The following is a 115,343-nucleotide window of genomic DNA, read 5'->3' on the forward strand; positions in this document are numbered from 1 at the left end:
TGATGACGACGGAGGAGGGCACCAAGAGCGTGGCGACGGCCACCCGGGTGGTGGGCCAGGCGGGCGCTTCCATCCAGGCGCTGGGGGAAATCCTGGCGCAGGCCTCGCTCACCGCGGCGCAGATCGCCGCCTCGGCCAACCAGCAGGCCACGGGCATCGGGCAGATCCGCCAGGCGATGCGGGACGTGAACCAGTCCGCGCAGCAGGCCCTCTCCTCCACCCGGCAGACCGAGCGCGCGGTGCAGGACCTCAACACCATGGGGCTCAAGCTCAAGGGCCTGCTGAGCGAGTTCGGACGCTAGATGGACAGGGACCAGCTGGCACAGGCGCTGATGGCCACGTTCCTCGAGGAGCTCGAGGGGCATATCGCCGCGCTCAACCGCGACCTGCTCGCGTGGGAGAAGGCCTCCAGCCCCGCGCGGGCCGGGGAGCTCATCGCCTCGCTGCTGCGCACGGTGCACAGCGTGAAGGGCGCCTCGCGCGCGGTGAGCCTGACGCTCGTGGAGATGGCCTGCCACGGCCTGGAGGAGGTGGTGAGCACGGTCCGGCGCGACCAGCCCACCCCGCCCGAGGTGTACGAGCTGGGCTTCGCCCTGGCCGACGCGCTGGACGATGCGCGGCAGCGGCTGGCCCTCAAGCAAGACCTGAGCGGCTCGCCCCTGGAGGCGCTGCTGCCCCAGCTCAACGCGGCGGCCCACCCCGCCACGGCCCGCTCCACCCCCAAGACCCCGGCCCCCATCCCGCCCCCCGCCGCCAAGCCCGCCGTGCCCCTGGAGCCGCCGCCCCCGGAGGTTCCCGCCGTGGCGGAGGCCCTGCCCGTGCGGGTGTCCGCGCAGAAGCTCGACGCGCTGCTGGCCCGGAGCGGGGAGCTGCGCGTGGCGAGCCTCCGGCTGGAGGGCCGCGCGGAGATGCTGGAGGCGCTGCGCGAGGAGATGACCCTGCTGCGGCCCCAGCTCCAGGGCCCGGCGGAGGCCACCGCGCGCCGCATGGAGACGCGCCTGGCGCAGCTCGCCCGGGAGCTCGCCGGGGACCGGCTCGCGCTGAACCATGCCGTGGGCGGGCTGGATGAAGAGGTCCGCCGCTCGCGCACCCTGCCCTTCGCGGAGGCGTGTGCGGGCCTGGAGCGCGCCGTGCGGGACGTGGCGCGGGGCGCGGGCAAGCAGGTGCGGCTCGAGGTGGATGGCGGGGCGCTGGAGCTGGACCGCTCCCTGCTCCAGGGGCTGCGCGAGCCGCTGCTCCACCTGGTGCGCAACGCCGTGGCGCACGGGCTGGAGAGCCCCGAGGAGCGGCGCCGCGCGGGCAAGCCCGAGGAGGGCCGCGTCACGCTCGCCGCCCGGCTGTCGGGAGGGCGCGTGCAGGTGTCCGTGGAGGACGATGGGCGGGGGTTGGACCTCGAGGCCGTCCGCGCCCAGGCGCGCGCCCGGGGCTGGGACGTGCCCGATGACGCCTCCGCCGCCCGGCTCATCTTCCAGCCGGGCCTGTCCACCGCCACGCAGGTGACGGCCGTGTCCGGGCGCGGCGTGGGGCTGGACGTGGTGCGCTCCCAGGTGGAGTCGCTCCGGGGCAGCGTGGACGTCATGTTCCGTCCGGCCGAGGGCACGCGCTTCGTGCTGGATGTGCCGCTCACCCTGAGCACCCTGCGCGTGCTGCTGGTGAGCGCCGGCGGCCAGCGCTTCGCCCTCCCCGCCGAGAGCGTGGAGCGGCTGCTGCGGCTGGCCCCCGGCGAGGTGCGCGAGGTGGAGGGCCGGCAGATGTGGCCCGCTGAAGACGCCCTGGTGCCCATCGCCTCGCTGGCCGCGGTGCTGGGGCTCACCGCGGGGGCCCCGCGCGCCCGGCTCTCCGCGGTGGTGCTCACCGCGGGCCACCTGCGCGCCGCGCTGGGCGTGGAGGAAGTTCTCTCCGAGCAGGAGGTGCTCGTGCGCGGCCTGGGGCCCCGCGTGCGCCGCGCCCGCCATGTCTCCGGCACCGCGGTGCTGCCGGATGGGCGCATGGCGCTCCTGCTCCACCCCGCCTCGCTGACGCGCGCCGCCGAGGGGCGCCCCATCGCCCCGCTCTTCCCCACGCTCTCCTTGCGCAAGGCCCGCCAGCGCATCCTGCTCGCGGACGACTCGCCCACCACGCGCGCGCTGGAGCAGAGCCTGCTGGAGGCGGCCGGCTACGAGGTGGTGGCGTGCGCCGATGGCGCCGAGGCGTGGGAGCGGCTGCAGCTCCTGGGCGCCGACGCGCTCGTCTCCGACGTGGAGATGCCGCGCATGGATGGCTTCGCCCTCACCGAGACGGTGCGCACCTCGCCGCGCTTCTCCCGCCTGCCCGTGGTGCTCGTCACCGCGCGCGACCGGCCCGAGGACAAGGCCCGGGGCCTGGAGGCGGGCGCCAGCGCCTACCTGGTGAAGAGTACCTTTGATCAGACCCACTTGCTGGAAACGCTGAGACGCCTGCTATGACCGTCCCCCCCTCATCCAATCCCCTGCGCGTCGTGGTGGCCGAGGACTCGCCCACGGCCCGAAGGCTCCTGGTGGAAATCCTCCGCGCGGACCCTGGCCTCGAAGTGGTGGGCGAGGCCCGGGACGGCCTGGAGGCGGTGGAGCTCGTGCACCGGCTGCGCCCGCAGCTGGTCACCATGGACATCCAGATGCCGCACATGGATGGCCTGGAGGCCACCCGGCGCATCATGACGGAGGTGCCCACCCCCGTGGTGGTCGTCTCCACGCTGGTGGAGCGCGACATCCAGACGTCCATGTCCGCGCTGCGCGCAGGCGCGCTCGCGGTGCTCCAGAAGCTGGTGGGCCCCGAGTCCCCCGACTTCGAGCGCGAGAGCCGCCACCTGCGCGACACCCTGCGCGCCATGTCCGCGGTGAAGGTGGTGCGGCACTGGCCCCAGCGCGCCAGCGTGCCCCCGCCGCGCCCCGCCGTGGCGCCGGGCCCCCGCTCCCGGCCCGCCGTGGTCGCCATCGCCACCTCCACCGGGGGCCCCGCGGCCCTGCACCGCATCTTCTCGGAGCTGCCCGCGGACTTCCCCCTGCCCATCCTGGTGGTGCAGCACATCGCCCTGGGCTTCGCCGAGGGCATGGCCCGGTGGCTGGACTCCGTCACCCCCTTGAAGGTGAAGGTGGCCGAGGATGGCGAGCCCCTCAAGCCGGGCACGGTCTATGTGGCCGCGGATGACCGGCACCTCGGGGTGACGACCGACGGCAGGGCCCAGGTGTCCAACGCGGCGCCGGTGGGCGGCTTCCGCCCCTCGGGCACCTTCCTCTTCCGGGCCACCGCGCGCGCCTACGGCGCCGCCTCCGTGGCGCTCATCCTCACCGGCATGGGGCAGGACGGGCTGGATGGGCTGCGCGAGCTGCGCCAGGGCGGCGGCCGGGTGCTCGCCCAGGACGAGGCCACCTCCGTCGTCTTCGGCATGCCCGGCGTGGTGGTCGCCGCGGGGCTCGCCGAGGCCGTGCTCCCGCTGGACGCCATCGCCGCCCACCTGAAGGAGCTGGCCGCCCCCCCAGCGTGACCGGGCCTCATCTCCAGGGGATGATCCGTCCAGCGGGCGACATCCCCCCACCCCGCAGGGCTGGACAGGCTGGCGGACGGGCCACAAAAAGCTATGTTCTGGAACAAAACAGGCCCGCCTTTCTTCTTGTGTGGGTGACTTCGAGCACGGCAATGAATGAGCAGAGCAATGGGTGGGCGGACGTCTTCAAGGCCCTGCCGACACCTGCCTACCTGCTCGATGATGCAGGGAAAATCCAGGCGTGCAGCGCCTCGGGCGCCCAGGTGCTCGGCCTGGCCCCCAGGGCCCTGACCGGACAGCGCTGGGGCGAGCTCCAGGTGGACCGGGAGACGCTCGCCCGGCTGGAGGCGGAGCGCGCCCGCCTGCTGGTGACGGGCATGCCCTGCACCTTGCAGCTGCCCTGGCCCTCGCCCGAGGGGCTGCGCCTGCATACCTTTCAGTTGGCCCCCGTGACGGGCCCCGGCGGCGCCCTGCGCGTGCTGGTGACCGCGCAGCCCCTGTCCGAGGCGGAGACGGTGTACGCGCGCGCCCTGGAGCTGGAGCAGGCCGCCCGCGCCGAGGTGGAGACCGCCGAGCGCCGCCGCTCCTTCCTGTACCAGGCGATGACGACGCTGTTCGCCCACCCGCCGGATCCGCAGGGCATGTACACGCTGCTGGCGCACCTGGCCGTGCCGGACCTGGCCGACTGGTGCCTGGTGGACGCGCTGGAGCAGGGCAGCTCGGTGTGCCGGAGGGCGGTGGCGTGCCTGGACCCGACGCTGGAGGAGCGCGCCCGCGCCCTGCCCCAGCGCATGGAGCTGCGGCACGACGCGCCCGTGGGGCTGCTGCGCGTGCTGCGCACCGGGGAGTCCGAGCTGGTGCCCGCGGTGACGGACTCGCTCCTGCGCGCCGCGGCCGCCGAGCCGCACCACCCCGCGCTCCTCACCCAGCTCCAGGCCGGCTCCTACATGATCGTCCCGCTGAGGGCGCGGGGCAATTCGCTGGGGGCCGTCACCTTCGTCTCCTCGGGCTCGGGGCGCCGCTATGGCCCGGAGGACCTGGCCCTGGCGGAGGACCTGTGCCAGCGCGCCAGCCTCGCCATCGACAACGCGCGCCTGTTCGGCGAGTCCCGCCGCGCCACGCGCGCCCGCGAGGACCTGCTGGCCGTCGTGTCCCATGACTTGAAGAACCCGCTGGGCGTGGTGCAGCTCGGCTCGGCGCTGCTCCTGCGCGAGCGGCCCAACGTGGCCCGGGACGAGCACGTGCACAAGCACGCCACCCGCATCCGGGACGCCTCGGACCGGGCGCTGCGGCTCATCTCGGACCTGCTCGACTGGGGGCGCCTGGAGGAAGGGCAGCTTCCGCTGGACACGCGCGAGGTGGACACCTCCGCGCTGGTGATGGAGGCGGTGGACAGCATCCGCCCGCTCGCGGAAGCGCATGGGCTCCAGGTGGTGGTGGAGCTGCCCCACGGGCTGCCGCGCGTGCTGTGTGACCGGGGCCGCGTGCTCCAGGTGCTGGGCAACCTCCTGGGCAACGCGGTGAAGTTCACCGAGGCCGGGGGCCGCGTCACCGTGGGCGCCCGGGTGCAGGGCGAAGAGGCCCGGCTCTACGTGCGCGACACCGGCAAGGGCATTCCCCCCGAGCAGCTCGCCTACGTCTTCGACCGCTACTGGCAGGCCAAGGACTCCGTCAGCCGGGGCACCGGGCTGGGGCTGGCCATCGCCAAGGGGCTCGTCCAGGCCCACGGCGGCCGCATCGAGGCGCAGAGCACCCTGGGCGAGGGCAGCACCTTCTCCTTCACCCTGCACACCGTCCCCGCCGCCGACGAGCGCGTTCTCCACTCCTGAGCGGCCCCCGCCTCGGGCGTGACGTCACCGGAGGCGCAACCGGGCCCAAGCAGGCTATCGTGGGGGTTCCCCATGCGTCCCCTGCCCCTGGCCCTCCTCCTCAGCGCGAGCCTGACCGCCCAGGCCAGCCCCAGGGGCCCAGGCCCCACGGCGTACGCGCCTCCTCCCCGCGCCCTGGTGAACGAGCTGCACGCCGAGACAGGCCTGCTCACCGGCGGCTACACCTTCGAGGGCGGGGGGTGGAACGACGTGTACCTGGCCAGCGGCGGCGGCGGCCACTACCTCTTCGGCGGCCTCACCGTGGAGGGCAGCGTGCTGTCACTGCTGCCCCTGGAGCGCAACGGCCCCGGCCCCAGCCTCTCCCTGGCCGTGCGCGTGGGCTACACCGGCGAGCGCTGGAGCGTGGTGGCGGGCCCCGTCCTCCAGGGCGCCCACCGCGCCGAGCCCCTCCTCCAGGTGCTGCCCTCCGTCCGGGGCCTCTATGACGTGGGGCCGGTGCGGCTGGATGCGGGCCTGCTGGACGGCAACGGCATGGTGCCCGCGCACGTGGGCATCTCCTACGGGCCGGTGGGCATCGGCTACGTGCTGCCCCTGGGCGTCCGGGCCCAGGCGCGCATTCCCCTCACCACCCGCGCGGGCCTCCTGGTGAGCGGCCACGCCTTCCGCCTCTTCGGCGCCCACAGCGCCCTGCTCACCGTGGGACTGGTGGGCAACCCTCCCTCCTCCCGCCCGGGAGTCTCCCCATGAGCCACCGCCCCCTGCTGCTCTTGAGCCTCCTTGTGGCCGCGTGCTCGGACAGCTCCCGCTTCGAGCCGGACGCGGCGCGCACCGCCCTCATTGGCACCCAGTTGCCCCGGGGCTTCCTGCTGGGCACCTCCACCTCCTCGCACCAGGTGGAGGGCGGCAACACGAACGACTGGACGCGCTGGGAGCGGGAGCGCTTCCCGGACGGCAGCCCGCATATCAAGGATGAGCGGCCGTCCGGCGAGGCCGCGGACTCGTGGAACCGCTTCGACGCGGATGTGCGCTCCATGCAGGTGCTGGGCGCGAACGCCTACCGCTTCGGGCTGGAGTGGAGCCGGCTGGAGCCCGCCCCGGGCGAGTGGAACGCGGAGGCCGCGGAGCGCTACCGGCAGTGGGCCCGCACGCTGCGCCTGCAGGGCATCACCCCCATGGTGACGCTCTACCACTTCACCCTGCCGCTCTGGGTGTCGGACATGGGCGGGTGGGAGAACCCCGCCACGCTGGAGGCCTTCGAAGCGTACACGGCCCGGGTGGCCGAGGCGCTCGGTGGCGAGGTGGACCTGTGGTGCACGGTGAACGAGCCCAACGTGTACGCCGTGCAGGGCTACCTGGATGGCATCTGGCCCCCAGGCAAGAAGGACACCAAGGCCATGGCCGCGGTGCTCGACCGGCTCATCGAGGCGCACGCCCGCGCCGCGCGCCAGCTCCGCGCCCTGGACACCGTGGACGCGGACGGGGACGGCCATGCCACGCGCATTGGCCTGGCCCACCACGCGCGCCTGTTCCAGGCGGCCTCCGGCTCCCTGGCGGACACGGCCGCCACGGCCCTCACCGACGCCTTCTTCAACAACAGCGTCCCCGAGGCGCTGCGCACCGGCCGCATCCGCCTGTCCGTGCCGGGCTCCACCTCCATTGACCGCGAGGTGGAGGGCCTCAAGGACTCCGTCGACTACTTCGGCCTCAACTACTACACGCGCGACTACATCCGGCAGGACCTGGGCGATGCCGCCCTGGCCCGCCAGTACACCCCGAAGGGCAAGGTGGTGAATGACCTGGGCTGGGAGCTGTACCCCGAGGGGCTCTTCCTCTTCCTCCAGCGCTACGCCGCCCTGGGCGTCCCCATCCTCATTACCGAGAACGGCATGCCGGACCGCTCCGGCGCGCGCCGGCCGCGGTTCCTGCAGACCCACCTGTACGCCGTGGAGGAGGCCCTCGCGGAGGGAGTGAACGTGGGGGGATACTTCCACTGGAGTCTGATCGATAATTTCGAATGGGCGGAAGGGTACGAACCCAAATTCGGTCTTTTTGCGGTGGACCTGGACAGTCCGGACAAGCGCCGTACGGAAACACCCGCGGTGAGAGCATTCCAGGACATCGCGCGCAATCTCGGCCTCACGCCGAACCCCTAGCCTCGCCCTTCGAACCCGCGGTGGTGTATGCCGCACACACGTTGACCTGCCGATAATGTCCGAGCCCCCCACCAAGAAGCGCACCCGGCGCACCGCCGCCCCGGGGAAAACCGCTGACGGCCCAGCGGACTCCCCGTTGTCCTCCTCCCGGGCAGCCGAGGAGCGCGCCCTGGCGCCTCCCCCGGCCCTGCCGGCCGTGGACGGGAGCGGGGCGGACCCGGCGCTGGACGGCGAGCGGCTGCGGCTGTGCATGGAGGCGGCGCGGCTGGGCACGTGGGACTGGCCGCTCGCCGAGGGCCGCATCCGCTGGTCCGACAACATCGCCTCGCTCCTGGGCGGGGTGCCCGGCGGGCCCGGGGACACCTACGAGGCCTTCCTCCAGCGAGTGCTCGCCGAGGACCGCTCGCGCTTTGCCCAGCAGGTGGCCGCCGCGCTGGAGACGCCCTCGGCGTTCGATGCCGAGTTCCGCGTGTACGTGCCCGAGGGGGCCCCCCGGTGGATGCGCGCCCGGGCGCGGGTGTTCGCCGAGCAGGGCCGGGCGGTGCGGATGCTGGGGGTGCTCCAGGACATCAGCCTGGAGAAGAAGGCGGAGGAGGAGTCCCGCCGCGCCACGGACTTCCAGGAGCAGCTGCTGGGCATCGTCAGCCACGACATCCGCAGCCCCCTGGGCGCCATCATCTCCTGGGCGCGCATCATGGCCGCCGGCGGCCCCCCGCCCGAGGAGCAGCAGCGCACCTTCCGGCGCATCACCTCCGCGGCGCTGCGCATCGAGCGGCTCACCCGGCTGCTCCTGGACTTCGCCCGGGCCCAGCTGGGTGGCGGCATCATCCTGGAGCCCCGGCGGGCGGACATGCACGAGCTGCTCCAGCAGGTGTCCCACCAGTTCCGGGTGGCGTACGCGGACCGCTCGCTGGTGTGTGAGAAGGAGGGCGAGGACACCGGCGGCATGTGGGATCCCGACCGGCTGGCGCAGGTGGTCTCCAACCTCCTGGAGAACGCGCTCAAGTACAGCCCGCCGGACACGCCCGTGCGGCTGGCGGCCCGGGCGCGCAAGGAGCACGTGATTCTGGAGGTCCACAACCAGGGCAAGCCCGTGCCCCCCGAGCTGATGCCCCAGCTCTTCGAGCCCTTCCGCAGCGGCCCGCAGGCCTCGCGCACGGCGAAGACGAGCTACGGCCTGGGGCTCTACATCGTCCGGGAAATCGTCCGGGCCCACGGGGGCACCATCGAGGTGCGCTCGGACATCGAGGAGGGCACCACCTTCACCGTGAGCCTGCCCCGCCTGCCCCCCGTGGCCGCGGAGCTGATGCGCAGGCCGGCGCCCGTGGGCCCCGGCTCGAAGAAGGGCTGAGGCGCTTCAGCGCACGGAGCGCGCCAGCAGCGCCGCCATGCCCTCCAGCGGGGCGCTGGCGTAGGACAGGCCCGCCTCCACCACCACGCGGGGCATGCCGTACACCACGCAGGACTCGGGGGACTCGGTGAGCACCCGGCCCCCCGCGGCGTGGATGGCACGCGAGCCGGCCAGCCCATCATCGCCCATGCCGGTGAGCACCACGCCCACCACATCCTTGCTCCAGCCGGCCACCGCGCTCTGGAAGAGCACGTCCACCGAGGGGTGGTGGGGCGTGCCCGCGGGCTCGAGCGACAGCTTCGCCCAGGCGCTGCCGTCCCGGCGGGTGAACGACAGGTGCATGCCCGCCTGGGCGAGCACCGCCCGCCCCGGCTTCAGCTCCACGCCCTCGGCCGCCTCCAGCACCTCCAGCGCGCTCTGCTTGTCGAGCCGCCGCGCCAGCGCCTCCGTGTAGCCCGCGGGAATGTGCAGCGCGAGCGCCAGCGGCACGGGAAAGTCCCCCGGCAGCGCCGCCAGGAGCCGCCCCAGCGCCGCGGGGCCCCCCGTGGAGGTGCCCACCACCACCAGCTTGTGGGAGGTGCTGGGCGAGGGCTGTACCCGGGGCTTCACCACCGGGCGCTCCTCCACGCCCGGGCGCACCTGGGCGCTCGCCGCCGTGAGCACCTTGGCCACCAGCTCCTCGCCCATCTCGTAGAGGCGCTCGGTGGCGAGCGCCGTGGGCTTGTGCACCAGCTCTACCGCGCCCTCCTGGAGCGCGCACACCGCCAGCTCGCTGTCCTCCTCCGCGGTGCTCACCACCACCACGCGCGGCGGCGAGGGCAGGGAGGCCAGGGCCTTGAGCACCCCCAGCCCGTCCAGGTGCGGCATCATCAAGTCCAGGGTGATGACGTCCGGGCGCAGCTCGGAAATCTTCTCCAGCGCATCCAGCCCATCCCGCGCGGTGTCCAGCACCTGTATGCCCCGCGCGGAGGAGAGCACCTGCCGCAACACCTTGCGCGCGAACGCCGAGTCATCCACCACCAGCACCCGAACCGGCGACTGCATCAAGGGCTCTCCTTCGGCCGCACGTAGAAAAAGGCCCCGCGCCGCTCCTCGCACAGCAGCGCGGTGCCAAAGCGCATCAGGGACTCGGAGGTGCCCACCAGCAGGGGCCCTCCGGGGACGAGCACCCCGGTGAGGGAGTCCACCACCCGGCGCGCCACCTCGTCCTGGAAGTAGATGAGCACGTTGCGGCAGAGGACAGCGTCGAAGGGGCCCATGGCCGAGATGGTCTCCGCGTCCACCAGGTTCACCCGGCGCCACTCCACCGCGGCAACCAGCTCCTGGCGCACGCGCGGCCGCCCTTCCACGATGTCCAGGTAGCGGCCCTCGATGCCCGGGGGCAGCGCCCGCATCGAGCGCAGGTTGTACTCGCCGCGCCGGGCCCGGTCGAGCACCCGCGGGCTCAGGTCGCTCGCCACCAGGCGCACGTCCTTCAGCACGCCCCGCTCCGCCAGCATCATCGCCAGCGTCAGCGGCTCCTCGCCGGTGGAGCACGCCGCGCACCACACCCGGGGCTTTTGCCCCTGGCGCACCGCGGGCACCAGCACCTCCTCCACCAGCGCCTCCAGCGGCAGCGCGTCCCGGAAGAAGTACGTCTCGTGCACCAGCAGCGCGTCCACGAGCGAATCCAGCGCCGCGGGGCCCGCCGGGTCGTAGCGGAGGAAGTAGTAGTAGTCGAGCAACGACTCGAAGCCCGCCTCCAGCGCCCGGGAGGACACCTTGTCCGCCAGCAGCTCCCGGTCTTCCGGCCCATAGTGAAGCCCCGCCCGCTGCTCGATGAGCGCGGAGAGAATGGCGAAGACGGGCGGCGTGAGTGCCAACGAGGCCATTAGCGGCTCAGTGCCTGCAAACACGCCTGTCGGACCTCGGGGTCCGGATCATGGGCGGAGGACTCCTGGAGCGCATCGCGCGCCTCCACCGTGCTCATGGCCCCCACGGCCGCGGCCGCCGCCCGGCGCCCCGCCGGACTGCTGGCGGTGAGCGCGCCCAGCAGGGCCGCGCGTGCGTCCGCGCGCTGCATGCGGGCCAGGGCCGCCACCAGCAGCGGGGCCTGGTGCTCATCGGCCGTCTCCAGCGCCGCGAGCAGCCCCGGAATGCGCCCCTCGGTCATCAGGGACAGGGCGTTCACCACCCGCTCGCGAAGGGAGACCTCCCCCAGCAGGGAGACGAGGGCCTGGGTGGCAGGCATGCCCGGACGGGTGGCCAGGAAGCCCACCGCCGCGTTGCGCACGCTCTCGTCCGTGTCCGTCGCCGCCCGCATCAGCACGGACACCGTCTCCGGCGTGTCATACTCGGCCACGGCGGACAGGGCCACCAGGCGCGTGGCGGGGTCCTCCGCCTGGACGGCATCCCTCAGCACCGGCAGCGCATCGGGGCGCTTGGACACGCCCAACCCCAAGAGCGCCGCCCGGCGCACATCCGAGTCCCCCGAGACGGCCGCGCGCTGCAGGGCCTTCAGGGCACTCTCGGTGTGCAGGTGGGCCAGCGCGTCCACCACCGCCACGCGCACCTGGCCCGCCTCGTCGTCCGCCAGCGCGACGATGGCGTCCGCGGCGGCCTCCTCGTTGAGCTTTCCGAGCGACTGGCACGCGTAGTAGCGCACCCACGGATCCTTGTCGCCGAGCCCTCCCAGCAAGCAGGACGTCACCCGGGCTTCCTTCTCCGTCTGCCCCAGGGCCCGCATGGCCGCCGCGCGCGTGCGCTCCGAGTCGTGGCGCGACGCCTCCAGCAGCGCATCCACCGCGCGCGGATCATCGATGAAGGGCAGGCCGTAGATGGCCGCGTCCCGCAGCCGCTCGTCCGTCTCGCGCATGGCGTGCAGGAGCACGTCCAGGCCGCTCGAGTAGCCGAAGTAGGAGATGATGCGCAGCGAGGCGCGGCGCTTGCGCATGTCCGAGGAGCGCGCCGCCTCGAGCGCCAGCGTCTCGGTCTCCTCGCTGCCCAGGGACTGGATGGCGCCCACCGCCGCCTGCATCACCCGCGGGTCCTCGTCCGCCAGGCGCTCGAAGAGGTAGCGCACCGCGCCCGGCTCGCCCAGGCGCGAGAGGGTGTCGGCCGCGAGCACCCGCACCGAGGCGTCCTCGTCCTCCAGGCACAGCACCACGTCGGGCACCGCCGACGAGCGCCGGTGCACCAGGGGCAACAGGAGCAGGCGCCGGGCGCTGTCCCCGGTGCGCAGGGCCTGGAGCAGCGGGGCATCCGCCTCGGGGCCCATCTCCTGGAGGGCGCTCGCCGCGGCGCGGGCCACGGAGGGCTCCGCATCCAGCATGGCCAGCAGGCCCGTGGCGGCTTCCGAGCCGCCCGCCCACCCCATCAGCCGCGACAGCGCCGCCTTCTCCGTCGCGTCCGCGCCCGTGAGGCACCGGGAGAGCTTGCGCCCCAGCTCCCCCAGCTCCGGCCGCGCGCGCAGCGCCGAGCGCACCAGCCGCACGCCGCCAAAGCGCTGCACCTGCGCATCGTGAATCTCCACCAGCGCCACCGCCGCCACGCGCGTCACCGAGTCCGTGCCCCGCTGCAGCAGCCCCACCAGCGAGGGCACCGCGGCCTCCTGGCCCGTACGGCCCAGGGCCCGGGCCGCCTCGGCCATGTAGAAGGGGTCCGCCAGGAGCCCCAGCAGCGCGGGCACCACGGACGGGTCCCCCGAGCGGCCCAGCACGTCGATGGCGGGGAAGATGCGGAAGAAGTTGCCGCTCTCCAGCGCCGCGAGCAGCGCATCCACCGCCTCGCCGCCGCCGATGCGGCCCAGCGCCTCGATGGCGGCCACCGCCACGTTGTCGTCCGCGTGCACCGTCAGCTTCGCCAGCAGGGGCACCGCGCGCCGGCTGCGGCGCCGGCCCAGCACCTGGGCGGCATCGCAGATGACGGCGGGGTTGGGGTCTTCCCCCAGCGCGATGACGGGCTCGTCCACCTCGCCGGTGGAGGCCACCAGCGCGTCCACGGCGGCGGCCAGCTGGGCCTCGCTGCCGCGCGCCTCGCTCAAGAGCCGGCACAGGGGCTCCACCGCGGGGGTGCCCAGGCGCGCCAGCGCGCCCACGATGGCCCGGCGCACCGCCCAGCTCGAGGTGTCCAGGTCTCTGAGGAGCACCTCCAGGCTGGCGGCGCCCCGGCGCGCGAGCGCCTCGACCGCCTCCACCCGGGCACGGTCCTCGCTCGACAGGGACAGGGGATGACCGGCGGACCTCACGGCTGCGGCTCCGTCGCGCGCGCGGGCTTCCCATCGGGCGGCCTCGCGCTGCCGAGCATCCCGCTCAGCTGGAAGAGCTGCTCGGCCTGCTGCCCGTGCAGCTTCGAGAGCGCGGAGAGCCGGCCCGTCACCTCCTTCACCTCGGCCGCGGTGGTGGCCGTGCTCCGGGCCTGCTGCGCCGAGGTGGTGGCGATCTCCCGCGCCCGGACGCGCATCTCCTCCACGGCCCGGGAAATCTGTTCGCTCATGACCGCCTGCTCCGCCGTGGCGCGCGCCACCGCCGCCACCCCGGTGGCCTGCTGGGTGGCCGACTGCGTGAGAGCCGCCAGCGCCTCGGCCTGCTCATCCAGCGCGCGCGAGGTCTGCCGGGCCACCCGGCGGACCTCCTCCCCGTTGCGCGTCAGGGAGCCCAGCGCCTGGGTCTGCTCGTCCGCGGCGCGCGTCAGCTCCGCGGCCAGCTTCGCCACCTGGCGCGCCGCCGTCTCGCTCTGCTTCACCGCGCGGCCCTGCTCGGCCACGGCCTTGGTGGACTGCGACACCTGCTTGCGCGTGTCGTCCATGGCCTTGGCCACCTCGGAGGCCCCCTTGGACTGCTCCGCGAGCGCCGCCAGGGTGCGCTGGATGGCGGAGGACACCTCCTGGGCCAGCGTGCTCACCCCGGACACCTCCTTGCCCTGCCCCACCACCGCGGTGCTCACCTGCTGCACCAGCGAGCGCATCTGGGTGGCCGTCTTCGCCAGCTCCCCGGCCGCGACGGACTGCTCCTGCACCGCGCGGGAGACCTGGGCGGCGGACTCGGCGAGCTGGCTGTTGGTGCGCACCGCGTCGCGCAGCGCGCGCGCCTGCTCGCCCGTGGCCTGGGTGGTCTGCTTGGCCATGCGCCGCATCTCGGAGGCCCCCTTGGCCAGGGCCTGCGCCGCCTCGGCCTGCTCCGCGGCCGAGGCGGCGATGAGCCGGCCCTGCTCGCTCACCCGGGCGGTGGCCTGCGCGAGCGCCTGCACCGCCTGGGCCTGCTCGGAGGTGTCCCGCGCCACCTCGCGCACCGCCCCGCCCAGCTCGTCCACGCCCTTGAGGATGGTGGAGAGCGCCCGCTCGGCGTCCGCCGCCAGCGAGGCGCCCTCGTCGGCCGCGCGCACGCCCTCGCCGGTGGCCACCACCGCCTCGCGGGCGCTGTTTTGCAGGCCCCGGACAATCTTGGCCACGTCCGAGCTGGCCGCCGCCGCCCGGTCCGCCAGGGCGCGGATCTCCTCGGCCACCACCGCGAAGCCGCGCCCGTGCTCCCCGGCACGCGCCGCCTCGATGCTGGCGTTGAGCGACAACAGGTTGGTGCGGTCGGCGATGAGGTTGATGGTCTGGACGATGTCGCCAATCTCCTCGGCGCGCCGGCCCATTTCCTTCATCACCCCGGAGGACTCGGTGATGGACTGCCGGATGCGGCCAAAGCCGGCGATGGAGCGGGCCACGGTGGCGCCGCCCTCCCGCGCGGTGGCGCTCACCCGGTCCCCATGCGCCCGCGCCTCTTCCGAGCGCTGGGCGATGCGCCGCATGGAGGTCTCCAGTTGGCTGGAGGAGGCGGCGCTGGTGGCCGCCAGGGTGTTGATCTGCTCGGCGCCGCGGGCCACCACCTGGGAGGAGCGGGCCATCTGCTCGATGGTGGCGGCGTTGGCCTCCACGGTGGCCGCGTTCTTCTCGGCCGTCGCGGCGACCTCCTCCACGCTGGCGGCCACCTCGGTCACCGTCGAGGCGGTGGTGGCGGAGGCCGTCTCCAGCGTGCGGGCGCTCTCGGCCACCGCGCGCACGGAGCGCGCCAGCTCCTCGGTGGTGGAGGCCGTCTCCTCCACGCTGGCGGCCATGCTGGTGGCATCCCGCGCGAGGTTGCCCAACGTCTGGCCAATGCCCGTCACGGCCCTGGACACGGTGGAGATGCGCTCGCCCACCCCTTGCGCGTCCGCGGACAGCCGGGCGAGCCCCTTGGACATCTCCTCCACGGTGGCGGCCACTTCATCGGTGGCCGCGGCGCTCGACTGGTTGCGCCCCACCAGGTCCGACACCGTGGCGCTCATCTCCGTCATGGAGGCCAGCAGCTCCTCGCTGGAGGCGGCGAGTTCCTCCGCGTTGGCGCCCACCCCCTTCACCGAGCGGGCCGTCTCCTCCAGGGTGGCCGCCGTGGTCTCCGCGGACGAGGCCAGCGCGGAGGCATCCTTGCGCACACCGCCGATGGAGGCCGTCAGCTCCTGCATCGCCCCGGCGGTCTGCTCGGCCTCCTGCTGCACGCCCTTGGCGGAGTCGCTGACGGCGCGCTGCGAGCGCAGCAGCTCCTGGACCGAGGCGCCCGTCTGCTCCACGCTGCTGGCCACCGACTCGATGGCGATGCGCACCTGGTCGCTGGCGGCTGCCTGCTCGTTGCCGCTGGACGCCAGGCGCGAGGCGAAGTGCTCCACCTCTTGGAGGGCCCCCGTGCCCTCGCGCACAGCGCCCGCCACGGTCTCGGCGAGCGCCCGAGCGGCCTCCAGCACAGGCACTCCGTTCACACCCTTGGCCTTCATTGAGACGTCTCCTCCCCGATGACCCGGGGGAAATCGATGAGCATCACCAGCCGCTGCCCGACCTGGGCCACGGCCTTGACGTAACCCTTGGCCTGCTCGGCGACCATCGGGGGCGGCGGCTGGAGCTGGCTGGGCTCCAGCTTCACCACCTCGCGCGCGCTGTCCACCAGCAGCCCCACAACGCGCGTGCCGAGCTGGCCCACCACCACGCGCGAATCCAACGTCCGCTCCGCCGGCGGCATGCCGAAGCGCGACCGCGCGTCCACCACCGGTACCACCCGGCCCCGCACCTGCACCAGCCCCGCTACGTGCGGGGGAGCCCCCGGCACGGGGGTGGCCCCGGTGTAGGACTCCATCTGCAGCACCTCGGAGGCGGAGATGATGTACTCCGCCCCTGCGACCTTGAACACCACGTGCAGCGCGCTCATGCCAGGGCCTCCCGGGCCAGCCGGTCCGAGCGGGGGCCACTGCCAAGCTTCGTTGCGCCCAGGGCGGGCAAGTCCAGCACCAGCGTGGGCTGTCCGTCTCCCAGATCCGTGGCACCTGCCACGCCGGGCACCCGCACCAGCGGGTCCTCCAAGGGCCGCAGGACAATCTCCTGCTGCCCCAGCAGCCGGTCCACGGCGAAGGCCACCGGCAGGCCGCGCTGCTGGACGACGAAGGCCTTGGGCGCGAACCCGTCACGCCCGCCCTCCCGGCGCAGCAGCTGCGCCAGGTGAACCAGCGGCACGGCCACACCCCGGCGGTCCACCAGGGCGGCGCCCCCTTGCGCCTCACCCGGGGGGTGGACGATGCGGGCGGGGTCCACCTCGATGATCTCCTCCACCGTGCTCACGGCCACCGCGTAGCGCAGGGTGGCGCACTCGAAGATGAAGGCATCCACGATGGTGATGGTGAGGGGCACGGACAGGGTGAACGTGGTGCCCTGGCCCGGATGCGTCTCCAGGCGCAGCGCGCCGCCGAGCTGCTCGACGACGATGCGCTTGACGATGTCCATGCCCATGCCCCGGCCGCTCGTGGCGTCCGCGGCCTGCCGGGTGGACAGGCCCGGACGGCACAGCAGCTCCAGCAGCTCCGTCCCGGAGGCGGGCACCGGCACCCCGGCGCGCGCGGCCACGGCGGCGGCATCCACGCCCCGGCCATCGTCGCTCAAGGACAGCTCCAGCCGTCCGCTGACGCGCGTGTGGCAGCCCAGGCGCAGCACGCCCTCCTCGGGCTTGCCGGCGGCGAGGCGCTCCGCGGGGGCTTCGATGGCGTGGTCCACGGCGTTGCGCACCAGGTGGACGAGCGCGGGGAGGATGCGGTCGGCCACCGCCTTGTCCAGCTCCGCCTCGCCCACGTCCAGCTCCAGCCGGACCTGCTTGCCGGTGCTGCGGCGCAGGCCGCGCACCAGCAGCGGCAGGCGCTCCAGCACCTCGCGCAAGCGCACCATGCGCAGGTGGAGAATCGAGGCGCGCAAGTCGCGCAGCAGCCGCGCGTTCTCCTGAAGCACCTGCTGCAGCTCCCGCGTGGGCGCCCCCGCCGCCGAGAGGTCCGCCACCGCCCGCGTCAGCTTCGAGCGGTTGACGACGAGCGCGGCCACCCGCTCCAGCGCATCATCCAGGCGCGGCACCTCCACGCGCAGGCTCCCGCTGCCCCGGCGAGGTTCCTCGAAGGACAGGTCCTCCTCGAGCGGCAGCCCCGGGACGGCGGCCGTCACCGGGGCCAGGAGCGGCACCGGGGTGGGCGCCGGCCGCGGGGCCGCGGGCGCGGGGGCCGTCAGCGGGCGCAGCGTCGCGGGGGGCCCTCCGAGGGCCTCGATCAGCGCCGCGTCCTCCGCGTCCGTGAGCACGAGCAGCACGAAGGTGAGGTTGCCGCCCCCGGGCGTGGGGCCCGACACGGGCATCACCTTGACGAGCTCCGCGAGGCGGCCCGTCCGCTCCCGCACGGAGTTGATGGTGAGCCCCTGGGCGGAGCGCTCCGCGGAGGGAATGTAGTCCAGCCGGAGCGCCCGGCGGCCCGCGGCCACACCGGCGGCGAGCTGGGCCTGCTCGGCGGAGGAGAGCTTCTGGGCCAGTGCGGGCTCCAGCGCCAGGGTGGCCGGCTGCGGCTGGGCGCGGCGCTCGGCGGCGGACTCCAGCCCCTGCAAGCGCTCCAGGAGCTCCGGGGGCGCCCCCTGCACGGGCTTGCGATCCGAGAGCTGGCGCACCCGCTGCTCGATGGCGCTCAGCCCCTCCATCAGCAGCTCCAGGCTGGGCTCGGCCAGCTCACCCCCGGACTGGTCCGCGTGGCGCAGGGCGGCCTCCATCCAGTGGGAGATGGCGACGATGGGCTCCACGTCGATCATCGCCGACAGGCCCTTGATGGTGTGCAGGGCCCGGAACAGGTCTCGCACGAGCCGGGGCCGGGAGGAGCCCTGCCGGGCCGCCGCCTCCAGCGCGAGCAAGTGGGCGCGGGCAGCGCTCAGCAGCTCTTCGACTTCGGACAGATAGGCAGGCAGGAAGTCTGCCAGGTCCACACTCACCCGCGTCCCCCGGTGAGCAGTCCTTGGACCTCGGCCAGGATGGCCGCCGGAGTGAAAGGTTTGGTCATGAAACGGTCGGCCCCCGCGGCGAGCGCCTTGGTGCGCGACTCCTCGTCGCCGCGGGTGGTGACCATGACGATGGGCAGGTGGCGCAGCGTGTCCTGGCCCCGCACGAACTCGACGACTTCGATGCCGCCGATGTCCGGCATGTTCAGGTCCAGGACGATGAGATCGTACGGCTTGAGCGTCAGCCGCTCGATGGCCTCGAGCCCGCTGGAGGCATGGGTGAACCCGAGCCCGGACATCGGACGCAGACAGGCCACCACCATGTCCCTCATCACCTTGCTGTCATCAACGACGAGCACCTCAGGCATGGACGTCCTCTGGAAACGGCCCAGGACCCTAGAGGGATTCCCGTAGACGAATTGGGCCGAATTCATCCAACCCTTGTAACACCGCACAGTGGCCGACAGTTGAGTTCCCCACGCCTGCCTGCCAAGCCGGGCACGGCTTTGCAATTGATAATCAGTATCATGTTCGAGTATGAAGCCCGCCCCCCTTTACGGTCTTCCTCCCCATGGTCCCTTCCCGTCTTTCCTTGCCCACGGCCGGGCGCCGCCGGGCGCTGCGGTGCGTGCTGCTTCCCGTGTGGCTCCTGCTGGCGTGTGGGGAGGACAGCGGCCCCCGGCCCGAGCCGCTCCCGGTGGACACCACCGCGCCCCAGCTCCAGGTGCACTCGCCCACGGCGGGTTGGAACTACACCTCGCGGCGGGTCCGCGTGGCGCTCACCGCCACGGATGACACGCGCCTGGCCACCCTGAGCTGGTCCCTCAACGGCGCCGGCTTCCTGCCGCTGCCAGCGGAGGCGCGCACCGGGGACACCTTCCTGCTCGAGGTGGCCCCCCGGCCCGGGAGCAACACGCTGACGGTGTGGGCCGAGGACGGCGCGGGCAACAGCACCGGGCAGACCGTGGCCTTCCACTTCGGCAGCCTCAGCGGCAGCGGGGCGGCGCACACCGGCGTGGTGCGCCAGGGCCGGGTCTACCTGTGGGGCCGCAACAACCTGGGCCAGCTCGGCCTGGGCGAGGAAGTGGTGACGGATCAGCGGGCGCCCCGGCAGGTGCCGGGCCTGGAGGGCGTGGCCGCGCTGGCGCTCAACCAGAACCACACGCTGGCTCTGCTTGAGGACGGCACCGTGTGGGCCTGGGGCGAGAACGCGCAGGGGCAGCTCGGCCTGGGCCCGGCGCCCGTGCCTGGCGCGCCCCGGCCCCCGGACGTCGCGCCGCGCCGGAGCCCCACGCGGGTGGAGGGCCTGAAGGGCGCGGTGGCCCTGGCGCTGGGGTACCGCCACAGCCTGGCGCTGATGGAGGACGGCACGGTGCGCGCCTTCGGGGACAACTCGGCGGGCCAGCTCGGCGACGGGACGGCGGAGCGCTTCCGGGACTTCCCCGTGGGGGTGGGCGGGCTCACCCAGGTGGTGAAGGTGGTGGCCGGCTCGATGCACTCGGTGGCGCTCAAGCAGGACGGCACCGTGTGGGTCTGGGGCCGCAACACCTATGGCAACCTGGGCCAGGGCACGCAGGACGGCCAGCCCCACCCCACCCCCGTGCAGGTGCCGGGGGTGACGGACGTGGTGGACATCGCCTCGGGGCGCGACCACCTCCTGGCCCTGCATGCCGGGGGAACGGTCTCCGCGTGGGGGCTGGACGCCAGCGGCCAGCTGGGCTTCGGCGAGGCATTCCCGGACAAGCAGAGCAACGCGCCCGTCCCAGTGAAGGCGCTGGAGGATGCCCGCTTCGTCTTCGCCAACGGCAACATGAGCTACGCGCAGCGGGCCGGCGGCACGCTCGTCTCGTGGGGGCAGAACTTCAACGGCCAGCTCGGCAACGGGGGCACGAAGGACACGAACGTGCCGGTGGCCGCTGCCGAGGGGCTCACCGGGCTGTGGAGCCTGTCGCCGGGGGCCACGCACGTCGTCGCCCTCCGCGAGGACGGGACCCTCTTCACCTGGGGCTGGAGCTTCAGCGGCTCGCTCGGGCGGGAGTACCTGCTGGACCGGTGGACCTATCCCGAGCCCATCCAGGTGACGCTGCCGTGAGGGCGGGGGCGCTGCTCGGCCTGTGGCTGATGGGCATGGCCTGCCAGCCGGGCCCTGGCACCCGATCCCCTCCCGGGCTCCCGCTTCCACCGGAGCCGCCCCCGGACGTGACCGAGCCGGGAGAGGAGGCTCCCGGCGGCGCCACGAGCGTGAACGTGACGGGCCCCGAGGCCTTCACCCGCCCGGCGGCGAACCTCTCGCTCGGCAGGCGCTCGGACTTCTTCGTGGGCGAGGCCTTCTTCGAGACGGACTGGTTCGCCGCCCCCCACGCGCGAACGGACCGGGATGGGCTGGGGCCGCTCTTCCATGCCGTCTCCTGTCTGGCGTGCCACCCGCGCGGGGGCCGGGGCGCCCCTCCCGGGCCGGGCGAGCCCGCCGTCTCGCTGCTGGTGCGGCTGAGCCTGCCCGGTACCACGCCGGAGGGCGCGCCCGTGCCCGAGCCCACCTATGGAGATCAACTCCAACCGCTGGCGGTGGCGGGCGTGGCGCCCGAGGGGCGCGTGGAGGTGCGCACCACGGAGCAGCCCGGCACCTTCGCGGACGGCACGCCCTACACGCTGCTCGTCCCGGAGCTCGTCCTCTCGGCGCTGGGCTACGGGCCGCTGCATCCGGACACCCGCCTGTCCCCCCGGGTGGCGCAGCCCATGGTGGGCCTGGGCCTGCTGGCCGCGGTGCCGGAGGAGACGGTGCGCGCGTGGGAGGATCCGGACGACGCGGACGGGGACGGCATCTCCGGGCGGGCCAACACCGTCTGGAGTGCCCGGCGGGGCCAGGCCGTGCTGGGCCGCTTCGGCTGGAAGGCGAACCAGCCGGACCTGGAGCACCAGAACGCGGGCGCGCTTCTGGGAGACCTGGGCATCACCTCGCCGCGGTCGCCCGCGGAGCCGTGCACCGCGGCCCAGGCCGGGTGCCGCGCGGCGCCCAGCGGGGGCGCACCGGAGCTGGACGTGCGCAAGCTGGAGGCCCTCACCTTTTATACGCACCTGGTGGGGGTGCCCCTGCGCCAGGCGGTGGACCGGCCCGAGGTGCTGCGGGGCAAGGCGCTCTTCCACCAGACGGGGTGCGCGCGCTGCCACCGCCCCTCGCTGGAGACGGGCGAGGTGGAGGGCTACCCGGAGCTGTCCGGGCAACGCCTCTGGCCCTACACGGACCTGCTGCTGCACGACCTGGGCGAGGCGCTGGCGGACGGCCGCGAGGACTTCCTCGCCACGGGCCAGGAGTGGCGCACGCCGCCGCTGTGGGGATTGGGCCGGACGCACGAGGTGAGCGGCCACACGCGGCTCTTGCACGATGGGCGTGCGCGCTCGGTGATGGAGGCCATCCTCTGGCACGGCGGCGAGGCCGAGGGCTCGCGCGAGCGGGTGCGGCACCTGTCCGCAGAGGACCGGGCGGCGCTGGAGGCCTTCCTGGGCTCGCTGTGAGCGCGTCAGAGCCGGGTGTTGGAGACGGACGGGCCCTCGAAGGGCAAGCGCACGTGGAAGGTGGCGCCCTCGCCGAGCACGCTGTCCACCGTCACCGCGCCGCCGTGGGCCTCGACGATGCGGCGCACCCGGTACAGCCCCAGCCCCAGGCCGCCGTAGTGGCGCACGGGCACCGCGCGCTCGAAGCGCTGGAAGAGCGCATCCAGGCGCTCCGGCTCGATCCCGATGCCGTGGTCGCGCACCTTGAGCACCGCCGCGTCGGGCCGGGCCTCCAGCGTCACCTCCACCGGCTTGCCGGGGCCGAACTTCATGGCGTTGGCCAGCAGGTGCCGCACCACCTGCGCCAGCCGCACGGGGTCCCACCGGCCCAGGGTGCTGGGCATGGGGCTCATCACCAACCGGCACCCGGCGCGCGAGGCCTCCTGCTCGGAGCGGGCCACCGCCTCGCGCACCACCGCGGCCAGGTCCACCTGCTCCAGCTGGAGCAGGGGCGCGTGGCTCTGGAGCTGGGAGACATCCAGCAGCGTGTCCACCAGGCCGGTGAGCCGCTGCACCTGCCGGTCCGCGGACACCAGCGCCTGGGAGATGCGGTCCGGGGAGGTGGGCGTGTCCGCCTGCATCGCGGCGTTGACGCCCTGCAGCCGCAGCCGCAGCGCCGTCAGCGGGGTGCGCAGCTCGTGGGCCGCCACGCTGAGGAACTCATCGCGCGTGCGCACCGCCTCCTGCGTCTCCCGGAAGAGCCGCAGCTGCTCGGTCACGTCGTTGATGATGCCCGCCATGCGCACGGGGCGGCCCTGCGCGTCGCGCATCGCCTGCGCGCGGCTCACGCACGCATGGTAGCTGCCGTCGGCGTGGCGCAGCCGCAGGGAGACGTCATAGGGCACGCCCGTCTCCAGGTGCGCGGCCAGGGACTGCTCCACCCGGCGCCGGTCCTCGGGGTGCGTCAACTCCAGGAACGCGTCATAGGTGCCCGGAAACTCCTCGGGCCTGCGCCCGAGCAGCTCCAGCAGCCGGGGACTGCACCAGAGCGTCTGCTGGCGCAAATCCCAGTCCCAGACGCCGTCATAGGAGCCGGCGACCACGAGCCGGTAGCGCTCCTCGCTCTCGCGCGCGGAGCGCTCGGCCTGGGCCAGCAGCCCCACCTGGCGCTCCAGGCGCCGCACCATGCCGTACAGGTGATCGTCGCACGACAGGCCGTGATCCAGCGGCGCGGCGGCGGCCCCTCCACTTCGCAGCTCCCGCAGGAGCGCGTGGAGGACTTCCTCCCCCTCCTGCGTGCGGCGCACGAAGCCGTTGGCGCCCACGTTCTGCGCCATGCGCAGATCCAGCTCGTCGGGGGCGCCCACGTGCGTCAGCAGGATGGGCACGTTCGACAGCCGCGGATCCTTGCGCAGCGCCAGGCACAGGCGGAAGCCATCGAGCCCCGGCATCAGCACATCCGCGATGATCAACGTGGGCTGCCGCCGCCGGGCCAGCTCCAGCGCGGTCTTCCCATCCGCGGCGCTCAGCACCTCGAAGTGGAAGGGCGCCAGGTGCAGTTGGAGGAGCTTGCGGGAAATCGGATCATCGTCCGCGATGAGCAGGGTGACGTGGGGGGCGCTGTCACTGGCCTCCCGCGCCCCGGGCGGCAGCGCGGCGCGGACCCCCTCCACCAGCTCGCCCAGGGAGGGCGGCCAGCTCTGGAGGAAGGTGGCCTGAAGCCCCCGCTGCGTGAGCCGCTCCCGGTCCAGGGCGGAGGCGAGCACCACCGTGGGGACCGCCTGGGTCTCCAGCTTCACCCCTTCGAGCGGCAAGCTCCCGTCGAGGACCACCACGGTGGGCCGCTCCACCGGCCCGGCCAGCGCCGCCACGGAGTCCACCTCCTGCACCCGCCACCCCTGGCTCTCGAGGGCGAGCGCCTGGAGGGTCCGGCCCGGAGAAGGAGTGGCTGCGAGGAGAACGAGGGGTGGGGTCACGGCAGGACTGGCTGTGCGGGCAGAGGGTAAGCCGTCGTCAGGATAGCGGCAGGCCGCAGTCTCGGCATCGGTAGACCCGAGTCAAGTAGCCATTCCACCAGATGTTGACAGCTTCAACACAGGTATCCGGCAGGCACCCCTTCGCACCGCAGCCCTGCCTGCCCGAAATCCTTGGCAGGGCAGCAGCCGCTCCCTCTGTCACCTCACCTGGGAGGTTCTGAGCTGGCGTCCGACCCCGGGGTTCCCACCACCTCCCAGAGCGGCAAGGGCTCCTGGAACCGCGCCCAGGCCTCCGGCCCCCCTGCCTGTTCGTTGGAGCTCAGCAGACATGCCTCAAGGCGTGTGGCGAGCCAGAAGAAGCCCTTGCTGCGCAGGACACCTTTCCAGCTTCCGTGGATGAAGTTCCAGAACCGCTGAGGTGGAAAGGCACCCGGCTGCGGATGCAGCCGTTGGACAGTTCCACCAGCTTCTCCTCCACGCGGGAGCGCGCGGGGGGAGCACGGTTCGAGAAGGAAAATCCCGTAACTGTATTGCAAAAACAAATCAAGGGCACCAGCACAAGGTCAGATGAAAGTGGACCGCAGATGGGTTATTCGAGGAGCCATGGGCGCAAAGAAGAGTTCTCCCCAACCCACGCTCGCCGAGCTCCAGCAGAAGATCCGTGCCGTGGGGCTGCGGAGCACCTCGCCTCGCGTGGCCGTGCTGCGCGAGCTGGAGACGGCCTCCGCGCCCCTGAGCCATGCGGATCTCGTGGATGCCCTGTGCGACGAGGGCTTCGACCGGGTCACCCTGTACCGCAACCTGACGGACCTCACCGAGGCGGGGCTCGTGCTGCGCTCCGACCTGGGGGACCACGTGTGGCGCTTCGAGCTGCGCCGCGCAGGCAAGGAGCACCAGGGCTTCCACGCGCACTTCACCTGCTCGGACTGCGGCACGGTGGCGTGCCTGCCCGAGGGCGCCATCGCCTTGACGCCCGTCAAGGGCGCGCCCCGGGCGGTCGCCAACCGCGCGGTGGAAGTCCAGCTGCGCGGCCTCTGCGACCGCTGCGACTGAGGGTGTCCCCGGGAGCCCCTGGGTTGAGCCCCGGCCCCCGCTCTGAAAGACTGGGGCCATGCGGCGCTCGCCCCTGGGGAAGGCCGCGCTCGCCTCCCTGCTCCTCCATGCGGTGTTCCTCGCCCTGCTCTGGCAAGGGGAGCCCGCCGTGCCCCCAGGGCGTCCCGCCTCGGCGGCCCTTCCCCTGGAGGTGGACCTCGTCTTCGCGGCGGCCCCGGACCCGCCTTCTACGCCCCCTCCGCCCCCGGCGGCCCCTCCCTCCCGGCCGCGTCCCAAGTCCCGGCCTGCGGCCCCCCTTCCCCCTCCGCCCGCCCCGCCCGCCCCGCTCCCTGAGCCTCCTCGGCCGCCCACCGGGGGGCCGTCCTTGGACGCGCCGGTCGCGGAGCGTCCGGCGCAGGCCCCCGTGCTCCTTCCGCGCTCGCTCGGCGTGGAGGGCACGGTCCCGGTCTCCCCGGAGCCCTCCCGGGGGCGGACGCTCCGGCCGGGAGACCCCAGCCTGTCCCCCGAGGTGCTCGCCGCCGAGGAGAAGGCCCGGGTGGGCACCCGGGTGCAGGCCTTCGCCGAGAACGAACTGGCCACGCTCCGGGTGCAGAACGGCCTGGTGGACGCCTACTTCGGCCGCATCGACACCGCGCTGGAGAAGCAGTTGGAGGACGCGCCACTCTTCGGCGGGCAGAAGGGCCGCCTGACACGCCTGGCCCAGGCGTACCAGGACAGGGCTGCCCGCTACGGCGCGGGACGGGCAGCAGACGCCCCAGCGCACGAGCGCGCGGCCCCCAGCGCCAGCGAACGGTTCGAGGCCCTCTCCCGGGGCAACCCCAACGACAATGGGATGCGGGCCTTCCTGCAGGCGGGCGAATCCATGCAGCGCCTCGCCGAGCCCCCCGGCGGGCTCACCGTCATCCTGGAGCTTCAGCAAGCCCCGGATGGCCAGCTCCGCTCGGTCCAGGTGGTGGAGTCCAGCGGCAACCCGGCCTTCGACGCCTATGTGGTGGACGCGGTGCCCCCGGCGCTCGCGGGCCTGGAGCCGCCCGCGGGCAAGGCCCTGGGCGTGCGCGAGGACGGCATCCGCTCGCGCTGGGCCGTCGAGGGCCGCGTCGTCTACCTCCGGAAGCTCAAGGACATGAAAGGCCAGGACGCGTGGTACGTGGCCAGCATGGCCGGGCTGGGCGTGCTCTCCGGCCGCTTCGAGGAGACCACGGGAGACATCGAGGCCGTGGACCTGCTCCACCCGCGCTTCACCTGCCGCGCGCGCCTGCTCCAGGTGTGGTGAGCCGCCTGCCCGGCCGCTCCCCGGACGGCGGAGCCCTGGAGGGCGGGGGACTTGCTTGGCACAGCGCGCCGTGAGCCCCACCGTTGGGCGCAGACAGAAGCATCCATTCCTTTCTCAGGAGATTCGCGAATGAAGAAGCTCATCGCGGCATTGGTCGTTTGCGTGGGAACCACGGCATTCGCGGCGCAGGAGGGCCAGTCGGACAAGCCCCATCCCGGCACGGGCCTGAATGCCACCGAGGTGCTCCCCCAGAAGCCGGGCAGCTCCATCGAGAAGGCCGAGCGGGACGCGGACAAGGGCATTGACGCCACCGAGGTGGGCCCGCGCATCAGCAAGGGCGCCAAGGACCTGACCGGCCAGGACTCGGACAAGACCGTCAAGGCGGACAAGACCCTGAAGGCCACCGGCGCCTTCGACATCAAGGGCACGATCGCCAGCCGCTCGGACGATGGCATCACCCTGGAGCGCCCGGGCCTGCCGGCCGCGGAGCTCGACGTGCGCGACGAGACGGCGGTGTGGCTGAACGGCAAGAAGGTGAAGGCCGACGCGCTGCCCGAGGGGGCGCAAGTGCGGGCGAAGTTCCAGATCGACGGCGATGACATCGTCGCCGTGGAGCTGCGCGCCACCAGCACCGTGAAGTAACCCCACCTGCCGCACCCATCCGGGCCCGTTTCCCTCACTGGGGAGCGGGCCCGGCCGTTTCTGGGAAAAAACCTTCCCACTCCCTGTACGCCTGCCCACAGATCCCCCGGCTCCCAGGCCGGTACGACACTTGCTCTGGTTCCTCTCCGTTCGAGGGAGGCAACAACGGTGATGCGTAGATTGGTGGGCGCGTGCGCGGTGGTGGCGGTGGTGATGGCGTGGGCATGTGGCTCGGAGTCGGAGCCCCCTGTTCAGAACAACGTGAATGAGGAGCCCCAGAAGCCGGGAGCGCCGGACTCGGGCACCCCGGGGACGCCGGGCACCCCGGACTCGGGCACCCCGCAGCCTCCGGATTCGGGCACGCCCGAAACGCCGGACTCGGGGACGCCGGACCTCCCGGACTCTGGGACGCCCGACGTTCCTCCTCCTCCGCCCCAGGGGGGGCCGGGCCCCTGGCCCACCGACACGGTGGTCAACTACACGCAGCGCTACAACCTGGGGCGCGTGCAGTCGGTGAGCGTGGATGACGGCCAGAACATCTGGCTGCTCAACGGCGAGAGCATCGGCGTGCTGCGCCCGGGCGACACCCAGCCACGGTGGGTGAGCCACATCGGCCAGGCCAGCCAGGGCTTCGGCCCGGACCGGCTGGCCACGGGCTCCACCGTCATCTGCGGCGGCACGGCGGGCCGGGCCTACGTGGGCTACACCGCCGAGGACGTGCCGGGCGGCGCCTTCATCTTCAGCCCCGACGGGCGCTCGCATCCCAACTACAACGATCCGGACCCCACCCGGTATGACCCGGTGCGCTACGGCGAGTACCTGAAGGGCGACATGGACGTGGTGCGCCTGACCGCCGACGGCTCCATCGCGCTGGAAGAGCACCTGCAGAAGTCCGCCACGCCCAACGGGCCACAGAACATCGGCATCCGCAACACCAACGACCACCACTTCGACGAGGACCGCTCGGTGCTCACCTGCACCAAGGTGATGAAGGGCTCGCAGCGCGGGGACATCTACATCGGCACCAACCACGGCGTCACCCGCATCAAGGGCCTGCAGTACAACAGCCACCGGCACCCGGTGTGGTTCGAGGAGAAGCGGGACGAGAACGGCAACGTCACCGGCGAGACGCAGCGCGCCGGCTACACCTACGCGCTGGGCATCTCCCAGGAAGGCGACGTGCTCATCGGCAACGACTGGAACGTGGGCGTGGTGCCGCCGACCCCGAACCTGGTGGACTGGGACCGGACCGAGCAGTCCATCATGCCCGAGAAGCTCAACAGCTACGTGCGTGCCGTGAACAGCCTGCCGGAGAAGGACTACTGGCGCGGCTTCCAGCAGACCACCGACGGCAGCTACTACCTGGCCAGCCGCGACTACGGGCTGTGGAAGATGACCATCCTGCGCCGCTCGGAGGAGAGCTCCGTGAAGGTGGCGGGGCTGCCCACCGACTCGCTCACCGCGCTGGCGGCCACCGATGACGGCTCGCTCTTCATCGGCACCAAGACGCACGGCCTGTGGCGCATGGACGCCCAGAAGCAGCTCTCGCAGGTGACGGGCGTGGACGGCTCCCAGGTGCGCGAGCTCTTCTATGATCCGTCGGTGAAGCCCGCCTCGCTCTATGTCCTCACGAGCAGCGGCCTCACGGTGATTCGCGGCCACTAACTCCCAGCACTGAACCAGCACCGCCTCACACGAGGGCCGGTGGGGGAGCCGAGAGGCCCTCCCGCCGGCCCTTCGCATTGGGGCCCTACCTTGGACGACATGCCGGGGCCGCTCTGCGAGCAACTGGACGCGGCGCCTGTCCCAGGGATGGGAATATCCCAGGCCCCTGATCGCCTTCTGAGGAGGCCAAAAGTTTCACGGGACACGGGGGGCAAGCAGGCAGCGCCCCCCGGCTTCATTCCCGTGGGCCTTCTTCTCTAGAATCGTCCGCCCGCCGGATGACGTTTTGGAAGGACACGCATGCGCTTGAGACTCTCCCGCCGCCTCGAAGCCCGCGCCACCCTGAACGTGGCCGCCAATGCCATGGCCCCCAACAGGCTGCGCCCGGCGCGGAACGAGCTCGTGCTCCGGGATGAGCCCGAGGCGCTGCGGCTGCGCTGGCGGGACTACTTCGCGCTCAACGAGCACCTGCTGCACGTGCCGGGGCTGAGCCCGGAGCATGACGGGCTGCGCGTGGCGCAGCTGTCAGACGTGCACGTGGGCCAGGCCACCTCCGCGGTGCGCATCCGCCGCGCGGTGGAGGCGGTGAACGCCTCGGCGCCGGACCTGGTGTTCCTCACGGGCGACTACGTCACCCACAGCCCCAAGCCGCTGCCGCGCGTGCGCGAGCTGCTGGCGGGGCTCCGGGGCCCCGTCTTCGTGGTGATGGGCAACCATGACCACTGGGTGAACGCGCCCTACCTGCGCGAGGGCTTCGAGCAGTTGGGCTACACGGTGCTCCAGAACGAGCACCGGGTGGTGCACGTGCGCGGGGCGCCCGCCACGGTGCTCGGCGTGGACGATGGGCGCACGGGCCGCGACGACGTGGAGGCCACCTTCCGGGGCGCGCCCACGAGCGGCACGCGGCTGGTGCTGGCCCACACCCCGCCCACCATCGAGAAGCTGCCGCCGCACCAGGGGCTGGTGCAGTTCTCCGGACACACGCACGGCGGCCAGTTCGTGGTGCGCGGGCTCACCGAGGCCGTCTTCCGCCGCGCGGGCCAGCCCTACATCCGCGGCCACTACACCGTGCGCGGCAACCAGCTCTACGTGAACCAGGGGCTGGGCTTCGGCTTCGGCGGGCCCTACCTGCGGCGCGGCACCCAGCCCGAGGTGGCCTTCTTCACGCTGCGCGCCGCCCCCGCCCTCCAGCCGGCCCTGTAGCCCCTTGCCGCTCGGGGCCCGGCCTTCTTGTCCGGGCCTGCCTGGACGCCTACACTGTGCGCAGCAGGAGCAATGGCGATGGGTAAGAGAGGTCCGCCCCCGAGCTTCGATCGTGGCGAGGCGCTGCGCCAGGCGATGAACGTCTTCTGGGAGCACGGCTACGAGGGGGCGACCATCTCCCAGCTCAAGGAGGCGATGGGCGGGCTGTGTGCCCCCAGCATCTACGCCGCGTTCGGCTCGAAGGAGGCGCTGTTCCGCGAGGCGGTGGAGCTCTACCGCACGGACAGCCGGCCCTTCTGGGGCGACGAGCAGCCCACAGCGCGCGGCGCCATCGAGACGCTGCTGCGCAACGCCGCCATCCGCTACTCCACACCGGGCCAGCCGCGCGGCTGCATGGTGGATCTCGGCACGACGCTCAGCTCGCCCAGCAACCGCGGCATCCAGGACTACCTGCGGGCCTGCCGGCACGAGGCGGCGGAGAAGATCCGCACGCGGCTCCAGCGCGGCATCGCCGAGGGAGACCTTGATGCCCGGACGGATGTGGAGGCGCTCACGGCCTTCTACACCACGGTGCTCCAGGGGCTCTCGACGCAGGCCAGCGACGGTGCCTCCCGGCAGACGATGATGGCGGCCGTCGGCTGCGCGATGGCGGCCTGGGACACGCTCTTGGGCGCGGCCCAGGCGGTTCCTAGCCGTTCCTAATTGTCACACATCACGTCGAGACAGCCGCCGCCCACCGGGGCGCAGACGCCACAGGCCGAGTTGCAGCAGAACGTGCCCTTGTTGCAGTAGTTCGTGCCACAAGGACCGCCGCCCGCGAGTAAGGGCGGCAAAAGCCGACAATGTTGAACCCCCTCGGGGCGCGCCTTGTCCTGGCGGTCCATTGACCCAAGCAAAAGCCCGCTGGTAGACAGCAAGGGCCCTCTCCTTGCTTGATTCTCGTGTGCCCAGTGGTTTCCACTCCAACGGTCTGGCTCCTGGATGACAGCCCCACGGAAACAGACTTCATCCGGACGGCACTGGCGTCCACCTGCCGTATCTCCAGCTTCACGGACGGCGCGGCCTTCCTGGAGGCACTCGGCCACTCAGAACTCCCCGACGTGGCGGTGATGGACTGGGAGATGCCGGGCCTGTCCGGCATCGAAGTGTGCGAGTACCTTCGGAGCAACCCGGCCACGGAGTTACTTCCGGTGCTCCTGCTGACCTCGCACCAGACGGCGGAAGACGTGGTGCGGGGCATGGAGGCGGGCGCCAGCGACTACGTCTTCAAGCCGTTCCGGCCCCTGGAACTGGTGGCGCGCGTGCAGGCGCTGGCACGGAGGGACCTTCAGCGAAGGCGGACGCTCGCGCAGGAGCAGGCCCAGCGGCAGAGGGCGGAGAAAGCGCTCGCGGAGGTGCAGGCCGCCGAGGAGCAGGCCAGGGCCGCGGAGGCAGGCACCCGCCAGCGGGCCGAGTTCGAGCGCCGGCTGATCGGCATCGTCAGTCACGACCTGCGCAACCCCCTGAGCGCCATCTCCCTGACGGCTTCGGCCATGGCGCGCCAGGGGATCAGCGAGTGGCACCAACGGGGCCTCCAGCGCATCCTGCTGTCGGCCGAGCGCGCCACGCGGATGATCCACGACCTGCTGGATTTCACCCGGACCCAGCAGGGCAGTGGCATGGCCATCCAGCGGACGGCCTCGGACCTGCACGCGGTGGTGGGCGCGATCGTGGACGAGGTGAGGGATGCCCACCCGAGCCGGTCCATCGAAGTCATCCAGAGCGGCAATGGCGTGGGCGAGTGGGATCCGGACCGGCTGGAGCAGGTCGCCTCGAACCTGCTGAGCAACGCGCTTCAGTACAGCCCGGCGGACACGCCGGTGCGGGTAGAGACGCGGGGGGAAGACGGCACGCTGGTGCTGGAGGTCCAGAACGCCGGGCCCCCGATTCCCGCGGAGCTGCTGCCCCGCATTTTCGAGCCCATGGAGCGGGGCAGTGCCCTGGCGGGAAGCAACATCGGCCTGGGCCTCTATATCGTGCGGAACCTGGTGCTCGCGCACGGAGGGTCTGTCAGCGTCCATTCCACGGAGGCCGAGGGCACCACCTTCACGGTGCGGCTGCCGCGTCAGGCCCCCTCGGAGCAGGACTAAGTAAGGCCCCCGTTAACGGGTCTCCCAGGTCTGGAAGCTCAACCCGTCCAACGCCAGCCGCTGCACGGCATCCACCCAGTTCCCGGTGACGATGATGAGCGTCGGCCACGCGGCGAGCCGGAACACGTCCAGGGAGGTGGGCAGCGATTGCCTGGCAAGAATGGGCTGCTCCGGGAGCTTCAGGAAATCGTTGCCACAGATGGCACACGGAGGCCTGGGGTCTGCGGGCAAACAAGCGGGATGGAACTGCCCCTGCACTTCCAACTGCAGTTCCAGCAACTCAGGCGGGCGGCTGCCACGAAAACGCACGTCGAGAGGACGCCCCTGAAGTCCCCGGAGCCCTGCCTCCTGAAGCCGCTCGAACGCCTCCCGGCGGGCATAGAGCGACCACGGGTCTTGCATGAAGAGCTGGCCGAAAGACCCCGAGCCAGTTCCCTCCAGGGGGCCGAATCTCGTCCCCGGTTCGAGGAGAGCGCCAGGGGGCGCCAGGGGACGCACCCGCTCACGAAGCCGGGAAAACTCTTCGCGAGGCACGGGCCATGGATCCGACAATCGCTTCCGCTCGGCGGGCGGTAACGCCGAGAGGTCCACGCAGGGGTATTCCAGTCCTCCCACGCCCCCTCCGGTGCGGCACGAGGGACAAGGCTCCACCCCTGGCAGCCCCCACGGGTGCTGGGCATTCAATGTCCCCGTGTAGCGGGGCGAAGGATCTCGCAGAGGCCGGTAGAACTTCATGCGGTGGGTGGAAGAGGCCATGACGAGTTCGTAAGCAGAGAAGAAACGCTCCGGCACCTTAACCAGGCAAAGGGGCTCAGCGCCCGGGAAGGCCCATCCCCAGGCCCCCTCCCGTGCGTGCTAGGGTCCCCTCCCCGCTCCCGGCATGCTCTTCACCAGCGCCACGTTCCTCCTGTTTCACCTCGCGGTGGTGGCCCTGCGGTGGGTCCTGCCCCGGTGGCTGGTGTCCCCGCTGCTGTTGGTGAGCAGCTACGTCTTCTACCTGTCCTGGGGGCCCGTGTACGGCCTACTCATGGGAGGGATGACGCTGGTGGGCTGGGCGGTGGCGCTCGGGCTGGAGCGCGGCTGGCACCGGCGGATGCTGCTGGGCGGCAGCGTGGTGGCCCTGCTGGGTGTGCTCGCCTGGTTCAAGTACGCCGGCTTCCTCACGGCGCAGGGCGCGGCCGTGCTGCGGCTCCTGGGTCACGAAGCGGGCACAGGCAAGGTGGACATCGTCCTGCCGCTGGCCATCTCCTTCTATACGTTCGAGCTCATCAGCTACCTGGTGGACGTGTACCGGGGCACCCCGGCGGAGCGCTCGCTGTGGCGCTTCGCGCTGTACGTGGCCTACTACCCGCACCTCATCGCGGGCCCCATCGTCCGCGCGGGCGAGTTGCTGCCCCAGCTGCGCACGCCTTCCGCCTTCGACGGGCAGCGCTTCAGCGAGGGGGTGTTCCTGTGCCTCATCGGCTTCACCAAGAAGCTCGTCTTCGCCGACCGCCTCTCCTTTTGGGCGGACGAGGTATTCGCCCGCCCGGGCGCGCACGCGAGCTTCGGCGTGTGGATGGGCGTCATCGCCTACACGGGGCAGATCTACTGTGACTTCTCCGGGTACACGGACATCGCCCGGGGCGCGTCGAAGATGCTGGGGCTGGAGCTGCCGGAGAACTTCCGGCTGCCCTACCTCTCCACCTCCCTCACCGAGTTCTGGCGGCGCTGGCACATGACGCTGTCGCGCTGGCTGCGCGACTACCTCTACATCTCCCTGGGCGGCAACCGCCACGGCGCCTGGGCGCAGTACCGCAACCTCTTCCTCACCATGGTGCTGGGCGGGCTGTGGCACGGGGCGAACTGGACATTCCTCTTCTGGGGCGCGCTGCACGGGGCGGGGCTCGCGGTGCACAAGTTGTGGGATGGCTTCGCGCGGGCCCGGCCCTGGGGCGCGCTGCGCGAGCGGCTGCCGTACCGCATGGCCGCCTGGGCGGGGACGCTGGTGTTCGTGATGGTGGGCTGGGTGTACTTCCGCGCGCCCACCTTCACGCTCGCGCATGAGGTGCTCGGACGCATGTTCCTGCCCGCCGTGGGGCCGGACACGCTCCAGACAGCATGGACCGCGTTCCCGGTGGGGCTGCGCACGGCGCTGGTGCTCACCGGCGCGCTGGCGGGGGCGCACGTGCTGGGGCGCTTCGAGGTGGGCAACAGGCTGCACGGATGGCTGCCAGCGCCGGCACGGGGCGTGGTGTGGCTGGCGCTGGTGCTCGGCTGCTACCTGCTGGCCGAGCCCCGGGAGCAGTTCATCTATTTCCAGTTCTGAGCCATGAACACCGCCCGGCCCTCCCCCGCTCCAGAGCCGCTGCCCTCCGGGCCCTCCGTCCCGCCCGAGATGCCTTCGACAGGACCGGCGCGCCACCGCTGGGCCGCGGCGGTGGCGGTGGCGGTGCTGGTGCTGGGCGTGGTGGGACTGGATGCGGGCTTCCGCCGCTCGCGGCTGGCGAAGGCCCTGGCGGCCGAGAGCCTCTACATCCACAAGGGGCGCACCTTCGATGCGTCCCCGGGCGCGGACATCGGCATGACGGGGGACTCGCGCATCCTCCACGGCTTCTTCCCGGCGGTGGCGGCCGAGCTCTTGGAAGAGGAGCGGGGCGAGCGGCTGCGCGTGTACAACGCGGGCCTGTCCGGCGCGCCGCCCATGGCGCAGTTGGCCTGGGTGCGGCGCTTCCTGTCCCATCCGGAGCGGCGGGCGAAGCTCGTGGTGATGGGCATCTCGCCGTACATGTTCTCGTCGCGGATCGCCTGGAATCCCTCGCGCGAGTCGCTCACCACGCTGTGGCGGCTCCAGGACCTGGGCGCGGCAGTGCGGGCAGGGGCGGGCTTCGAGGAGCTGAGCACCATCACCGTATCGAACCTCTTCGAGGCGGTGCGGCTCCGGCCCCAGGTGGTGCAGGGGGTCTTCCACGGGCGCACGCCGGGCAGCGCGGCGGACACGGGCGAGGACGGCTACGTGCGCATCGCGAGCGTGGACCCGTACACGCAGGCGGCACGCGCCCAGCATCGGGGCATGGGGTACCGCACGGAGATGTGGAAGCCCGAGGCCCACTTCGGCAACGAGCAGATGGGCTACTTCGAGGAGGCCCTGCGCGAGCTGCGCGAGGAGGGCATCCCCACGTTGATCATCAACACCCCCTCGGCCAGCCAGGTGGAGGTGGCCTATGGCCCCAACAGCCTCTATGACGAGCACCTCGCCTGGGTGAAGGCGAAGGCGGAGCAGTACGGGGCCAGGTTCGCGGACCTGAAGCGGGTGCCAGGCCTCCAGGACACGGACTTCGTGGACGGCGACCACCTGAGCGTCGCGGGCGCGGTGAAGTTCACCGAGTACCTCACGCGCGAGCACCTCCTGCCCATGCTCGGAGGCCCCGGGGCAGCGAGCGCCGGATGCCGCCCGCTGTTCTCCTTCGACGCTCCGGGGCTGCCCGGCTGGACACTCCAGGGCGAAGCAATGGCGGATGCGGTGCAGACAGGCCCCGTGCCCGGCCAGCAGCCCATCACCGGCCAGCGCGGAAGCGGGTTCCTCAACACGTTCACCGCCCAGGGGGACACGCCGGTGGGCGAAGCCCTCTCGCCGCCGTTCCTGCTGGAGGGCTCCCGCCTGCGCCTGCGCGTGGGAGGGGGCGGCGAGGGACGCGAAGTGGGCGTGGCACTGCTTGTGGAAGGACGCGAGGTGGCGCGGGGAAACGGCCAGGACGCGGAGCACCTGGGACAGGTGGCCTGGGACGTGGCGAGACTGCGAGGACAGACGGCCCATCTGCGCATCTGGGACGCGGCCAGCGGCGGGTGGGGCCACATCCTCGTGGACGACGTGCGGATCTGCCCGTGAGCTGATCAGAAGCGCAGCATTGCCAACCAGGGCTACCAAGTCGTGAATCTACCTCAAGGTGCTCGGTTCCTCAGGAACCCACTCCCTCAGGAGTTGGAGAAGTAGCGGCCTCCATCCCCAACAGCTTCTCCTGCTGGGCGTGGTTGACGGCCAGGGCCTGCCGGGAATCCCGGGGCAGCAGCACGGTGAAGGTGGTGCCCTCCTCGGTGGAGTGAACGCTCACCTGGCCGCCGTGGGCCTGAACCAGTTCCTTCACGATGTAGAGCCCCAGCCCCAGCCCGCGGCGCTTCCGTCCGTCTCCCGCCCGGGGGCTGCCCTGCTGGAAGGGCTCGAACAGCGTGACCAGCCGGTCCCCGGGAATGGGCGCGCCGGGGTTGTGCACCTCCAGCGCCTGCATGTCCCCGTGCGGGTAGCTGCGGACGATGACGGGCACCTCCTCGCCGCCGTGCTCCAGCGCGTTGGACACCAGGTTGCTCAGCACCTGCGCCAGCCGCTCGGAGTCCCACACCCCCTCGCTGGAGCCCTGCTCGTCATAGAGGATGCACCGCTCCGGGGCCGCCGCGGACAGCTCCCCCACCACCTGCTGGCACAGCGTGCTCAGCTGCATGGGCATCACGAACAGGGGAATCCCCCCGGACTGCCGGGCCCGCGTGAGGTCTAGGATGTCGGAGATCATCTTCGACATGCGCCCGGCGCTCGACTCGATGCGCTGCCCCAGCTCCTGCTGGAAGTTCGTCAGCGAGCCCTGGCGGCACAGCGCCTTCGCCGACACCATCACGGCGCTCAGCGGGTTGCGCAGGTCATGCCCCAGCACGCCGATGAAGCGCTCCCGGAACTCGGCCTCCGCCACCATGCGCTCCTCGCGCTCCAGGGCCCGCTCCAGCGCCTCGCGGACCTTGGAGTCCTTGCGCCGCGCCTCCGTCACATCCTTCAGCCACAGCGCGAAGCCCTCGCCCCGGGGCACGGCCGTGGCCTGCCACCAGGACTCCGTTCCGCCCAGCTGGCAGTGCAGCTCCGTGAGGTAGGGCTCGCCGGACTCCACCACGTGGGTGCAGGCGGCCACGTCGAGCAGACGCTCCACCCACTTCACCCACCGGTCCATCCCGCCGTGGGCCTCATGCGCGAGCACCCCGCGCTCCGCGCCCGGATTCCAGTTCACACACCGCCAGGATTTCGTGGCGCCCTCCCGGCCTCGGACAGCCTCGAAGAGCAGACACGGCGTCCCGCCCTCAACGAGCTGGCTCCCTACCCGGAGTTTCCCGGACACAGAAGACTTGTGCATGCGCCCCCCTGTGCGCCCCCGTGCCGCCCGGAGATTTCCCTCCCGGCGGCGCGTGCAGCGCGCGGCGGAGCGAGCCTGGCATGAACCGCGCGAAGGAAGGCAGGGACTCCGGTCCAAGGTGCTGGCCAGTCAACACAGGCCGCCCGCCCCGGGGGCGCCTCCGCTCAGTAGCGGCCTTTCACCCCCAGGATGGGCAACACCACGGGGACGCCAATCGACTCCTTCACCAGCGGCCGGCCGAAGCCCCCCAGGTAGTCGAAGCCCACCACCTCCTTGCGGATGGCCACGTTCAGCATGTCCAGGTACGCCTCAAGCGTGAACGTCTCGTAGGCCCAGGAGCGCGACACCCGGACGTCGAACCGGAAGAAGGCCGGGAGCCGGTCCACCTGGTCCCGGTCCACCTCCACCCAGCCCGGCCGGCCATCGACGATGCCCTCGCGCTGCGTCTGGCTGCCCAGCTGGCCCGCCTCGGGCCGCCCGGTGTTGAAGTGCAGCACCCCGCCCAGCGTCCAGTTGCTGCCGAACTTGCGGCTCACCACCAGGTTGAGGATGTGCGTCTGGTCGAAGACGAAGGGCAGGTTCTTCTCCACCTGCCCCAGCTCGGTGCCCTGGGCATCGTGGCGCGTGAAGCGCGTGTAGCGCGTGCTGCGCTGCAAGGTGTACGAGAGCCAGCCGAACCACGCGCCCCCCAGGGGTCGGCGGATGAGCAGCTCCAGCCCGTAGGCCAGGCCATGGCGCGTGAGGTCCGGCAGCGTGGGCCGGCCGACATCATCGTCGTCATCCACGGGGTCTCCAATGTCGTCATCGTCGAACGAGTCCCCCGAGAAGGGCGTCAGCTCCACGGTGCGCAGCATCGGGTTGAGGTAGACGTCCAGCCCCACCTCGAACGCCTTCCACCCGCGCCACTCCGCACCCAGCGAGAACTGAAGCCCCTGCTGCAGGCCGTACTCCAGCCCCGCCACGTCCACCACGGGCAGGCTGATGAGCGTGGTGGGCGCCTGGTGGAAAAGCCCCGCCCCGGCCTTGAGCGTCAAATCCTCCCGTAGGGCGTGCCGGACGCTGAGCCGCGGCTCCACGGCGAAGCGGTTGATGCCGGGCGACAGGTGGTAGTTGTCCACCCGCAGGCCGGGCACCACCGTCCACCGCGCTTCCGGCTGCCACACCAGCTCGGCATAGGCCCCGGTGAAGAGCCCCAGGGACACCGGCGCGTTGATGACCCGGTCGCGCGTGGAACCATCCTCCTCCTCGTCGGGGAAGAAGGCCTGCACGTTCGCGCGGGTGTGGTCCAGGTCCGCGCCGGCGCGCAGCGACAGCCGCTCGGACACCTTCATGTCGTAGCGGGTCCGGGCCGAGAACGTCAGGTTGTCGATGTGGAACTCCGTGCGCTCGTCCGGATCCCGGCTGACCAGGCCCAGCCGGTCCAGCCCCCACGTCACCCCGGCCTCCAGCTGGCCGGGCCCCACCGGGTGCTGGTGCCGCAGGTCCACGCGGTGAAAGAGAATGGTCTGGAGCGAGGTGGAGCCCAGCGCATCCTGCGCCTCCTCGCCGAACGTGTCCGAGGAGCCGAACGCGAACAGGCGCGTCTGCCCGCGGCCCACCTTCTGCTCCACGCGCGCCTGGTAGTCCCAGAAGTCCAGCACCAGCTTGTCGTTCTTCCGCCCGGGCGGGGGCGGCTCCTGGATGGCATTGGCCGCGATGGCGACAATCCAGGGCGTGTACGAGTAGCGCCCGGCCACCGAGACGTTGGTGCCCGTGGACTGGAACGGGTACTCGATGAAGAAGCCCGCGTTGATGAAGTCCGCGTAGACGCTGCCGTGGACGCGGTCATCCCGGGGGCGGCTCAGCCGGCCGTTGATGGCCCCGCCCATCAGCCGCCCGTACTGGGGCGGGGGCGTGCCCGGGTAGAAGTCGATGGTGTCGATGAAGTCCGGATGGAGGACGGCGGGGCCCAGGAAGAGGTGGAAGAGGATGGGCACGCGCACCCCATCCAGGAAGTAGCCCGTGGAGGACGGCTGGCTGCCCCGCACCACCGGGTACGCCACCCCGGAGAGCATGCTGCCCACGCCCGGCAGCAGCATCACCACGCGGAAGGGGTCCCCCAGCGTGCCCGGCACCTCGCGCAGCTCCGCGTCGTGCAGCGTGACGCGGGACACCTCGGTGCGCTCCCGGTCCCCGCGAACCACCGTCTCGTACGGGTTGAGCACCAGCGGCTCCAGCCCGTACACCACCTCCAGCGTCTCGCCGGGGCGCACGTTCTCCCGGAAGCTGAGCGGCTTGTGCCCCGGGCTCGTCACCCGCACCCACTGCGTGCCCGGCGGCCACCGCGCCTCGAAGCGCCCCGCCGCATCCGTCTCCACGGGCGCGTCCGGCGCGGCCTCGGACACCAGCACCGCGCCGGGCAGGGGCCGCCGGTTGCCCTTGGCGCGCACCAGCCCCTTGAGGGTGATGGGGCCCAGCGCCACGCCCCCATCCCCCGGGGGCCCCTCCTCCAGCCGGGGCGCCTCGAAGCGGTACTCGAAGCCGATGCGCACGGGCACCGGGCCTCCGTCCAGCGTGGCCGGGACGAAGCGCAGGCCCGGCGCGGCGTGCAGCGCGGCCTCGTTCAGCAGCGGGTGGCTGCCCTCCACCAGCGTGGCGGACTCCACCTCGCCCGCCTCGTCCACCAGCAGCTCCAGCCGGACCGAGCCCGTCACCTGCTCCGCGGCAAGCGCCGGCGGGTACCGGGCGGGCGAGTCCGCGAGCAGCGAGGGGGGCAGGAAGACGGGCTCCGTGCCCGCGTCCCCGGCCTCCAGCGCGAAGCCCGCATCGGTGCGGTGCACCTCCACCTCGGTGGGGGCGCCCGCGTCCGGGAAACCGCCGTCCAGGCCCTGGGCGAAGGCGGCCCCGCCCTGGAGCACCAGCAACACCGCACACAGGCGGGCCCAGGCGCCCGGGACGGCCCGGCCCCCCCGCCTTCCGCGTCCTGGCAGGGCCCCGCGAGGTCTGGGCGGCACACACATGGGGCGGATAACGCCAGGGTTGGCGGCTCAATTCAATGTGCCCGGCGGGGAGGGCCCAAGTCTCAGGGGCGCGTGAGGATGGCGGTGGCCACCAGGTACATCAGCTTGAGCTGGGGCCGCTTCATCCGCCGCAGGGTGCGCAGCACCCGGCGCATCTCCGGCGTGTCGTCGAGCCCTGCGGGCACCTCGCTGGCCCAGGGCGAGCGCTCCGGGGCGCCGTGGATGGGCGCCATCCCCATCAGCTCGTCCGGCCCGCTGCGCAGCACCACACACAGCCGCAGCAGCGTCGAGATGCTGGGCAACATCTTCCCGCGCTCCATCCGCCCATACACCTCGGTGGCCACGCCAATGCGCTCGGCCACGTCCGCCTGCGTCAACCCCGCGCGCATGCGCGCCAGGCGCGAGGCCTCGCCCACCGTCGTGGCCAGGCGCTTCTCCATCCGCCGCACGGATTGGGGCAGCAAGGGGCCCTTGCGGCGGGGCCCCCGGTGCTTCCGGGAGGCCGGGGCCGGAGAACCTTTCAGGTTGGGTCGCACCCCTCGAAGTTTGCGCACGTGGTCGGGCTGAAAAGAGTCTCGGTGACTGGCCCACGGCCAGGTGGGTCAGTGCGAGGCGTTATAACCTGTCACGTCGGGAGCACCTACCCCTATTTGCCAGGTTGGCCCTATTTGGTGGGTTGGGTTTTCGCGCCCTTCTGGAGCGTAAGCCCTGGATTTTCGGCTTATACGGGGCCCCTGCCCGCTTCAGGACATTTCCCTCCCTGACAGGTTGGATGCGGGAGGTTCGACCTGGGGTCCCCGGGCCACCCGGGTGGACCTGACAGGTGACGGCGGGGCCCGGACCGGACCATACTCCCCAGGTCCTCCCCCACCGCAGGAGCCGCCCATGTCCTCCCCGTCCCCCGAGCTCCACCCGCCCCAGGTGCTGCTGCGGGCCGGGCACACCTCGTATGAGTTCGTCCAGTGGCTGGGGCCCGCCCGCCATGGCGAGCTCATCCTGGTGCGCCGCCGGTATGGCGCGGCCTTCGGGGGCTACGCGGTCATCAAGCGCCCCTGCCCCGCGGGCAGCGAGGAGGCCCGGCGCCGGCTGGTGGAGGAGGCGCGCGTCACCTCCCAGCTCAGCCACCCCAACATCCTGGCCGTCCACCCCCTCAAGGGCCCCGGGGATGCGCCCCACCTCGTGCTGGAGCACGTCCCGAAGCACCGGCTGGAGGCGGTGCTGGCCGCCGCCGAGCGCAGCCAGCAGCCCCTGTCGGAGGCCTTCGCCTGCTACCTGGTGGCGGAGGTGGCCGACGCGCTTCACCACGCCCACACGCTCACCGACGAGCACGGGCGCGCGCTGGGCATCGTCCACCGCGACGTGACGCCCCACAACATCCTCCTCAGCGAGCACGGGGCGGTGAAGCTGCTGGAGTTCGGCGTGGCCTGGTCCCGGCTGTCCGGGCGCCTGGGCAGCGAGGGCTCCGAGTGGCAGGGCAGCCTGGCCTATGCCGCGCCCGAGCTGGCGCAGGGCGTCTCGCTGGAGGCCCGCGCGGATCAATTCTCCCTGGGCATCGTCCTGCTCCAGCTGCTCACCGGCCGGCACCTCTTCGAGGGGGCGGAGGCCTTCGACGCGCGGCAGCGGCAGGCCCTCCCGCCGGACGCCACCCTGCGCCAGTGCGCCCAGGAGCTGCGGGAGCGCATCCGCCGCTACTCGGTGGCGGACCGGGACGCGGCCACGCGCGCGGTGCCCGAGGCCCTGCGCGCCACCGTCCACCGGGCGCTCGCGCCCGAGCCCGGGGACCGCTTCCTGTCCTGCGCCCACCTGGCGGGGGCGTTGCGCGAGCACCTGCGCCTCACCGGGCAGCACTTCGGCCGGCAGGAGGCCCTGGCGGAGCTGGTGGCGCTCCACTACGTCGCCCTGCGCGTGGAGGCCGGGGAGGACCCGGGCGACGCGGTCGAGGAGCGCCTGCTCCCCGAACCCTCCCAGCAGGCGGCGCGTCCCCTGGCCAGCCAGCGGGCCGCCCGGCCCCGCAGCCTCCCGCGCCGGCGCTGATCATCCGATAGCCAACACCCCCTGGGAGGGCCCCTTTTACGGGGGCGGACTTCGGTGGACGCTTCGGCCTCTGACGGGTGTTCAGCCCGTTGAGGATGAGCCCATGCCGGAGCCCCGCCGCGTACTTCTCGTCGAGGACCATGTCGACAGCCGTGAGATGCTCGAAGAGTTCCTGAGTGAGCAGGGCTACACGGTGGAGACCGCCGTCAACGGCCTCGAGGCGCTGGAGCGGCTGCGGCGCGAGCCGCCCCCCGGGGTGATGCTGTTGGATCTGATGATGCCGGTGATGACGGGCTGGGAGCTGATGGAGCGCCTGGAAGAGGAGCCCAGCATCCACCGCATCCCGGTCATCGTCGTCTCGGGCGCGGGGGCCACGCGGCCGGTGCCCACCGGCATCCTCGCCTCCATCCCCAAGCCCCTGGACTTGCAGCTCTTGATGGAGACGCTCACCCAGGTGTGGCCCCGCTCCCGGCGGACCGCCTCCACCGGGCGCTGAGCCCGCGGCTCACCGGGGCCCCGCGGCCTCCGGGCCCGGCGTCCCAGCCCCCTCCCGGGGCACGGAGACCCGGAAGGTGGTGCCCTCCGGGGCCGCGGAGGTGACGGACAGTCCCCCCTGGTGCCCCTTCACCACCTGCTCGACGATGTAGAGCCCCAGCCCCAGGCCTCCCCCCTCGGAGGCCGCGCGGCGGAACGGATCGAACAGGTGCGGCAGGGCCTCGGGGGGAATGGGCGGCCCCGGGTTGTGGACCTCCAGCACCACCGCGGCGCCCTCGTCCTTCAGCCGGAAGGTGACGGGAGAGCCGGGCGGGCTGTACTGGAGCGCGTTGCCGCCCAGGTTGCTCACCACCTGCACGAACCGCCCCGCGTCCCACTCGCCCTCGTAGCGCCCGGGCTCCACGTGCAGGAGCACCTGGCGGTCCGGCCAGGCTGCCTCCAGCTCCTCCACGCCCTGGCGCACCACGGCGCGCAGGTCTCCCGGCTTGCGATGGATGGGGATGCCTCCACCCAGGCGCCCCCGGGTGAAGTCCAGCAACTCTTCGATCATCCGCTTCATCCGGTCCCCGGCCTTGGAGATGCGGGCCGCGGCGCGCTGCTCCCGGGGCGGCAGCTGCTCGCTGTGCAAGAGCTGCGTGGCGGACAGGTGGATGGCGTTGAGGGGGTTGCGCAGGTCGTGGCTGACGATGCCGATGAGCTTCTCGCCGAACTCGGCGGCCTGGCGCGCGGCGGCCTCCGCGCGGCGCAGCGGCGTCACGTCCACGAGCGTCAGCACGCCCGCGAGAATGGTGCCCTCCCGGCCCCGGATGGGCGCGCTGGAGGCCAGGACGCTGGCGCGGGTGCCCTCCTCGCGCTGGATGTCCAGCTCCTCCCCCTCCACCACCTCGCCCTTCAGCAGCGAGCGGGCCAGGGGCCACTCCCCGGGAAGGTAGGGCCGCCCGTCCAGGTGGTAGCCCACGGAGGCGCCGTACGCGCGGAGATCCTCTTCCGGCGCGACCACGGTGCCCAGGAGCCGCTCCATGTGCCGGTTGCTCAGCATCAACCGGCCCGTGGAGGCCTCGGCGAGCAGGACGCCCACGGGCAGCTGCTCCAGCACCGCGGCCAGCCGGGCCCGCTCGGCCTCGATGCCGGACAGCAGCCGCTGGCGCTCGGCCTCCGCGGCGCGGCGCTGAGTAATATCCATGAAGGCGCCGGCGCGCTGCACCACCTGGCCGCTCTCGTCCCGGAAGGACGTCACGTGGGTGAGTACGGGAAAGCGGCTGCCGTCCTTGCGCAGGTGCATGGACTCGTACTCGTGATGGGTCTTCGAGTCCGCCACCCCCATGTGCCGGATCAGCGTGCCGCGCGACTCGGGGGCGAAGGTGTCCTGCAGGGGCCGCCCCACCAGCTCCTCGCGGGTGAAGCCGTGCATGCGCGCGAAGGCGAGGTTCACATCCTCCAGCACGCCGTCCTGGACGCGGGTGAGCACCACGCCCACCCCCAGGTGCGTGAAGATTTCCTCCCAGCGCTTGCGCCGCTCTTCACTCGCCCGCAGCCGGGCCAGCGACTGCTCGGCCTCGGCGCGGGCCTGCTGCTCGCGCGCATGGGCCTGGGCCCGGGCCAGCATGGAGGTGGTGCGCGCCGCCATGGTGCGGAAGAGCAGCAGGTCCTCGCTGGAGAACTCCTGGCTGGTGCGGCTGCCCATGAGGGCCACCCCCAGCAGCGCCCCGTCGAGCAGCAGGGGCACCCCGTAAGCGGCCCGCAGGCCCTGGGCCTGGAGCAACGGGGAAATCCGCCGGGAGTCCGTGGCCTGCGCGTGCACGAGCACGGGTTGCCGGGTGGCGGCGACCTCTCCGGCCAGCCCTTCGCCCACCCGCCCCCGCCAATCCTTCTCCACCTCCACCCCGACCGCGCTCTCCACCCGGAGCAGGTCCCCCTCGCACACCAGCACGGCCACCACGTCCACCACCGGCACCGTCTCCTGCAACACCTGGAGGAGCTGGGGCAGGAAGCTGGAGACGTCCGGGCTGCCAATGGCCGCGGCGGAGATGCTGTCCAGGGCCTGGAAGGTGCGGTCCCGGGCGCGCATGTAGCGCGTGACGGAGGCCGTCACCGCCTCGTCGACGGCGTCGTGAAACACGGCCGCGGCCTCCGGGGAGGCCTCCAGCCCCTGGGCGGCCCACAGCCTCAGCACACACCGGCGCAGCAGCCGGTACTCCGTCACCACCTGCCGCAAGTCGAAGCCCTCGCCCAGCCGCTCCAGGGCGTGGATGTCCGGCACGCTGCCGAGGGCATCCTCCGCCGGGGGGGGCGCGGACTGGACCATCATGTCCGCGATGGCCTCCAGCAGCAGGGGAAGGTGATCCCTCAGCGCCACCTGGGACAGCACGCGTGCCGCGGGAAGCTCCCGCACTTCCGCCTCCCACGCTCCGAGGATCGCGTCGCGGTGGGTGCGGAGAAAGTCTGCCAGTCGATGTGACACGCGGGATTCTAGAACAAACGGAACAACCCGTTAGGGCGGGGGCTCAGAGCGCCTGAGGGCTCGCAGTGTCGTCTCCGGGGGCACGGAGTTCCAGCAGGTGCAGCAGGCCGTGGCCCCGGTCCAGCGCGTACCGCACATGGAAACCAGAAGGCAGGGTGAAGTCCCCGCCCGTGGTGCTCTCCGACACCGGCTTCCCGGCGCGCAGCAGGGGGCCCGAGAACACTTCTCCCAGCTCGCTGAGGACGCGCTCGCGCACCGTCGCCTGGCAGTTGGACAGAAGACCCACGGTCTGGGGGGCAAGCTGAAGTCGGAAAGCCATGATAGGTCCAAACTGGACACTCCCTGCCGCCGCAGCAAGCCACCAAGCAGGGCCCTGGAAACGAGCCCTTGCGTTCAGGCCAGGTCAAACCCGGTGCCTGCCCGCCCGGGGCAGGTTGCTTGGACTGCCGGGAACTGGTTGGATTCGCGCCACCCCCATGCCCGTGCACCGCTTACTCGTCGTCGAGGACGATCCGTCCTGGCAGAAAAGCCTGGAAAACGTGGCGCGCGCCGAGGGGTGTGACGTCACCGTCGTGTCCGATGGAGAAGCGGCGCTGAGCACCCTGAGCGGCGATCCGCGGACCCGGCCGAACCTCGTGGTGCTGGATCTGCTGTTGCCCCGGATGGATGGGTGGGAGGTATACGGGCGGATGCGGGTGGACCACGACCTGCGCACCATCCCCGTGCTGATGCTCTCGGCGGCGGCGGCCCAGGAGCCCAAGCTGGGGGGCATCGTGGGCATGTTGCAGAAGACGTCCTCGCCCGAGCCCGTCATCCACCAGTTCCGGGAGCGGCTGCGCGGCTTCTCGGTCCCCTCTCCGGCGGCACCGGAGGAGAGCCCCTACACGGTGCGGCTCACGGAGGACACGTCACTGCTGCTGCACGCACTGCCCCCCGCGCTGCGCCACGCCGTGCGCCTGCACCTGTTCCGCGCGGCGGACCTGCTGCGGACGGGCCTGCCGATGATGTCCACCTGGCTCATGGCGCTGCCCGGAGATCCCCCGTCGCTGCTGGTGACGGTGGAGGGCGTGCGGGCCGTGATGGAGATCAACGAGGCGGAGCGGACGCTCACCGTCACCTCGCTGATCATCCCCACCTACCTGCCGCGCATGTAATTCGGGAGCCTCCTGGGCGGGGACCGCTGTCCGGTGAGCAATCCCCGCGCAGTGGGGGACTCTTGTAATGGACTTCGTGCCGCTGAAGGCGGCTGAGCGTTGCCGCGCCATCCACGTCAGTCAGCACACACACGGATGCCATTTTTGATTTTACATTCAAGATTACCCAAACAATCAAGATCAGCGCTGCAACCCATTCCCTTCGAGCAATCCTTCCCCACCCCACCAGACATCCCCACCACCTCGAAGGCATTCGAAAAAGGCTCGCCAGGCGTCACACCAATAAACTGATTACCCGCCACCCCTGCCTTTTGGCTCTTTAGCTCGATAAAGCTAACTTCACCTTCTACAGCCACTAACTTCGCCTCGACTCCAGTCCCAAATCTCCACTCGTGGAGTTTGTTCCGGATCTTACTCACCACAGCCTCCGCAGCGTCATTATTACTCAATTCAATTTCTACATTCCCCTCATCAACATCTCCAGTCTTGTTGAATTCAAACACCACCGGAACGCCGCGCCCAACTCCAATCACAAATCTCCACCCATCCACGATCTGATTGGCCGTCCCAAGGAGTTTGATGTGCCCTTCGGACTCTCCTTCACTATTCTTTAACGGCCAAGCTTCGGTGCAGGTTTTGTTACAGGTCCCACAGGAATCCTCATTCCCGTCATCACACTTCTCTCCATCCTCAACCTTACCGTTCCCGCAGACGCTTTTCTTGCACTTGGCGGAGCACCCACCGCCTCCTCCGGGCCCTCCGTCGCACTCTTCCCCGGGACCCACAATCCCATCACCGCAAAAAGACACCTTGCACTCTTGGCAGGCAACTGACGGCTGACCACCTACGTCACACTGCTCGCCTGCGTGGTGATTGACGATCCCATCACCACACACGGGCTCTGTACAGTCCAGGTCACACTGAAGAGTCTCGGCACCGTCGTCGCATTGCTCCATGCGGTTGATGATCCCATCACCACACCGCGGAGCATGGCAACCATTCGAGCAAAAATCCAAATCCTCCAGATTTCCATCATCACACTCTTCGCTGGCTTCCTGTACTCCGTTGCCGCAAACGCTGCCCTCCTTACAGTCGGCAGTACAGTCATCTCCATTCAGATTATTGCCATCGTCACACAACTCCCCCTTGACAACGTCTGTGACACTATTTCCGCACGTCTCATCCGACGTGCAATTAGCACTGCACCCGTCTCCGACCACCGCGTTCCCATCGTCACAAATCTCGCCCGTAGACGCGTCTACAATTTCGTTTCCGCAGACCTCCGTTGACTGACAATTTTTACTGCAGCCGTCACCGTCGAGGTTGTTCCCGTCGTCACAAACCTCACCCATGGCCTTGTCCGTCACGCCATCGCCACACTTCTCCAAAGACCTGCAATCGGCGCTGCAGCCATCTCCGCCTTTGGCGTTTCCATCGTCACAGAGCTCTCCCCTCTGGATGACGCCGTCACCGCACGTATCGGCATCGGTCAGGCACGCACTCCCATCCGCAGAGCACTTCGTGGACGCAGGGCACACCAGCCCCGAAGAACAGGTATGGCTTTTTGACTCGTAGCAAGAGGCCCCCACGAGAGCTACCACAGCAAGAACAGCCCAGTGCATGAAGTACCGGCGCATCTGACCGAGGGGTTCTCTTCTCATAAGCAAACCTCAAAACCGGTAGGACATGAGGAGACCATTTTCACCTGCCGCCGCCACGGGCACTACCGTCAGCGCTTTCTCTTCCAAGGCAGTGAGTTGGAGCTGTGGCTGAAGCCGGTTGACATACAGCAAGGCCATTCCCGTGACGACTGCAGCTCCTCCCACGGCGTAGGTTCCCACCGCGACGGCCTGCAGGGTGCGCGCGCGTGTGCGGATGCCGGTCAACGTTGAATCCGGAACGCACCCACCGCATGCATCAACTCCCGAGTCGAATGCCTGGAACTCGTCACGGGCTTTCACGTGGATGAGCCGCCCGCCTACTGCCACCGCCACACCGGAGCCCAGGACTGCCCAGGGTGTCCAGGCCGCCCATCTCCGCCGGGACTCGATGCCCAGCCGGTAGCGGACCTGCTCACCGGGAGCGAGAACCAGGGCAGCATCTGGCACCGGGGTTCCATCCTGGGTCAGGCTGATGGTATAGGCTCCAGGCCGAAGCAATCGATTGAAACGCTCGCAGTTGATAGGCAGGAATTGCTCTTCCCGTTTCAACGCCGCGTTCGCGCCGCTTGCGCATGAGATACTCACACGCGCGTTCTCCTTTTCCACGCGTTCGATGTACCTGCGCGCGTGCTTGAATCGCTCTTCTCCCAGGGGTGCGTCCCCATATTGGGTGGAGGCCACCATGTATTCATAGACTTCGGCGGGACGGTCGAGGTTGAGCAGCGCCAGCGCCAGGTTGTAGTAGATGGCGGGGTGCTTCCAGTGCTTGAGCGCCTCGACGTACTTCTTCTCCGCCTCGATGAAGATGGAGTCCTTGAGGAGGTTGTTTCCCTGCTCCAGCAGCTCGGCGGCGGCCTTCTGCTGCGCGGGAGAGACATTCTGAGCCCACGCGGGCCGGTTCGACAGCGACGGCGCGGGCTTCTGAGCCAGCGCGGGAACCGCCCAGAGGGACGTGCAGAGAAGAAGGACCAGAAACCGGGGCTGTCCGCCGCGCGTCATCCCGCTCATGGGTTGTCCAGCCCCAGCTCCAGGGAAGGCACGGGACCGCCCTTGCCGAACTGACCCTCCATCCGCCGGATGCGCTCCTGCTCCTCCAGCAGCTTCTTCTGGAGATCCTTCGCCATGCGCAGGGCGCGATCCTCGGCCCGGCGCGCCGCATCCGCGTTCTTGTCGGAGCTCTTCATCGCGATCCGGGCACGCCATTGCGCATACTTGGCCCGGCGCAGCGCTCCCTCCAGCTCACCGTTCGTGCGCTGGAGATCGCCATACGCTGCCGCGAGCTGCGCCCGCGCCTCTTCTTCCTTCCGGCGGGCTTCCTCCGCCCGGTGCCGGGCCTCCTCCTCCTTGCGCTGGGCCTCCAGACGGGCCTTCTCCCGGGCCTCCGCGACGGCCAGGTTCTCCTGGGCCACCGCCTCCGCCTGGCGCGCTTCCCGCGCCTGGTGCTCGGCTTCCTGTTTCGACTCGCGGATGACCAGCAGGGCCACCAGGGACGCGGCGACGAGCGCGCTCAGGAACACCAGCACGCCAATCATCAGCCCCCGCTTCCAGCGGTTGGCCCGCACCGCCTGGGAGACGACCGCCGAGAGGAAGTCGAGCTGCACCTGCGGCAGCTCCCCCCGGTAGCGGCGCTGGAAGCGCTGCGCCTCCTCCACCATCTCGCCGCGCCACAGCAGGCCGCTGTCCCGCCCCTTGGCATGCCACTGGCGGGCCGCGGTGCGAAGCTGCTCCAGGAAGGCCGAATCATCCTGGTTCTCTTCCAGCCAGCGGTGCAGCGTGGGCCAGCGGTGGATGAGCGACTCGTGGACGAGCTCCACCGTGGCGCCCGTGGCGCCGCTGCCCGTCTGGATCACCAGGAGCCGGGCCAGGACGAGCTGATCCGTCAGGCTTTGCAGCTCCACGGTGTCCCGGGACAGCTCCTGGAGTTCCTCCAACGAGACAATGGCGCGCGTCCGCTCCGGCGTCACCAGGCGCAGGAACAGCGCCCGGACGAGCACGCGGGCCGAGGGGCTCATCTTGTCCAGAACGCTGTCGGCGTGGCTGGCGAGCGCGCCGGCGATGCCCCCCATCTCGATGTAGCTCTGCTGGGTGAGCAGCTTGCGCGACACGTCCCGCTGCTCCCAGAGCTGGGTGGCGGCGAACTGGAGCAGCGGCAGCGCTCCCTCGGTCGAGTGCAGGTGCTCCAGCATGCTCTGGATCATCTCGGGAGACTCGAAGCGGTAGCCCGCCATCTCCGCGGGCTGCACCAGCGCGTCGCGCAGCCCCTCTGCATTGGGTGCCGTGAGGAAGAAGAGCCCCTGGCTCAGCTCCCCCATGAAGCGCTCGTCCTCGTGCACCCGGTCCAGGAAGTCCGAGCGGATGGAGAGCACCACACGCATCGGGGTGGTCGCATCGTCGGCGATGCCCGAGATGCAGGCGGTGAAGGCCCGGCGCTCCCGGGGGTCCGCCACCTGCGTGTAGAGCTCCTCGAACTGGTCGATGAAGAGCAGCAGCCGCTTGCGCTCGCGGCGGGCCCGGCCACGCAGCACCGTCCCGACGATGCCAGGCTCCTCCCGCATGCGCGCCACCAGCCGCTGGTGCTCCTGGAGGTCCTGCGCGAGCGAGTCCGAGGAGTTCATCAGCGGGGCCACGAGGCTGGCCAGCGCCCCCAGCGGATCCCTCCCGGGCCGCAGCACGAGAGACTCCCAGGCATCCCCCGAGCGCTTGAGGAACGGCACCAGGCCGGCGCGCACGAAGGAGGACTTGCCCGCCCCCGAGGGCCCCACGACGGCCATGAGCGGCCGGTCGCGGATGCGGCTCACCAGGGCCCCAATCTCCCGCGAGCGTCCAAAGAAGAGCGCGGCATTGGACTCCTGGAAAGAGCTCAGGCCCGCGTAGGGGCTCTCGCTCTCGTCGATGCGCACCTCGCGGCTGTAGCGGCCCGGCAGAAAGGGCTCCAGGGCGCGCAGCACCGAGGCCGCGTCCGGGAAGCGCTCCTCCTTGCGCTTGCGCAAGCAGCGGTCCACCACGTCCGCCAGCGCGGCGGGCACGTCGGGCGCCACATCGCGCAGCCGGGGCATGGGCTCATCGAGAAACGCGGTGACGGCCAGCTGCGGGCCCCGCAGCGGCTCCAGGGGATGGCGGCCCGCCAGCAACCGGAAGAGCAAGATGCCCAGCGCCCAGATGTCGGTGCGCAGGTCCACCGGGACGCCGTTGCCCCACTGCTCCGGGGACATGTACGGCACCGTGCCCACGAGGGCGCCATTCTGCGTGAGGTTGGAGAGGTCCACGCCCACGCCTTCGGGGGTCAGCGTCTGGGCCACCCGCGGCTTCTCGGCGGAGTCCTCCTGGCCATGGAGAACCTTGGCGATGCCGAAGTCGAGCACCTTCACGGCCCCCGAGTCCGTTACGAGGATGTTGTCGGGCTTGAGGTCTCGATGAACGATGCCCTGCTCGTGGGCGCACTCCAGGGCGCGCACAACCGGAACCAGCAGTTCCACCACGCGGGAGGCGGGCAGCCGCTGGCCGCCGTTGACAAGCTTTTGCAGGGATTGGCCCTGGAGGAACTCCAGCACCATGAAGGGGCTGCCCTGGAACTCGCCCACCTCGTAGATGACCACGATGTTCTCGTGGCTGCAGCGGGCGGTGGCGCGCGCCTCGAGGATGAACCGGTGGGTGAAGGCGGGATTCTGGGTCTGCAGCAGCTTGATGGCCACCCGGCGGCCCAGCTTCGTGTCGCGGGCAAGGAAGACCGTGCCCATGCCTCCCGCGCCGATCTGACGGATGAGCTCGTACTGGTGGATGCGCATCCCAGGGGCGGGAGCGGGCGTGGGCGCCTCCACGTTGTGCCCTGTGCGCACTCGTGAAGCAGCGCCTGTGTCACGGACGGGTTGCGGACGTTTCTGGACAGCCGAAGCCTCCCGCTCATGCGGCGAAGACACTCCCGCGACACTTCCGAGAACGCTGTTCATTTCCAGATCCGGCCCCCACTTCTCAATCATTCAACAGACAATTGCGGCTCATAACATACACAAGCATCTTCCCACCCCGGAATCGCATCGCACTTTCCACCTTCGAACGAATGCCCGGACGCCTGCACGGTTGAGTGACTGGATTAATCCACTCTGTCCAGACGCCTCGACGAGCAAGGAGGCAAGCAGGCCGCCGCGTTGCCTCTTCTTGCGTCGCGCACAGCATGGCTCCGCCCGAGCACAGGAGACACTCGCCTGTGGCGCAGCAGAGGAATCAGCACCAGACACCCGTTCAGAGCGACGCGGAACCGGAGGAGGGCGGCGCCCCAGAGGACGTAGACGCCCGCTTGCGGGGCAGGCGCGAGCGGCGCGTCCCCCGGAGCGCGAAGTTCAGCAGGAAGACTCCGGGCAGGAGCATCCCGAGCCCCTGGGCGAAGTTGGCCGGCGGACGGGCCACGACTCCAAGCACCAGGGCCACGAAGAGCAGCCCACAGACCAATCGAATGATGAGGGAACTCACGGCGGTCTCCTGTCCACGAGGATACAGGTGCTCTCCCCTGGGCTCCAGGAATCCCTCGCGCAGCCCCGGCCTGTGCTGGGATGACAGGCCTCTTCCCGCGCGAGGCACCGCATGTCCCCTGACCCTTCTGCTCCTGCACCCGCCGCCCTGGCCCTTCGCAACAAGCGCTTCGTGGGACAGACCGCCCTGGTGGACGTGCTCTCGGGCAAGGGGTCCATGGGCCCAGGGGCCCGGGGGACCGCGGTGCGGGTTCTGCAAGAGGCCCTGCTGGCCATGGGCTTCAGCCTGCCGGGCGGCGCGGATGGGGCCTTCGGGAAACAGTCCGCCAAGGCGGTGCGCAACTTCCAGGTACATGCCCAGTCCGCGTACCCCGCCGTGAAGGCCACCGGCGTGGTGGATGCCGCCACGCTCCAAGCCCTGGACGCGCTCGCCCCTGCCCCCCAGCAGACGGGACAGACCCAGAACCTTCCGGTCCCCCGCTACGATGGCATTCCGGTGCGCGTGGTGGTGGTGAAGCACGAGCACCGCACCTTCCTCTTCGATACCCAGGGCCAGTTGCAGGGCATCTTCGGCAATGCCGTGGGCGCGGGCTCCTCCCCCACGGACAAGGGGCTGAAGCGGGTCAGCGGCAAGCTGGGCCGGGCGGAGGCCTATGCCCTGGGCCAGAAGCTGTGGGGCGGGCCCGTCTACGGTCCCCGCCTCATCGACCTGTCGTGGGTGGATGGCTCCCGTTCGGGAGAGGAGCTCCACGGCACCAATGCCCCCGACAAGCTGGGCGAGGACGTCTCGCACGGGTGCATCCGCCATGGAAACACAGACATCGTCACCCTGTATGACGCACTCCAGTTGAAGGACGCGGTCGCCGTCGTCGACACCGTGAAGGATCCGCGCCTGGGCACCCCGGGGGCACCGCCACCCGGGAACACCTCCTCGGGCGTGGCGTGACGCAGCTCAATCCCTCAAGGCTTTGGAGATGAAGTCCTTACTTCCCTCCACCTCCAGCTTGTCGTAGATGGCTTGCAGGTGTTTTTTCACCGTTCCCGGAGCACATCGGAGCGCTTGGGCAATCTCCTTGTCTTCGCATCCCTGCAGGAGGCAATTCGCAACCTCGGCTTGCCGGGCCGTCAGGCGCCTGCTCCACGACTCCTTCAACACGGCCTGATTCGGCCGCTCCCGGATTCGCACCTCCCACAGCGCGCTCCCATTGCTGATGGGCAGAGGCGTGAAGACCGCTTCCAAGGACTGCTCCGGGGAGGCCTGGCGCCACAAGAACTGTTCAGAAGCCACCTGGCCGCCTCCCTTGACCAAGGTCGCAAGCCGCGTTTCCCATTCCCGCGGAATCCCGGCAGGGCTGCGGGAAGACCGTGGAAACCACCGCTCCAGAATGGCAGTGACGGCTCTCGTCCGCAGGACCTCCTTGCCCCGGGCGTTCAAGACCAGCGAGGCGGCCGGCTGTGCCGAGATCTCCTCCAGAATCAGATTCTTGAAGGTCAGCGAGGAGAACCGGCTGATGCTTTGGAAGCTCCCCGCAAAGCCCGGCACGAGTCTCTGAAGGACGTAGCGGCTCTTCGCGGAGAAGGGCTTCGAATGCTCACGGTACAGCGTGATGCCCCCTTGCCCCAGCCCCCTCCGGGACGTCACATACACGGCCTCGGTGCGCCGTAGCAGGACACCCGACTCCCGGCTGCGCTGATAGGTCTCCGTCTGTTCCAGCTTCTGGCCTGAGAGCATCTCCTCGTCACTCAGGACCTGGTTGGGATGCCGCATGACGGCACGGCCCACGAAGTCATTCTGGGCCCACTGCCCGTAATCCTTGAGGAGCCGTCCCAGGGTGTGCGACTTCCACTCGAACTGAACTCCCTCTTCTCCTGGCTGAATCAGGCAGAAGGCCACGTGTTGCGCGCCGCACAACTCCGCGAGCGCCTTCTCCGTGGCGGCATGCATCTCCGCGAGGTCCATGGCGCCAGAGAGCCCTGCCGCCATGTCGAACACGAGTGACTGCTCATGCCGCGTCAGTCCCGGGATCCGAGCCATGGCACATATTCTTTCCGGGTCTCTGGCAGATCAAGCCCCCTTCTGGGCTTGGAGATTCCCTTGGAAACGGCCCGTGCGCTCTACCCCTAATGGGGTATTCCTCGACGCCCGTGCGCCTGGGCCGGTTTGGATGATTCGGCGCCCAACACATGGGGCCAGTCCGCTGGCTCCTCGTGGCGAAGCGCCCCATTGTTCCGGCGCGTGCCGGGCGGCACCGAAAAGGAAACACTCATGCAAACAGGCCAGCTCCTGGGGCGTTTGTTGCTCCAGTTCGACTCCAATGCGGCCGAGGTCCCCGAGGACCTGTCGGCGGCCGTGCGCAGCACGGACGGCAACCTCTGGGTGGCCGCGGACGAGGCGGGCGTCGTGGAGCGGCTCACGCCCTCCGAGGCCCGCGTCTACGGCCACCACACGCGCTTCCACGTGGCGGACTTCCTCGGCACCGGGGACCGGAACGCGGAGATCGACATCGAGGCGCTGGATGCCCACGCGGACTACCTCTGGCTGGTGGGAAGCCACAGCGCCAAGCGCAAGAAGCCCAAGGGCAAGGGCGTAGCGGAGGACATCGACCGGCTGGCCACCGTGGAGCATGCCCCCGAGCGCTTCATGCTCGCCCGGATCCCCTTCGTGACCGGAGAGCTCGCCGCGGAGCTGAAGACCCGGGGCACCGCGAAGCGCTCGCACGCCGCCGCCCAGGTGAAACCCGCCCGGGGGCAGAAGCAGGCCCCGGCGAAGAAGGGCGCATCGCGGAAGCCTCCGGCCCCGCGCGCCCCTCCGTCCCTGCCAGGGGAGAACTTGTTGATGGAGCTGCTGCGGGACGATCCCCACTTCGGCCCCTTCCTGGCCCGCCCTGGCCCCAAGGGCGGCACGCTCGCCATTCCCAGCAAGGACAACGGCCTGGACATCGAGGGGCTGGTGGTCACGGACACGGACCGGGTGTTCCTTGGCCTGCGCGGGCCCGTGCTGCGCGGCTACTCGGCCATACTGGACATGCGCCTGGCGGATGCCGGCAACGGCCTCCTGGAGCCCAAGCCGGGCCGCCACGGCGCGCGCTTCGCCAAGCACTTCCTCGACCTGGATGGGCTGGGCATCCGGGAGCTGTGCGTACACGGCGAGGACCTGCTCGTGCTCGCCGGTCCCACGCTGCCGACGCAGGCCCCCATCCGCCTCTTCCGGCTTCACAAGTACCAGTCGCTCCAGGGCCACAGCCTGCTGAAGCAGGAGAAGGGCGTCCTGGAGCCGGTCTTCGACATTCCGCAGTCCGGCAAGCGGGACCATGCGGAAGGGGTGGCCAACTTCAGCTACTTCGATGAGTCCGACAGCGTGCTCGTCGTCTACGACGACCCGGACCCCGCGCGCCGCTACGGTCCCTGTGGCGTCTTCGCGGACATCTTCCGGTTGGACTTCTAAGCCCATCACAGGGAGAAGTGAGATACCGGAATAACCAGAAAAAGCTTTGACACTGGCGTTTGTCCATGTTGAGTGTCTTGTTTCATGAAAACACTCCTCTCCACTTCCCTCCGGCAGCGTCTTGCCGCCGCCAGCCTCACCGCGGCGGCCGTCTCGGTCACGGCCTTCGCCCTGCCCGCCTTCGCGGCGCCCAGCGCCACGGGCCCCATCACCGGCAACGGTGGCAAGTGCGTCGACGTGGACAACGCCGGGACGGCCAACGGCACCGCCATCCAGATCTACGACTGCAACAACAGCACCGCCCAGCGGTGGACCTTCGCCGCGGACGGAAGCATCCGGGCCCTGGGCAAGTGCCTGGATGTCTCAGGAGGCGGCACCACCAACGGCACCCCCGTGCAGCTCTGGGATTGCAACGGCAGCAAGGCCCAGCAGTGGATCTACACCTCGGGCAAGGACCTGGTGAACCCCCAGGCCAACAAGTGCCTGGACATCAGCGGCGGGGGCAGCGCCAGCGGCACCCGGCTCCAACTCTGGGACTGCGTGGGCGTCGTCCAGCAGAAGTGGTCCCCCCCCGCCCACCAGGTGACGCACAAGCGCATCGTCGTCTACTACCAGACCCAGTACAACGGCACCCAGTACGTGTCGCCCCTGGCGATGACCACGAACAACACGCGCGTCAGTGACGTCATCGTGGGCGCGTTCCACCTCAATTCCAATCTGATCGTCCACCTGAACGACCACCCGCCCAGCCACAGCCGGTACACGCAGATGTGGTCGGAGCTGGCCACGATGCAGGGCCGGGGTGTCCGCGTCCTGGGGATGATTGGCGGCGCCGCGCAGGGAAGCTTCCAGCGGCTGGATACCCAGTTCGATACGTACTACCCGCTCCTGAAGAACATCATCACCACCTACAGGCTGGACGGCGTGGACCTCGACGTCGAGGAGTACATGTCCCTGGCCGGCATCGAGCGGGTGATTCGCAGGTTGCGCGCGGACTTCGGGCCCGACTTCGTCATCACGCTCGCCCCGGTGGCCACGGCGCTGTACGGCGGCGGAAACCTCTCGGGCTTCAACTACGAGCAGCTCTACCGGAATGCCGGAGCGGACATCGCCTGGTTCAACGCCCAGTTCTACAATGGCTGGGGCTACATGGGGAACACCACCAACTACAATGCCATTGCCGCGCGCGGTGTCATTCCCGTGCAGAAGGTGGTGGCCGGCACGCTGAGCAACCCGGGCAACGGGGGCTCGGGCTTCGTCGACATCAACACCGTGAAGTCCACGGTGCAGAGCCTGATCAGCCAGCGCCAGGAGTTCGGCGGCGTGGCGGGTTGGGAGTACTTCAACTCCCTGCCGGGCGGCACGGCGGCCCCCTGGCAGTGGGCGAATGAAATGGCCACCGCCCAGGGCCGGTAACCCGCGCTCCAGGGCTCAGGGCAGCCCCGGCAGCCGTTGCTTCAGCGAGGCAACGGCCACCCGGTCATCCCTCATGCGCTGATCCAACACGGGGTGCTCCGTGGCCACCACGTGCCACCGCCCTCCGTGCCGGGCATTCAGCGCGAGGGCGATGTCATGGAAGGACCACCGCTCGTTCGCATCGAGCATGAAGACTCCCGGCTCCGCCCAGGCGAGCGCCGGGAGCAACCGCGCCGTGTCCTCCAGCATGACGCAGGCGGGGTACCAGCGCGTGCTGGCCTCGATGCGGCCCTCCTCGCGCATCCGCGCCTCCAGGAAGGCCACCATGTTGTTGCCGGTGGGCTGCTCGCCAATCTGCCACCCCAACCGCACCACCCGCGCCTCGGGGTTCTGGTGGAGGACGCGCTCCTCGGCCTGCCGCTTCGCGCCCCCGTAGCCCTCCGAGGCATCCGGCCGTGAGTCCCGCGTGAAGGGCCCTGGGGCCTCCCCCGAGAACACCATGGACGTGCTGGCGAACAGGAAGCGCACGCCCAGCGTCCGGGTGAGCCACGCCAGCTCGCTGGCCCACTCGTAGTTGCTCCCCCAGGCCGCGGGGGACCAGTCCGAGGGCTGGGAGACCGCGCCCAGGTGGAACAGCACGTCCGGCGCCACCTCGCGCACGAACCGCTCCATGGCCCCGTAGTCGTCGATGGGGACCCTGCGCCGGTCCCAGGGCACCACCGTGGCGCCCTGGCTCCGCAACTGCTCGCACAGCCTGGCGCCGATCGTTCCGGTGGCTCCTGTGACGATGGCCTTCATCTGAGCCTACGGCGCCACGGGCGCGCCGATGCCGCGCAGCTCCCGGTTGAGGTAGACCAGCATCAACGCGGCCCGGTAGGCCTCCTCGTTGTGATTGGCCGAGCCGGCGTGCCCTCCGTCGATGTTCTCGTAATAGTAGAAGGGGTAGCCGAACTCGGCCATGCGCGCGGCCATCTTCCGGGCATGCGCCGGGTGGACGCGGTCATCCTTCGTCGAGGTGTAGAACATCACCTTGGGGTACGGCGCGCCCTTCTTCAGGTTCTGGTAGGGCGAGTACTTCGAGAGGAACGCCCACTCCTCGGGCTTGTCCGGGTCGCCGTACTCGCCCATCCACGAGGCCCCGGCGAGCAGGTGGCTGTAGCGCTTCATGTCCGCCAGGGGCACCCCCATCAGCACCGCCGAGTAGAGCTCGGGCCGCTGCGTGTAGGCGGCCCCCACGAGCAGGCCTCCGTTCGAGCGGCCCGAGATGCCGAGCCCCCCCTTCTTCGTGATGCCCGCGCGGAGCAGGTCCTCGGCGATGGCGTGGAAGTCGTCAAAGGCGCGCTGGCGGTGGGCCTTGAGCGCGCTCTCATGCCACTTCGGGCCGAACTCCCCGCCCCCGCGGATGTTGGCAAGCACGAAGGCATTGCCCTCCTCGACCCAGAACTGCGCCAGGGGCCCCAGGCGCAGCGGGTTCTTCGACAGGTAGGTGGGGTGGGTCGCCACGCGGAAGCCGCCATAGGCATGCATCAGCGTGGGCACGGGGCCCTTCACGCCCTTGGGCCGGACGAGGAAGTACGGCACGCGCGTGCCATCCTTGGACTTCGCGAAGCGCTGGCTGACCTCCATCTTGGAGGCATCGAAGCGGGCCGGGAGCGCCGCCACCTGCACCGGCTGGGCCCCCGGGGTGATGGCGAACAGGGACTCGGGCGCCGTCAGCCCCTCGACCGAGACGAAGGCCGTGTCGGAAGGGCCTCCCACGGAGATCAACTGGATGACGCTGCGGGGCGCAAGTGGCACCGGCTTCGGCGTCCAGCGCCCCTGGGCACTCCGGGTCACCGTCACGAGCTTGCCCGCGACATTGTCGAGCAGCTTCACATAGAGCACCTGCTTGCCCAGCCCCACCTCTTCGACCGCCTCCCGGGCGGAGGGCTGGTAGACGGTCTCGATGCCAGGCGTCTTGCCCTCCAGCAGCGGCGCGATGGCGTACGCCACCAGCGAGCCCTCCTTGTAGGTCTTCCCACCCTGCTTCCAGGGGCCGAAGAGGCGCGCGATCACCCGGCCGTCGAGCACGCCCTCCACCTCGGCATGGTCGGGCAACGGCGAGCGCACCCGCTTTCCATCGGGCGCCAGGTGGTAGACCTGTGACTTCCAGGAGGAGAGGTCGCGCTGGATCAGCGGATAGGTGTTTCCCTCCTCGATGTCCGTCATGGACCAGACCGACACGTCGGTGGGCTCCACCTCGAAAACGGCCGGGGCCTCGGCCAGCGGCGTGCCCCGCTTCCACCGCCGCACCTGCCGTCCGTAGCCGGCCTGGGTGAGCGTGCCCGGGCCGTAGTCGGAGCGGATGAGCAGCGTGTCCCGGTCGAGCCAGCTCACGTTGTTCTTGGCCACCGGCGTCTCGAACCCCTGCGGGACGAACTGGCCGGACACCGTGTCGAACTCGCGCCAGAGGTGCGCGTCCTTGCCCCCTTCCGACAGGGCGATGAGGCAGCGCTCATAGGCGGGCCGCAGGCAGAGGGCGCCCTTCCACACCCAGTTCTTGCCCTCGCGCTTCGCCAGCGCGTCGAGATCGATCAGCGTGCGCCACTCGGGCTTGCCCGCGATGAAGCCGTCGAGGCCCGCCACGCGCCACAGGCCGCGCACGTGGTCCGCGTCCTGCCAGAAGTTGGCGACGCGGTCATTCTGGACGGCGTCCGGAGAGGCGATCCGCGCCTGGTCGTTGAGCAGGGCCGCGCCGCGCGTCCGGTACGTCTCGAAATCCGGTGCCTTCTCGAGAATCGCGGCGGTGGCGGCGTTCCACTGGCGCACCTGGTCCAGGGCGCGCGCCCCCTCGACGTCCTCGAGCCAGAGATACGGGTCTTCGTCCGCGGCCACGGCCACCGGGCCAGCACCGAGCCATGCCGCGAGCGCGGCGGAGAGGATGGAATGACGCAAGAGAACTCCCAAGGTGGAGCGGCGAACTTATGCCGAAACCCCGTGCTTGCGGAATGCAGGCCGGCCTGGCCATTCTTCGCGCCACACCCCTCCACCCCAGCACTGGTCATGGGACGAATCTTCGAAACACGCAAGACGACGATGTTCGCCCGCTGGAACAAGATGGCGAAGCTGTTCACGCGGATCAGCAAGGACATCGCCATCGCCGTCAAGTCGGGAGGCACCAGCCCGGACCACAACCCGGCCCTCCGCCGCGCCCTGCAGAACGCCCGCGTCGGCAACATGCCGAAGGACAAGATCGAAGCGGCCATCAAGCGCGCCAGCGGCGAGGACACGAAGGACTACGAGGTCGTCCTCTACGAAGGCTACGGGCCCCACGGCATCGCGGTGCTCGTGGAGACCGCCACCGACAACGTCGTGCGCACCGTGGCCAACGTCCGCATGCACCTCAAGGACGGGGGCGGCAACCTGGGCACCACCGGCAGCGTGGGCTACCTCTTCCAGCGCATGGGCGTCTTCCGGCTGGCCCCCGAGGGGTTGGATCTCGACGCGCTGGAGCTGGATCTCATCGACCACGGGCTCCAGGAGATGGGCGAGGGCACCGGCGAGAAGGGCGAGAAGCAGATCATCATCCGCTGCGCCTTCAATGACTTCGGCCAGCTCCAGACGGCCATCGAGGAGCGCGGCCTCAAGGTCATCTCCGCCGAGTCCGAGTACATCGCCCTGAACCCCGTGGAGCTGCCCGAGGACAAGGCCAACGACGTCCTCAAGGTGGTGGACGCGCTCGAGCAGGACGAGGACGTGCAGAAGGTGTTCCACAACCTCGCGTGAGGTTTGGAAGACTCCGGGAGGCAGGCCAAGCGGGCCAGGATGTGGCATGACAGGCCCGCCTTGACGCTTCCCGGAGGACTTTCGTGAGACTCTCCCGTTTCGCCCTGTCGGCCACGCTGGCCGTGATGGGCTGCTCCACTGCCCGTGCCCCCGCCGCTCCCGCCTCGCAGGCGGCCTCCCAGGCCCCCCAGGCGCCCGAGGCGGCGAAGCAGCCCCTGCCTCCCCCGAATGGCTCGGAGCTGCTCACGGGCACCCCCGCCGCCTTCACCGCCGCCTGCACCGCGGACATCGAGCGGGCGCACGGCCAGGTGGCCTCGCTCAAGAAGCTCGACGTGAAGGCCCAGGGCGCCGCCGTGCTCGCCGCGTATGACGAGGCCACGGCCTCGCTCATCAACGCCGCCAGCCGCTCCAGCCTCGCCCGCGAGGTGCACCCGGACGCGGCCATGCGGGACGCGGCGCGCGCGTGCGAGCAGCAGGTGGACGCCGCCAACGTGGAGATTTCCCAGGATCGCGGCGTCTATGACGCCCTGGCCGCGGTGGACCTGGCGCGCGAGGATGACGCCACGCGCTACTGGATGCAGCGCACGCTGCTCGACTTCCGCCGCGCGGGCGTGGACCGGGACGAGGCCACCCGGTCGAAGGTGAAGGCGCTCAACGAGGAGATCCTCAAGCTCGGCCAGGAGTTCGGAAGGAACATCTCCGAGGACGTGCGCACCGTCGCGTTCACGCCCAAGGAGCTGGAGGGCATGCCGGCCGACTACCTGCAGGCGCACGCGCCGGGCAAGGACGGCAAGGTGGTCATCACCACCAACTACCCGGACTACTTCCCGCTCATGACGTACGCCAAGAACGCCAAGACGCGCGAGAAGCTGTGGCGCACGTACCGGCAGCGGGCCTACCCCAAGAACCAGGCGGTGCTCGCGCAGCTCATCGCCAAGCGGCACGAGCTGGCGACGCTCCTGGGGTACGCGAGCTGGGCGGCCTACAACACCGAGACGCGGATGACGCGCACGCCACAGGTGGCCTCCGGCTTCATCGAGGAGCTCTCGGGCGTCACCGCGGCCCGCGCCCAGCGTGAGATGGCGGACCTGGTGGAGCGCAAGAAGAAGGACGTGAAGGGCGCCACCACCGTGGAGCCGTGGGAACAGGACCACTACGAGGACCGGCTGCGCGCGGAGCGCTTCGGCTTCGACTCCCAGGCCGTGCGCCCCTACCTCGAGTACGCGCGCATGAAGGACGGGGTGATGGGCATCACCTCGCGGCTGTGGGGCGTCACCTTCCAGCCCGTGAAGGATGCGCGGCTGTGGCACCCCGAGGTGGAGGCGTATGACGTGGTGGAGGGCAGCACGCCCCTGGGCCGCATCTACCTGGACATGCACCCGCGGGATGACAAGTACAAGCACGCGGCGCAGTTCGATCTCATGGCGGGCCAGGCCGGCAAGCGGCTGCCGGAGGGCGTGCTGGTGTGCAACTTCGCGCGCCCCGGCGAGCTGATGACGCACGACGAGGTGGAGACGTTCTTCCACGAGTTCGGGCACCTGATGCACGCCATCTTCTCGGGCCACCAGCGCTGGAGCGGCATCAGCGGCATCCGGACGGAGTGGGACTTCGTGGAGACGCCCTCCATGCTGCTCCAGCAGTGGGCCAAGCAGCCCGAGGTGATGAAGGAGTTCGCCCGCCACTTCCAGACGAACGAGCCCATTCCCGCGGAGCTGGTGGAGAAGCTCCGGGCCTCGAAGGAGTTCGGCCAGGGGCTGTGGGCCCGGCGCCAGCTGTTCCTGTCCGCCGTGAGCCTCCAGTACTACTCGCGCGCGCCGGGCTTCGACACCACGGCGGTGATGGCGGAGCTCCAGAAGCAGCTCAGCCCCTTCCGGCATGAGTACCGCGAGGGCACCCACTTCGAGCTCGCCTTCGGCCACCTGGATGGCTACTCGGCCGCCTACTACACCTACCTCTGGTCCTCGGTCATCGCGAAGGACCTGGAGACGGAGTTCCAGAAGAAGGGCTACCTCCACACGGACACGGCGATGAAGTACCGCCGCGCGGTGCTGGAGCCCGGTGGCGCCAAGCCCGCCGCCGAGCTGGTGAAGGACTTCCTCGGCCGGCCCTACAGCTTCGAGGCCTACCGCGCCTTCCTGGACGGTGGCCCCTCGAAGTAAGAACCCTGTTGCCGCCCCCGGCCCTCGGGGGCGGCGGACAGCCTCGAAGGGCCCGAGGCGCGGGAGCGCACATGACGGACACGTCCGGACAGCACGCGAAGCTTTGGCAGTCTCTCCAGGCGCTCGCCGAGGGGCAGACGGCGGCACGGGACGCGCTGCTGGAGGCCCTGCTCGACGCGCCCAACCCGGCCAGCGCGCTGACGGAGCTGGCGGTCCACGCGGCGGGCAGCCCCGCGGCCCGCGCCGCGCTCACCGCGCACCACGAAGACCCCAAGTGGTCGAAGTGGCTCCCGCTCCACCTTCAGGAGTTCACGGCCGTCTTCCCGGACGATGCCCGCTTTCACCAGCCGCTCGCGCAGGCCCTGCTCGACAGCGGCTGGGCAGGCACCCACCTCCAGGCCCTTCAGGCCTCCCCGGAGGGCAGCATCCCGGCGGCCCGCGCGCTGGTGGCCGAGCTGAACGCCATCGCCGAGGAGGCGGCCGTGTGGCTCGCGCGGCTGCCTGCCCTGAAGGCCCGGCTCGGCGGCTCCCTGCATGTTCTGCAGGTCCAGGCGCTCAACCGTGTGGAGGCCCTGCTGGGCTCCCTTCAAGGCCGCAAGGTGCTCGAAGTCGGACCTCAGGAGGGAGGCCTGCTCCTGGAGCTGCTCCGGCTGGGGGCGGATGCCTTCGGGATTGATCTCGGGCCCCAAATCGAACACCCCCGCATCATCACCGGCGACTTCCTGCTCACGGCGCTGCCGGGGCCCTTCGAGCTCATCGTGGCCACCGCGGTGTTCGAGTCGAGCTCGTGCGCCCGGGGAGAGCCGGACTCGGATGCGCGGAACAACTCGCCTGCTGTCCTGCGGCGCTTCCACGAGCTGACGGCCCCGGGGGGCCTCGTGGTGCTGGAGAACGTCATGTTCCCCATTCCGTTCTCGCGCGCGGAGGCCGAGGCCGCGGGCTTCGAGGTGGCCCTGTCGCGCCTGCCGGCGATCAACCTGCGCACCGGGGGAAGAAGCTGTGTCTTGAAACGCAGTTGATCTGCCCTTCCTGCCCACCGGTCCGCGTTAACTGTTCATTCCCCCCGTCACGTCTCCGCTCAGGTTTGTCTTTGATTGAGACGATGAAAATAAAGACCCTCCAAACAGGGGGAGACGGGATGAAAAAGACACACGGTTTCGTGGCGTATCGTCTGCTGGGCATGGTGGCGGTGCTGTCGGGGTCCACCAGCGCCCTGGTCCCTGGACAGGGGCCCCGCACGGAGGAGTCCCCTCCCAGCAGCCTGTATGCCAATGCCTCACCGCCGGAGCAGAACGCCCAGGTGCTCAATGCCGAGAATGCCCTGGGGCCTCCGGATGAGACGCCGGCCACCGTCCTGGGGTTGATTCATGCCTCGCTGGTCCTCGACATGGGCGAGGGCGAAGAGGGCACGGGCGACCTGAGGGTCTATTACAGCGGTGTCTCCATCGGCCTGGTGACCCAGGTGGAGTTCTTGAGAGCGGACGGCAGCGTCATCAGCCGGAGCCTGTTGCAGCTGGCGAAGATCCGGGGAGGCAATGAAGTCGCGGCGGTGAAATACAAAAACGCCGGGATTCCCTACCGGTACGTGCGGCTGAACGGCGGGCTGATATCGGCCTACCAGGTGGATGCGGTCATGGCGGTCAGCATCGTCGCGCCCGCCCCCCCGCCTGCGCCCCTCCCCGAACCGCTTCCGGAGACGCACTAATCCAGGGGCACCCGCCGCACGGTGCCTCGGGCCAGGTCCACCCGGAGCAGCCGCCCCAGCCGGTCGAAGAGCAGCAGCTCGCCGCCCGAGAAGCGCGCCCCCACGGGCTCCTCGCCCTCGAAGGCGAGGCGGGCCCGGAGGTCCTTTTCCCGGACGTAGAGAAACGCCTCCTGCTGGGTGCCCGTCTGGGCGGTGCACAGCGTCCAGGGGGCGGAGAAGACGCAGTTCTTCACCGGCTCCACCCTCCCCGTCCCGGTGTTCAGGGCCAGGGGGGGCAGGTCCGTTCCACCGCGCTGCGCCTTGCGGGAGCGCAGCGTGGGGCCGTTTTCCAACGCGTAGCTCCAGTACTGCCCCGAGGGGGCCGCCGCGGTGGCGAACCGCAACCACTCGCTGTCCACGGTCAGTGCCACCACGGGGCCGTCGAGCTCGGAGACACGCCAGAGGGCCTGCAAGGCGCCTGCCTCCAGGACGTCCACCGCGAGGACGGTGTCCCCCTGGGCGATGAACCACCGGCTGCCATCATGGCTCGGCGCGAAGGCGTCCACCCGCGCATCGCACCAGTGCGTCGCGCGGCGGGAGCCCAGCTCGATACGGGAGAGCCGCTGGAACTCTCCCCGGGGCGCGAGCGCCACCAGCCGGTCCTCGTGCACCGAGGGCACCAGCGCGAAGGCCGGCACATCGAAGTGCGCCACACAGGTGCCGTCGGCGCGGATGAGCCGCACGCCCCCCTCTCCCAGCGCCAGCAGCGTGCGCTGGCCCGACAGCGCCACCGCGTCGTGGATGGGATAGGGGCCCGCCTCGGCCACCGGCAGGAACTCCGAGAGCACGCCCGCGCCGGCCTCCTCTTCCCAGGGGGGACGGTACACTGTGGGCACCTTGGGCATGTCGGTGCGCAGCGCGGCACAGGACGGCTTCTTCAGCAGGGGCGAGAGGAGCTCCGCCTCCAGCCACGTGTGGCCCGCGGCCCTGTCCCGCAACAGCGCGCGCACCACGGCCCCCTCGAAGCCCGTGGCCACATCCACCGGAATCTCCCGGATCAGCCCCGTGGCGAAGGCGGTCCGCTCGGCCGCCCGCTCCCGGCTGCCGTCCTCCAGCAGCGCCATCACCGGCCCCTGGGCCGCCTCGAAGGTGTCCGGGAAGAACGCCACCCACCGCGCCAGCGCCCGGGCGCCGCCCACGCCCCCCAACGCAATGCCCTGCTCCAGCCACGCGCGGGCCCGGGGGTGCTCTTCCTCCAGGGGCCAGATCACCGTCACCGCGCGCAGGACATCGCCCGTCTCCGCGAGCATCTCCGCCCAGAGCCGACGCAGCGTGCGCGCCTCGGGATGGTGGGTGGCCTCCAGCCGCAGCACCGCGTCCGCGAAGGCCCCGCTGCGCCGGGCGAAGGCCACCGCGCGGTGCGGCTCCTGGGCCAGGAGCCACTGGCGCACCACCAACCCGGGCGGCAGGCCCCGCCCCTCGGCGAGCTCCGCCGCCAGCCGCAGCCGGCCATGTATCTCCAGGAAGGACACCGCCTCCTCGTGCGCCCCCAGCAGCTCCGTGAGCACGAAGGCCGCCTCGTCGATCCGGCCCTCTCGCACCAGGCGCAGGAAGGCCGCCCGGTAGCGCGCCTTGAGGGCGTTGTAGACCTGGGCGCCTCCGCCCATGACGCTGGCCGCTCCCGCCGCGCGCGGCCGGATGGTGAGGCTCTCCCGGGGCCCGGGCAGTCCCAGCGCCACGCGCTCCGTCTCCGTCATGTGCGCGCCCAGGGGAATGGCGTAGCGCAGCGCCTCCTGCAGGTCTCCCTGTTCGAACAGGTCGAAGAGCTTGCGCACGTACTCCGCCTGGCGCTGGCCCAGCAGCGTCCCCAGGGGCGTGTTGCGCAGGACCCACGTGGAGAGCCGCGCGAAGAGCTTCTGGGCCTGGGAGGGAGGAGCGGGCCCCGTGGGGCCTCCCCCCGGCGAGGGAGCGGGCGGGCGCCGTCGGCGCTGGAGCCAGGCACGCCACCGCTGCCTCCAAGAGAGGGGCACCTCGGTCCTCCTGGCGAGCGGAGCGGGCCCGGTGCCCAGGCCCTTCTGCATCCGTGCCCGCATGCGCTCCGCCTCGGGCGCGGGCTCGGGAAGGCGCGGCCCGAAGGCGCCGCGCGGGGGGACGGCGGCGGGTTCGAGCACCGGGACCGGAGGCGGCGCGGCGCCCAGCCCCTTCACGGGCAGAAGGCTCCAGTCCGACACCTCCAGCCACGCCGCCACGTCCACCTTGCGAGCACCCTCCAGCCGGAAGACCTCCGCGCTGCCCGCCCGGATCAACACGGCGGAGCCCGCGGGGGGCGCGAGCCGCTTCCGCTCCGGGCCCGAGAGCGGCGCGGACAGGAGGACGTCCGCCTCCAACGTGAGGGGCAACCCGGGCGCAGTGGCACAGTCCTGAGGCCGGGGATGCGCCAGCCGCACCAGCCAGCCTCCCGCCACCTCGAAGACCCCCACCCCCGGCGTCCAGCCGGCCAGCACGCGCGCGCGCGCCTCCCGCTCGCCGAGCAACCCCGGGTCGAACCAGAAGGCCGCCACCACGAGGGTCCCCCGGTGCACGTGTTGCCGGGGTGTCACGGGCGCTGGGTGGCTCATGGCCCCGCCTCCGGCACGGAGCGGAAGATGATGGCCTCCTCGTGCAGGTTCCACACGGCCAGCTCGTCCTTCACCGTCAGCCACGCGAACAGGCTCATGCCATGGCTGGAGGCGGCCTGCACCACGTCCTCCGTGGACTGGGTCACCTCCTGCGCGCCCTCGGGGCTCACGAGCCGGAAGGTGCGCTTGTCGGCCTCGAGCACCAGGAGCCCCGGCCGCCCCCGCGTTCCCCGGGTGATGGCCACCCCCAGCACCTGCGCGCCGGCGGGGACGGAGATCGCCACACGCTCCTGGGCCAGCAGCACCTCCCATTGAAAGGGGCCCTGCCGCAGGGCGAGGAGCCCCGCCTCCGGGTGGCCCAGCACATCCGAGCAGCCGAAGTACGCCTCGCCGGTTCCGGGCCCGAGGGGCACGTTGCGCTGCTGGTGCTCCTCCATCACGCCCAGCCAGAGCCCTTCGCGGAAGTGTGCGGTTCCCGGGCACATCACGAAGGTGGGCCTGCGCCGGACCTCGGCCAGGGCCGTCACCCGGCGGGCCAGCACCACCGGCCCCTGGGCATTCACCAGGAACAGGCGCCCTTCCCCATCCCGCGCCAGCACCCGCTCCCGGTCCTCCTCGCTGTGGACCAGGACGGACCCGGGCGGCTGGTTCTCGGTGGGCGCGTCCGGAAGCAGCCCCTCGTGGCCTTCATAGGCAATGGCCTGCGGCTTCCGGACCGAGCCTCCCTGGAGGGCCCCATGAATCCAGAGCATCGCCTCATCCCGGGACAGCACGAGCATGCCGCCGTTGCGGCGCCACCCCGCCGCCACCAGCCGGTGCCCCACCGGGAGCGCGAAGCGCCGCACCCGGGGAACGGTCGCCCGGGCCGAGTGGGGCATGGGCTGCGCCGCCACGCTCCCATCTTCCCGGAAGAACAGCAGGCGCGTGCCATCCGCGGAGAAGTGGAAGGAGCGGATGCGGCCGCCTCCTCCCGCCAGGCGCACCGGCGCGGCGGTGTGCGTGGCGAAGGGGTTTCGCAGCAGGCGGACGCACGTCTCCGGCGCGGGCAGCTCGAACTCCACCGTGGCGGGAGGGCGGGCCGCCCGGGCCACCGTCACCTTGAGCCGCGCCTGGGGCTCCCGGGACAGCCGCTCGGAGACTTCCACCCGGGACAGGCCCGAGGCCTCCGGGAGCCGGGCGAGCCGGGCACTGCCCACGAGCCACCCATCGTCCGGCGCCGGACCGGGCGCCAGGGCCTCGCGCCACCGGGCCACATGCGCGGCCTGGACGGGATGCGCGCTCCGGGCCTCCAGCCAGGACTGGACGGTGGCGGGCGTCACCTCGGAGAAGGCCCCCCGCTCGGGCGCCATCTGGAGCACGCCCCAGGCAAACCCGGCCCCCGCCGCCGCGGCGCGCCGGGCCAGGACGATCAGCAGCGCGAGGTGGGCGATGCGGGGCGTCCCCAGTTGCTCCGGCCCCGCGTCCAGCAGCACCAGCGTGCGGCGCGCCCCTTGCGGCTGCTGAAAGGCGCGCTGGAGAAAGGCCTGCTCGCCAAAGGCGGCGCGGCGGACGAACTCGTCGGGGGCCTCCAGGGCGAAGAGCCACTCGGTGAGCAGCAGCCGCTCGTAGGGCCCCCGGCGCGTCAAGCCCTCGTAGCCCTGGGGCTCACCGCCCCGGCTCTCTCCCCGGGGCCGCAAGGCGCCAATGGCCGCCGAGAGCCGGGCCACGTGAGGGCCCAGGCTCAGCGCCAGGTCCTCGGGGAAGATCGCCAATTGGGGGGCCCAGGGGCGCAGGGCGGGCGGCAGGCGGCTCATGGGAGCCCCTCCGCCGCGCGCACCCATTCACGGAGCACTTCCCGCGCCACGGGCCGCGCGCTGCCCACCGGCACCAGGTGTCCGGAACGGGGCAGCACCGCCAGCGGCCCCCCCGCGGCGGCATGCCGGGCCAACGCCCGCTCGAGCAGCGCGGGGGCCACGTCCGGCGCGAGCGCGCACGGCAGCAGCAACGAGGGCGCGGCCGGCTCCCGGCCGAGGTACACGGCCCCATCCACCCAGGGCAGCCCGGAGGCCTCTCCGAGCAGCACGAGCACGCCCGGGCCCGCCACCCCGCTCCACGCGGCGAGCGGTCCGTCGTCCGAAGCCAGCGCCCGGCGCGCGAGCGCGAGCGCCACCGGGCCCACCCCCACGACGGCGAGCGCGGCCAGCGGCTCCGGCCTTGGGCGCCACGTCACCGGAAGCCGCGGCGGGGCGCTGGCAGGGACAGGGGAATTCACAGGGCCTCCAGTCTAGAACGGGTGCCAGGGACCGCCAGCAGCCTCGGGGGGCGCACCGCGCCTTCAGGCCCGCGCCGGGGCCTCGCGCTCCAACACCGCGCGCAGCTCGTCCCGCAGCGCCCGCAGCTCCGGGGGCAGGGCCTCGGGGGCAAAGCCCGCATCCACCTCGCGGGCGATTCCCTCCAGCTTGAGCCGCCACGCGGGCCGCCCGCCCTCGGTGCCCTCCGCCGGAGGGGCCGACAGCAGCAGGCGCCCCTCCCGGGCGATGCGCTGTGCCCGGGCCAGCGGTCCCGCGCTCGCCTCCAGCGCCGCCGCGGCGAGCGCCGGGTTCTCCGTCGAGGCGAGCAGCTCGCGCAGCACCTCGCGCGCCAGCTCCTGGCCCTCCTTCGTGGGCACCACGTAGAAGAGCGGCCAGAGGTCCGCCGGGCCCGGGGTGCGCCGGCCCGCCAGCGCCGCCGCCGCCGCGATGAGCCGCTGCGCCTTTACGGCCCGCCGGTCCGACAAGCCAATGCCCGCGCTCCGCAGCGTGCGCAGCGCCTGCGCCAGGCGGGGGCGCACCGGCGCGAGATCCGCCTCCTGGGCCACCCGCGCCAGCACATCCAGCGCCTCCAGCGAGGCGACGCGCGCCTCCGTCTCCCGCCACAGCGAGGCCCCCCCGGCCAGCAGCTCCTCCAGCCGGGGATCGGGCACCGGCTCCACGAAGATGCGCGCCAGGAAGCGGTCCGAGAAGGCCGCCAGCGACTCCTCCTCGGGCAGCGCGTTGGAGGCGCCCACGCACACCCGCAGGGGGCAGGGCTTGCGCGTGTGGCCCCGCCGGAACACCCGCTCGTTGAGCACCCCCAGCAGCGTGTTGAGGATGGCGGTGGAGCCGAGGAACACCTCGTCCAGGAACGCCACCTCCGCCTCCGGCAGCATGCCGGCCGTCTCCGTCTCCACCTGCCCGTCGCGCAGCTTGCGCAGGTCCACCGGCCCGAAGATTTCCGAGGGCTCGGTGAAGCGGCCGAGCAGGTACTCGAAGTAGCTGCCGCCCAGGGCGCGCGCGGTGCGGCGCACCGCCTCGCTCTTGGCGGTGCCCGGGGGGCCGATGACGAGCAGGTGCTCGCCGGCCACGGCCGACAGGGCCACCAGCTCCACCATGGCCTCGCGCTCCACCAGGCCCTGCCCCGCGCCGGCGAGGGCCTCACGAAGGGAAGCAGCGGCCAACTCGAAGGGGGGAGGCGAAGGGGACATGGGGCCGCAGTGTATGGGGATGGAGGCGTGGATCCGAGTAGGTTAGGCTTCAGGGGTGATGCGACGGGTATCGAGGATCGGGGCGCTGGCGGGGGTATTGCTCTTCACGGGAAGCGCCCAGGCAGCAGGCTGGCGAGGCTACCTCTCCCTGGGAGCGGGGGTGTCGCTGGACCACCTGAGCGACTGGAACGCGAAGGGCGCCGCGGTCAACGCCTACTTCGGCGTGGAGGCCCCCCTGGGGCTGTCCCTGGGCGTCTATGTCGAGGGGGCGGAGACGTGGGGCGCGGCGGTGGAGAACCTCCGGGAGGACTCCGCGCACCACGTGCAGCTCGACTACAAGCAGATCGGCCTGGAGGTGCGCTTCCGCGTCCTGAGGGACCGGATGATCTCCCCCTGGCTGGGCCTGCGGCTGGCCCGCAGCGACTCCCGGCCCCTGACGCCGGACGAGTTCGGCCAGCTCATCCGGCAGGAGTTCGCCAACATGAGCGCCGCGGTGCGCTTCGGCCTCGACTGGTGGCTGGGCGACCACCTGGGCATCACCGCGGCCACCTCCTGGCAGTGGTGTGACGTGCGCTACGAGCAGGCCGCGGACAAGCGCTGCGCCAAGCCCATCAACAACATCCTCCTGGGCCCCACCCTGCGCTTCTGAGCGGAGCCCCCGGCCCGGCGGTTGTCCAGTGCCGGACGTTCGCCTGCCCGGGCCCGCGCCGCGCCGCGCGTTCCGGCCCGTGGCCCCTCGCCCGGGCATTTAAGGTTCCGCTCCTATGAATCGCGAATACCACCGCTGGTACAGCGAGCGTCTGGGCCGGGACATGGAGCTGCTGCTCTACGGGCACTCGGGAGAGCCCGTGCTGCTGCTGCCCACCAGCAAGGGCCGCTTCTACCAGGCCGAGGACTTCGGGTTGATTGGCGCCATCGCGGACCGCATCCAGTCGGGCCGCTACCTCGTGGTGTGCGCGGACTCGGTGGACGAGGAGAGCTGGTTCAACACCGGCATCCACCCGCATGACCGCGTGGCCCGCCACGCCGCGTGGGAGTCCTACCTGCTCAACGAGGTAGTGCCCCTGGTGCGCAGCCGCAGCACGGGCGGGCGGCTGACGCTGGCCGGGTGCAGCTTCGGCGGCTTCCACACCTATAATGTGGGGCTGCGCTACCCGAACGTGTTCCGGCGGCTGCTCTCCATGGGCGGCAAGTTCGAGACGGAGGACTTCCTCGACGGCTACCAGGACGAGAGCGTGTACTTCCATTCGAGCATGCAGTGGCTCAACGGGCTCTCGGATGGCGCCCAGCGCGCCGCGCTCCAGAAGGTGGAGATGATCCTCGCGGTGGGCGAGCACGACTTCTGCCGCCCCTCCAACGAGAACCTCTCCACCCTCCTGTGGCGCCAGGACATCGGCAACCACCTGGCCGTCTGGGGCGGCGGCACCCATGACTGGCCCGTCTGGCGCCAGATGATCCACCAGTACCTGCCCGGGTAGCCCCCTCCGGGGGCTTATGCCTCCAGGGGGCGCAGCACGCCCGCGCTGAGCCGGTGGAAGCGCCACACCAGCGAGAACGCCACGCAGATGAGCCCCGCGCACAGCCCCCACCAGATGCCCAGCACGCCCAGCCCCAGCCCGAAGCCCAGCCACAGGGAGAGCGGCAGCCCCACCCCATAGTGCGCCACCATGTTGGCCACGAAGGTGAAGCGCGTGGCGCCCGTGCCCCGGAGCACGCCGGCGCCCACGCCCTGCACCCCGTCGAACACCTGGAAGACGGCGCTCACCATGAGCAGCGGCACCACGAGCGGAATCACCTCCGCGGGCGCCCCGGCGAGCTGCGCCATCTGCCGGGGGAACACGGCGAACACCAGCCCGGACAGCAGCATGAAGCACGCGCCGCCCACGAAGGCGGTGAAGCCGCTGCGCCGCGCCTGGGGCGTGTTGCGCGCCCCCACCGCCCAGCCCACGCGCACGCTGCCCGCGTTGCCAATGCCCATGGCGATGGTGAAGGAGACGCTCGCGTAGGAGATGGCGATCTGGTGCGCGCCCATGCTCTCCGGGCTGATCCGGAAGGCCATGGCGCCCGCCAGCGAGAAGATGCCCACCTCCGCCGCCAGGTGCAGCCCGATGGGCAACCCCACCCGCGCGGCCTGCGAGAGGTCCGCCCACCTCGGCCGCCAGTTGTGCGAGACGCCCGGCCGGCCCAGCGCGCGCACCGCGCCCAAGAGGATGCCCATCTCCAGCACGGTGCTCAGCAGCGTGGCCAGCGCCGAGCCATTGGCCCCCATGGATGGGATTCGCCGCAGGGGTCCGAACGCCTCGGGCAACACGCCGCCCCCGAAGACGAGCACGATGCCCAGCCCCAGGTTGAAGACGTTCGCCACCACCGTGGCGAAAATCAGGGGCCGCACGCTCGCCGCGGACTGCAGGTACGAGCGGAACATGAGGAAGAAGAGCAGCGGGATGAGCGCCGGCGCGCGCCAGCGCAGGTAGGAGCGCGTCCCCTCCAGCGCCTCCTCCTGGTACCCCACCAGGGGGAGCAGGGAGGGCAGGGTCAGCAGGAGGCCCCACAGCACGAGCCCCACGGCGAGCACTGCCCAGGCGCCCTGCCACAGCAGGGCCCGGGCCCGGTCCGGGTTCTTCGCCCCGAAGGCCTGGGCCATCAACGGATCAAACCCCATCATCAGCCCGATGCCCACGCTGCTGATGGCGAAGAAGAGGTTGTGCGCCAGCCCCACGGCGGCCAGGGCCGAGGTGCCCGCGCGCGCCACCACCAGTGTGTCCACCAGGCCCATGAGCGCCTGGCCGCCCTGGGCGATGGCGATGGGCACGGCGAGCCGCATCAGCTCGCGGAGTTCTTCACGGCGGGACTTCACGGACGGGTTCATGGGAGGGCCGGCCTATAGCGTCTTCCCACGCGAAATGCGCGAGCCGCGAGAGGGACGCGCGCCCCGGGCCTGGGCTGACCCCAGAAATGCCACGGCCGGCCTGCATCCCCCGAGCAGGCCGGCCGCCGTTCCCCTGACCGCGGGGAAAAATACCGCGATAAAACCTACGGAGAGGGCGTTCCCCTCTCATGCAGAACGGTGGCCAGTGGCACCTGAAGGGTATCCACGTGGGCCACACGCACACCCGCATCGCCAATGGCGTAGACATAGTCATCCGCCATCACGCTGCGACGCACGGCCGGACTCCAGTACCACGTCCAGCCGTTATATGGGTTCACGTTATACAAATCTGACATGGGCAATGTCCCCACCGGAGTGAAGCCCGTGGCGGCATTCACCCGGAACACCCTCAGCTCGCTGCGGAACCCAGACCAATAATCAGACGGAGCGTACGAGTATTCCACGATGGGAATGGCCAGCAGTCCCTTCTCCGCGAAGAAGTTGAATGCTTTGTGGTCGTATGACGCGTCGCTCCATGCCGAGGGCGAGGCCACGCGCAGGGTGAAGGCTTCCGTGGGCGCGCTCATGTCCGACACGTCGAACAGGGAGAGCTTCAGCCCCGGGACGCTCGTATCGTTGGGCCCCTCCGGCACGTGCTGTCCAATGGTGAGCAGGTGGGTGTCTCCCATCGGGTGGATATACGTGGAGAAGCCCGGCACCTTCAGCTCCCCCACCTTGTGCGGGTGGAGGGGATCCGACAAATCAAAGGTGAAGAGCGGATCGGTTTGCCGGAATGTCACAACGTAGCCCTTGGGGCCCACGAACCGGGCGCTGTAGATCCGCTCGTCCTCGGCCAGATCCACGCTGCGGCCCACTTCCTTGAGCAGCCCCGCCTCCTCGCGGAAGGTGGTGATGCGGCTGGAGAGCTTCTCGCGGCCCCAGGGCGTGCTGTCATTGATCTCCAGCGTGGACAGGGTGGTGGCCACCCGGAGCACGCCCTCGTGCTCATCCATGCTGAACTGGTTGAGCAGCGAGCCCTCCACCACGCCGCTGCCCACATAGCGGGCTTCGCCCGGCTGGCGAAGGTCGAACTTGTGCAGGTATGAGTAGCGCTTCTGGCCTTGCTCAGGCCACATCCACCAGTGGGGGTTGGCCAGGTAGAGCGAGTCCTCGGAGGCGTAGAGCTCTCCCGGCGGGGCCAGCAGGTGGGTGTTGCTCAGCGCGAGCGTGCCGGCGCCCTCCAGGTTCAGCGTGGCCACGGTGACGAAGCCCAGCTGGGCGGGCGCGTTGCTGCGGTAGAAGCGCTGGCAGTCATACGCCAGCTCGGTCTTCGCGCCATCCGGGGCCTTGTGCGAGGCACGCGGCAGCCAATGCTCCAGCGAGCGCGCCCGGATGATGCGCTCGTTCTTCTTCATCAGCGCTTGGAGCGCCTTCTTGTACTGCGCCTCGGAGGAGATGTTCCCGTCCGGGTACCACTGCACGCCCTCGGGCCACCGGAAGTTGTCGCTGAGCAGCACCCGCACCGTGCCGTTCGAGCGGCGCGCGTTCGTGTAGGTGCCCGGCAGGTACAGCTCATCCGCGACGTGGGGGGCGGTGGGGTCCGACACGTCCACCACCGTCACCTTCGTCGCCCCCACGCCGAACCAGGGCACCCCGATGCTCACATCGCCCGGCGCCGGCTCCCTGCCTCCCGGCATCGGGGCGCCCGCGCCCGAGCCCGGCTTGGCGTCCGAGTCCTGGCCCTCCGTGGGCAGCGCGATGCCCGAGAAGACGATGACCTGGTTCTGATCCGTGAGGAACATCTCCCGCGGGTAGCCCTCCAGCGTGAGGTTGCTCAGCGCTTGCAGGGACGCGGCGGGCCAGGACTTGTGCACGTACAGCTTCTGGCCGGAGATGACGAAGATGCGCGTCCCGTCGTTCTTCACGAAGTCCGCTTCGTCCACCCCCGCCACCTGGTTGTTGGTGCCGGTGTGGTTCCCCGGGCCCCCCGCCGAGTCCTCGCCCCCCTCAGGCGCGCCCGTACCGGGGCTCGGCTCCGCCATGGGAGGAGGGGTGCCGTTGCCCATGTCCGGGCCGCGGCCCCCGCCCACGCCACCGCCAAACCAATAGCCCTGCCAGCTCAGCTGGGTGCGCATGTCGAGCACGGCGGTGTCCTCGATGTAGGACTCCAGCTCCTCGCACCCGGCGAAGCTCTCCAGCCGCGCCTCGCTGCGCACCGGCTGATTGGGCGGCCGCTCCCAGTCCCCCTCGCCACCACACCCCACGGCCACCAGGGCCAATCCCACGCTTCCCCATCTCCACGTCATACGTCCCTCCAAGCGCTCCGGCCCAACCGAGCCCGTCCCACGGTGGGAAGGCGCTCGCAGCGCTGGCATTCCCTGCCACGGGCATGCCAGGGGGGAGCACTTGGAATTCCGGGGAGTTAAGCCCCCTCGGGGCTCTCAGAAAGTTGAGGGCCGCCGGGGAGCCGCGAGTGAAAAACCGTGAGCGCGGGGCACGAAGCGCTGCAGCTGCATCGCCATGTGCGTGTCCACGCGCTCCAGGCGCAGCCCCATGCCCGCGGGGGACTGGAACGCCGAGCCGCGCCGCAGGGGGTTGGACCAGACGACGAGGGCCTCCACCTGGGAGGGGGCGCGCTGGCCCGCGAGCATCACCCGCAGGGACAGCCGCGTGCCGGCCCTGGCCGGGGTGAGGGTGCGCACGAAGAGCCCCTCGGGGCTCGCGTCCGAGCTGAAGCCCGTCAGCGTGGAGCCGCTGCGCGCGGAGAACTCCACCACGGAGAACAGGGGCACACGCTCCGCGGCGCGCACCGAGGCGAGCCCCGGGCAGATGCGCTCCAGCACGCGGGACACCAGCACCCCGGGCGTCAGGTGCCGCCGCTCCAGCAGCGGCCCGCCCGACAGCTCCTGGGCGCGGGCATGCACCTCCGCGGGCTCCTCCACGCTGGAGACCAGCACCAGGGGCTTGCGCGGGCAGATGTCCCGGAGCCGCGCCGCCAGCGCCAGCCCATCGTCGGAGGTGAAGCTGCGCGACACGTCGACGACGAGGCTGTCCACCCGGGCCTCGTGCGCCGCGGCCTGCGCGAGCGCCTCCTTCGGGTGGCTCGTGCACAGCAGGTGGAAGCCCTCGTGCTGCAGCGCCCCGCCCAGGAACGCGCCCAGCGAGCGGCTGCCCTCGGCCAGCAGCACGCCGAAGCCCGCGGGGGGCCCCTGCCGGGCGTGCTCGCGCGCCGCGCGCACCGCCAGCACCTTGGCCGTCAGCGCCTCGATGTCCACGGGCTTGGGCAGAAAGTCATCCGCGCCCGCACGAGAGCAGAGCATCACCTCGTGCGGCGCGCTGGCCCCCGTGAGCATGACGACGGGCACGCCGCGGGCCACCGGGTGCGCCTTCACCTGGCGGCACGCCTCGTCCCCCTGCATTCCCTCCATCCGCAGGTCCATCAGCACCAGCGCGGGCACCCGCTTCTCCAGCGCCTCCATGCAGGCCGCCCCACTCTCCAGCGGCACCGGCTCGCAGCCCAGACGGGACAGGTGGTCGCACACCATCGCACGTGTCACCCGGCAGTCATCGACAACGAAAACCTCGTCCCGTGAGAAGAGCAAGCCCATGGCCCTTCTCGGTAGGACAGGCCCGGCCGAACCGCCATGCACCCCCCAGGGCCCTGCGCAGGTGAGAGGCTCGCCGCAGTGCGCGGCAGGACAGCCCGCGGCGGGAACTGCTGAATGGTGAACAGTCCTGGAGGGGGCTCAGGCCGGACGGCCCGTGAGCACCGTGGTGAGCTGACGTGCGATACGGGCACACTGCTCGATGTTGCCGGCCTGGAGCGCGGCGCGGCCGTTGTCCAGCAGGCTGCGCATGGTGCCCACGGCGAAGCGGGCCTCGGCGCCTGGGCTCTCCTGGGCGGTGCGCTGGAGGATGCGCGCGAGCTTCTCGCCCCGCTCCATCAGCCGCCGCAGCAGCTCCTCCGCCCGGCGCCCCTCCTGCTGGGCCTGGACGCTGGCGTACCGCGCCTGCTCGCGCGAGAGCGACTGCGCCTCCGCCACCGGCAGGCTGTTGCGCGCCTCCAGCCGCACCTGCTCCACCCGGCCGCTCGACAGGTCCACCGCGCGCACCGAGAGCAGGCCTTCGCTGGAGAGCGTGAAGGTGACTTCCAGCTGAATGTCCGAGCGGTAGCCCACCTGGAGGTTGCGCAACACCACCTCGCCCAGCTTGTGGTTCTCGTCCTGGAACTCGCTCTCGCCCTGGTAGATGGGGATGCGCGCCTCGGCCTGGCCCGAGCGCCCGGGCAGGAAGATTTCGCGCGTCACCACCGGCACGTTCGTGTTCTTGGCGATGAGGCGTTTGACGCGCCCGCCCAGCACGCCGACGCCCAGCGACTGCCCCGCCACGTCCAGGAGCAGCGCCGCGCCGGACTGGGTGGCCAGCTCGTGCGCCTGCACCGCGGCCCCCAGCGCCACGGCCTCGTCCGGGTTCAGCTCCGTGGTGGGCACCCGGCCGAAGAAGTCCTGCACCAGCCGCCGCACCAGCGGCACCCGCGTCATGCCTCCCACCAGCAGCACCGCGTCCACCGAGCGGGGGCTCATCTTCGCCTCGCGCATCACCGACTCGCACACCGTCAGGCAGCGGCGCGACAGCGGCTCGGACAGCGTCTCGAAGAAGCCGCGGGTGAGCACCGTCTCCACCCGGGTCCACCGCGGCGTGCCCGGCGCGGTGGAGTCCCCCAGCTCGCCCACGGAGATGAGCGCCTCCTCGTACTCGCTCAGCTCGCGCTTGGCCGCCTCCGCCGCCACCTTCAGCTTGCGCATCGAGGCCGCGTCCTGGCTCACCGTCTCCCGGAAGGAGCCCTCCACCTGCGCGAGCAGCCACTGGACGATGCGCTGATCGAAGTCCTCGCCCCCCAGCGCCGGGTCCCCTCCGGTCGCCTTCACCTCGAAGACGCCGTCCTTCACCTCCAGGATGGACACGTCGAAGGTGCCGCCGCCCAGGTCGAACACCAGCGCGTTGCCCTCGAAGCCGCTCGCCAACCCGTAGGCGAGCGCCGCCGCCGTGGGCTCGTTGACCAGCCGCATGACGTCCAGCCCCGCGATGGCGGCCGCCTCGCGCGTGGCCGAGCGCTGGTTGTCGTCATAGTGGGCCGGCACGGTGATGACGCAGCGGCGCACCGGCCTGCCCAGGTCCGCCTCCGCGTCCAGCTTCAGCTCGCCCAGCACCATGGCGGCCACCTGGGTGACAGGCAGCGCCCGGCCCGCCAGGCGCACCCGCACATCCCCCGTGGGCCCGGGCAGCAGCGGGAAGGGCACCAGCAGCCGCGAGCGCTGCACCAGCTCCGGCGTGCAGCGCCGCCCCAGGAAGCGCTTGGTGGCCCACACCACCGCGTCCGGCTGGACTTCCGCCAGCCGCTGCGCGGCGAGCCCCACCGCGCGCGCCCCCTCCCGCGTCAGCCCTACGATGGAGGGCGTCAGCCGCCCCCCCGCCCGGGAAGGAATGAGGCGCGCCCGGCCTCTCTCCACCGTGGCCACGGCACTGTTGGTGGTCCCCAGGTCAATCCCGATGACAGGCTCTTGCATGACAGCGTCCCCCCCGGGAGCCCTAGCTAAGGGCTCCCCCTTTGAACGCCAAGTCGTGCCTGTCCTGAATTACCTGGAACCGGACCCTCCCCCCTCCCCAGAGGCGGAGCCCGCGTTCCCCAGTGGAAAACGGGGGGCCGGGGGCCTCGGTCCGCCCCAGGCGTTGCCCCGCCGGGGAGGCCATGCTAAGGCCGCCGCCGCCATGGTGAACGTGTCCATTGCCCGCCGTTACGCCCGCGCGCTTCTCGACGTCACCGCCGAGTCGCAGCGCACCGATGCCGTTGCCACGCAGTTGGATTCCCTCGTGAAGGCCTTCGAGAAGAGCCCCGAGTTGTCGGACGTGCTCCTCAACCCCGCCTACAGCCGCGCCCAGCGCGCCCAGGTGGTGGAGTCGTTGATCCAACTGGCCGGCAACCTGGACCCGATCCTGGCCAACACCCTGCGGCTCCTGGTGGAGCGCAACCGGCTCATCTACCTGCCGGACGTCGCGCGGGTGTTCCGCGAGATGGCCGACGCGCGCGCCGGCCGGGTGCGGGGCCAGGTCACCAGCGCCGCCCCCCTGGCGCCGGACACCCTGGAGCAGCTGCGCAAGAACCTCCAGCAGCTCACCCAGCGCGACGTCATCCTCGAGCAGAAGGTGGACCCGTCCCTGCTGGGCGGCGCGGCCGCGCAGGTGGGCAGCGTCCTCTATGACGGCAGCCTGCGCACCCAGCTGGAGCAGATGCGCCGCCAGCTCAAGCAGCAGTAGCCACCGGCCTACCAAGGGGAGTACCCGCTGGCGGGCCGCTCCCCTACGTGCCAGGTCTGGCTTTACTCCCGTGCATCCGGGAAGCCCGGTATTTCCAGCGGGGTTCGAAGGCGCTATAGTGGGTCCGTCCCCCTCGGACCAAGCCCTCGAATCCAGGCCAATCTGCACATGGAGCAGCCCGTTTTTCCCCGCCCCCTTGATGGGACACTGCTGCCCGCGGTGCCTGAAGACGGCCGGCCTTTCATTCAAGCCCTGCTGAACGCGCCAGGTTGGGCGCTCGGCTTCCTGGACCGGGAGCTGCGCCTGCGGTGGGCGAATGACACCTTCGCGGCCCTGGTGGGACGGCCGCTGGCGGCCCAGTTGGGACGCGCGGTGGGCGAGCTGTGGCCGGCGCTGTCCACGCCCCTGATGGCGCTGTGCGCCCGGGCGCTCAAGGGGGAAGTCATCTCCGGCACGGCGCTGACGTGCACGACGCCCGAGGGCGCGGCGCTGCACCTCCGGGTGAGCCTCCTGCCCGCGGTGGCCGGCGGGCTGCAATCCGGCCTGACGCTGCTGGCGCAGGACGAAACGCAGCAGGTGCGCGAGCAGAACTTCCTGCAGCAGAGCGCCGAGTGCATGAAGTCGCTCGTGGACATCTCCTGCGATGGGTACATCATCCACCAGGGGGGCACGCTGCTGGATGTGAGCCGGGGCTGCGCCTCGCTCTTCGACTGCTCGCCCGAGGAGCTGATCGGCGACCAGCTGATGAACTGGACCGCGCCGGAGTCCCGCCCTGTGTTTACCGAGGCGGTGCGCAAGGGCACCGACACGCCCTATGAAGTCTTCGGCCTGCGCCGGGACGGCCGGCGCATCCCGCTCCAGGTGGTGGCCCGGGAGGTGGACTACCGCGGCCAGCGGGCCCGGCTGGTGGCCCTGTGGAACATCAGCGGCCACAAGGCGGCGCAGGAGGCCGCGGCGCGCGACGAGTCCTTCCGCGAGCAGCTCCTGGGCGTGGTGGGCCATGAGCTGAGCGCGCCCCTGAAGTCGCTTCACCTGGGGCTGAACCACCTCCAGCAGGAGGGCAAGCTGGAGGATGGCCCGGCGGCGCGCCAGCTCACCCACGCCGCGCGGCGCATGGACCGGATGCTCCGGGAGCTGCTGGACTTCATCCGTGCCCGGATGACGGGCAGCCTGCCGCTCAACCCCGCCCCCATGTCCCTGGAGACGGCCATGGCGCGCGCCATGGAGGAGCAGCAGAAGGCCCACCCGGAGCGCCCGCTCATCCGCGCCGTCGAGGGGGACCTCCGAGGCCAGTGGGACGAGACGCGGCTGACCCAGCTGCTGGAAATCCTGCTCTCCAATGCGCTCCAGCACAGCCCGTCGGGCAACCCGGTGGAGCTGAGCGCGAAGGGTCGGCAGGACGGCGTCACCCTGGCGGTGCTCGACAAGGGCCCCCCCCTGCTGCCCGAGGAGCACGAGGCGCTCTTCGAGCCGTTCCGCAAGGGCCGCAAGCAGGGCCGGGAGGGCATGGGCCTGGGGCTCTACCTCTCGCGGCGGATCGCCGAGGCGCACGGGGGGCGCATCACCGTGGAGTCCTCGCTCGAGCGGGGCACGTGCTTCAAGGTCTGGCTGCCCCGCCAGGCCCCCGTGTACTGAGGGCCTTTCCGGGCGCGCGCCTCCTTATATAGGGCTTACCGGGCCAATAAGCGGCGGGGGCGCCTCCAACGGATCGCTTTGCGGTCCCCGGGGACGCATGTTAAGGGGCCCCCATTCAGGTTTCGCGGCGGCCCCGCCGAGGCCGCCCCAGCAAGGACGCAGACGCCCATGGAAATCCGCGCCGACGAGATCAGCAGAATCATCCGCGAGCAGATCAAGGACTACGGCAAGAAGGTCACCGTCGCCGAGACCGGCACCGTGCTGTCGGTCGGTGACGGTATCGCCCGCATCTACGGCCTGGAAGGCGTGCAGGCCGGTGAGCTGGTGGAGTTCTCCAACGGGGTCCGCGGCCTGGTGCTGAACCTGGAAGAGGACAACGTCGGCGTGGCCATCATGGGTGACTTCAAGGACATCCGCGAGGGTGACTCCGTGAAGCGCACCGCGCAGATCGCCTCGGTGCCGGTGGGCAAGGGCCTGCTGGGCCGCGTGGTGAACGCGCTCGGCGAGCCGCTGGACGGCAAGGGCCCCATCACGGCCGCGGAGACGCGCCGCCTGGAGATCAAGGCGCCCGGCATCGTCAAGCGCAAGAGCGTGCACGAGCCCCTGCAGACGGGCATCAAGGCGCTGGACGCGCTGGTGCCGATCGGCCGCGGGCAGCGCGAGCTCATCATCGGTGACCGCCAGACGGGCAAGACGGCCGTCGCGGTGGACGCCATCATCAACCAGAAGGGCCTGAACGTTTACTGCATCTACGTGGCCATCGGGCAGAAGCAGTCCACGGTGGCGCAGGTGGTGGACAAGCTCTCCAAGTTCGGCGCGCTGGAGTACACCACGGTGGTGGCCGCCAACGCCTCGGACCCGGCCCCCATGCAGTTCTTCGCGCCCTACACCGGCGTGACGATGGGCGAGTACTTCCGCGACAACAAGATGCACGCGCTCATCGTGTACGACGACCTGTCCAAGCAGGCCGTGGCCTACCGCCAGCTGTCGCTGCTGCTGCGCCGCCCGCCGGGACGCGAGGCTTACCCGGGCGACGTGTTCTACATCCACAGCCGCCTGCTGGAGCGCGCCGCCAAGCTGTCGGACGCCGAGGGCGCGGGCTCGCTCACCGCGCTGCCCATCATCGAGACGCAGGCCGGTGACGTGTCCGCCTACATCCCGACGAACGTCATCTCCATCACCGACGGGCAGATCTTCCTCGAGACGGACCTGTTCTTCGCGGGCGTCCGCCCGGCCATCAACGTGGGCCTCTCCGTGTCGCGCGTGGGCAGCGCGGCGCAGATCAAGGCGATGAAGCAGGTGGCAGGCTCCATGAAGCTGGAGCTGGCGCAGTACCGCGAGCTGGCGGCCTTCGCGCAGTTCGGCTCGGACCTGGACAAGGCGACGCAGGAGACGCTGGCGCGCGGCGCCCGCCTGACGGAGCTGCTCAAGCAGGGCCAGTACGAGCCCATGCCCGTCGAGAAGCAGGTGCTGCAGATCTACGCGGCGACGAACAAGGACGACCCGGGCAAGCGCGGGTGGATCCGCAACGTGCCCGTGGCGGACGTGCCCCGCTGGATGAAGGAGTTCATCGACTTCATCGAGGGCAAGCACCCGCAGCTGCTGGCGGACATGACCGCCAAGCGCGAGTTCACCGGCGACATCAAGACGGCGCTGAACAAGGTCATCACCGAGTTCAACGACGTGTTCCAGCCGACCCCGGGCGCCAAGGCGTAAGCGGCCTCCGAGCCTGAGGTTCCCCGAGCCCCGCGCTCCCTTCCCGGGAGGCGGGGCTTGGTGTTTCCGGGCTCAGCCCTGGAGGCGGGGCAGGATGGCGCGCAGGCTCCGATCCGAGCCACCGCGCGGCCCCAGGAGCTCCATCGCCTTCAGCTCGTACGGCAGCGCGTTGTCGCGCGCGACGAGCTGCACGTGCGCCCCGAGCACGGCCGGCAGCGCCAGGTCCAGCTCGTAGATGTCGCCTGCCACCAGCGTGGACTCGGGCCCGGTGCCGGTGCTCTCCCAGATGCTGCTCAGGGCCTCGTAGTACGGCCCCCGCCGCAGGTAGACGGGGCGCGGCAGCAGCTCCTGCGCGAAGGCGAGCGTCTCGGGCACCGAGGAGAAGCGCGCATCCACCGTGGCCGGCGGCTGGATGAGGTACTTGCGCGCATCGCCCTTCACCTTCAGGCGCTCGCGCCCCTTGGGGGCCAGCCGGTCCAGCTTGGCGTCCACCAGGTCCGTGTGCGCGTTGGTCACCACCCACACCGGCAGCCCCGTGGCGAGCAGCGCCTCCAGCACCTCCTTCGCCTCGGGCTTGAAGGCCGTGCCGGTGAGCTTGTAGGCCTCGCGGTAGAGGCCCTGGAGCGTCTCGTCGCGCTGGGCCTGCTCCGGCATCACCCCGTAGCGGCTCATCAGCTGGCGCGCCACGCAGTTGGACAGCAGGTAGGGGTCCGCCGTGGCGGGCGCCACCGTCCGGCCGCCAATGTCCCAGCCGAACGCGTGCGCCCCGGCGAGCACCGACGCCTCCTCCTCGCGCCAGGCGGCCTCCACGGTGGCCTCGTCCCGGCCCAGCACCTCGCCCAGGTGGCGCTTGAAGTGGTGCACGAAGGGAGCCCCCTCCGCCGCCACGTCAGTGAAGGTTCCGTCGAAGTCCAGTACCACGCACCTGATGCCCATCGTCCGTCCTCTGCGCTGCTCAAAGGGGGCAGTGCCCATACCACGTCATCCCACCGGGTGCGAAGCCCGGCCCCGGCGCCCCCGCACCCGGTGCGCATGTGGCAGGGACGCACGAATCTTCGCCTTGCGGTGCACCCGCGCCTTGCCCTTAGGGTTGGGGCTCCAACCAATTGGAAGGACGCCAGGCATGGAGGAAGCCCGAAGCGCAAGACGCGTGCGACGCCAGGCCTGGCGGCCCTGGGCCTTGCTGGGCGGCGTGGTGGCGCTGAGCGGGGCCGGCGGGGTGCTGGCGGTGAACTCCCTCTCGGCGCTGGAGGCCCGCAACGCCCAGTTGGAGCAGGAGGCGAACGAGTCCGAGGCCCGGGTGGCCGAGCTGCAGGCCCTGCGGGTGAGCATGGAGCGCCGGCTCCGGGTGCTGGAGCAGCAGCAGCAGGGGGCTGGCGGCCTCCCGGTGGACCCCCGGAAGGCCCGGGAGCAGAACGCCCAGATGATGCGCCGGGAGACGGCCCGCCTGAACCTGACCTCGGCCCTGAAGGACGAGCTCACCCGGGGGGATGCCTGGCTCGACACGCTGGGGACCGAGGCCCTGCGCCTGGAGCTGTCCGAGCGGCTGCTCTTCGAGCCCGGCCAGTCCGGCCTCACGCCCCGGGGCACCGAGGTGCTGGGGCGGGCCGGGAGCGTGCTGGCCGCGGTGGAGGGGCACGCGGTGGAGGTGGCCGCCCACACCGATGAGCGCCCCCAGTCCTCGGAGGGCGAGGCGGGGGAGACGAGCTGGGAGCTGTCCACGGCGCGGGCCGCCGCCGTCGTCCGCGCCCTCCACGAGGGCCCCGGAAAGCTCGCCCCGGAGCGGCTGAGCGCCACGGGCCACGCCTCCTTCCGGCCCGTGGTGCCCTCGGACTCGCCGGTGAACCGGCTGCGCAACCGGCGGGTGACGTTGATGCTCCGGCCCCTGCCCGAGGCCCCGGCGGTGCCGGGCCCTGCCCTCGCCCCGGTGCCCGCGCCTCAAGCCGGGAAGAAGACGGCCCAGCGCTGAGTCACCCGCGCAGGGGCCGCACCTCGTCCGTGCGGGAGATGCGCAGCAGGGCCGGAAAGAGCCAGGCCCACAGCGCCACCACCACGCAGGTGCCCACGCCGCCCACCACCACCGAGGGCACCACGCCCAGCCACTGGGCCGTGGCCCCGGACTCGAAGTCGCCCAGTTCGTTGGAGGCCCCAATGAACACCATGTTCACGGCGCTCACCCGGCCGCGCATCTCCGCGGGGGTGGCCAGCTGCACCAACGTCTGGCGAATCACCACGCTCACCATGTCCGCGGCCCCCAGCACCACCAGGGCCACGAGCGACAGCACCAGGTGGCGCGAGAGCCCGAAGAGCACCGTGGCCACGCCGAAGAGCGCCACGCACAGCAGCATCTTCACCCCCACGTTGCGCTGGAGCGGGAAGAAGGCCATCCACCCGGCCACGAGGATGGCGCCCACCGCCGGCGCGCTGCGCAGCAGGCCCAGCCCCCAAGGCCCCGTGTGCAGGATGTCCTGGGCATAGATGGGCAGCAGGGCCACCGCCCCTCCGAGCAGCACCGCGAAGAGATCCAACGAGATGGCCCCCAGCACCACCTTCTGCTTCCACACGTAGCGCAGCCCCGCCACGAGCCGCTGCCAGGAGTTCACAGCCGGGTCCATGCGCCCGGTGTGCACCCGCATCGACGCGAGCAGCAGCGCCGCGGCGGCCATCAACCCGGCACACACCGCGTACACGCCTTGCGCGTGCAGCACGTCGTAGAGCACTCCGCCCACGGAGGGGCCGATGATGGTGCCCGCCTGGAAGAAGGTGGAGCTCCAGGCCACCGCGCTGGAGAGCTGGTGGGGCGGCACCATGTGGGGAACGAGCGACTGGCCCGCGGGCCCCGCGAAGGCGCGCGCCACGCCCACGAGCATGAGCATTCCATAGAGGGGCCAGGTCTCCGTTACCCCGCCCCAGGCGAGCCCGAACAGGCCCAGCATCGCCACCACCATGGTGACGTAGCAGCCCAGGAGCACCTTGCGCCGGTCGTACCGGTCCGCCACGTCCCCGGTAATGGGGGACAGGAGGAACATGGGCAGGAACTGTGCGAGCCCCACGTACCCCAAATCCAGGGGCCGGTGCGTCATGCCGTAGACGTGAAGCCCCACGGCCACCGACAGCATCTGCGCGCCCAGCGTCATGAAGAGGCGGGCGGCCTGGTACAACCGGAAGTCGCGGTGTGCGAAAGCGGAGCCCATTGGTGCCGGCAGGGCACTGTCCATGGTGCCCACATACCCCCCGGACGCCCGGCCCACCAGCCCCTGCCAACGGCCTGCCTGCCGGGTAAGCTCTGAAGTTTCTGCACGGGGACCGTGAATTTTTCAGGGCCGCTCGCCGTCTGGGAGGCCGGCGGAACCCCCCACGTACCGCCAGGAGCCACCCCCGTGTTTCACCTCCGGAACTTGCTGTGTGCGGTCACCCTGCTGGGCCTGATGTTTTCAGCACCGGAGGCCGAAGCGCGCTTCGGCAAGCGCTCCAAGGGGGAGAAGACCCACGAGGCCTCCCCGGTGGGCAGCGACGACGACGACGACGATGATGACGACGACGATGACCACCGCGGCTCGCACCGGGACAGCGGCTCCGCGGTGGAGGCCGTCGCCAACCTGCTCTTCTTCGTGGCCGACGTGGCCTCCGCCTCTCACCAGGCCGACGTCAGCTCCTCCTCCGAGGTGCGCGCGGTGGCCCCCCGGGGCTCCCAGAGCAACGTGCGGCTGGGCGTGGATGGCAACGTCCTGGACACCGGCGGCGGGGCCAACCTGTTCCTGGCCATCGAGGCCCAGCGCGTGGGGCTCGACGGGCGCTTGCTGCTCATGAGCCTGCCCACCGATGACGGCACGTCCGGCACCGACGAGCTGTCCGTGGGCAGCGTGCACCTCACCTATGCCCTGGTGGCGCACGAGCGGCTCCGCCTGCGCATGGAGGGAGGCCTCAGCCTCGCCACGGCGCCGGACCTGGCCACCGTGGGCCCCAGCCTCGGCCTCACCCTGGATGCGTGCCTGCTTGGGCCCTTCGATCTCGAGCTGCGCGCGCAGGCCACGCCGTTTCCCTACCGGCAGCTCGATGCCCAGGCGGGCCTGGCCCTCCACCTGAGCGTCCTGGTGCTGCGCGCCGGGTGGCGGGGGCTCTACCTGGACGACGCCGGGCTCGTCGACGGCGTGTCCCACCAGGACACGCTGACCGGCCCCTACCTCGGCCTCGGGCTCACCTTCTGACCAGCTCCCCCTCCTGTGCCCAGGAGAGGGCCGGGTGCCCGCCGCCTCACTCCTCCGGCGAGGCCGACATCTCCATGTCCGCCGAGGGCGGCAGGGACGGCATCCCCGAGGAGGAGGACCGCTTCACGCGCCGCTTGGGCGGCGGCGCCAGCTTCGGGGGCGTGCCGAAGAGCCGCTCATAGGTGTCCGGCGTGTTGATGTTGACCACCACACCCGGATCCTTCACCGGCACCCGCCGCAGCTTCACCTCCGCGAGCGCGCCCTCCAGCTGCGCCGCGGTGCTCGCCACGAGCTGCTCGGCCGCCGCGCGCGAGAACACCAGCGGATAGCCCGGAGCCCCCTCGAACTCGGGCCGCAACCCATCCTCCGTCTCGCCCCGCACCTTGAGCAGGGACTTGAGCGTGGAGGCCCGGACCGCGGGCATGTCCACCGGGTGCACCAGCACCACGTCCGCCCCTTCCTCCAGCGCGGCCGCCAGGCCCGCCTTGATGGACGCCAGGAACCCGTCCTTCCAGTGCTCGCTGTGCACCAGGGCCATCGAGGGGTGCTGCTCCCTCACCGCCTCCGCGTCCTTTCCCGTCACCCCCAGGACCGTGCACCCCGCCTTCCCAAAGGTGGATGCCAGGGATTGGAGAAAACTTTTGCCCCCCTCGTGCTCGATGAGTGCCTTGGGGTGGGCCATCCACCGGGCCTCCCCTGCCGCAAGGATGATCGCCACTGCCTTCATGCCACTCCTCCTCGGCCCCAGGGACTGCCGGGGCTTCTGGTTTGAGGCTGGATGCTTCCCCGCCAGATTGCAGCCGGTCCCGAGGTACCAGCCGTTGGGAAACAGGCAGACGCATGCCCTCGGTGTTCGATTAAACGGACAAAGCTGGGCACTGTGCCCTCTACGAAACATCCGTAGGCTTTCAGTGCAGCCAGGCGTGTCCGCCCTCGGCGGCCATCAGCGGAACGGGGAAATCCCCTGATCCGGTCATTCCTTCCTCCGCCGCCAGGGCCTTGGCCGTCAAAATTTCAGCCACACGCAACAGCGGCAGCCGTGCCGCAACCCGGCAAAGCTCCGCCTCGGTCACCTCGGCGATCAGCTCCCCGCGCTCCTCATCCACCACGGGCAACACTGCGAGTCCATGCCGCTGCATCACCTGGAGTGAAGCGAGCACCGTATCGCTCGGGAAAAGGGTGACAGCGCAGGAGATGAGAGCGGAGTTACGAGTGCGGCACGTCGCCAAGAGGGCCTCCAGGTTCGAATCCCGAGGTGGGTTCCGGGAGAGTCTCTAAGCAATTCGCTTGCCGCCGCCGTGCAGGTGGGAGTGTTCACCACTGGCCTGACAACCTCCGGGGCGATCCGGCGGATAATGGAGGACAAGCTGCACCTTTTCTTTCTCCGGGCCTCACACATCCCATGTCCGTCAAACTGAACACGCCCCCGGCCCCCGGGTCGCCCCGGCGTCCCCAGGACACCCAGGCGCCGCAGTCCCCGGCGAAGGCCGAATCGGCCAACCCCCTGGTCCGCCTGGGCCAGGGCCTGCAGCGGGTGGCCCAGCAGGCCGAAGCCCACGTCCAGTCCCGGGTGGATGCGTTCGAGGCGCGCCTGCCCTCGCTGCCGCGCCCCGCGGCCGCCGCCGGCGCCAAGCCCTGGGAGGGCATCACCCTCACCGGCAAGCCGCTGCAAATCCCGCTCGACAAGCTGCTGTCGGTGGATCTGGGCCAGGTGCGCAAGATTCTCGAGCGCGTCGTGCCGCAGAAGATCCGCAATGACGAGGCGCAGCAGCTCGTGGGCCAGACGAAGGACTTCCGGGACACGCTCTCGCAGGTGCGCTCGCTGGCCACGGAGCTGCAGCTGGTGCCCCCCAGCCACCCGCGCCACGCCGAGGTGAAGGCGGCGCTCGCCAAGGCCGAGAACGCGCTCCAGGCCGAGTCCGGCTACACCCGCGCCACCGCCCCCAAGCCGGGCGCCCTGTGGGTGGACCCGCAGTTCATGGGCAAGGCGTTGCCGGGCGGAAAGCTCTCCGCCTCGAAGCTGCCCACGGGCACGCCGGTGACGAAGCCGCCCGAGCCGCTGGACGTCCTCTTCGGCCGCGGGCCCGGGGCGGCCGCCAAGTCCCAGGCCTACCAGCAGTCGGTGGCCGCGCGCCGCGGCGAGCTGGGCATGCCCGTGCAGGATGGAAAGCCCATCGGCGTGCACATGAGCCTGGAGGGCGGCGGCGGCAAGGGCAAGCGCTACGCGGCCATGCTCGCGGAGATGCAGGAGCTGGGCGTGGTGCCCGTGAGCCTGAGCGGCACCTCCGCGGGCTCCATCGCCGCGGCGTTCGCGGCCACGGGTGCCTCCGCGAAGCAGATCGAAGATGTGGCGAAGGATCCCCGGCTCCAGTCCTTCTATGACCTGGACCTGGACATGAAGGACGGGGGCCTGCTCAACGGCAAGGCCGCCTACGACATGTTCGACCAGAAGCTGCAGGAGCTGACCGGCATCAAGGACCGGCCCGTCACCTTCGCGGACCTGAAGGTGCCGCTGCAGCTCGTGGCCGCGAAGACGTACGACAGCGCGGCGGCCAACGGCTTCCCCACCGCCAAGGACCGTACCTTCGTCTTCAGCCAGGAGACGACACCCGACACGCCGGTGGCGCTCGCCATGCGCGCCTCCATGGCCATTCCGGGCGTCTTCGAGCCGGTGCAGATGGTGGACCCGACGACGGGCCGCAGCATGCACCTGGTGGATGGTGGCACCCTGGACAACCTGCCCATGGGCTATGGCAAGCACGGGCTGCCGCAGATCGGCGCGGCGCTGGTGGAGCGCGACTCCAACCACCCGTCCAACGGCCTGGCCCGGCCCAAGGCGCTGCCCACCGGCCAGCTCGACGCCACCAACGTGCTGTGGAACGCGGTCAACGGCTACACGTTCCTCAAGGACAACGCCACGAGCGCGGCAGACTTCCGGGACCGCACCGCGCCGGGGCCCAACCAGTTCATGCTGAGCCTGCCCACGTGGAACCTGGACAACCCCAAGCAGGGCAACAGCACCCTGGGCTTCGGCTATGACGCCCAGGTGGACCCCATCCTGGACAAGCAGACGCGCCAGGTGACGCAGGACTTCCTCAAGGGCTTCATGGACGACCTGCGCGTGCCGGGCGCCCGGGGCACCAACGTCACCACGGCCATCCCCAAGAACCTGCACTTCGCCGAGCAGGTGTCCGTCCGCGGCCAGCGCTATGACGTGGCCTATGCCGGCGGCGACACCCTGCGGGCCGTCAACACCTCCACCGGCAAGCAGATGGAGCTGAAGCTCGGCCAGCAGAAGATCGAGTCCATGTACCTGGACCACCTGGCCTTCGGCGACCTGAACGCCCAGCTTGCCCACGCGCTGAGCGACCCGCGCAGCGTCAAGCCGTCCTGGCTGCCGTTCTAAATCCCGCGCGCCCCCCGCCCCTGCTGGCGGGGGGCCTGGGAGCTACTTCTTCTTCGTGCTCTCCAGCAGCTTGCGGAAGGTCTTCTCCGCGCCCGACACCGTCTTCTCCGGGCCGGTGAACTTGAAGAACACGGCGCCCTCGGGCCCCTCGACGATGGCGCCCAGCAGCCGGAAGCCCGGCTTGGGCGAGGCAGGCCCCATCATCGGCCCGCCGCCGTTGTAGGTGCCCTTCACGTCCACCGTGGTGACGGGCAGTCCGCCCACCTTCTCCTGCTTCGTCTTCGCGTCCTTCTCCGCGGACGAGCCATCCGCGCGCTGGAACTGCTTCACCCAGCGCTGCACGTTGGCCTCCACGCCGCCGCCCTGCCCCGCGCCGAAGTAGAAGACGGCCACCTCGCCGCCCTCCGCGTCGCCCTTCGCCGCGGGCACCGCGTAGGTCACCACCCGCATGGGGCGCTCACCCTGGACGGCCCACTCCTTGGGCGCGGTCCACGACAGGCCACCGGCCTCCTCCGCGTGCGCCACCCCCGCCACCAGCAGACCGACCACCGCGACCACGGCACTTCTGTGCATTGGGTTCATGCGCGCGAGCGTAACCGAACCCCGCGTGCGGCGCCGCAGCCTCTCTAGGTCCATGCGCTCGCGGCCTACCCGGGAAATCGGATCTCCCTCTGAACATGTGACTCGCTGCGTCACTCGCTCTGGCTTCCGGCACTGGAACGAACGTGCTAGCACCCGGCTCCCAGACTGCTGTTCTGTCCACCTTGGAGGGGGTTTCACAATGAAGAAGCTGTGGCTCGTCGGAGCATTGTCCGTGGGCGCTTCCGCCTGCGCACCAGACATCGCGCAGGATGATCCCCCCGACGTCGTGCTCGCGCAGTTTGATCCGTCCGCTTCGCCGGCCGTGGTGCCCTCGCCGAATGATCTCGCGTTCGACGAGACCACCAAGCGGGTCAACGCGCCCATCAACCCCCAGGCCTCGCTGGCCGAGCAGGAATTCACGCGCGACTACCTCAACACGCTGAACGGCTTCCCCGTCAGCGCCGTGGCCATGACGAAGATCGTCGACCTGGATCCGTCGACCATCAACGCCAACACGGTGCGCTTCATCGACCTGCAGGCGGGCACGCCCCTGGCCACGCCGGCCGTCACCCCCTCCATCTCCTATAACGCGGAGACGGACATGCTGATGATCGCGCCCCCGGACGGGGCCTGGCCCAAGCGCGGCCGCTACGCGGTGGCGCTCATCGGCGGCGAGAACGGCCTGAAGGGCGTGGGCGGCAAGCCCGTGGTGGGCTCGGCCACCTGGAGCTTCATCAACTCGGACGAATCGCTCGTCACCTGCGAGGAGCTCACCGCTCCGGACTGCCGCAGCCGCACCGATATCATCCCCTCGCGCAAGACGGATCCCGCCGAGCGCCTGGCCGACCAGAACGCGAGCGCGCTGCGCCTGGAGCAGCTGCGCCGCAGCTACCGGAACCTGCTCAAGGCCATCGCGGGCCCCAGCGGGAACACCGGGGACATCGTCCTCATGTGGACCTACCGCATCATGGACATGCCGGAGGTGACGTTTGATCCGGCCGCCAGCGTGGTGCCCTTCCCGAATGACTTGCTGCTCAAGCGCAACGCGGACGGCACCACCCAGGTGCAGCTGCCCATCCCGGATGACGCCTCCGAAACCCAGAAGCAGCTCCTGGGCGGCATCAACACGCTGGATGGCTTCTCCACCACCTCCGCCATCGTCTCGGAGAACAGCTTCACCCGGGGCGCCCTGGAAGAGGGAAGCACCCTGGACGCGGCCAACCTGGCCACGGCCACCGCCGTCATCAACCTGACGGGCGCCACCCAGCCGAAGGTGGTGCCGTGCATCAGCTGCGCGGCGAGCAAGAAGCCGGATGGCTCCGCCCAGGGCGGCCCGCAGCAGCTCCAGTTCATCCCCGGCGTCGCGGGCGTGGCGAACGGACAGCCCACCATCCTGCCCGTACCGCTGGAGGAGAAGACCACCTACGCGGCCGTGCTCACCACGGACCTGAAGGACTCGCGGGGCCGGCAGGTCGCGCCCCCGGCCGTCTTCGCGCTGATCCGCCTGAGCCACCCCATCTTCGAGAACGGCAAGAGCCTGGTGTCGGTCGTCTCGGATGATCAGGCCAAGGATCTGGAGCCGCTGCGCGCCGGCTACAAGGCGATGTTCGACGGGCTGGAGGCCGCGGCGAAGATTCCGCGCTCGAAGATCGCCCTGGCCTGGCCCTTCACCACGCAGAGCACCGCCTCCACGCTGGCGCAGCTGCACGCCCTGCCGGCCACCACCTACGGCGCGTCCGGGCTGCCCGACCGCCCCCTGGGCCTCGCGGACCGGACCGCCATCATCAAGGGCCAGATGGGCTCGCTGCCCAAGGCCGACATCGGCCAGATCTTCCAGGGCACGATGATCCTGCCCTTCGCCCTGAACAGCTCCACGGGCACGCTGAACCCCACCGCGCCCCGCATGGACCACGTGCCGTTCCTGCTCACGCTGCCCAACCGCCCCGCCGATGGGGCCGCGGTGAACTGGCCCGTCGCCATCTTCAGCCACGCCCTGCGCAACTCCCACACGAGCGCGCTCGCCATCGCCAATGAGCTGGCGAAGAAGGGCTTCGCCACCCTGTCCTATGACTCGCCCTACCACGGCGACCGCAGCAGCTGCGCGGGCGTGGCCGAATCCGCGGGCCTGCCGAGCGATGACTACGCGTGCGCCAGCCCCACCACCCAGCGCTGCGAGAAGGACACCGCCAAGGTGGCCACCTACGGCCGCTGCGTCGCCAAGGACGATGCGGCCCGGACCGCCTGCGACCCCACCGCGGCGGGCGCGGACCTGACGTGCAGCGCGCTCGGCCAGGGCCGCTGCGCGGCGGATGCCAAGTGCGAGGGCGGCTCCTTCGCCATCGCCCCCGGCACCAACAACCAGGCCATCTCCGGCTGGAACTTCGTGCGTCCCGACAACCTGTTCGCCACCCGCGACAACTTCCGCCAGCACGCCATCGACCTCGGCCAGGCCGAGCGCGTCATCCAGTCGGCCGCCATCGACACGCTGCTGACCCAGGCCAACGGCGGCGTGGCCACGGGGCTCGACGGCTCGAAGATCGTCTACGTGGGCCAGAGCCTCGGCGGCATGCTGGGCACCCTGTCCACCTCCGTGTCCCCCAACGTGGGCAACGCGGTGCTCAACGTGCCGGCCGGCGACCTGACCAGCGTGCTGCTCACCTCCCAGGCGCCTGACTTCGTCAAGGCCCGCACCGGCTTCCTGCAGTCGCTGGCCGCCGAGAACATCACCCCGGGCACCCCCGCCTTCGATCAGTTCCTCGGCCTGGCCAAGTTCATCCTGGATCCGGCCGACCCCCTGAACTACGCCTCGCGCGTGAGCAGCCGGAGCAAGGGCAAGACCCTCATCCAGTACGTCACCCAGGACGAGGTCCTCCCCAACCCGACGACGGAAGCGCTCATCAGCGCGGCCAAGCGGGGAGACCTGACGGCCACTGAGCCGGCCGTCTCCCGCGTCGAAGCCCCCAGCAGCCTGACGGAGCGCCACGGCTTCCTGCTCAACTTCCAGGACCCCACGGTGACCCTCCCGGCCCAGAACGCGGCCACCCAGTTCCTCCAGACCGGCGCCCTGCCCCAGCCGTAATCCCCTTTCGCGACAGAGAACGTGACACCCATGAAGAAGACACTCTCTCTCCTCACCCTGCTCGCCGCCGGCACCGGTCACGCCGCGGGCTTCTCCTTCGACACCCACAGCGCCCGCGCCACGAGCATGGGCTTCACCTCGGTCGCCAGCATGCAGGACTCGTCGGCGATCGCTTACAACGCCGCCAACATCCTGGGCGTGGAGAAGCTCGACATCACCGCGGGGGACCTCATCACCCTGCCGCGCATCAACTTCACCCCCGAGGGCACCAACAACACCCAGGCCTTCGACACGCTGCTGGCGCCCCCGCCGCACGCGTTCGCCGTCTACCGGCTCAACGAGAAGATGGCGGTGGGCCTGGGGCTCTTCGTCCCCTTCGCCGCCGGCTCCGCCTGGCCGGACGACTTCGCCTTCCGCACCCGCGGCTACAAGGCGCAGATGGCCATCTACCACCTCAACCCCACCTTCGCGTACCAGGCGCACCCGCGGCTGCGCGTGGGCGTGGGCCTGAGCGTCGTCCGGGGCACGGTGACCATCGAGCGCAAGCTCAACTTCGTGAGCAGCGAGGGCACCGTCGAGCTGGGCGGCGACTCGTGGGGCATGGCCTACAACGCCGGCATCCAGCTCACCCTGCTGGACAAGCTGCTGCACTTCGGTGGCCAGTTCCGTGGCCCCTCGTCGCTCACCTTCAAGGGCAACGCGGACTTCCGGGACATCCCCGCCGCCTTCCAGACGCAGCTCAAGGACCAGAAGATCGAATCGACGGTGGACTTCCCGGGCTCCGCCAGCCTGGGCCTGCTCTTCACGCCCACCGAGCGGCTGTCGCTCGCCTTCGACGCGAAGCTGATGCTCTGGTCCACCTTCGAGGAGTTCACCATCTCCTTCGAGGACCCGGCCATCACCAGCCCGCTGGTCAAGAACTGGGAGAACACGTGGAACTTCCACCTCGGCGCGGAGTTCAAGGTGACGGAGAACCTCCAGGTGCGCCTGGGCACCGCGGTTGACCGGGCCCCCAGCCCCGAGAGCACCCTGTCGCCGGACCTGCCCGACGCCGACCGCTACCGCATCGCCGCGGGCCTCGGCTACGCCCTCAACCCCGTTCGCGTGGACCTGGGCTACCAGTACATCTTCCTGGGCAACACCAAGAGCACCGTGCCCGGCATCACTGGCGCCTACGACGGCGATGGCCACATCTTCGGCCTCACCGTCGGCTACTCCATGAAGTAGCCCTCCCGGTTCCGCCCCCCGGCCCGGCCGCGCCTCGTGCGTGGCCGGGCCTTTCTTTTTCCAGCCTCACCAGATTATTGCACTCATGTCGTTCTCTGGGCTAGCTTGGTTTTCCAGGAGACAGAGAATGAAGGTCACCACCTCAGCCACCATCGACATCGAGTGCTCGCCCGAGCAGGTCTACGACTTCGTCACCTCCGAGGAGGCGCCCGCGAAGACCTTCGAGGGCACGGGGCGCATCCCGGGCGTCGTGCGCACGGAGGTGGTGGGCGGCGGCCCCCTGCGCGAGGGCGCCACCTGCCGGGTCCACGGCACGGATGGCGCGGTGATGGAGCGGCTCATCACCGTGCTGGACCGCCCCCGGCGCCACGAGTACCAGCTCGCCAGCGGCTTCAAGAAGCCCCTGTCCTGGCTGCTCCGCTCCGGCCACGGGGTGTGGACCTTCGCGCCCAACACGCAGGGCGGCACCCACCTGGAGTGGGTCTATGTGTTCGAACTCACCACCCCGCTCGTCTACCCGGTGGTCTCCGCCCTCATCAAGGGCTCGTTCCACCAGTCCATGGTGCGCTGCCTCCAGCGCACGCGCGAGTGCCTCGTCCCCTTGGAAACCCGGGCCGCCTCATAAGTTCGCTTATGAATGTAAAAAAGCGCCCTTGATAGATTAAGAACACTATGGCAGCCTTGTAAAGAGTGGAAACAGTGAAAAACAGCGTCGTCTTCTTCAACGGCCGCTTCGTCCCGGACACGGAGGCCCAGGTTTCCGTACATGAACGGGGCTACCTCTTTGGGGACGCGGCCTTCGAGACGCTGCGGGGCTACGGGGGCCACGTGTTCCGCCTGGGGCGGCACCTGGAGCGCCTGGCGCACTCGGCCCGGGTGCTGGGGCTGACGCTGCCGGGCTCCCTGGAGGTGCTGGCCGGCCAGGTGCGCGAGGCCGTGGCGCGCAGCGCGCAGGCGGACTGCGCCATCCGCGTCACGCTGAGCCGGGGCGAGGGCGGGGCGGGCATCAGCACCAAGGGCTTCGAGCACCCGGTGTTCTCCATCACCGTCAAGCCGCTGCGCGCCTACCCCGAGGAGGCGTACGCGAAGGGCATCCGCACCCGCGTGGTGGGCCCGCGCAAGGTGCCGCCCGAGTGCCTGGATCCGACCATCAAGAGCGGCGGGGCGTACCTGCCCAGCATCATCGCGCGCCAGGAGCTGGACCGGGTGGGCATGGTGGAGGGCGTGCAGCTCGCCGTGGCGGGCCACGTCGTCTCGGGGCTGGTGTCCAACGTCTTCGCCGTCTCGGGCACGCGCCTGCTCACGCCGGATGTGGCCAGCGGCTGCCTGCCGGGCATCACCCGCGAGGCCCTGCTGCAGCTGGCGCCCTCGGTGGGGCTCGAGCCCACCGAGACGCGGCTGCCGCTGGAGGCCCTGCGGCAGGCCGACGAGCTGTTCTTCTCCAACTCACTCATGGAGTGCCTGCCCGTCCAGCAGCTCGACGAGCACTCCTTCCCCACGGCGCCCGGGCCTTTCACCCGCAAGCTGCGCGCCGCCCTCCATCAACTCATCCATCACGAGAAGCAAGCTTCGACATGAGTGACCGCGAGCAATGGTGTGAACTGGTGCGCAAGCACGTTCACGACTGGAACACCCCCGCGAACGCGAAGATCTGGAGCCCCGCGCTGGAGGCCCTGCCTCGCGAGCAACTGCGGCGCATCCAGGACGAGAAGGTGGCGGGCGCCTACACGTACCTGTGGAACCGCAGCACCTTCTACCGCCAGAAGTTCGAGCAGGCGGGGCTGGGCCCGGACTCGGTGCGCTCGGTGGAGGACTTGCCGCGCGTGCCCGTCACGCTGCGCGACGAGTGGCTGGTGGACCAGCAGAAGAACCCGCCCTGGGGCACCTTCTCGCCGCTGCGGCAGGAGGACTGGCTGGAGCGCGGGTGGATGATGTTCAGCACCTCGGGCACCACCGCGGCGCACCCGCGCAGCTTCCGCCACACCAACTTCGACCGGGAGATGTGGGCCTGGCACGGCTCGCGCGCGCTGCACGCCATGGGCGTGCGCCGCGGCGACATCGCCATCAACTGCTTCAGCTACGGCACCTCGGTGGCCTTCTGGGGCCTGCACTACGCGCTCAACCACATGGGCATCCCCGTCATCTCCGGCGGCGGGGCCAACACCGAGCGGCGCATCCTCTTCATCGAGACGTACAAGCCCACGGTGCTCCTGTGCACCCCCTCGTACGCGCTCTACCTGGGCCGGCAGATGCAGGAGCAGGGCAAGTCCCCCAAGGACAGCTCCATCCGGCTGCTCGTCTGCGCGGGCGAGCCCGGCGCGTGCGTGCCCGCCACCAAGCAGCGCATCGAGGAGCTGTGGGGCGCGCGCATCAACGACGACTTCGGCTGCACCGAGGTGGCCATGTCCCCCTTCGGCTACACCTGTGAGTACCAGGTGAGCCGCGAGGATGGCCGGGTGGACACCCACTTCATGGAGGACGCCTACGTCCCCGAGGTGTTGGACCCGGAGACGTTCCAGCCCGTGCCCGACGGCCAGCGCGGCGTGCTCGTGGTGAGCAACCTCTTCAGCGAGGCCCAGCCCATCCTGCGCTACGTCATGGGCGACTGGGTGTCGCTCACGCGCGAGGCCTGCCCGTGCGGCCGCACCCACGCCCGGGCCATCGGGGGCCTGGCGGGCCGGTACGACCAGCTCATCAAGATCCGCGGCCTGGCGTTCCTGCCCGCCCTGCTCGAGGACAGCATCCGCAGCCAGCAGGAGATCGGCGACGAGTTCAAGCTGGAGATCACCCACGTCAACGACATGGACGAGATTCTCCTCACCACCGAGCTCCAGCCGGGCGCCCCGATGGATGACCTGGAGGCCCAGGAGCAGCGGCTGTCGCGCAAGCTCAAGGGCTCGCTGGGCATCGTCGTCGACGTGAAACTGGTTCCCCCTGGCACCCTTCCCCGGACGGAGTTCAAGGCCAAGCGCCTGTTCGATCTCCGTGACAGGAGGCAATAGACACCATGTCCGCCATTCATGCCGTTCGAGACGGAACGAAGCAGCCCAGCCCCCCGCATCACATCGTCCAGGAAGTGAAGCTCACGCTGCCGTTCTGGCGGTACTTCGAGCTCTTCCGCAAGCAGCAGTACTCGTGCTTGCTGGACAGCGCGCGCGCGCCCCACAAGCTGTGCCGCTACTCGTTCATGGGCAGCGATCCGGCCGCCGTCTACAAGGCCAAGCGCCAGCACGGCGCGGCCCCCGAGGGCCAGGCGCGCATCGAAATCATCCACCGCCGCGGTGCGGACGGCCTCACGCTGGAGACGCCCTTCGTCGAGAAGAAGATCGCCGACGCCTTCAACGAGCTGCGCGCCGTCACCGCGGAGTACCGCGTGGAGCGCGCCCCGAACGACGCGCCCGTGCCCTTCCTCACCGGCGCCATGGGCTACTTCGGCTACGAGGCGGGCTACTTCATCGAGAAGCTGCCGGACCTCGGCAAGGACCAGCCCGAGCTGCCCGACATCTACATGCTCTTCATGGACGTGGTGCTCGCGCATGACCACGAGTCCGGCGCCTCCTACCTGTCCGTCGTGGGCCGGGGCCCCGACGCGAAGAGCGCCCAGGCGCGCGCCGAGGCCCTGCGCGACGAGACGCTCACGCGCATCCAGATGATGGAGAAGGACCCGCCGGCCGAGTGGACGGGCCCCAAGGCCCCCGCCCCGGGCGCCAAGTCCACGCCGGTGGAGATCAACGCCCACTTCGACGAGGCGGGCTACATCAACATGGTGCGCGCGGCGAAGGACCACATCACCGCGGGCGACATCTTCGAGGTGTGCACCACGCACCGCCTCGACTCGCCCCTGCGCGCCGACCCGTGGGACTTGTACCGCGAGCTGCGGCGCATCAACCCCGCGCCGTTCGCCTGCTACATCCACCTGCCGGAGGCCTACGTCGTCTCCTCCTCGCCCGAGCGCTTCCTGAGCCTCGACCGGCAGCGCGTGGCGGAGAGCCGCCCCATCAAGGGCACCCGGCCGCGCGGCAAGTCGCCCCAGGAAGAGGAGGCGATGCTGGCGGACCTGAGCACCAACATCAAGGACCGGGCCGAGAACCTGATGATCGTCGACCTGGTGCGCAACGATTTCGGCCGGGTCTGCAAGTTCAACACGGTGCACGTGCCCGAGCTGCTCGTCATCGAGCACTACTCCACGGTGTTCCAGCTCGTCTCCACCATCCGCGGCCAGCTCGAGGACGACAAGGATCCGTTGGATCTCATCAAGGCCTGCTTCCCCGGCGGCTCCATGACGGGCGCGCCGAAGATTGAAGCGATGAAGATCATCGACCGGCTGGAGCCCGTCAAACGCGGCATCTACTCGGGCAGCATCGGCTACATGGACTTCTCGGGCGTGATGGACCTCAACATCGTCATCCGCACGTTCGTCGTGGTGGATGGCCGCTGCTACTACAACGTGGGTGGCGCCGTCGTCGCGGACTCGGACCCTCGGGGCGAGTACCTGGAGACGATGGACAAGGCCCGCGCCCTCATTTCCGCTTTGAACAACCTCGCAGGGGCTACGGCATGAGAACGCTGATCATCGATAACTATGACTCGTTCACCTACAACCTCTACCAGTACGTGGGGGAACTGGATGAGCGGCCGCTCGTGTACCGCAACGACGCGCTCACCCTGGAGCAGGTGAGGGCGCTGGCCCCCGACCGGATCATCATCTCCCCGGGGCCGGGCTCGCCGGACAACCCCGCCTACTTCGGCGTCTGCATGCGCGTCATCCTGGAGCTGGGCCCCACGCTGCCCGTGCTGGGCGTGTGCCTGGGCCACCAGGGCATCATCTCCGCCTTCGGCGGCAAGGTGGTGCGCGCCCCCTCGCCCATCCACGGCAAGGTCTTCCCCATCGAGCACAACGGCAGCGAGATCTTCCAGGGCCTGCCCACGCGCCTGGACGTGATGCGCTACCACTCGCTCGTGGGCGAGCCGTCCTCCATCCCCGCGTGCCTGGAGGTGACGGCGCGCACCGTGGAGGGCGACATCATCATGGGCGTGCGCCACCGCCGCTACCCCATCTACGGCATCCAGTTCCATCCGGAGTCGATTGGTACCCAGACAGGCAAGCAGATGCTCCGCAACTTCCTTGATCTCTCTGGCACGGCCTTCAGCCGTTTCCCCCAGGCGTCCGTCGCTTAAACTCCCCTTCCGCATCCGCCCTCGGCCGTACCAAGGACACCCCCATGAGACTGACCGCGATTGACCGTTACATCTCCCAGCGCACCGTTGGCCGCGAGGAGACCCTGGACCTCTTCCGCCACTACTCCAAGCCGTACTACCCCGATGAGAAGAGCCTCATGGGCGTGGTGGAGATCGTCGGCAAGCTGATGGACCGGGCCATGTTCGAGCAGGTGACCGTGCGCGCCGAGAACGAGCCGTTCTACGCCAACTACCTGGACATGACGCGGCGGATGATCGCCGAGTCGGGCGTGCAGCCCAAGGACATCGACCTGGTCATCTACTGTGGCGTGGGCCGCGGCTACCGCGAGCCGGCCACCGCGTACCAGATGGCCTCGCGCCTGGGCCTCAAGAAGGCCGAGTGCTTCGACATCATCGACGCGTGCAACGGCTGGGGCCACACCACGCGCATCGTGGAGCGCCTGCTGAGCACCGGCTACGCCAACAACGTGCTCATCCTGAGCCTCGAGTTCAACCGCAGCCCGCGCTTCAAGGCGGGCGTGGACCGCAACTACGACTCCAGCATCATGTACTCCATCCGCACCATGGCGGACATGGAGTGGCGCGTGTGGGGCGCCACGGTGGGCGAGACGGGCACGGCCACCATCCTGAGCCGGGACGACAACAACGGCCCCTGGTACTACGACTACGCCAGCGAGCCGGACGACTTCCAGGACTGCGCCTTCACCCTGGCCAACCACCGCGAGTATGACCTCGAGCCCATGCCGCTCGAGCAGCAGCACGGCGGCGAGGAGTTCTTCTACGCCTTCGGCAAGCGCATCGGCGAGAGCGTGAAGTCGCACCTCATCCCGCAGCTGCAGAAGGTGCCGCACCTCCTGGAAGAGGCCAAGGTCGTCATCCCCCACTCCCTGTCGGCCGGTGTGTATGACCACATCTTCCGGATGGTGGGCGTGAACGACAAGGCGCTCTACATCTTCAAGCGCTACGGCAACTGCGTCTCCAACGGCGTGCCGGTGGGCGTGGCCACGGCCATCAAGGAGCACAAGCTGCAGCGCGGCGACCGCGCGGTGCTGGTGCCCACGGGCAGCGGCTCCTCGGCCGGCGTCATCTCCTTCCGCTATTAGCCTCCCGCTGCTGAAACACCTGCGCCTCCCCGCGGCCCCTCTCGAAGGGGCTGCGTGGGAGGCGCGGTTGTTTTCAGGGCTGTGAGGCGGGGGAGTGGCAGGGGCCCGGAGCTCCGCGGCCTCGCGGAGCCCCGGCCCTGCCGCGGGCGCTAGCGGGAGGCCCGCTCGGCCAGCTTGCGCTTCTCGGTCATCGTCACCGACATCACGTCCTCGCCGCCCAGGTAGCGCGCGAGCGCGTCGATGGAGGGGTACTCCCAGGTGAGGTTGGCCGCGAGCTTCACGCCGAGGAAGTCCTCCAGCGCCTTGGTGAGCATGATTTCACCGGCCGAATCCAGCCCGTACGTGGTGAAGGGCAGCTTCGGATCGATGAGCGAGGCGGCCAGCTTCGCCTCCTCCGCCACGCGCGCGATGAGGAAGGCGTGGACCTCGGGGGTGGGCTTGGTGGCCGTGTGCCGCGCCGACTCCTCGGGGGCCGTCACCGACGCGGCGGCCTGGAGCGCCGCGGCCGGAGAGGGCTTGGCCACCGGGGCCGCCGCGGGCTGCACGGCCTTGGGCGCCTTGGCCGTCTCGGCGGCCAGCTCCGGCTGGCGCCACTCGTACACCTTCTCCATCTCACCGGAGAGCCACAGCGAGCGGCACGCGCGGCGCTGAATCTTGCCGCTGGACGTCTTGGTGATGCTCCGGGGCGCCACGAGCACGAGCGCGTAGGGCTGCACGCCGTGGTTCTGGGTGATGGCGGAGCGGACCTTCTCCAGCAGCCCATCGAAGTCGGACACCTTGTTGGCATCCACCTCCTGGACCACCACCAGGCGCTCCTCGTCCTTCACGTCCACGCAGAAGGCAGCCCCGCAGCCGGGCCGCATCGCCGGGTGCTGCTGCTCCATCGTCCGCTCGATGTCCTGCGGATAGTGGTTGGTGCCGCGGATGATGACCAGGTCCTTCCAGCGGCCGGTGATGAACAGCTCGCCGTCCTCGCGCAGGAAGCCCAGGTCGCCCGTGCGCAGGAAGGGGCCCTCGCCCGTGTCGGACAGGTAGGCGTGGAAGATGGCCTCCGTCTCGTCGGACATGTTCCAGTAGCCGCGCGCCACCGACGGACCCGAGGTCCAGATTTCACCCACCTCGTTGGCGGCGCAGCGCACGCCGGTCTCCGGGCGCACGATGAGCACGCGCTGGGTGGCGTCCGTGGCCACGTTGCCGGAGGCCACCAGGCGGCGGGCCCCCGCGTGCGTCTCGGCCACGGGCTGGATCTGGTTGCGCTCCAGCGAGGAGCCATCGGCCATCATCGTGATGGGGCCCGTGGAGTCCGTGCTCGTCATGGACACCACGAGCGTGGTCTCCGCCATGCCGTAGCAGGGCTTGAGCGCCGAGCGGCGCAGCCCGTGGGGGCCGAACAGCTCGAAGAACCGCTCCAGCGTCTCGTAGCGCACCGGCTCCGCGCCGTTGTAGGCCGTCTCCAGGCTGCTCAGGTTGAGCGAGGCGCGCTGCTCGGCGGTGACCTTGCGGTTGCACAGCTCGTAGCCGAAGTTGGGGCCGCCGGTGAAGGTGGCCTTGTAGTCGCTCACCGCCTTCACCCACAGGAACGGGTTCTGCAGGAACGTGGTGGGCGCCATGAGCACGCAGTGGAAGCCCACGTAGGCGGCGTGAATCACGTTGCCGATGAGCCCCATGTCATGGAACAGCGGCAGCCAGCACACCAGCACCGAGTCCTTGTGCGTCTTCACCGAGCCGGTGAGCGCCAGGGTGTTGGCGACCAGGTTGGCGTGCGTCACCATCACGCCCTTGGGCGTGGCGGTGGAGCCCGAGGTGTACTGGAGGAACGAGAGCGTCTGGGGCCCGATGTTCGGCCGCTGGTACTCGGAGGCCTGGTTCACGTCCACCGCGTCGGTGGCGATCCACTCCACCTCGCCCAGCTCGGGCGCGTACGGGGTGAAGAAGCTCACCATGGACTTGATGGCCTGGGTGGTGAGGATCTTCTTCGCCGAGGCGTTCTTCACGATGGCCTGCAGCCGCGGCAGCGTGCGTTGAAGCCGCGCGGGCTCGGGCGGGTAGGCCGGTACTGCCACCACGTTGCCGTACAGGCAGCCAAAGTAGGCCGCCACGAACTCCAGACAGGACGGGTAGAGCATCACCACGCGCTGGCCCGCGGCGCCCGCCTTCTGCAGCTCCACGGCGATGGCGCGCGCCTGCGCATCCAGCTGCGCGAAGGTCAGCTTGCTCTCTTCTTCCCCGGACTCAGCGAGGAAGGTGTACGCCAGCCGCTCCGGCTGGTGCTGCGCGTGGTGACGCAGCGCGTCCACGACGGTGGGAAAGGGGGCTGGGAGGGAGGGGGACTCGGCAACTCGGCTCACGCGTTCGATCCTCGACCGGGATAAGTGGTAACAGAATTTTCCACTCCCACGAGGTTAGCAGATTTGTCTGGAAGACACCATAGAGGGGCAAATTCTGGAGTCATTCCAGACTCCCCCCTGGCTGGAGCCTAGGCGAGTTGCTTGCTGAAGCGGCGCGAGGCGAGCGTGATGATGCAGAAGCCGAAGATGCCCAGTGCCACGAACTGGAAGCCGAGGTCCGACCAGCCCGCGTCCTTGAGGAGCACGGCGCGGAGGATCTCGATGTAGTAGCGCACGGGGTTGATGTAGGTGATGGGCTGCAACCACTCGGGCATGCTGCGCACGGGGGTGAGGATGCCGGAGAGCAGGATGGCGGGGAGCATGAAGAGGATGCCGCCCATGAAGGCCTGCTGCTGGCTGGTGCTCACGGTGGAGATGAACAGCCCCATGCCGAGCGTGGCCGACAGGTAGAGCGCGGTGGCCACGAACAGGGCCACGAAGCTGCCCAGCAGGGGCATGTCGAACAGGTACGCCCCCACGGTGATGGCCAGGGTGAAGTCGAAGGCGCCGATGATGAGGAAGGGGATGAGCTTGCCCATCATCATGATGCCCGGGGGGATGGGCGTGACGAGCACCTGCTCCAGGGTGCCCATCTCGCGCTCGCGCGCCAGGCCCATGGCGGTCACGATGGTGGTCACCAGCAGCAGCAGCATCGAGGTGATGCCTGGCACCATGAAGACGGCCGTCTGGAGCTTCGGGTTGTAATAGACGCGCGGCTGGACGCGGACCGTGGGCAGCTGCAGGGGCACGCCGCGCGCGGCGCTCATCGTCCGGAGCCGGGTCTCGGCCACCTTCTCGTTCAGCTGGCCGAAGAACGTGCCCGTGGCGCCCAGCGCCACGCCGCTGCGGTTGGGGTCCGACCCATCCACCAGCACCTGCACGTCCGCCGTCCGCTGGCGGGTGATGTCCCGGTCCAGGCCCTGGGGCAGGATGATGGCCACCGAGGCGCCGCCCGCGTCGAGCAGGGCCTGCGCGGAGGCGGCATCGGGCAGCTCCACGGCCCGGCGCAGCGTCCCATCCGCCATGAGGCTGTTGATGTAGGCGCGGCTGCGGGCCGTCCGGTCAAGGTCCACCACCGCGGCGGGGACCTTGTCGACATCGAAGTTGACCGCGAAGCCAAAGACGATGAGCTGGACGATGGGGGAGACCAGCAGCAACCCCATGATGCGCCGGTCCCTCAGGGTCTGGCGGACCTCCTTGAGGACCACCGCCAGCAGCTGTGTCATGCGCTGTCCACTCATCGCCGCGCTCTCCCTTGCCACCCCATCGGGTGCGGCCTCATGCCAGCCGCCGCTGAAATTTGAAGAAGGACGCGGCCACCATCGCCAGCGAGAACACGGCGAGCGCCAGGGTCTCCCGCCACAGCTCCGCCAGCCCGTTGCCCCGCAGGAGGATGCCGCGCAGCGCGGCGACGAAGTACTGCGCCGGCACCAGGCGGGAAACCCACTGCAGCACGATGGGCATGTTGTCGATGGGCGTCAGGAAGCCCGACAGCAGCATGGACGGCAGCATCGCGCTGAGCACGCCCAGCTGCGTGGCCACCATCTGGTTGCGCGTCACCACGGAAATCAACAGCCCCTGGCCCAGCATGCTGAACAGGAAGAACAGCGAGCACAGGGCCAGCAGCGGGAGGCTGCCGCGCACCGGCACCTCGAACACCCAGGCGCCCACGCACAGCACCATCAGGAGCTGCACGGCGCCCAGCCCCAGGTAGGGCAGGAGCTTGCCCAGAATCACCTCCAGCCGGCCCACGGGCGTGGCGAACAGCTGCTCCATCGAGCCGCGCTCCCACTCGCGCGCCACCGTCAGCGCGGTGAGCAGCACCGCCACGATGGCCAGGATGTAGCCCACCAGGCCCGGCACCAGGAACAGCGCCGAGCGGGCCTCGGGGTTGAAGCGCGTCATGGACTTCACGTTCAGCGGCAGCGCGCCCACCATGCCCAGCTTCACGCGGATCTTCTGGTTGAGCGCCAGGCTGATGGCGTTGGCCTTGGCGATTGCCTGGCTGGCGGTGTTGCCGTCGGCCCCGTCCAGCAGCAATTGCAGGTGCGCCTCCTCGCCGCGGCGGATGTCGCGCGCGAAGCCCGCGGGAATCACCAGCCCCACCACGGCTTCCCTGCGGCGGAACATCTGCTCCACCTGGCCCGGATCATCGAGCTGCGCCACCACGCGGAACTCGTCCGGCGCGGCGAAGGTGCGCCACGCGTCGATGGACTGCTCGGTCCGGTCCAGGTCCACCACGGCCATGGGGATGGCGCTCAGGTCGAAGCTGACGCCGAACCCGAAGAGCACCAGCAACACCACGGGCATGGCGAGCCCCAGCGCCAGCGTGCGGGAGTCCCGGCGGATGTGCGCCAGCTCCTTGCTCGTCAGCGCGAAGACGCGAATGGCGAAACGCTGCAATCCCTGCATCGGCTCTACCCTGCCTTCTGCTGCGTCCCCGGAGGGGAGGCAGTGGGCGCGACCACCTTCAAGAAGACATCCTCGAGGTTCGCTTCGATTGTCTTGATCTGCAGTTCCCGTCCGCCAGCCTGCTCCACCATCGCGGCCACCGCCCGCGCATCCACGCGCCCCGTCTCGACGCGCACGTGCAGCCCCGCGCCGAACGTTTCGACGGCCAGCACCCCCGGCGCCGCGCGCATGCCGTCCAGCGCGCTGGAGCGGGGCAGCACCCCGCTCACGGCATACAGGGTGCCAGGGACGAACTGCTCCTTGAGCCCCTTGGGCGTGTCGAGCGCCACCAGCTTGCCGGCCACCATGAGCCCCACGCGCGCGCAGTACTCCGCCTCGTCCATGTAGTGGGTGGTGACGAAGACCGTGGTGCCCTCGCGGGCCAGCGAGCGGATGAGCCGCCAGAAGTCCCGCCGGGAGGCGGGGTCCACGCCCGCCGTGGGCTCGTCCAGGAAGACGATCTTCGGCCGGTGCAGCAGCGAGGAGCCCAGCGCGAGCCGCTGCCGGAAGCCGCCGGAGAGCGTCCCGGTGAGGTCGCGGCGCCGGTCCTTCAGGTGGATGAGCTCGAGGATCTCGTCGATGCGGTGGGACAGCGCCTTGCCGGACATCCCATAGGCCCCGCCGAAGAAGGCCAGGTTGTGCTCCACCGTCAGGTCCATGTAGAGCGAGAACTTCTGGGACATGTACCCGATGGAGGACTTCACCAGGTCGGGCGAGTGGATGGAGTGGCCGGCCACGATGGCGTCCCCGGAGGTGGGCAGCAGCAGCCCACAGAGCATCCGGATGGAGGTGGACTTGCCGGCGCCGTTGGCGCCCAGGTAGCCGAAAATCTCCCCCTTCTCGACGTGGAAGTTCACGTCGTTGACGGCCAGGAAGTTGCCGAACCGGCGCGTGAGGTGGGTCACCTCGATGACGTGCTCGCTCATTTGCCCTCCTGCGAGAGCCGCACGAGGAACATGTCCTCGAAGTCCAGACCACACGGGCGGAGGCTGGCCCCCACGCGGGCCAGCTCCTGCCCCACGCGCGGCGCCGTCCCCTTCTCGAGCACCACCTTGAGCCGCGTGCCCGCGGGCGAGGAGGCCAGCACCTGGGGCAGCCGCTCCAGCACCTCGTGGAGCGCCTCGCGGGAGCCGCCATCCACCTCGTACGCCTCGTGGGGGAAGGCCTTCACCAGCTCATGGGGCGGCCCCTCGTCGAGCAGCACCCCGCGGTTGATGAGCCCCACGCGGTGGCAGCGCTCCGCCTCGTCCATGTAGGGGGTGGAGACGAGCACCGCCATGCCCTCGCCCACGAACTCGTAGAGCAGCTCCCACAGCTCGCGGCGGCTGACCGGGTCCACGCCGTTGGTGGGCTCGTCCAGCAGCAGCACCGAGGGCTCGTGCAGCAGCGCGCACGCCAGCGCCAGCTTCTTGTACATGCCGCCGGACAGCGCGTCCGCGCGGCGGTCCGTGAACCGGTCCAGGCGGGTAATCTTCAGGAGCCGCTGGCTGCGCTCCTCGAACAGCTTGCGCGGCAGGCAGAACAGCCGCCCGAAGAAGCGCAGGTTCTCCGCGATGCTCAGGTCCCCATAGAGGCTGTACTGCTGGGGCATCAGCCCCATGTACTCGCGCACCGCCAGCCCGCCGCGCAGCGAGTCGTGGCCGAGCACCATCGCCCGGCCGCTGTCGGGCGTCACCAGCCCGGCGATCATCCGGATGGTGGTCGTCTTCCCCGCGCCATCCGGGCCAATCAGGCCGTACAGCTCGCCCCGGCGCACCTGCAGGCTGATGTTGCGCACCGCCTGCACCTGGCCAAAGCTGCGCGCCAGCGACTCGGCCTGGATGATGATGCCGTCCTGGACGGGTGCTGCCGCCGGGGCGTTCACGGCGTGTTACCGGCCAGGGTGACGCGCACCGGCATGCCGGGCCGCAGGAGCTGCTCGGCGTTGGGCACCGCCACCTCCACCGCGTACACGAGCCGGTCCCGGTCCGTGCGCGTCTGGATGTTGCGCGGCGTGAACTCGGCCTGGGTGGACACGGTGCGGATGGCGCCCGAGAAGGTGCGCTGCGGGTAGGCATCCGCCTCGATGGTGGCGCGCTCGGCGGGCCGGGCCGCGGCCAGCTCCGCGTTGGGCAGGTAGAAGGTGGCGCGCACCTCCTCCAGGTTGACGATGCGCGCCAGCGTGGCGCCGGGCAGCGGCAGCTCGCCCTCCTCGAAGAACACATCGTCCACGAGGCCCGCGCTGGGCGAGCGCACCTCGCACTCGGCCACCATCAGCCGCGCGCGGATCAACGCGGCCTCGGCGGCGGTGACGGTGCGGACGGAGGCCTGGGCCTGGGCCTGGGCCGCGCGGCTCTGCTCCGCGGAGGCCTCGGCCTGCTGCTGGTTGAGGTTGCTGCTGGCCAGCGCCGCGGCGGCCTGGTGCTTGAGCCCCTCGGCCGTGCCCAGCGCCTGGTCCGCGTTGGAGGCCGCCACGTCCTGGCCCAGCGAGTGGAGGCGCTCGGCCTGGCGGCGCGCCGTGTCCCGCTGCGCGGCGAGCGCCTCGGCCTGGGCCTTGGCGACCTGGATGGCGGCCTGCGCCGCGTTGCGGGCCCGGACCGAGGCCTGCGCCTGCGCGCTCGCGGCCTCCGACTGGGACCGGGAGACCTCCACCCGCGCCTCGGCCTCCGCCAGGGCCGCCTCGGGCTCGGCGCAGTCCAGGAGCATCAGCACATCGCCCTTCTTCACCGCGGCGCCCTTCTTCACGCCCACCCGGACCACCCGCGCCGACAGCCGCGAGGCGACATTGTAGTCCGTGCCTTCGATGACCCCGGTGCCGCCGGAGGGCCCCCTCAACGCCGTCTCCTGCGCGTGAATCTTGAACCCCAGCAGCAACGCGAGGGCCACAACGACAACGATGGGAACAATGAGCTTGGGAGACATCTGAACTCCTGGAGCCCTGGGGAGGTGCTCGGGGTGACTTCCTGTATTTCTGCAAACACCGCACCAGGGACGCTCCCTCTGGTTTCAACCCTTTGCAAGCCGGGCCCCGGGCCTCAACTGTCTGGAATCGTAGACACCTGACGCCGGATCCGTTGACAGTCCAGGCGCCCGGCCAGGCCGGGGCCCCCTGTGCCCGGCCCCCTTGCCCAGGGCGCGGGCGGGGCGGGGCCCCCCATGGCCTTCTTCTTGCTTCAGACGGCTCCACCCGCCCCACCACCTACTTCGCGTCGGGGAGATCCTCCTCGGAGATGAAGATGAGATTTGTCTCGAAGCTCGCTGTCTCCCTGGCCTTGGCCTGCCAACTGAGCCCCCAGGCCGTCCTGGCGCAGGCCCCCGCCCCGGCCCCGGCCCCCTCCCAAGCCCCGCTCGCCCCCACCGCCTCGAGCGCGTCCCCCTCGGTCCAGGTCATCTCCCTGGAGGAGGCCCTGCGCCTGGTCGACGCGCAGAATCAGGACTTCGCCCAGGTGCGCGCCCGCGTGCAGGAGGCGCAGGGCATCTCCCGCCAGGCGCTGGCGGCGCTCCTGCCCGTGCTGGTGGCCACCGGCTCCTACACGCGGAACAACGAGGAGGCGGCCATCGAGTTCTCGCGCTTCCTGGACACCCTGGAGGCGGGGCTGAGCGAGATTGCCCAGCGCCCCATCTCCCTGGACCGCGGCGGGGCGCCCGCCGACCGCGTCATTCAACCGCTGGATGCGCTCACCGCCACGGGCACCCTGCGCGTGCCGCTGTTCGCCGCGAACGCGTACTGGGACTTCCTGGCCGCCAAGGAGGGCGTGAACGCGGCCCAGGCCTCCACCCAGGTCGCCCGGCAGCGCGCCCGCTCGGCGCTGCTGCGCGCGCTGTGGCTCGGCTCGACGGCGGAGGCCTTCGTGGAGGTTGCCCAGCGCGGGGTGACGACCTCCGAGCAGTACGTGAAGACGGCCGAGCGCGCCGTCACCGCGGGCACCACGGTGCAGCTGGCGGTGCTCCGCGCCCAGACGGAGCTGACGCGGCGCCAGAAGGAGCTGAGCGACGCGCGCAACAGGCTGGAGGCGGTGCGGCTGTCCATCGGCGTGCTGCTCGGCCAGCAACAGCCCGTGCAGGTGCAGCTGCCCGCGCTGGAAATCCCCGAGGCCATGGCGGAGGAGAGCCTCGTCGCGGAAGCGCTGAAGGAGCGCGCGGAGGTGGGGGCGCAGCACGCCGTGAAGCGCGCGGCGGACCACGGCATCACCTCCGCGTGGTGGCGCCTGGCCCCCACGCTCGCCGCCACGGGCTCCGTGTTCGCCTCGGACACGCCGTTCCTCACGGGGGACAAGACGGGGTGGCGCGCCACCCTGGAGCTGACCTGGACGCTGTATGACGGCGGCCTGCGCTACGGCAAGCTCCAGCAGGCGCGCGGCACCCTCGCGCGGGTCCAGGCCGAGCAGAAGGGCCTGGAGCTGCAGATCTCCCAGGAGGTCCGCAACGCCCTGCGGGAGTTCCGGCTGGGTCAGGAGCAGCTCGCGCTCTCGGAGCGGCAGCGCGCCCTGGCGCAGGAAGCAGCGCGCACGGCGCAGAACAGCTTCGAGCAGGGCGTGGCCGGCTACACCGAGGTGCTCGACACGCTCGACCGTCTGTATATGGCGGAAGCAGGCGAGCAAGAGGCCCGCGCCCGCCTGGCCATCGCCATCATCACCCTGAAAACCGCCCGGGGTCAGGTTTGGTAGGCTTCATGCCTGCCGATGCCATCGAGCCGCCTTGAAGGACACGCCGTGCCCACGAGCCCTTCCAGCGCCAATCTCCAGCAGGTCCGGCAGGAGGCCATGCGCCGGCTCTTCGGCAGCTTCGTGGGCACGCGGCTCGCGTTCACCCCGCTGCTGCTGCTGCTGCCGCTGTGGGTCGTGCTGACGGAGGAGACGCTGTGGCGGCGGCTCGTCATGGCCGGGGTGTGCATCTGCCTGGTGGGCCTGTCGTGGTTGGAGCTGCAGCGGTTCCAGCGCCACGGGCTGAGGCCCCGGTCCTTCCCGCTCAACCTGGGCATCTCCGTCTCGCTCCAGCTCGTGGTCGTCGTGGTGACGGGCGGCATCGAGAGTCCGATGCTGCCCGCGCTGCTGCCCCTGGCGGTGCTGGTCTCCGTCATCCTCCGGCCGGGCTGGCCCCACTACCTGGCGCTCATCAGCCAGATCGTCGTGCTCTGGGGCATGCTGTTCGTCCAGGCCACGGGCCGGGTTCCTGAGCTGCTGCCCCAGCTGTTCCAGGAGACGCCCGGCCTGCGGCACAACCCGGTCCACCTGCTGGTCGGCGTGGGCGTGATGACCGTGCTGCTGCTGGTGTCCTTCCAGATTGGCGCCCGCCTGCGGGGCATCTACGACGCCATGCTCCACCAGGCGCTCGCCGCGCGGGATGACACCCTGTGGACCTACACGGAGAACCTCCAGCGCCTCACCACCATGACGGGAGAGATTGCCCACGAGCTCAAGAACCCGCTGGGCAGCATCAAGGGGCTGGCGGCGCTGGTGGCCCGGGACATGGAGGGCAAGAGCGCCGAGCGCATGAAGGTGCTGCGCCAGGAAATCAACCGGATGCAGGACATCCTCAACGAGTTCCTCAACTTCTCCCGGCCGCTGGGCCCGCTGTCGCAGGAGCAGGTGAGCCTCCGAGAGCTGTGCGAGAACGTGCTGCTCTTGCACGAGGGCATGGCCTCCGAGCGGCGGCTCACCCTGCGGCTTCACCCGGGGGCGGAAATCGCGGCGTGCTGTGATGCCGGCAAGGTGAAGCAGGTGCTCATCAACCTGCTCCAGAACGCGCTCGAGGCCAGCCCCCCGGACCAGGAGGTCTGCGTGGAGATCGCCCCCCTGGGCCCGGCGCAGGCGCGCATCTCCGTGCTGGACCGGGGCCCGGGCCTCACGGGTGACTCCGTGGAGCGGCTGTTCCAGGCCGGGGTGACCAGCAAGCCGCAGGGCTCCGGCCTGGGGCTGCCCATCGCGCGCTCGCTGGCGCGGCAGCACGGCGGCGAGCTGTCGCTTCACCCGCGGGAGGGCGGCGGGTGTCATGCCATGATGGTGCTCCCCTTGATGCAGCCCCCCCCGGCGCCGCCCTTGAACGGCAGCGCCCCCTCTCAGGAGGCGCCCCTCGCGTGAAGATCCGGGCCCTGGTCGCCGATGACGACAATGCGATGCGCTACACGCTCCGGGGCATCCTCGAGGACATCGGCATGGAAGTCGACGAGGCGCCCCATGGGGTGGCGGCGCTCGAGCGGCTGCGCCGCGACAGCTACCACCTGCTCATCAGCGACCTGCGCATGCCGCACATGGACGGGCTGGAGCTGCTGCGCAATGTCCCGGGCCCGCTGCCCAAGTTCATCCTCATCACCGCCCACGGCTCCGAGCGCCATGCCGTGGAGGCCATGAAGGCGGGCGCCTACGACTACTTCCACAAGCCCTTCGAGGTGGACGAGCTGGTGGCCGTCATCCAGCGCGCCGTCGGCTCGGTGCGCCTGGAGCTGGAGAACGAGCGGCTCGCGGGGGAGCTGAACCTCTCGCGCTCCCTGCTCTTCGAGAGCAAGGCCATGAGCCGCCTGGCCCTGCTCATCCAGCGCGTGGCGCCCCGGGACGTCACCGTGCTCATCCACGGCGAGAGCGGCACGGGCAAGGAGCGCATCGCCGAGGCCCTGGTGCGCGCCTCGTCCCGCGCAGGCAAGCCCTTCGTGCGCTTCAACTGCGCGGCGCTGACGCCCGAGCTCGCCGAGAGCGAGCTGTTCGGCCACGCCAAGGGCGCCTTCACCGGCGCGCACCGCTCGCGCGCGGGCCTGTTCCGCGAGGCGGACGGGGGCACGCTGCTGCTCGACGAGATTGGCGAGATGGACCCCTCCACCCAGGCCAAGCTGCTGCGGGTGCTCCAGGAGGGCGAGCTGCGCCCGGTGGGCGAGGACCGCTCCGTGCCGGTGAACGTGCGAATCCTGGGCGCCACGCACCGGGATCTCTCCCAGCTCGTCACCCAGGGCCGCTTCCGGGAGGACCTCTACTACCGGCTGAAGGTGGTCCAGCTCGAGGTGCCGCCGCTGCGGGAGCGGCCCGAGGACATTCCCCTGCTTGCCCGGCATTTCCTCCAGCGCACCAGCCAGCGCCTGGGGCTGCCCAGCCCGGAGCCCTCCGCGGCCCTGCTGGCGCGGCTGCAGGCCTACCCCTGGCCCGGCAACGTGCGGCAACTGGAGAACGCGCTGGAGAGCCTGCTCGTCCTGTCGCCGCCGGACCGGCTCGACCTGGACATGCTGCCCATCGGCGGGGCGCCGGGCGTGGAGCCCAGCGCGACGCCCAAGAGCCTCAAGCTGATGACGGAGGCCTTCGAGCGCGCTCAGATTGAGCAGGCCCTGCGGGGTGCGGGGGGCAACCGGACCCAGGCGGCACGCAACCTGAGCATCAGCCGCGCCTCCCTGCACGAGAAGCTGCGCAAGTACGGCCTCGTCTCGCGGGAAGAGCTCGAGCCCGACGAGGCGCTGGAGGGCGAAGGCTCCTCCAGCTAGGACACCGCGCCGGGCGCCGGCTCAGGCCGGCTTCACAGCGATGTCCCCCGCGGGCTTCTGCAGCCGCTGGGACAGCTGCTTGAGGAAGCTGTAGGACTCGAAGGCGAAGAACCCGACGGCCGCCGCGGTGGACATATAGGCGCCGAACACCATCGAGGCCGGCAAGTCCAGCGTGTGCCAGGTGAGCGACGTGGGCTCGGACAGCAATCCGTGCGAGTCCCAGAGCATGCACGCCAGCGCCGCGCCCGTGATGAGCGACAGGAAGACGTGCAGGATGTACTCCCCGGTGGGCAAGCCACCCAGGCTCTTGCGCGAGGAGGGCTCCAACACGGTGTCCAGCATCGTGTTGACGAACTCCACGGCGATGATGGCCGGGTAGAGCCACCACCAGGCGCCGGCGGCCTTCACGTGCACGATCAAAGTGAAGAAAACCGCGAATAGCAGGGCGCGCGTGAAGTGCGTCACGTTCTCCCAGATGGCCGACGGCTGTCGGTACAACCGGTGTGTGTAGATGTGGTAGTACAACACATCAAACCCACCAAAGGCACCAGCGATCATGAACAAGTAAAAGGCGGCTTTCACGTTTTGAAAGTTAACATTTTTCACCCTGCCGTCAAGTTACGCTGAATTTTCAATGGTCACGCGCCTTTCCGGCATGCTGATGTAGGCGCCAGTGCTCCCGGGCGCGGTGCAAGCACCCCCGGGTACAAGCTTCTTTTTTCCGTCCAAACAGAAAAGCTTGAATCCCACTGAACGTTGTGTTTATTTAAGAAGCATGAATGCCAGACCTATCCAGCTAAGCGAGCATTTCCGGGACAAGCGCTGGTCCACCTCGAGTTGGAGAACGAAGGCGGCAGCGCAACAGCCCGTGTACGACAACCTGGTGGACCTCGAAGGGGTCCTTGAGCGGTTGCGTCAAATGCCTGCCCTGGTGCGAAGCACCGAGTGTGTCACGCTGCGTCAGCAGCTGGCCGAGGTGGCCAACGGCTGGGGCTTCTTGATTCACGCCGGGGACTGCGCGGAGCGCTTCACGGACATCCACCGCCAGGAGCTGACGCGCAAGGTGCGGGCCATGGGGCAGATGGGCCTGCTCATCCAGCACGCCACGCAGCAGCCGGTGGTGCAGGTGGCGCGCATGGCGGGCCAGTTCGCCAAGCCCCGCTCCCAGGGCATGGAGACGGTCAACGGC

The 115,343-nt window shown here is 70.6% G+C and carries 89 protein-coding genes and 2 pseudogenes (1 of these 91 running past the window's edge); 48 read left to right on the plus strand and 43 right to left on the minus strand.

From position 1 onward, the window contains the following. The 7 genes and pseudogenes from KY661_RS18785 to KY661_RS18815 form a co-directional block, all read left to right on the plus strand. A pseudogene (locus KY661_RS18785) lies at positions 1 to 302 on the plus strand (methyl-accepting chemotaxis protein); the annotation flags it as partial. Next, positions 303 to 2,444, plus strand: a complete 2,142-nt coding sequence (locus KY661_RS18790) for a hybrid sensor histidine kinase/response regulator (RefSeq protein ID WP_225411507.1) — start codon at positions 303 to 305, stop codon at positions 2,442 to 2,444. Next, positions 2,441 to 3,502: a chemotaxis-specific protein-glutamate methyltransferase CheB gene (gene cheB, locus KY661_RS18795; protein WP_225411508.1), complete on the plus strand. Its 1,062-nt coding sequence runs from the start codon at positions 2,441 to 2,443 to the stop codon at positions 3,500 to 3,502. The genes KY661_RS18790 and cheB (KY661_RS18795) overlap by 4 nt, the downstream gene beginning before the upstream one ends. Positions 3,503 to 3,654: 152 nt before the next feature. Further along, positions 3,655 to 5,331 carry a sensor histidine kinase gene (locus KY661_RS18800; RefSeq protein ID WP_225411509.1) on the plus strand — a complete coding sequence of 559 codons (1,677 nt, stop codon included), beginning with the start codon at positions 3,655 to 3,657 and terminating at the stop codon, positions 5,329 to 5,331. A gap of 72 nt (positions 5,332 to 5,403) precedes the next feature. Beyond that, entirely contained in the window at positions 5,404 to 6,078 is a 675-nt protein-coding gene (locus KY661_RS18805; RefSeq protein ID WP_225411510.1) for a hypothetical protein, read from the plus strand. Further along, the gene (locus KY661_RS18810) at positions 6,075 to 7,484 is read left to right on the plus strand and encodes a glycoside hydrolase family 1 protein (protein ID WP_225411511.1); all 1,410 of its coding nucleotides are present in this window, start codon (positions 6,075 to 6,077) and stop codon (positions 7,482 to 7,484) included. Before KY661_RS18805 ends, KY661_RS18810 begins: the two co-directional genes overlap by 4 nt. Before the next feature lie 55 nt (positions 7,485 to 7,539). Then, positions 7,540 to 8,835 (plus strand): sensor histidine kinase, encoded by a 1,296-nt coding sequence (locus KY661_RS18815; protein ID WP_225411512.1) that lies wholly within the window; start codon positions 7,540 to 7,542, stop codon positions 8,833 to 8,835. Between the two features lie 6 nt (positions 8,836 to 8,841). On the opposite strand, the gene cheB (KY661_RS18820) is transcribed toward KY661_RS18815, so the two are convergent. Genes cheB (KY661_RS18820) through KY661_RS18850 form a run of 7 tightly spaced genes read right to left on the minus strand, consistent with a single transcriptional unit; the run spans position 8,842 to position 18,483 of the window. Further along, entirely contained in the window at positions 8,842 to 9,879 is a 1,038-nt protein-coding gene (gene cheB, locus KY661_RS18820) for a chemotaxis-specific protein-glutamate methyltransferase CheB (RefSeq protein ID WP_225411513.1), read from the minus strand. After that, positions 9,879 to 10,706: a CheR family methyltransferase gene (locus tag KY661_RS18825; protein WP_225411514.1), complete on the minus strand. Its 828-nt coding sequence runs from the start codon at positions 10,704 to 10,706 to the stop codon at positions 9,879 to 9,881. The genes cheB (KY661_RS18820) and KY661_RS18825 overlap by 1 nt, the downstream gene beginning before the upstream one ends. Further along, entirely contained in the window at positions 10,706 to 13,060 is a 2,355-nt protein-coding gene (locus tag KY661_RS18830) for a HEAT repeat domain-containing protein (RefSeq protein ID WP_225411515.1), read from the minus strand. The genes KY661_RS18825 and KY661_RS18830 overlap by 1 nt, the downstream gene beginning before the upstream one ends. Next, the gene (locus KY661_RS18835) at positions 13,057 to 15,606 is read right to left on the minus strand and encodes a methyl-accepting chemotaxis protein (protein ID WP_225411516.1); all 2,550 of its coding nucleotides are present in this window, start codon (positions 15,604 to 15,606) and stop codon (positions 13,057 to 13,059) included. The genes KY661_RS18830 and KY661_RS18835 overlap by 4 nt, the downstream gene beginning before the upstream one ends. Continuing rightward, entirely contained in the window at positions 15,603 to 16,034 is a 432-nt protein-coding gene (locus KY661_RS18840) for a chemotaxis protein CheW (protein WP_075009203.1), read from the minus strand. Before KY661_RS18840 ends, KY661_RS18835 begins: the two co-directional genes overlap by 4 nt. Further along, a complete protein-coding gene (locus tag KY661_RS18845; RefSeq protein WP_225411517.1) occupies positions 16,031 to 18,103 on the minus strand; it encodes a chemotaxis protein CheA in 2,073 nt (690 codons plus the stop codon). Before KY661_RS18845 ends, KY661_RS18840 begins: the two co-directional genes overlap by 4 nt. 2 nt (positions 18,104 to 18,105) lie before the next feature. Further along, a complete protein-coding gene (locus tag KY661_RS18850) occupies positions 18,106 to 18,483 on the minus strand; it encodes a response regulator (protein WP_225411518.1) in 378 nt (125 codons plus the stop codon). A 203-nt stretch (positions 18,484 to 18,686) separates the two neighbouring features. Between KY661_RS18850 and KY661_RS18855 the strand changes: the two genes are divergently transcribed. Further along, complete coding sequence (locus KY661_RS18855) at positions 18,687 to 20,207, plus strand: RCC1 domain-containing protein (protein WP_263437163.1); 1,521 nt, start codon at positions 18,687 to 18,689, stop codon at positions 20,205 to 20,207. A gap of 29 nt (positions 20,208 to 20,236) precedes the next feature. After that, positions 20,237 to 21,628 (plus strand): di-heme oxidoreductase family protein, encoded by a 1,392-nt coding sequence (locus tag KY661_RS18860; RefSeq protein WP_398577212.1) that lies wholly within the window; start codon positions 20,237 to 20,239, stop codon positions 21,626 to 21,628. Positions 21,629 to 21,633: 5 nt separating this feature from the next. Here KY661_RS18860 and KY661_RS18865 read toward each other — a convergent pair whose 3' ends face one another. Both KY661_RS18865 and KY661_RS18870 read right to left on the minus strand, forming a co-directional pair. Next, positions 21,634 to 23,583: an ATP-binding protein gene (locus KY661_RS18865; RefSeq protein ID WP_225411520.1), complete on the minus strand. Its 1,950-nt coding sequence runs from the start codon at positions 23,581 to 23,583 to the stop codon at positions 21,634 to 21,636. Between the two features lie 203 nt (positions 23,584 to 23,786). After that, entirely contained in the window at positions 23,787 to 24,125 is a 339-nt protein-coding gene (locus KY661_RS18870) for a CobW C-terminal domain-containing protein (RefSeq protein ID WP_317987281.1), read from the minus strand. A gap of 61 nt (positions 24,126 to 24,186) precedes the next feature. Here KY661_RS18870 and KY661_RS18875 point away from each other — a divergent pair, with 61 nt between their 5' ends. From KY661_RS18875 to KY661_RS18905, 7 genes are all read left to right on the plus strand, one after another. Beyond that, positions 24,187 to 24,636, plus strand: a complete 450-nt coding sequence (locus KY661_RS18875) for a Fur family transcriptional regulator (RefSeq protein WP_225411522.1) — start codon at positions 24,187 to 24,189, stop codon at positions 24,634 to 24,636. Positions 24,637 to 24,694: 58 nt separating this feature from the next. After that, a complete protein-coding gene (locus KY661_RS18880; protein WP_225411523.1) occupies positions 24,695 to 25,909 on the plus strand; it encodes a TonB C-terminal domain-containing protein in 1,215 nt (404 codons plus the stop codon). Positions 25,910 to 26,038: 129 nt separating this feature from the next. Further along, positions 26,039 to 26,551, plus strand: a complete 513-nt coding sequence (locus tag KY661_RS18885; RefSeq protein WP_225411524.1) for a hypothetical protein — start codon at positions 26,039 to 26,041, stop codon at positions 26,549 to 26,551. A gap of 171 nt (positions 26,552 to 26,722) precedes the next feature. Further along, on the plus strand, positions 26,723 to 28,216 hold the full coding sequence (locus KY661_RS18890) for a hypothetical protein (RefSeq protein ID WP_225411663.1): 1,494 nt from the start codon (positions 26,723 to 26,725) through the stop codon (positions 28,214 to 28,216). A 300-nt stretch (positions 28,217 to 28,516) separates the two neighbouring features. Then, entirely contained in the window at positions 28,517 to 29,419 is a 903-nt protein-coding gene (locus tag KY661_RS18895) for a metallophosphoesterase (protein WP_225411525.1), read from the plus strand. A gap of 78 nt (positions 29,420 to 29,497) precedes the next feature. After that, a complete protein-coding gene (locus tag KY661_RS18900; RefSeq protein WP_225411526.1) occupies positions 29,498 to 30,121 on the plus strand; it encodes a TetR/AcrR family transcriptional regulator in 624 nt (207 codons plus the stop codon). Between the two features lie 248 nt (positions 30,122 to 30,369). Beyond that, positions 30,370 to 31,548, plus strand: a complete 1,179-nt coding sequence (locus KY661_RS18905) for a hybrid sensor histidine kinase/response regulator (RefSeq protein WP_225411527.1) — start codon at positions 30,370 to 30,372, stop codon at positions 31,546 to 31,548. Positions 31,549 to 31,560: 12 nt separating this feature from the next. Here KY661_RS18905 and sitI6 read toward each other — a convergent pair whose 3' ends face one another. Beyond that, positions 31,561 to 32,283: a SitI6 family double-CXXCG motif immunity protein gene (sitI6, locus tag KY661_RS18910; protein WP_225411664.1), complete on the minus strand. Its 723-nt coding sequence runs from the start codon at positions 32,281 to 32,283 to the stop codon at positions 31,561 to 31,563. A gap of 145 nt (positions 32,284 to 32,428) precedes the next feature. Here sitI6 and KY661_RS18915 point away from each other — a divergent pair, with 145 nt between their 5' ends. Continuing rightward, complete coding sequence (locus KY661_RS18915) at positions 32,429 to 33,856, plus strand: MBOAT family O-acyltransferase (protein ID WP_225411528.1); 1,428 nt, start codon at positions 32,429 to 32,431, stop codon at positions 33,854 to 33,856. Positions 33,857 to 33,859: 3 nt separating this feature from the next. Next, positions 33,860 to 35,416 carry a DUF1574 domain-containing protein gene (locus KY661_RS18920; RefSeq protein WP_225411529.1) on the plus strand — a complete coding sequence of 519 codons (1,557 nt, stop codon included), beginning with the start codon at positions 33,860 to 33,862 and terminating at the stop codon, positions 35,414 to 35,416. Positions 35,417 to 35,486: 70 nt separating this feature from the next. Here the strand turns inward: KY661_RS18920 and KY661_RS18925 are convergent, their stop codons facing one another. From KY661_RS18925 to KY661_RS18935, 3 genes are all read right to left on the minus strand, one after another. Continuing rightward, the gene (locus tag KY661_RS18925; RefSeq protein ID WP_225411530.1) at positions 35,487 to 36,698 is read right to left on the minus strand and encodes a sensor histidine kinase; all 1,212 of its coding nucleotides are present in this window, start codon (positions 36,696 to 36,698) and stop codon (positions 35,487 to 35,489) included. A gap of 164 nt (positions 36,699 to 36,862) precedes the next feature. Further along, a complete protein-coding gene (locus KY661_RS18930) occupies positions 36,863 to 39,697 on the minus strand; it encodes a TonB-dependent receptor domain-containing protein (RefSeq protein ID WP_398577208.1) in 2,835 nt (944 codons plus the stop codon). Between the two features lie 62 nt (positions 39,698 to 39,759). Then, positions 39,760 to 40,137 (minus strand): helix-turn-helix domain-containing protein, encoded by a 378-nt coding sequence (locus KY661_RS18935; protein WP_083423407.1) that lies wholly within the window; start codon positions 40,135 to 40,137, stop codon positions 39,760 to 39,762. A gap of 445 nt (positions 40,138 to 40,582) precedes the next feature. On the opposite strand from KY661_RS18935, the gene KY661_RS18940 reads away from it, so the two are divergent. Beyond that, entirely contained in the window at positions 40,583 to 41,731 is a 1,149-nt protein-coding gene (locus KY661_RS18940; RefSeq protein ID WP_225411532.1) for a serine/threonine-protein kinase, read from the plus strand. Between the two features lie 103 nt (positions 41,732 to 41,834). Continuing rightward, positions 41,835 to 42,227 (plus strand): response regulator, encoded by a 393-nt coding sequence (locus tag KY661_RS18945; protein WP_225411533.1) that lies wholly within the window; start codon positions 41,835 to 41,837, stop codon positions 42,225 to 42,227. 9 nt (positions 42,228 to 42,236) lie between these two features. Here the strand turns inward: KY661_RS18945 and KY661_RS18950 are convergent, their stop codons facing one another. Together KY661_RS18950 and KY661_RS18955 are read right to left on the minus strand one after the other, a co-directional pair. After that, entirely contained in the window at positions 42,237 to 44,687 is a 2,451-nt protein-coding gene (locus tag KY661_RS18950) for a PAS domain S-box protein (protein WP_225411534.1), read from the minus strand. 43 nt (positions 44,688 to 44,730) lie between these two features. Then, complete coding sequence (locus KY661_RS18955) at positions 44,731 to 45,006, minus strand: hypothetical protein (RefSeq protein WP_075009227.1); 276 nt, start codon at positions 45,004 to 45,006, stop codon at positions 44,731 to 44,733. A gap of 157 nt (positions 45,007 to 45,163) precedes the next feature. On the opposite strand from KY661_RS18955, the gene KY661_RS18960 reads away from it, so the two are divergent. Beyond that, positions 45,164 to 45,841 carry a response regulator gene (locus KY661_RS18960; protein WP_225411535.1) on the plus strand — a complete coding sequence of 226 codons (678 nt, stop codon included), beginning with the start codon at positions 45,164 to 45,166 and terminating at the stop codon, positions 45,839 to 45,841. A gap of 116 nt (positions 45,842 to 45,957) precedes the next feature. On the opposite strand, the gene KY661_RS18965 is transcribed toward KY661_RS18960, so the two are convergent. The 4 genes from KY661_RS18965 to KY661_RS18980 form a co-directional block, all read right to left on the minus strand. Then, positions 45,958 to 47,502, minus strand: coding sequence for a DUF4215 domain-containing protein (locus KY661_RS18965; RefSeq protein WP_317987282.1), 1,545 nt, complete (start codon positions 47,500 to 47,502; stop codon positions 45,958 to 45,960). Between the two features lie 9 nt (positions 47,503 to 47,511). Further along, positions 47,512 to 48,510 (minus strand): hypothetical protein, encoded by a 999-nt coding sequence (locus KY661_RS18970; protein WP_225411536.1) that lies wholly within the window; start codon positions 48,508 to 48,510, stop codon positions 47,512 to 47,514. Then, positions 48,507 to 51,287, minus strand: a complete 2,781-nt coding sequence (locus KY661_RS18975; protein ID WP_225411667.1) for a serine/threonine-protein kinase — start codon at positions 51,285 to 51,287, stop codon at positions 48,507 to 48,509. Before KY661_RS18975 ends, KY661_RS18970 begins: the two co-directional genes overlap by 4 nt. A 454-nt stretch (positions 51,288 to 51,741) precedes the next feature. Continuing rightward, the gene (locus KY661_RS18980; protein WP_225411537.1) at positions 51,742 to 51,969 is read right to left on the minus strand and encodes a hypothetical protein; all 228 of its coding nucleotides are present in this window, start codon (positions 51,967 to 51,969) and stop codon (positions 51,742 to 51,744) included. A gap of 111 nt (positions 51,970 to 52,080) precedes the next feature. Here KY661_RS18980 and KY661_RS18985 point away from each other — a divergent pair, with 111 nt between their 5' ends. Next, positions 52,081 to 52,914 (plus strand): L,D-transpeptidase family protein, encoded by an 834-nt coding sequence (locus KY661_RS18985; protein WP_225411538.1) that lies wholly within the window; start codon positions 52,081 to 52,083, stop codon positions 52,912 to 52,914. A gap of 6 nt (positions 52,915 to 52,920) precedes the next feature. Here KY661_RS18985 and KY661_RS18990 read toward each other — a convergent pair whose 3' ends face one another. Next, entirely contained in the window at positions 52,921 to 53,751 is an 831-nt protein-coding gene (locus KY661_RS18990) for a helix-turn-helix transcriptional regulator (protein ID WP_225411539.1), read from the minus strand. A 483-nt stretch (positions 53,752 to 54,234) separates the two neighbouring features. Between KY661_RS18990 and KY661_RS18995 the strand changes: the two genes are divergently transcribed. After that, a complete protein-coding gene (locus tag KY661_RS18995; RefSeq protein ID WP_225411540.1) occupies positions 54,235 to 55,413 on the plus strand; it encodes a DUF3616 domain-containing protein in 1,179 nt (392 codons plus the stop codon). Between the two features lie 84 nt (positions 55,414 to 55,497). After that, positions 55,498 to 56,829, plus strand: coding sequence for a ricin-type beta-trefoil lectin domain protein (locus KY661_RS19000; protein ID WP_225411541.1), 1,332 nt, complete (start codon positions 55,498 to 55,500; stop codon positions 56,827 to 56,829). 15 nt (positions 56,830 to 56,844) lie between these two features. Here KY661_RS19000 and KY661_RS19005 read toward each other — a convergent pair whose 3' ends face one another. Beyond that, a complete protein-coding gene (locus KY661_RS19005; protein WP_225411542.1) occupies positions 56,845 to 57,627 on the minus strand; it encodes a sugar nucleotide-binding protein in 783 nt (260 codons plus the stop codon). 6 nt (positions 57,628 to 57,633) lie between these two features. After that, the gene (locus KY661_RS19010) at positions 57,634 to 59,763 is read right to left on the minus strand and encodes a prolyl oligopeptidase family serine peptidase (RefSeq protein WP_225411543.1); all 2,130 of its coding nucleotides are present in this window, start codon (positions 59,761 to 59,763) and stop codon (positions 57,634 to 57,636) included. Positions 59,764 to 59,871: 108 nt separating this feature from the next. On the opposite strand from KY661_RS19010, the gene KY661_RS19015 reads away from it, so the two are divergent. After that, a complete protein-coding gene (locus KY661_RS19015; RefSeq protein WP_225411544.1) occupies positions 59,872 to 60,594 on the plus strand; it encodes a YebC/PmpR family DNA-binding transcriptional regulator in 723 nt (240 codons plus the stop codon). Here the strand turns inward: KY661_RS19015 and KY661_RS37735 are convergent. Next, positions 60,530 to 60,838: pseudogene (locus tag KY661_RS37735) on the minus strand (hypothetical protein); the annotation flags it as partial. The gene KY661_RS19015 and the pseudogene KY661_RS37735 sit on opposite strands and share 65 nt — an antisense overlap. Between KY661_RS37735 and KY661_RS19020 the strand changes: the two are divergent. From KY661_RS19020 to KY661_RS19030, 3 genes are all read left to right on the plus strand, one after another. Next, positions 60,720 to 62,753: a M3 family metallopeptidase gene (locus KY661_RS19020; RefSeq protein ID WP_263437179.1), complete on the plus strand. Its 2,034-nt coding sequence runs from the start codon at positions 60,720 to 60,722 to the stop codon at positions 62,751 to 62,753. The pseudogene KY661_RS37735 and the gene KY661_RS19020 overlap by 119 nt on opposite strands. Positions 62,754 to 62,824: 71 nt before the next feature. Next, on the plus strand, positions 62,825 to 63,772 hold the full coding sequence (locus KY661_RS19025; RefSeq protein ID WP_225411546.1) for a methyltransferase domain-containing protein: 948 nt from the start codon (positions 62,825 to 62,827) through the stop codon (positions 63,770 to 63,772). 119 nt (positions 63,773 to 63,891) lie between these two features. After that, on the plus strand, positions 63,892 to 64,458 hold the full coding sequence (locus KY661_RS19030; protein WP_225411547.1) for a hypothetical protein: 567 nt from the start codon (positions 63,892 to 63,894) through the stop codon (positions 64,456 to 64,458). Here KY661_RS19030 and KY661_RS19035 read toward each other — a convergent pair. The 4 genes from KY661_RS19035 to KY661_RS19050 all read right to left on the minus strand — a co-directional run bounded on the left by KY661_RS19035 (position 64,455) and on the right by KY661_RS19050 (position 70,536). Then, a complete protein-coding gene (locus KY661_RS19035) occupies positions 64,455 to 67,055 on the minus strand; it encodes a bpX6 domain-containing protein (RefSeq protein ID WP_225411548.1) in 2,601 nt (866 codons plus the stop codon). The two genes, KY661_RS19030 and KY661_RS19035, sit on opposite strands and share 4 nt — an antisense overlap. Continuing rightward, a complete protein-coding gene (locus KY661_RS19040; protein WP_225411549.1) occupies positions 67,052 to 68,848 on the minus strand; it encodes a hypothetical protein in 1,797 nt (598 codons plus the stop codon). Before KY661_RS19040 ends, KY661_RS19035 begins: the two co-directional genes overlap by 4 nt. Beyond that, entirely contained in the window at positions 68,845 to 69,306 is a 462-nt protein-coding gene (locus KY661_RS19045) for a bpX5 domain-containing protein (RefSeq protein WP_225411550.1), read from the minus strand. The genes KY661_RS19040 and KY661_RS19045 overlap by 4 nt, the downstream gene beginning before the upstream one ends. Positions 69,307 to 69,369: 63 nt before the next feature. Beyond that, positions 69,370 to 70,536 (minus strand): AAA family ATPase, encoded by a 1,167-nt coding sequence (locus KY661_RS19050; RefSeq protein WP_225411551.1) that lies wholly within the window; start codon positions 70,534 to 70,536, stop codon positions 69,370 to 69,372. 58 nt (positions 70,537 to 70,594) lie between these two features. On the opposite strand from KY661_RS19050, the gene KY661_RS19055 reads away from it, so the two are divergent. Both KY661_RS19055 and KY661_RS19060 read left to right on the plus strand, forming a co-directional pair. Next, positions 70,595 to 71,185 carry a hypothetical protein gene (locus KY661_RS19055; RefSeq protein WP_225411552.1) on the plus strand — a complete coding sequence of 197 codons (591 nt, stop codon included), beginning with the start codon at positions 70,595 to 70,597 and terminating at the stop codon, positions 71,183 to 71,185. A 115-nt stretch (positions 71,186 to 71,300) separates the two neighbouring features. Continuing rightward, positions 71,301 to 72,014 carry an esterase family protein gene (locus KY661_RS19060; RefSeq protein ID WP_225411553.1) on the plus strand — a complete coding sequence of 238 codons (714 nt, stop codon included), beginning with the start codon at positions 71,301 to 71,303 and terminating at the stop codon, positions 72,012 to 72,014. A gap of 14 nt (positions 72,015 to 72,028) precedes the next feature. On the opposite strand, the gene KY661_RS19065 is transcribed toward KY661_RS19060, so the two are convergent. The 4 genes from KY661_RS19065 to KY661_RS19080 all read right to left on the minus strand — a co-directional run bounded on the left by KY661_RS19065 (position 72,029) and on the right by KY661_RS19080 (position 78,972). Continuing rightward, positions 72,029 to 73,405, minus strand: coding sequence for an MATE family efflux transporter (locus KY661_RS19065; protein WP_225411554.1), 1,377 nt, complete (start codon positions 73,403 to 73,405; stop codon positions 72,029 to 72,031). A gap of 164 nt (positions 73,406 to 73,569) precedes the next feature. After that, positions 73,570 to 75,711, minus strand: a complete 2,142-nt coding sequence (locus KY661_RS19070; protein WP_225411555.1) for a beta-propeller domain-containing protein — start codon at positions 75,709 to 75,711, stop codon at positions 73,570 to 73,572. 135 nt (positions 75,712 to 75,846) lie between these two features. Further along, entirely contained in the window at positions 75,847 to 77,013 is a 1,167-nt protein-coding gene (locus tag KY661_RS19075) for a TIGR02266 family protein (protein ID WP_225411556.1), read from the minus strand. A gap of 138 nt (positions 77,014 to 77,151) precedes the next feature. Beyond that, positions 77,152 to 78,972, minus strand: coding sequence for an Hsp70 family protein (locus KY661_RS19080; protein WP_225411557.1), 1,821 nt, complete (start codon positions 78,970 to 78,972; stop codon positions 77,152 to 77,154). A 202-nt stretch (positions 78,973 to 79,174) separates the two neighbouring features. Between KY661_RS19080 and atpH the strand changes: the two genes are divergently transcribed. The 3 genes from atpH (at position 79,175) to atpA (ending at position 83,071) form a co-directional block, all read left to right on the plus strand. Further along, the gene (gene atpH, locus KY661_RS19085) at positions 79,175 to 79,720 is read left to right on the plus strand and encodes an ATP synthase F1 subunit delta (RefSeq protein WP_225411558.1); all 546 of its coding nucleotides are present in this window, start codon (positions 79,175 to 79,177) and stop codon (positions 79,718 to 79,720) included. A gap of 168 nt (positions 79,721 to 79,888) precedes the next feature. Continuing rightward, a complete protein-coding gene (locus KY661_RS19090) occupies positions 79,889 to 81,355 on the plus strand; it encodes a sensor histidine kinase (RefSeq protein ID WP_225411559.1) in 1,467 nt (488 codons plus the stop codon). A 168-nt stretch (positions 81,356 to 81,523) separates the two neighbouring features. Beyond that, positions 81,524 to 83,071 (plus strand): F0F1 ATP synthase subunit alpha, encoded by a 1,548-nt coding sequence (gene atpA, locus KY661_RS19095; protein WP_225411560.1) that lies wholly within the window; start codon positions 81,524 to 81,526, stop codon positions 83,069 to 83,071. Positions 83,072 to 83,143: 72 nt separating this feature from the next. On the opposite strand, the gene KY661_RS19100 is transcribed toward atpA, so the two are convergent. Next, entirely contained in the window at positions 83,144 to 84,007 is an 864-nt protein-coding gene (locus KY661_RS19100) for an HAD family hydrolase (RefSeq protein ID WP_225411561.1), read from the minus strand. Between the two features lie 214 nt (positions 84,008 to 84,221). On the opposite strand from KY661_RS19100, the gene KY661_RS19105 reads away from it, so the two are divergent. Next, positions 84,222 to 85,040, plus strand: coding sequence for an OmpA family protein (locus KY661_RS19105; protein ID WP_225411562.1), 819 nt, complete (start codon positions 84,222 to 84,224; stop codon positions 85,038 to 85,040). Position 85,041: 1 nt separating this feature from the next. Here KY661_RS19105 and KY661_RS19110 read toward each other — a convergent pair whose 3' ends face one another. Continuing rightward, a complete protein-coding gene (locus KY661_RS19110) occupies positions 85,042 to 86,289 on the minus strand; it encodes an MFS transporter (RefSeq protein WP_225411563.1) in 1,248 nt (415 codons plus the stop codon). Positions 86,290 to 86,451: 162 nt separating this feature from the next. Here KY661_RS19110 and KY661_RS19115 point away from each other — a divergent pair, with 162 nt between their 5' ends. After that, positions 86,452 to 87,279: a hypothetical protein gene (locus KY661_RS19115; protein WP_225411564.1), complete on the plus strand. Its 828-nt coding sequence runs from the start codon at positions 86,452 to 86,454 to the stop codon at positions 87,277 to 87,279. A gap of 46 nt (positions 87,280 to 87,325) precedes the next feature. On the opposite strand, the gene KY661_RS19120 is transcribed toward KY661_RS19115, so the two are convergent. Together KY661_RS19120 and KY661_RS19125 are read right to left on the minus strand one after the other, a co-directional pair. Continuing rightward, complete coding sequence (locus KY661_RS19120) at positions 87,326 to 88,006, minus strand: nucleotidyltransferase family protein (protein ID WP_225411565.1); 681 nt, start codon at positions 88,004 to 88,006, stop codon at positions 87,326 to 87,328. Between the two features lie 181 nt (positions 88,007 to 88,187). Further along, the gene (locus tag KY661_RS19125; RefSeq protein ID WP_075009257.1) at positions 88,188 to 88,508 is read right to left on the minus strand and encodes a CBS domain-containing protein; all 321 of its coding nucleotides are present in this window, start codon (positions 88,506 to 88,508) and stop codon (positions 88,188 to 88,190) included. 173 nt (positions 88,509 to 88,681) lie between these two features. On the opposite strand from KY661_RS19125, the gene KY661_RS19130 reads away from it, so the two are divergent. Next, complete coding sequence (locus KY661_RS19130; protein WP_225411566.1) at positions 88,682 to 90,685, plus strand: patatin-like phospholipase family protein; 2,004 nt, start codon at positions 88,682 to 88,684, stop codon at positions 90,683 to 90,685. Positions 90,686 to 90,727: 42 nt separating this feature from the next. On the opposite strand, the gene KY661_RS19135 is transcribed toward KY661_RS19130, so the two are convergent. After that, positions 90,728 to 91,258 (minus strand): hypothetical protein, encoded by a 531-nt coding sequence (locus KY661_RS19135; RefSeq protein ID WP_398577213.1) that lies wholly within the window; start codon positions 91,256 to 91,258, stop codon positions 90,728 to 90,730. Positions 91,259 to 91,466: 208 nt separating this feature from the next. Here KY661_RS19135 and KY661_RS19140 point away from each other — a divergent pair, with 208 nt between their 5' ends. The 8 genes from KY661_RS19140 to KY661_RS19175 all read left to right on the plus strand — a co-directional run bounded on the left by KY661_RS19140 (position 91,467) and on the right by KY661_RS19175 (position 101,875). Further along, the gene (locus tag KY661_RS19140) at positions 91,467 to 94,346 is read left to right on the plus strand and encodes a hypothetical protein (RefSeq protein ID WP_225411568.1); all 2,880 of its coding nucleotides are present in this window, start codon (positions 91,467 to 91,469) and stop codon (positions 94,344 to 94,346) included. Positions 94,347 to 94,376: 30 nt separating this feature from the next. Beyond that, a complete protein-coding gene (locus KY661_RS19145; protein ID WP_225411569.1) occupies positions 94,377 to 95,573 on the plus strand; it encodes an OmpP1/FadL family transporter in 1,197 nt (398 codons plus the stop codon). A gap of 127 nt (positions 95,574 to 95,700) precedes the next feature. Continuing rightward, positions 95,701 to 96,198: an SRPBCC family protein gene (locus KY661_RS19150; RefSeq protein ID WP_225411570.1), complete on the plus strand. Its 498-nt coding sequence runs from the start codon at positions 95,701 to 95,703 to the stop codon at positions 96,196 to 96,198. Between the two features lie 74 nt (positions 96,199 to 96,272). After that, positions 96,273 to 97,151, plus strand: a complete 879-nt coding sequence (locus KY661_RS19155; RefSeq protein ID WP_225411571.1) for an aminotransferase class IV — start codon at positions 96,273 to 96,275, stop codon at positions 97,149 to 97,151. After that, positions 97,148 to 98,575, plus strand: a complete 1,428-nt coding sequence (locus KY661_RS19160) for a phenylacetate--CoA ligase family protein (RefSeq protein WP_225411572.1) — start codon at positions 97,148 to 97,150, stop codon at positions 98,573 to 98,575. The genes KY661_RS19155 and KY661_RS19160 overlap by 4 nt, the downstream gene beginning before the upstream one ends. A gap of 5 nt (positions 98,576 to 98,580) precedes the next feature. Further along, entirely contained in the window at positions 98,581 to 100,134 is a 1,554-nt protein-coding gene (pabB, locus tag KY661_RS19165) for an aminodeoxychorismate synthase component I (protein ID WP_225411573.1), read from the plus strand. Then, the gene (locus tag KY661_RS19170) at positions 100,131 to 100,751 is read left to right on the plus strand and encodes an anthranilate synthase component II (protein ID WP_093520184.1); all 621 of its coding nucleotides are present in this window, start codon (positions 100,131 to 100,133) and stop codon (positions 100,749 to 100,751) included. The genes pabB and KY661_RS19170 overlap by 4 nt, the downstream gene beginning before the upstream one ends. Positions 100,752 to 100,795: 44 nt before the next feature. Then, entirely contained in the window at positions 100,796 to 101,875 is a 1,080-nt protein-coding gene (locus KY661_RS19175) for a 3-oxoacyl-[acyl-carrier-protein] synthase III C-terminal domain-containing protein (protein ID WP_225411574.1), read from the plus strand. A 149-nt stretch (positions 101,876 to 102,024) separates the two neighbouring features. On the opposite strand, the gene KY661_RS19180 is transcribed toward KY661_RS19175, so the two are convergent. From KY661_RS19180 to KY661_RS19205, 6 genes are all read right to left on the minus strand, one after another. Further along, positions 102,025 to 104,223 carry an AMP-binding protein gene (locus KY661_RS19180; protein WP_225411575.1) on the minus strand — a complete coding sequence of 733 codons (2,199 nt, stop codon included), beginning with the start codon at positions 104,221 to 104,223 and terminating at the stop codon, positions 102,025 to 102,027. A gap of 128 nt (positions 104,224 to 104,351) precedes the next feature. After that, positions 104,352 to 105,488 (minus strand): ABC transporter permease, encoded by a 1,137-nt coding sequence (locus tag KY661_RS19185; RefSeq protein WP_225411576.1) that lies wholly within the window; start codon positions 105,486 to 105,488, stop codon positions 104,352 to 104,354. Positions 105,489 to 105,540: 52 nt separating this feature from the next. Continuing rightward, the gene (locus KY661_RS19190; protein ID WP_225411577.1) at positions 105,541 to 106,674 is read right to left on the minus strand and encodes an ABC transporter permease; all 1,134 of its coding nucleotides are present in this window, start codon (positions 106,672 to 106,674) and stop codon (positions 105,541 to 105,543) included. 5 nt (positions 106,675 to 106,679) lie between these two features. Further along, the gene (locus KY661_RS19195) at positions 106,680 to 107,639 is read right to left on the minus strand and encodes an ABC transporter ATP-binding protein (protein ID WP_225411578.1); all 960 of its coding nucleotides are present in this window, start codon (positions 107,637 to 107,639) and stop codon (positions 106,680 to 106,682) included. Beyond that, positions 107,636 to 108,577: an ABC transporter ATP-binding protein gene (locus tag KY661_RS37295; RefSeq protein WP_317987284.1), complete on the minus strand. Its 942-nt coding sequence runs from the start codon at positions 108,575 to 108,577 to the stop codon at positions 107,636 to 107,638. The genes KY661_RS19195 and KY661_RS37295 overlap by 4 nt, the downstream gene beginning before the upstream one ends. Then, the gene (locus KY661_RS19205; RefSeq protein WP_225411579.1) at positions 108,574 to 109,614 is read right to left on the minus strand and encodes an HlyD family secretion protein; all 1,041 of its coding nucleotides are present in this window, start codon (positions 109,612 to 109,614) and stop codon (positions 108,574 to 108,576) included. The genes KY661_RS37295 and KY661_RS19205 overlap by 4 nt, the downstream gene beginning before the upstream one ends. Before the next feature lie 308 nt (positions 109,615 to 109,922). Between KY661_RS19205 and KY661_RS19210 the strand changes: the two genes are divergently transcribed. The 3 genes from KY661_RS19210 to KY661_RS19220 are packed head-to-tail and all read left to right on the plus strand — an operon-like array spanning position 109,923 to position 114,154. Next, positions 109,923 to 111,359 (plus strand): TolC family protein, encoded by a 1,437-nt coding sequence (locus KY661_RS19210; protein ID WP_225411580.1) that lies wholly within the window; start codon positions 109,923 to 109,925, stop codon positions 111,357 to 111,359. 45 nt (positions 111,360 to 111,404) lie between these two features. After that, positions 111,405 to 112,772, plus strand: coding sequence for a sensor histidine kinase (locus KY661_RS19215; protein WP_225411581.1), 1,368 nt, complete (start codon positions 111,405 to 111,407; stop codon positions 112,770 to 112,772). Then, a complete protein-coding gene (locus KY661_RS19220) occupies positions 112,769 to 114,154 on the plus strand; it encodes a sigma-54-dependent transcriptional regulator (RefSeq protein WP_075009274.1) in 1,386 nt (461 codons plus the stop codon). Before KY661_RS19215 ends, KY661_RS19220 begins: the two co-directional genes overlap by 4 nt. A gap of 21 nt (positions 114,155 to 114,175) precedes the next feature. Here KY661_RS19220 and KY661_RS19225 read toward each other — a convergent pair whose 3' ends face one another. Then, complete coding sequence (locus KY661_RS19225; RefSeq protein WP_225411582.1) at positions 114,176 to 114,736, minus strand: hypothetical protein; 561 nt, start codon at positions 114,734 to 114,736, stop codon at positions 114,176 to 114,178. A gap of 193 nt (positions 114,737 to 114,929) precedes the next feature. Between KY661_RS19225 and KY661_RS19230 the strand changes: the two genes are divergently transcribed. Next, positions 114,930 to 115,343, plus strand: the start of a protein-coding gene (locus tag KY661_RS19230) for a 3-deoxy-7-phosphoheptulonate synthase class II (protein WP_225411583.1). 996 nt of this gene lie beyond the right edge of the window; 414 of the gene's 1,410 nt are visible here — the first part of the coding sequence; it begins with the start codon at positions 114,930 to 114,932; its stop codon lies beyond the right edge, outside the window.

The sequence above is a fragment of the Allostigmatella hybrida genome, from assembly GCF_020103775.1.
Classification (GTDB): Bacteria; Myxococcota; Myxococcia; order Myxococcales; family Myxococcaceae; genus Hyalangium; species Hyalangium aurantiaca.

What these genes read in the sequence shown, in the direction of transcription:
- KY661_RS19040 (WP_225411549.1), bottom strand. Translation starts at nt 68,848, where the DNA reads ATGAGCCGCCTGCCGCCCGCCCTGCGCCCCTGGGCCCCCCAATTGGCG.
- KY661_RS19160 (WP_225411572.1), top strand. Translation starts at nt 97,148, where the DNA reads ATGAGTGACCGCGAGCAATGGTGTGAACTGGTGCGCAAGCACGTTCAC.
- KY661_RS18790 (WP_225411507.1), top strand. Translation starts at nt 303, where the DNA reads ATGGACAGGGACCAGCTGGCACAGGCGCTGATGGCCACGTTCCTCGAG.
- KY661_RS18825 (WP_225411514.1), bottom strand. Translation starts at nt 10,706, where the DNA reads ATGGCCTCGTTGGCACTCACGCCGCCCGTCTTCGCCATTCTCTCCGCG.
- KY661_RS19035 (WP_225411548.1), bottom strand. Translation starts at nt 67,055, where the DNA reads ATGAGCCACCCAGCGCCCGTGACACCCCGGCAACACGTGCACCGGGGG.
- KY661_RS19060 (WP_225411553.1), top strand. Translation starts at nt 71,301, where the DNA reads ATGAATCGCGAATACCACCGCTGGTACAGCGAGCGTCTGGGCCGGGAC.
- KY661_RS19025 (WP_225411546.1), top strand. Translation starts at nt 62,825, where the DNA reads ATGACGGACACGTCCGGACAGCACGCGAAGCTTTGGCAGTCTCTCCAG.
- sitI6 (WP_225411664.1), bottom strand. Translation starts at nt 32,283, where the DNA reads ATGAAGTTCTACCGGCCTCTGCGAGATCCTTCGCCCCGCTACACGGGG.
- KY661_RS19065 (WP_225411554.1), bottom strand. Translation starts at nt 73,405, where the DNA reads ATGAACCCGTCCGTGAAGTCCCGCCGTGAAGAACTCCGCGAGCTGATG.
- KY661_RS18835 (WP_225411516.1), bottom strand. Translation starts at nt 15,606, where the DNA reads ATGAAGGCCAAGGGTGTGAACGGAGTGCCTGTGCTGGAGGCCGCTCGG.
- KY661_RS18940 (WP_225411532.1), top strand. Translation starts at nt 40,583, where the DNA reads ATGTCCTCCCCGTCCCCCGAGCTCCACCCGCCCCAGGTGCTGCTGCGG.
- KY661_RS19145 (WP_225411569.1), top strand. Translation starts at nt 94,377, where the DNA reads ATGAAGAAGACACTCTCTCTCCTCACCCTGCTCGCCGCCGGCACCGGT.
- KY661_RS19020 (WP_263437179.1), top strand. Translation starts at nt 60,720, where the DNA reads ATGGGCTGCTCCACTGCCCGTGCCCCCGCCGCTCCCGCCTCGCAGGCG.
- KY661_RS19170 (WP_093520184.1), top strand. Translation starts at nt 100,131, where the DNA reads ATGAGAACGCTGATCATCGATAACTATGACTCGTTCACCTACAACCTC.
- KY661_RS18915 (WP_225411528.1), top strand. Translation starts at nt 32,429, where the DNA reads ATGCTCTTCACCAGCGCCACGTTCCTCCTGTTTCACCTCGCGGTGGTG.
- KY661_RS18965 (WP_317987282.1), bottom strand. Translation starts at nt 47,502, where the DNA reads ATGAGAAGAGAACCCCTCGGTCAGATGCGCCGGTACTTCATGCACTGG.
- KY661_RS19135 (WP_398577213.1), bottom strand. Translation starts at nt 91,258, where the DNA reads ATGCACAGAAGTGCCGTGGTCGCGGTGGTCGGTCTGCTGGTGGCGGGG.
- KY661_RS18850 (WP_225411518.1), bottom strand. Translation starts at nt 18,483, where the DNA reads ATGCCTGAGGTGCTCGTCGTTGATGACAGCAAGGTGATGAGGGACATG.
- KY661_RS18815 (WP_225411512.1), top strand. Translation starts at nt 7,540, where the DNA reads ATGTCCGAGCCCCCCACCAAGAAGCGCACCCGGCGCACCGCCGCCCCG.
- cheB (WP_225411508.1), top strand. Translation starts at nt 2,441, where the DNA reads ATGACCGTCCCCCCCTCATCCAATCCCCTGCGCGTCGTGGTGGCCGAG.
- KY661_RS19070 (WP_225411555.1), bottom strand. Translation starts at nt 75,711, where the DNA reads ATGACGTGGAGATGGGGAAGCGTGGGATTGGCCCTGGTGGCCGTGGGG.
- KY661_RS19190 (WP_225411577.1), bottom strand. Translation starts at nt 106,674, where the DNA reads ATGCAGGGATTGCAGCGTTTCGCCATTCGCGTCTTCGCGCTGACGAGC.
- KY661_RS18805 (WP_225411510.1), top strand. Translation starts at nt 5,404, where the DNA reads ATGCGTCCCCTGCCCCTGGCCCTCCTCCTCAGCGCGAGCCTGACCGCC.
- KY661_RS18960 (WP_225411535.1), top strand. Translation starts at nt 45,164, where the DNA reads ATGCCCGTGCACCGCTTACTCGTCGTCGAGGACGATCCGTCCTGGCAG.
- KY661_RS18900 (WP_225411526.1), top strand. Translation starts at nt 29,498, where the DNA reads ATGGGTAAGAGAGGTCCGCCCCCGAGCTTCGATCGTGGCGAGGCGCTG.
- KY661_RS18925 (WP_225411530.1), bottom strand. Translation starts at nt 36,698, where the DNA reads ATGCACAAGTCTTCTGTGTCCGGGAAACTCCGGGTAGGGAGCCAGCTC.
- KY661_RS18885 (WP_225411524.1), top strand. Translation starts at nt 26,039, where the DNA reads ATGAAGAAGCTCATCGCGGCATTGGTCGTTTGCGTGGGAACCACGGCA.
- KY661_RS18930 (WP_398577208.1), bottom strand. Translation starts at nt 39,697, where the DNA reads ATGTGTGTGCCGCCCAGACCTCGCGGGGCCCTGCCAGGACGCGGAAGG.
- KY661_RS19080 (WP_225411557.1), bottom strand. Translation starts at nt 78,972, where the DNA reads ATGCAAGAGCCTGTCATCGGGATTGACCTGGGGACCACCAACAGTGCC.
- KY661_RS19130 (WP_225411566.1), top strand. Translation starts at nt 88,682, where the DNA reads ATGTCCGTCAAACTGAACACGCCCCCGGCCCCCGGGTCGCCCCGGCGT.
- KY661_RS18970 (WP_225411536.1), bottom strand. Translation starts at nt 48,510, where the DNA reads ATGAGCGGGATGACGCGCGGCGGACAGCCCCGGTTTCTGGTCCTTCTT.
- KY661_RS18945 (WP_225411533.1), top strand. Translation starts at nt 41,835, where the DNA reads ATGCCGGAGCCCCGCCGCGTACTTCTCGTCGAGGACCATGTCGACAGC.
- KY661_RS19005 (WP_225411542.1), bottom strand. Translation starts at nt 57,627, where the DNA reads ATGAAGGCCATCGTCACAGGAGCCACCGGAACGATCGGCGCCAGGCTG.
- KY661_RS19195 (WP_225411578.1), bottom strand. Translation starts at nt 107,639, where the DNA reads ATGAGCGAGCACGTCATCGAGGTGACCCACCTCACGCGCCGGTTCGGC.
- KY661_RS18975 (WP_225411667.1), bottom strand. Translation starts at nt 51,287, where the DNA reads ATGCGCATCCACCAGTACGAGCTCATCCGTCAGATCGGCGCGGGAGGC.
- KY661_RS19015 (WP_225411544.1), top strand. Translation starts at nt 59,872, where the DNA reads ATGGGACGAATCTTCGAAACACGCAAGACGACGATGTTCGCCCGCTGG.
- cheB (WP_225411513.1), bottom strand. Translation starts at nt 9,879, where the DNA reads ATGCAGTCGCCGGTTCGGGTGCTGGTGGTGGATGACTCGGCGTTCGCG.
- atpA (WP_225411560.1), top strand. Translation starts at nt 81,524, where the DNA reads ATGGAAATCCGCGCCGACGAGATCAGCAGAATCATCCGCGAGCAGATC.
- KY661_RS18995 (WP_225411540.1), top strand. Translation starts at nt 54,235, where the DNA reads ATGCAAACAGGCCAGCTCCTGGGGCGTTTGTTGCTCCAGTTCGACTCC.
- KY661_RS18935 (WP_083423407.1), bottom strand. Translation starts at nt 40,137, where the DNA reads ATGGAGAAGCGCCTGGCCACGACGGTGGGCGAGGCCTCGCGCCTGGCG.
- KY661_RS19205 (WP_225411579.1), bottom strand. Translation starts at nt 109,614, where the DNA reads ATGTCTCCCAAGCTCATTGTTCCCATCGTTGTCGTTGTGGCCCTCGCG.
- KY661_RS18955 (WP_075009227.1), bottom strand. Translation starts at nt 45,006, where the DNA reads ATGGCTTTCCGACTTCAGCTTGCCCCCCAGACCGTGGGTCTTCTGTCC.
- KY661_RS19090 (WP_225411559.1), top strand. Translation starts at nt 79,889, where the DNA reads ATGGAGCAGCCCGTTTTTCCCCGCCCCCTTGATGGGACACTGCTGCCC.
- KY661_RS19030 (WP_225411547.1), top strand. Translation starts at nt 63,892, where the DNA reads ATGAAAAAGACACACGGTTTCGTGGCGTATCGTCTGCTGGGCATGGTG.
- KY661_RS19110 (WP_225411563.1), bottom strand. Translation starts at nt 86,289, where the DNA reads ATGGACAGTGCCCTGCCGGCACCAATGGGCTCCGCTTTCGCACACCGC.
- KY661_RS19055 (WP_225411552.1), top strand. Translation starts at nt 70,595, where the DNA reads ATGCGACGGGTATCGAGGATCGGGGCGCTGGCGGGGGTATTGCTCTTC.
- KY661_RS18855 (WP_263437163.1), top strand. Translation starts at nt 18,687, where the DNA reads ATGGTCCCTTCCCGTCTTTCCTTGCCCACGGCCGGGCGCCGCCGGGCG.
- KY661_RS19000 (WP_225411541.1), top strand. Translation starts at nt 55,498, where the DNA reads ATGAAAACACTCCTCTCCACTTCCCTCCGGCAGCGTCTTGCCGCCGCC.
- KY661_RS18880 (WP_225411523.1), top strand. Translation starts at nt 24,695, where the DNA reads ATGCGGCGCTCGCCCCTGGGGAAGGCCGCGCTCGCCTCCCTGCTCCTC.
- KY661_RS19050 (WP_225411551.1), bottom strand. Translation starts at nt 70,536, where the DNA reads ATGTCCCCTTCGCCTCCCCCCTTCGAGTTGGCCGCTGCTTCCCTTCGT.
- KY661_RS19100 (WP_225411561.1), bottom strand. Translation starts at nt 84,007, where the DNA reads ATGGGCATCAGGTGCGTGGTACTGGACTTCGACGGAACCTTCACTGAC.
- KY661_RS18840 (WP_075009203.1), bottom strand. Translation starts at nt 16,034, where the DNA reads ATGAGCGCGCTGCACGTGGTGTTCAAGGTCGCAGGGGCGGAGTACATC.
- KY661_RS18875 (WP_225411522.1), top strand. Translation starts at nt 24,187, where the DNA reads ATGGGCGCAAAGAAGAGTTCTCCCCAACCCACGCTCGCCGAGCTCCAG.
- KY661_RS18800 (WP_225411509.1), top strand. Translation starts at nt 3,655, where the DNA reads ATGAATGAGCAGAGCAATGGGTGGGCGGACGTCTTCAAGGCCCTGCCG.
- KY661_RS18860 (WP_398577212.1), top strand. Translation starts at nt 20,237, where the DNA reads ATGGGCATGGCCTGCCAGCCGGGCCCTGGCACCCGATCCCCTCCCGGG.
- KY661_RS19075 (WP_225411556.1), bottom strand. Translation starts at nt 77,013, where the DNA reads ATGGGCTTGCTCTTCTCACGGGACGAGGTTTTCGTTGTCGATGACTGC.
- KY661_RS19140 (WP_225411568.1), top strand. Translation starts at nt 91,467, where the DNA reads ATGAAGAAGCTGTGGCTCGTCGGAGCATTGTCCGTGGGCGCTTCCGCC.
- KY661_RS19185 (WP_225411576.1), bottom strand. Translation starts at nt 105,488, where the DNA reads ATGACACAGCTGCTGGCGGTGGTCCTCAAGGAGGTCCGCCAGACCCTG.
- KY661_RS18895 (WP_225411525.1), top strand. Translation starts at nt 28,517, where the DNA reads ATGCGCTTGAGACTCTCCCGCCGCCTCGAAGCCCGCGCCACCCTGAAC.
- KY661_RS18920 (WP_225411529.1), top strand. Translation starts at nt 33,860, where the DNA reads ATGAACACCGCCCGGCCCTCCCCCGCTCCAGAGCCGCTGCCCTCCGGG.
- KY661_RS19210 (WP_225411580.1), top strand. Translation starts at nt 109,923, where the DNA reads ATGAAGATGAGATTTGTCTCGAAGCTCGCTGTCTCCCTGGCCTTGGCC.
- KY661_RS19120 (WP_225411565.1), bottom strand. Translation starts at nt 88,006, where the DNA reads ATGAAGGCAGTGGCGATCATCCTTGCGGCAGGGGAGGCCCGGTGGATG.
- KY661_RS19150 (WP_225411570.1), top strand. Translation starts at nt 95,701, where the DNA reads ATGAAGGTCACCACCTCAGCCACCATCGACATCGAGTGCTCGCCCGAG.
- atpH (WP_225411558.1), top strand. Translation starts at nt 79,175, where the DNA reads ATGGTGAACGTGTCCATTGCCCGCCGTTACGCCCGCGCGCTTCTCGAC.
- pabB (WP_225411573.1), top strand. Translation starts at nt 98,581, where the DNA reads ATGTCCGCCATTCATGCCGTTCGAGACGGAACGAAGCAGCCCAGCCCC.
- KY661_RS18890 (WP_225411663.1), top strand. Translation starts at nt 26,723, where the DNA reads ATGCGTAGATTGGTGGGCGCGTGCGCGGTGGTGGCGGTGGTGATGGCG.
- KY661_RS18810 (WP_225411511.1), top strand. Translation starts at nt 6,075, where the DNA reads ATGAGCCACCGCCCCCTGCTGCTCTTGAGCCTCCTTGTGGCCGCGTGC.
- KY661_RS19175 (WP_225411574.1), top strand. Translation starts at nt 100,796, where the DNA reads ATGAGACTGACCGCGATTGACCGTTACATCTCCCAGCGCACCGTTGGC.
- KY661_RS18985 (WP_225411538.1), top strand. Translation starts at nt 52,081, where the DNA reads ATGTCCCCTGACCCTTCTGCTCCTGCACCCGCCGCCCTGGCCCTTCGC.